The following is a 114,085-nucleotide window of genomic DNA, read 5'->3' on the forward strand; positions in this document are numbered from 1 at the left end:
GAGGAGGCCGCGCACACCGCGAAGACGAAGATCGACGAGGCGTCGGACGCGGGTATCCACAACCGCAAGTGGTGGGAGGAGGTCGGGGACTGGTTTTCCGACAACTGGGACACCATCGTCGCGGTCTGCAAGGTCGTCGTCGCGGTCGTCGGCATCATCGCGATGATCATCGGAGGGCCGATCCTCGGCGCCATCGTGCTGATCGCCGCGCTGGTCGTCCTCGCCGACACCCTCAACAAATACGCCAAGGGCCAGGCCTCCCTATGGGATGTGGCCTTCGCGGCACTGGACTGCATCCCCGGCGGCAAGGGCCTCACCAGCCTGGGCAAACTCGCCAAGGGCATGAAGGCCCTCGGCAAGGGCGGACTCAAGGGCATGGCGATGGGGCTCAAGGGACTGGGCCCGCGCATGAAGAACCTCGGGCGGCCGATGAAGAACCTCTTCACCTGCGGTGATCCCATCGACATGGCGACGGGCCAGATGGTGATGTCGATACCGGATGTCTCCCTGCCCGGCGTTCTGCCCCTGGTCGTGCAACGTACTCACCGGACGGGCGTACGAGCAGGACGTTGGTTCGGGGCGGACTGGACGTCCACCCTTGATCAGCGGCTTCTGGTCGATGGCGACGGCATCCGGTTCATCGCTGACGACGGCGCCGTTCTGTACTACGCCGTGCCCGAAAGCGGCGAGCCGATGAGGCCGATCCTCGGTCCCAACTGGCCGCTCAGCTGGGATGGCACCCCGGACGGCGAGATCAGGGTGTGGCAGCCGGAGAGCGGCACGACGCTGCGATTCACGTCCGTGCCAGGTGGACGGGCCGCGGAGCTGCCACTGGTCGGCATCGAGGACCGGAACGGCAACACCGTCCAGATCGGCTATGCGGCCGATGGCTCCCCGGCGGAGCTGGTCCACCACGGCGGATACCGGCTCGGTATCACCACCACGTCGGGCCGCGTCACCAGGCTCTCTCTCCTCAGCGCTCCCGAGCAGCCCTGCCTGGCGACGTACGAGTACGACGAATACGGACGCCTTGTCGGTGTCACCGACTCGTCCTTGGTGCCCCAGCGCTACAGCTACGACGACCGTCAGCGGCTCACCGGTTGGCAGAGCAGGGAAGGCGACTGGTACCGCTACGCCTACGACGACGCGGGCCGCTGTGTCCGTACGGGCGGCGTGGACGGTGTCCTCGCGTACTCCTACGCCTACGACGACGAGTCACGCACCACGGTCGCGATCGACTCGCTCGGCCACTCCATGGCGTACCGCTTCGACGATTCGTTGCGGCCCCTCGCCGAGACCGACCCTCTGGGGCACACCACCACACGGGAGTGGGACGACCTCGGCCGTCTGACGTCCCTCACCGATCCGCTCGGCCGTACGACGTGCTTCAGCCATGACGCGGTGGGCAACGTCACGAAGGTCGTTCGTCCTGACGGTGGCGCCGTCGTCACCGAGTACGACGAACTGAACCTGGTCACCAAGGTGACGCAGCCGGACGGCAGTTCTTGGGAGTCGATCTACGACGATCGCGGCAACCGTGTGGCCGTCGTCGACCCTCACGGCGCCACGACGTCGTTCACGTTCGACGACCGTGGCGGCCTGACCGGCATCACGGACGCCCTGGGCATCCGGCAGCAGACCGTCGTCAACGACGCGGCAGGGCTGGTCGTCGGCACAGCGGACGCGCTCGGCGCCGGCACCTCGTTCGTGCGGGACGCCTTCGGCCGGATCACCGAGCTCACCGATCCCGCCGGTGCTGTCACACGGGTCGGCTGGACGGTGGAGGGCCAGATCTCGTGGCGAGAGCTGCCGAACGGGACCGTGGAACGTTGGTCGTACGACGTCGAGGGCAATCCCCTCGAATACCAGTCGTCGACGGGCCGCCGCACCATCTACGAGAACACCCACTTCGATCTCTGCTCTGTGCGTGAGAACGAGGACGGGACACTGGAGCGCTTCGCCTACGACACCGAGCTGCGGCTTCGAAGTGTCACCAACGGGGCAGGGCAGAGCTGGAATTACGAGTACGACCCCGTGGGTCGCCTGGTCAGCGAGACGGACTTCAACGGCCGCACACTGACCTACCGTTACGACGCCGTCGGCCTGCTGATCGAAAGGACCAACGGAGCCGGCCAGGTCACGGCGTTCCGTCACGACGTGCTCGGCAACGTCGTCGCCATGGACGCCGACGGCGTGGGCGCAACGTACACGTATGACCCGCTGGGCAGGATCGTCCACGCGCGCAACGCGGACGTCGAGCTCGACATCGAGCACGACGCGATGGGACGCGTCCTGAGTGAGTGCTGGAATGGGCACGAGGTCCGCAGCGAGTACGACGTCAGCGGACGCCGCACTTCGCGGACGACACCGAGCGGTGCGATCACGCGCTGGACGTACGAGCCCGGCCGACGTTCGCTGGTACAGCGGATGGGGCGGCACGACGTCACTTTCCGGTACGACGTGGCAGGTCGCGAGATCGAGCGCGTACTCAGCGACACCGCGCGTCTGACCCACGAGTGGGACGCGGACCGGCTGCGGACCACGCAGTCGCTGCGGACGGCCGGCGCCGGCGACGTGATGCGTCGGACGTACCAGCACCGTGACGACGGCGGTCTCGTCCGGGTGGTCGACGCACGACACGGCGAGCGGTCGTTCGAGCTGGACCAGGCAGGGCGGGTTACCGCCGCGCTCGGCGGCGGAGGAGGAGGGGACGAGCGCTACCGGTACGACGCCCTCGGCAATCTCACCGGCTTCGCTACGTCCGCGCCCCTGCGCGATGAGGAGGCGGGGCCGGGCGACCGGGCGTACTCCGGAACTCTCATCGAGCGGGCGGGACGCACCTTCTATCGACATGACGGCCAGGGGCGGGTGGTCCGTCGTGTCACGAAGCTGCTGTCCGGCGGCAGGCGCGAATGGCGCTACACCTGGAACGCAGAGGACCAGCTCACGGACGTCCTCACCCCGGACGGCCGTCATTGGCACTACGTGTACGACCCGCTGGGCCGGCGCGTGGCCAAACAACTGCTCGGCGACGACGGTACGACGGTCACCGAGCAGGTCTCCTTCTTCTGGGACGGGGACCAGCTCGCGGAACAGACGGACGGCTCCGTCAGCACGTCGTGGGACTGGGGCAGCGAGACAACTCCGGTCGGGCAGCGCGTACGTGGCGCCGGGCCCGTCGGACCGGACTCGCCCCAGGAGGAGATCGATGAGCGTTTCTATGCGATCGTCACCGACCTCCTCGGGACACCGACGGAGTTGGTGGACGAGGACGGTGACGTTGTCTGGACCCAGTCGTCGACCCTTTGGGGCGTTCCTGTCGGGCGGGCAGGCAGTGATCATGTCAACTGCCCATTGCGTTTCCCCGGCCAGTATTTCGACGCTGAAACCGGGCTTCATTACAATCACCATCGCTACTACGAGCCGAGCACAGCTCGTTACCTGAGCCCCGATCCCCTGGGTCGCACACCCGCGCCGAACAACTATGCCTACGTAAAGAATCCCCTGCAGTGGATGGACCCGCTGGGTCTGAAGGCGCCATGCATGGTGGATCTGTATCACGGGACCATCAGGAAATATGCGGACAGTATCGCCAACGACGGAATCGACCTGATGGGAAGTGGCCGGGCCATGGACTTCGGCAGGGGCGGTTTCTACGTCACCAAGGACCCTCAGCAGGCATTGGTCTGGGCGAAGCAGCTGGCTGACAAGCGAGGGGGCCTCCCCGCGGTCGTGCACTTCAAGGTCCCGAAGAGCGAGCTCGACAACCTGGGCGGCAAGATCTTCGATGGTCCGAGCGACGAGCTCGCGTCCTTCATCAAGCACCACCGTACTGGTGGTGCCATGCACAGCTACGAGATGGTCGAGGGCCCGATGCTCAGGAATGTCAGAAGGTTCGTGAGCGGCAAGGCCGCTCCGGAATTCTTCGGACATCAAATAGCGATCTACTCGGATCGTGCTGCAGACCTTTTCAATAATTCACTTCATCGCGTGGTGGGGCCGACATCGTGAGAACCGAAGAATTCCTGATCAGCCTCGACGAGGAAATGCTTGAGTATTTTCGCGAAATGGTGGACGTTCTGACGGAACGCTGTGGAGTCTCCCGGGCGGAAGCCGTCGCCAGGATCAACGAGAGGTACGCGCGGAACGAGATGAGCACTCTCGAACAGAACCTCATGACGCACGAGTTCCCGGAGTTCTGGGCCTACGGCGCGTACTACCTTCCTGACGACCAGGACCGGCTCCCGACCGGGGACGCCGAGGCGGACGCGGGAATCGACTTCGCGCAGTTGCCGATCCGTCCGGCACCGCCCAAGGACTCGGCCTGTTGGACTCTCGGGTGAGACCGGGGCCCTGACGCACGTGGCGGCGGCGATGGCTGTCGGCCACCGATCCCGGAGTCTGCCTCCTCGTCAACTGAAGTTTCCCCGCCCGTGGTTGATCCCATGGGCGGGGTATTTCGTTTGCTCGGTAGCAGGTTCGAATCGTTATGCGTTGTGACGCAAGTCACTACGGGCGTGAAGGTCGCGGAGAGTAGCCCCCAAACAGGGCACATGTTGAAATTTTGAGCGAAATCCGATGGCAGCTACAACGAGTTCGCTACTTTTGGGCGTCACGCCTACCCGTTGCGCCGGATCTTATGCGTTGCCTGTGCAGAGTCGGAGTAGCTACAGTCCCGACGTCTTCATTCGAACGGGGTTTTGAACGGGGAGGCCAGTCCTCGTCCCGCAGTGGAGACACCCATGAACTCGACCACTTCATAGGGGGACTTGTGTCTTCAATCGGTAAGAACCTGACTCGCTTCGCCGTAGCCGCCTCCGCCGTCGCCGCGTTGGGTGTCGTCGTGCCGAGCACTCCGGCGGCCGCTGCTTCCGCGACGGTCTGCGGCACCGGGTACGTGTTCAACGACGCCAAGGCGCTGCCCAGCGCCACCAACCGCCAAGCGACGCTCTTCTTCTACATGAAGGGCAACAGCGCCTGCGCGATCCTCGACAACAACACGACCGGCGCCAAGTACATGGACCTTCAGATGTATCCGGGGGACACCAAGTCGGCCGGCGAACGCGACCACGGCAACTTCTCGGAGTACGCGGGTCCGGTGCACAGCAGCACCCTCGCCAGGGGAGGCCGCTGCGTCACCATCACCGCGCTCATGAAGAACACGGCGAGCAGCACCTCCAACCTCGTCAACTTCAAGGGCGGCTACGTCTTCTCCGTCGACAACGACGATTCCGAGTGTGCCTGACCAGCACACCGACAGCGCCGGGTCACCTGACCCGGCGCTCGGCATTGCGGATCCGAAACCTCAAACAAATCGGGGAACCCCTGCCTTGAGATCCAGGCGACAACTTCACAGACCTCTGGTCGTCATAGCGGCGTGCACCGCGTTGAGCGGTGGCCTGCTCAGCGCCGTTCCGGCGTTCGGCGCGCCGGACGCCGGGCCCGACTCGACAACCGGGTCCGGCCGGACCACGCAATCAGACTCGGCCGCCGCGGCCCAGGGCCCCTCCGGCTCCGGCCGGATCAAGGACCCGGGCAAGAAGCTCGGCACCGGGTGGAAGTCCTCACCCGACCGTGCCGTCACGGCCGCCGCCGACGCGGACGGCCTGCACCTTCTCGTGGCCGACTCCAAGGACGCGTACGGGTGGAAGACCGCCGCGATCCTTGCCGAGCCCGGTATGCCGGCCGATTCCTGGATCGGCAACCAGTGCCTGATGGACCGTGACCACGCGGCCGTCGTCTACGCGCCGCGTACCTTCACCAACAAGCCCGACCTGTTCCAGGGCGGCGCGTTCACGGCGATCGTCAACACCAGCACGGGTTCGGTCACCAAGCTCGGGTTCACCGCCTCGCTGGCGTACTTCGACCCGACCTGCAACACCTCCGCCCACACGGCCGCCTTCACCTCGTACCGGGACATGAACGACCCGGCCGCGGTGAAGACCCGTGTGGTCACCGTGAACACGGCGGGCAAGCAGCTGACCCAGGCGTCGGTGCACGGCGAGGTCACCTCGGCCGCGCCCGTCACCGGCGGCGCCATCGGCGCGGTCGGCCGCGATCTGGTGCGCCTCGGCGACACCGGCAAGAGCAAGGCCGGGAAGACCAGCAAGGTGACGTCCGTCGACGCGGTCGCCTTCGACATCCGGCCGCTCGACGCCCAGGGCAAGCAGCTCGCCTTCGTCGAGCGCGGCAACAAGAAGCACACGGCGAAGATCTGGCGCGGTCACGGCAGCCCGGCCACGGTCGCCACCGGCGCTCCCGGCGCGCTCGACCTCGCCGCCGGCGCTCCCGGCAAGGCGTTTCTGACCGGCAAGCCGACCGGTGCCGTGCACACGAAGGGCACGGGCATCACCCGGCTCGACGCGCCCGCCGACTCCGATGTCTCCACGCAGGGCCGACTCGCCGTCGACCCCGTCCTCATGCCCGGCATGAGGGCGGGCCTGGCGCACATCGCGAACGCCGGCCGCGGCTTCACCAAGGCCCAGGAGGCCAAGCCCGACAAGGCGGCGGCCGAGTCCTCCGTCCCGCCGAAGACGTTGGCGAAGACGGAGTCGGCCACCATCACCTCCACCGCCACCACCACGGGCACCGAGGTGACCCAGCAGGTGACGCCGCAGGTGGCGGCCGGTACCCAGGAGCCCTCGCCCGCCCTGAAGAGCGGCACCAAGCCGGTCACGGAGACCGCGCCCGCCGGCATGGGCACCCAGATGGAACGCACCGTCGCCACCACCGCGACGGACACGGACGCGGCGCACGAGCCGACCGACCCGGACCGCTGGTGCTCGGTCTCCCGCAACGACGTCAGCGTGCAGGCGCTCCAGCCGACCTCGAACCAGGTCGAGTGGGCCGCCGACATGGCCGTACGCGGCAACCTCACCTCCGGGTACATCCGGCAGGGCGGCTACCGCGACCAGGCCGGTCTCGGCACCATCGACCCGCAGGGCCTCTTCCCCCGGCCGACGCTGGACGGCAAGGCCGGCGCCCAGATCCCGGTCAACGTGCTGCTCGGCATCCTGTCCCAGGAATCGAACCTGTGGCAGGCCGAGTCCGGCGCGGTTCCGGGCCAGATGGGCAGCCCGCTCGCCGCGGTCGACGGCTACTACGGCCACAAGACCGGCGGCACGGTCGCCGACTTCTGGAACATCCACTGGGACAAGTCCGACTGTGGCTACGGCGTGGGCCAGGTCACCGACGGCATGCGCATGGCGGGCCACGAGAAGAAGGACGAGACGGCTCTCTCCCCCGGGAAGCAGAAGATCGTCGCTGTCGACTACGCGAGCAACATCGCCGCGTCGATGAAGATCCTCGCCGACAAGTGGAACGAGGTGCACAAGGCCGGCCAGACGGTCACCGTCAACAACGACGACCCGTCGAAGGTGGAGAACTGGTTCACCGCCGTCTGGAACTACAACCTCGGCTTCAACCCTCCCGGTGCTTCCGGCACCGCGTGGGGCCTGGGCTGGTACAACAACCCGGCCAACCCCGTGTACAAGAACGACAACCCGTTCATGGACACCACCGTCGACTCCAACGCCAACCACGACGCGGCACACCCGCAGGACTGGCCGTACGAGGAGAAGGTGATGGGCTGGTCCGCATGGTCCACCGACACCGGTTTCTCCTACGCCACCTCCGGACGCCAGGACTGGCAGGGCGAGTCCGGGTTCTCCTCGGTGGGCTTCCGTCCCGCCTGGTGGATCGACAACCTCCAGCGTTCCTTGGTCTCACCGCCCAAGAGCACCTTCTGCAACAGCAAGAACAACTGTGACCCGGGCAGCCCGCCGGACTGCCCGGACGCCGAGTGCTACAAGAAGTACTGGTGGAACCAGTCGAACGCGACGTGGAAGGTCGGCTGTGCCAGCACCTGCGGCAACGAGAACATCAAGTACCAGTCGCTCATCGCCGAGCCGGGACGCGGCTACCGGCTGAAGAACGGCACCCCGGTGTGCAGCGGGGCCCCCTCGGGCGCCAAGGTCGTCGCCTCCGTACCGAACGGCACTCCGACCTGGAGCGACTGCGGCAACGTCAAATCCGACGGCACCTTCCGCTTCACGTTCTACGCGGACACCGCGGGACAGTACGAGGCCAAGGCCGACCTGCACCAGATCGGCGGCGGCTACGGCGGTCACTTCTGGTACACGCACACCCGCGACGCCGACCACCTGGGCGGCACCACCTCCGGCCCGCTGACGGTCCGCGGCACGTGGATCCCGAACGGCAGCTTCGATCTCGCCCAGGTGTGGGTGCACGTGCCCGACACCGGAGCGCAGGAGAAGCGCGCGCACTACGAGATCAGCGGTGCCGTCGGCGGTCCCTACGACCGCTACATCAACCAGGACGGCAACAACAACAAGTGGGTCTCGCTGGGCGCCTTCAAGTTCGACGGCACCCCGAGCGTGTCCCTGTCCAACTACACGCCCACCGGGTCCGCGGACAGTGACGTCGCCTACGGTGCCGTCGCCTTCCAGCCGGTGCAGGGCACGTTCGTCCACCGCACCCTGACGGCGGCCTCGGTCTTCGACCCCAACCAGGAGCTCAACTCCAACTGGCCGGTCACCGAGCTCAACACGCCCATCCGGTCGATGAAGGCGCTCTACGACTGGGGGACCGAGGTCTCCGCCGGGACGAACGGCGGCCCGCTGTGGGACGGCACTCCCAGCAACGAGGTGTCGGACAACGGTCTGACGTCGTGGACGCGATGCACGACCGAAGTGAACATGGACGAGTGCACGGGTCCCAAGACCTATGACGCGGGCGACGCCTGGGCCAAGAACGTCAAGGCCGGCGGTTACACACCGAACGCCGACGGATCGGTGCCGTCGATGTCCATCCCGATGTGGATGGGCATGTCGAACACCCGCCCGAGCCTGTCGGCGTCTCCCAGCCAGGCGTTCCAGGACCCGAACAGCTACAAGATCAAGAGCGATGTCGACGTGACGTTCGTGAAGGACGGCACGGGACACGTCATCCCGGGCAGCGAGAGCGCGAGCTACGACGTCCGGGTCGGCAACGCCCACCTGCCCACCTTCGTCACCCAGCTGATCAAGGCGATCTCGGCGGACTACCACATCGCCGTCCCCGACCTGACGTACACGACCCCCGACGCCCTGGAATACGGGCGCACCTACACCGCCGATCCGCTGGTGGACGGGGACACGCCGGGACAGGCCTACCTCCCGCACCTCAGGGGCGCGCGGGTGAACTCGGACAACACCTGCGTGGACATCCGCGCCGTGGGCGGAGGCGTCCACGGGTATCGCGCGATGATCGGCCACCACTCCATCAACGACAACGTCAAGGCCTGGCTCGACAAGGTCAACTCCAGCCCCGACACCAACTACTCGGTGCGCAGGGCGGCGGGGGACATCTACTCGATGTTCTTCAAGAACTCCGGTGACTGGAACAACAACATGTGGGGCAGCATGATCGGCAACGCCCCGCCGATCTGGCACGACATCGCCGCCGCGTTCTGCGCGGACGGCTCCGTGAAGCCCACGCACCTGGAGACGAACAAGGACGCGGACCCGAGCAACGGCATCGTGTGGCAGAGCTACATGCCCGACCTCTACGTCTACGTCGACGGAAAGATGACGGACGACCTCGGCCGTCCGTCCAGCGGCAAGGTGCACACGGGGGACTGGAGGAACTTCTCCAACCTGCCCCCCACCTCTCCCAACGGCAACGGGTTCGACGACTGCGACGCCTCCGGAAGGGGAAGCGGCGGTAACCCGTGGAACGTGGACGCACCGGTTCCGTTGATCGGCGACGGCCCTGGAAACCGGCCGACGAGCGTCATCCACTGTGACGATCCGGACAACCGCTTCACGGTCAACGTGACGCCGTGATCACGGATCACTGAATGACAGGGGGTCGGGCCACAGGCCCGGCCCCCTGCTTCATTTTGTGTCCGTGACAGCACTCGGAGTGACGGCCGAGGCGTCCTGGCCCCTGGCCCGGCGCCGGAGGCGCGGGCCGTAGGCGCATCGGGTTTGACCTGCGTCACTCAAGGGGTACGATCCTCGGCTCGATTGGCCAGGCCCCTGCCCCGTATGGCAGACTGTCGGAGTTGCTCGGTCGAGCGCCGATGCTGCACGCCTCCCGTCGGGGGGACCGGAAGCGAGTCCCACAGTACTCGTCGCCCCAACTGCCGTAAGGCAGCGCTGGAGCGGACGTACGGGAATCTTCCGGGAAGTGTCAGCGGGGCGCGGGCCAGGCGCCCGGTGGGTGTCTCACCCCCGGTCCTGCGGTTGCTTTCGGGCGAGCCGCGTCCCTCGCAGGGAAATCCGTTTACGGATATCTGTGCGGCAGGAGCGCGACACACCCGACCGCGTGGGTCGGAGGAGGGGACGCGAACCCCCGGGTACCAGAGCGTTTCACTAGACAAAGGACTACTAGTAGCCATGGCGGGACAGAAGATCCGCATCCGGCTCAAGGCCTACGACCACGAGGTCATCGACTCCTCGGCGAAGAAGATCGTCGAGACGGTGACCCGCACTGGTGCGTCGGTCGCGGGCCCGGTGCCGCTGCCCACTGAGAAGAACGTGTACTGCGTCATCAAGTCGCCGCACAAGTACAAGGACTCGCGCGAGCACTTCGAGATGCGCACGCACAAGCGCCTGATCGACATCCTCGACCCGACGCCGAAGACCGTTGACTCCCTGATGCGACTCGACCTCCCGGCCGGTGTCGACATCGAGATCAAGCTCTAAGGGTCGGTGATCTGAGAATGGCTAAGCAGATCAAGGGCATCCTGGGCGAGAAGCTCGGCATGACGCAGGTGTGGGACGAGAACAACCGTGTTGTTCCGGTCACCGTCGTCAAGGCCGGCCCCAACGTCGTGACCCAGGTCCGTACGAACGATGTCGACGGCTACGAGTCGGTCCAGATCGCCTTCGGCGAGATCGACCCTCGCAAGGTGAACAAGCCCCTCAAGGGTCACTTCGCCAAGGCCGACGTCACTCCCCGCCGCCACCTCGTCGAGATCCGTACCGCTGACGCCAGCGAGTACACCCTCGGCCAGGAGATCACCGCCGAGACCTTCGAGGCCGGCGTCAAGGTGGACGTGACCGGCAAGAGCAAGGGCAAGGGCTTTGCCGGTGTCATGAAGCGTCACAACTTCAAGGGCCTCGGCGCCGGCCACGGTGTCCAGCGCAAGCACCGCTCTCCCGGCTCCATCGGTGGCTGTGCCACCCCGGGCCGTGTGTTCAAGGGCGTCCGCATGGCGGGCCGCATGGGCAACGAGCGGGTCACCACCCAGAACCTGACCGTTCACGCCGTTGACGCGGAGAAGGGGCTGCTCCTCATCAAGGGAGCCATCCCGGGTCCGAACGGCGGCCTCGTCCTGGTCCGTACCGCGGCCAAGGGGGCCTGAGGACATGAGCACCATTGACATTCTGTCGCCCTCCGGCGACACCGCCGGGACCGTTGAGCTCCCGGCCGAGATCTTCGACGTAGAGAAGATCAGCGTTCCGCTGCTTCACCAGGTCGTCGTCGCACAGCTGGCCGCTGCCCGTCAGGGCACGCACAAGGTCAAGCGTCGTGGCGAGGTCCGCGGTGGTGGCCGCAAGCCTTACCGCCAGAAGGGCACCGGCCGCGCCCGTCAGGGCTCGACCCGTGCGCCGCAGTTCGCCGGCGGTGGCGTCGTTCACGGACCCACGCCGCGTGACTACTCGCAGCGGACCCCGAAGAAGATGAAGGCCGCGGCCCTGCGCCACGCCCTCACCGACCGGGCCCGCAACGCTCGCATCCACGTCATCACCGGCGTGATCGAGGGCGAGACCCCCTCCACCAAGGCCGCGAAGAGCTTCCTCGGCAAGGTCAGCGAGCGCAAGAACGTGCTCCTGGTCATCGAGCGCTCCGACGAGGCCGCGCTGCTTTCCGCGCGCAACCTGCCCCAGGTCCACATCCTGGAGCCGGGCCAGCTGAACACGTACGACGTTCTCGTCTCGGACGACGTGGTCTTCACCCAGGCCGCTTTCGAGTCCTTCGTGTCTGGCCCCCAGGCCGCTGACACCGAAGGGAGCGAAGCCTGATGGCTACGCGTCACCCGAGCATCGCCTCGAAGGCTGCCAAGGCAGCCAAGGCCGCGCGCGTCGCCAAGGCGAAGCGCCACGCCACCGAGGGCAAGAACACCGTCGAGACCCCGATGAGCAAGTCCTTCACGGACCCCCGTGACGTGCTGCTCAAGCCGGTTGTCTCGGAGAAGAGCTACGCGCTTCTCGACGAGGGCAAGTACACCTTCGTCGTTGCGCCCGGCTCCAACAAGACGCAGATCAAGGAGGCCGTCCAGGCGGTCTTCTCGGTCAAGGTCACCGGGGTCAACACGATCAACCGCCAGGGCAAGCGCAAGCGGACCAAGAGCGGCTTCGGAAAGCGTGCGGACACCAAGCGCGCGATCGTGACCCTCGCTGAGGGCGACCGTATCGACATCTTCGGCCAGGCCTCCTAACGGAGCGCCCTGGTCCGAATATCGGACGAGGACTGAGAAATGGGAATCCGCAAGTACAAGCCGACTACGCCGGGCCGTCGTGGCTCCAGCGTCGCCGACTTCGTCGAGGTCACGCGGTCCACGCCGGAGAAGTCGCTGGTCCGCCCGCTGCACAGCAAGGGCGGCCGTAACAACGCCGGTCGTGTGACCGTTCGCCACCAGGGTGGCGGACACAAGCGCGCCTACCGAGTGATCGACTTCCGTCGTCACGACAAGGACGGCGTGCCGGCGAAGGTCGCGCACATCGAGTACGACCCCAACCGCACCGCGCGCATCGCGCTGCTGCACTACGCGGACGGCGAGAAGCGCTACATCCTCGCCCCGCGCAACCTGCAGCAGGGTGACCGCGTCGAGAACGGTCCCGGGGCCGACATCAAGCCGGGCAACAACCTGGCGCTCCGCAACATCCCGGTCGGTACCACGATCCACGCGATCGAGATCCGTCCCGGTGGCGGCGCCAAGTTCGCCCGCTCCGCCGGCGCCTCGGTGCAGCTGCTCGCGAAGGAGGGCACCATGGCCCACCTCCGCATGCCCTCCGGTGAGATCCGCCTGGTCGACCAGCGCTGCCGCGCCACGGTCGGCGAGGTCGGCAACGCCGAGCAGAGCAACATCAACTGGGGCAAGGCCGGCCGCATGCGCTGGAAGGGCGTTCGCCCGTCCGTCCGCGGTGTGGCGATGAACCCGGTTGACCACCCGCACGGTGGTGGTGAGGGCAAGACCTCCGGTGGTCGCCACCCGGTCTCCCCGTGGGGTCAGAAGGAGGGTCGTACTCGCTCGCCGAAGAAGGCATCGAGCAAGTACATCGTCCGCCGCCGCAAGACGAACAAGAAGCGCTAGGAGCGGGTTTAGATGCCGCGCAGTCTCAAGAAGGGACCCTTCGTCGACGGACACCTCATCAAGAAGGTGGACGTACAGAACGAAGCCGGTACCAAGAACGTCATCAAGACCTGGTCCCGTCGCTCGATGATCATCCCGGCCATGCTCGGCCACACGATCGCGGTGCACAACGGCAAGACCCACATTCCGGTGTTTGTCACCGAGTCGATGGTCGGCCACAAGCTCGGCGAGTTCTCGCCGACGCGCACCTTCCGGGGTCACGTCAAGGACGACCGGAAGTCGAAGCGCCGCTAACGCGGGGTGGAATCGACCATGACAGACACTGGAAGGACAACCATGGAAGCCAGGGCCCAGGCGCGGTACATCCGCGTTACGCCCATGAAGGCCCGCCGCGTGGTGGACCTTATCCGTGGCATGGATGCCACGGAGGCTCAGGCGGTCCTGCGTTTCGCCCCGCAGGCCGCGAGCGTGCCGGTCGGCAAGGTGCTTGACAGCGCCATTGCCAACGCCGCGCACAACTACGACCACACCGACGCCTCTTCGCTGGTCATCAGCGAGGCGTACGTGGACGAGGGCCCGACCCTGAAGCGGTTCCGTCCGCGTGCTCAGGGCCGTGCCTACCGGATCCGTAAGCGGACCAGCCACATCACCGTGGTCGTCAGCAGCAAGGAAGGAACCCGGTAATGGGCCAGAAGGTTAACCCGCATGGGTTCCGGCTCGGCATCACCACGGACTTCAAGTCCCGGTGGTACGCCGACAAGCTGTACAAGGACTACGTCAAGGAAGACGTCGCCATCCGTCGGATGATGACGTCCGGCATGGAGCGCGCCGGCATCTCGAAGGTTGAGATCGAGCGCACCCGTGACCGCGTGCGGGTGGACATCCACACCGCGCGTCCGGGCATCGTCATCGGCCGCCGTGGCGCCGAGGCCGACCGCATCCGCGGTGACCTCGAGAAGCTCACGGGCAAGCAGGTCCAGCTGAACATCCTCGAGGTCAAGAGCCCCGAGACCGACGCTCAGCTGGTTGCCCAGGCCGTTGCCGAGCAGCTCTCCTCCCGCGTCTCCTTCCGTCGCGCCATGCGTAAGAGCATGCAGGGCACGATGAAGGCCGGCGCCAAGGGCATCAAGATCCAGTGCGGTGGCCGCCTCGGCGGCGCCGAGATGTCCCGCTCGGAGTTCTACCGCGAGGGCCGTGTGCCCCTGCACACGCTCCGCGCGAACGTGGACTACGGCTTCTTCGAGGCCAAGACGACCTTCGGCCGTATCGGTGTGAAGGTCTGGATCTACAAGGGCGACGTCAAGAACATCGCCGAGGTCCGCGCCGAGAACGCTGCGGCCCGTGCGGGTAACCGCCCGGCTCGTGGCGGTGGCCCGGGCGGCGACCGTCCGGCCCGCGGCGGTGGCCGTGGTGGCGAGCGTGGCGGCCGCGGCCGCAAGCCGCAGCAGCAGTCCGCGCCGGCTGCCGAGGCCCCCAAGGCCGACGCTCCCGCCGCCGCTGCCGCTCCGGCTGAGAGCACCGGAACGGAGGCCTGACCGAAATGCTGATCCCCCGTAGGGTCAAGCACCGCAAGCAGCACCACCCCAAGCGCCGTGGTCAGGCCAAGGGCGGTACGCAGGTTTCGTTCGGCGAGTACGGCATTCAGGCCCTCACGCCGGCGTACGTGACGAACCGCCAGATCGAGGCCGCACGTATCGCGATGACCCGCCACATCAAGCGTGGCGGCAAGGTCTGGATCAACATCTACCCGGACCGCCCGCTCACGAAGAAGCCTGCCGAGACCCGCATGGGTTCCGGTAAGGGTTCGCCCGAGTGGTGGATCGCGAACGTGCACCCGGGCCGGGTCATGTTCGAGCTGTCATACCCCAACGAGAAGATTGCGCGTGAGGCCCTCACTCGTGCGGCGCACAAGCTGCCGATGAAGTGCCGGATCGTCAAGCGCGAGGCAGGTGAAGCGTGATGTCGGCCGGTACCAAGGCGTCCGAGCTGCGCGAACTGGGTGACGAGGAGCTTCTTGCGAAGCTCCGCGAAGCCAAGGAAGAGCTGTTCAACCTCCGCTTCCAGGCGGCGACGGGTCAGCTCGAGAACCACGGTCGGCTCAAGGCCGTCCGCAAGGACATCGCGCGGATCTACACCCTGATGCGTGAGCGCGAGCTGGGCATCGAGACGGTGGAGAGCGCCTGATGAGCGAGAGCAACGTGACTGAAGAGACGAAGGCCGCTCGCGGCTTCCGCAAGACCCGCGAGGGTCTGGTCGTCAGCGACAAGATGGACAAGACCGTCGTCGTCGCCGTCGAGGACCGCGTCAAGCACGCGCTGTACGGCAAGGTCATCCGCCGTACGAACAAGCTCAAGGCGCACGACGAGCAGAACGCTGCCGGCGTCGGCGACCGCGTCCTCATCATGGAGACGCGTCCGCTGTCGGCGAGCAAGCGCTGGCGCATCGTCGAGATCCTCGAAAAGGCCAAGTAAATCTCCTGCGGGGCATTCCTCGCAGGACAGTTCCGCCAGGCTCCGAAGGGGCTCACCTCGTAACGAGGCAGCCCCTTCGGGGAACCGGCAGACGATCAGGAGATAGACGTGATCCAGCAGGAGTCGCGACTGCGCGTCGCCGACAACACTGGTGCGAAGGAAATCCTTTGCATCCGTGTGCTCGGTGGCTCCGGTCGCCGCTACGCGGGCATCGGTGACGTCATCGTCGCCACCGTCAAGGACGCGATCCCCGGCGGCAACGTGAAGAAGGGTGACGTCGTCAAGGCGGTCATCGTTCGCACCGTCAAGGAGCGCCGCCGTCCGGACGGCTCGTACATCCGCTTCGACGAGAACGCCGCCGTCATTCTGAAGAACGACGGCGACCCTCGCGGCACCCGCATCTTCGGCCCGGTCGGCCGAGAGCTGCGCGAGAAGAAGTTCATGAAGATCATCTCGCTCGCGCCGGAGGTGCTGTAAGCATGAAGATCAAGAAGGGCGACCTGGTTCAGGTCATCACCGGTAAGGACAAGGGCAAGCAGGGCAAGGTCATCGCGGCCTACCCCCGCGAGGACCGCGTTCTGGTCGAGGGTGTCAACCGGGTCAAGAAGCACACCAAGGCCGGTCCCACCGCTGGTGGTTCGCAGGCCGGTGGCATCGTCACGACCGAGGCCCCTGTTCACGTGAGCAACGTTCAGCTCGTCGTGGAGAAGGACGGCAACAAGGTCGTCACGCGTGTCGGTTACCGCTTCGACGACGAGGGCAACAAGGTTCGCGTTGCCAAGCGGACGGGTGAGGACATCTGATGGCTACCACCACCACTCCGCGTCTCAAGACGAAGTACCGCGAGGAGATCGCGGCGAAGCTGCAGGAAGAGTTCTCCTACGAGAACGTCATGCAGACGCCGGGCCTCGTGAAGATCGTGGTCAACATGGGTGTCGGCGACGCCGCCCGTGACTCGAAGCTCATGGACGGTGCCGTCCGTGACCTGACCACGATCACCGGTCAGAAGCCGGCCATCACCAAGGCCCGCAAGTCCATCGCGCAGTTCAAGCTGCGTGAGGGCCAGCCGATCGGTGCCCACGTCACGCTCCGTGGCGACCGCATGTGGGAGTTCCTGGACCGCACCCTGTCGCTCGCGCTGCCGCGCATCCGCGACTTCCGTGGTCTGTCCCCCAAGCAGTTCGACGGCCGTGGCAACTACACCTTCGGTCTCACGGAGCAGGTCATGTTCCACGAGATCGACCAGGACAAGATCGACCGCGTCCGGGGTATGGACATCACCGTGGTGACCACGGCGACCAACGACGCTGAGGGCCGCGCCCTTCTCCGTCACCTCGGCTTCCCCTTCAAGGAGGCGTAAGCGAGATGGCGAAGAAGGCTCTGATTGCCAAGGCTGCTCGTAAGCCCAAGTTCGGTGTGCGTGCGTACACCCGCTGCCAGCGCTGCGGCCGCCCGCACTCCGTGTACCGCAAGTTCGGCCTCTGCCGCGTGTGCCTTCGTGAGATGGCTCACCGTGGCGAGCTGCCGGGCGTGACCAAGAGCTCCTGGTAAATCCGGTAATTCCGGATTCCAGGGCTCTCGGTAAGCAATGGGCTCTGTCAGGTGCCCACCTCTCCATGGCTTAGGCTAGGAGGGTTGGGCGCCTGACGCCCGTACGACTTACTACGCCGTAGGTCCCCGCGCCGCACCCGTCCCGCCCCTGTGTGGGGAGAGGGATGGCGCATACAGGAAACCCCGGCGAGAGAGGCCGAAGGCCAATTCATGACCATGACTGATCCGATCGCGGACATGCTTACGCGTCTGCGTAACGCGAACTCGGCGTACCACGACACCGTGGGTATGCCGCACAGCAAGATCAAGTCGCACATCGCGGAGATCCTCCAGCAGGAGGGCTTCATCACGGGCTGGAAGGTCGAGGACGCCGAGGTCGGCAAGAACCTCGTCCTCGAGCTGAAGTTCGGCCCGAACCGTGAGCGCTCCATCGCGGGCATCAAGCGGATCTCCAAGCCCGGTCTCCGGGTTTACGCGAAGTCCACCTCCCTGCCCAAGGTGCTTGGCGGCCTCGGCGTGGCGATCATCTCCACGTCGCACGGTCTCCTCACCGACAAGCAGGCCGGCAAGAAGGGCGTAGGCGGAGAAGTTCTCGCCTACGTCTGGTAGCGGAAGGGAACGGAGGAAACAGCTATGTCGCGTATTGGCAAGCTCCCCATCACGGTTCCCGCCGGCGTGGACGTCACCATCGACGGCCGTACGGTTTTGGTCAAGGGCCCCAAGGGCTCGCTGACCCACACCGTCGCGGCGCCGATCGAGATCGCTAAGGGCGAGGACGGCATTCTCAATGTCACCCGCCCGAACGACGAGCGTCAGAACAAGGCCCTGCACGGCCTGTCCCGCACGCTGGTGGCGAACATGATCACCGGCGTGACCCAGGGTTACGTGAAGAAGCTCGAGATCAGCGGTGTTGGTTACCGCGTCCTGGCGAAGGGCTCCAACCTGGAGTTCTCGCTCGGCTACAGCCACTCGATCACTGTCGAGGCCCCCGAGGGCATCACCTTCAAGGTGGAGAACCCGACCCGTTTCTCGGTCGAGGGCATCGACAAGCAGAAGGTCGGTGAGGTTGCGGCCAACATCCGCAAGCTGCGCAAGCCCGACCCGTACAAGGCCAAGGGCGTCAAGTACGAAGGCGAAGTCATCCGCCGCAAGGTCGGAAAGGCGGGTAAGTAAGCCATGGCATACGGTGTCAAGATTGCTAAGGGCGACGCTTACAAGCGTGCTGCCATCAAGCGTCGTCACATCCGGATCCGTAAGCACGTCTCGGGTACGGCTGAGCGTCCGCGCCTGGTCGTGACGCGCTCCAACCGCCACATCGTGGCCCAGGTCATCGACGACATCAAGGGTCACACCCTGGCGTCGGCGTCGACCCTGGACACCACGATCCGCGGTGGCGAGGGCGACAAGTCCGCGCAGGCCAAGTCGGTCGGCGCCCTGGTCGCCGAGCGCGCCAAGGCCGCCGGTGTCGAGGCTGTCGTATTCGACCGTGGTGGCAACCAGTACGCCGGGCGCATTGCTGCCCTGGCGGACGCCGCCCGCGAAGCCGGACTCAAGTTCTGAGCCGCTTCCGTAGCTAGCGGAAACAGAGAGAGGTAATCCAATGGCTGGACCCCAGCGCCGTGGAAGCGGTGCCGGTGGCGGCGAGCGGCGGGACCGGAAGGGCCGTGACGGCGGCGCTGCTGCCGCCGAGAAGACCGCGTACGTTGAGCGCGTTGTCGCGATCAACCGCGTCGCCAAGGTTGTGAAGGGTGGTCGTCGCTTCAGCTTCACTGCGCTCGTCGTAGTGGGCGATGGCGATGGCACCGTCGGTGTCGGTTACGGCAAGGCCAAGGAGGTGCCGGCCGCCATCGCCAAGGGTGTTGAGGAGGCCAAGAAGCACTTCTTCAAGGTCCCCCGTATCCAGGGCACCATCCCGCACCCGATCACGGGCGAGAAGGCCGCGGGCGTCGTCCTGCTCAAGCCTGCTTCCCCCGGTACCGGCGTTATCGCCGGTGGCCCGGTGCGTGCAGTGCTCGAGTGCGCCGGCGTTCACGACATCCTGTCGAAGTCGCTCGGCTCGTCCAACGCGATCAACATCGTGCACGCGACCGTGGCGGCCCTCAAGGGCCTGCAGCGTCCCGAGGAGATCGCGGCTCGCCGTGGTCTGCCCCTCGAGGACGTCGCCCCCGCGGCTCTCCTTCGTGCACGTGCCGGGGCGGGTGCGTAATGGCTCGCCTCAAGGTCACGCAGACGAAGTCGTACATCGGCAGCAAGCAGAACCACCGTGACACCCTGCGCTCCCTTGGTCTCAAGGGCATCAACACGCAGGTCGTCAAGGAGGACCGCCCCGAGTTCCGCGGAATGGTGCACACCGTCCGCCACCTCGTGACGGTCGAGGAGGTCGACTGATCATGGGTGAGAACAACCCGCTCAAGATCCACAACCTCCGTCCCGCCCCGGGCGCCAAGACCGCCAAGACCCGTGTGGGTCGTGGTGAGGCGTCGAAGGGTAAGACGGCCGGTCGTGGTACCAAGGGTACGAAGGCCCGTTACCAGGTTCCGGAGCGCTTCGAGGGTGGCCAGATGCCCCTCCACATGCGTCTCCCGAAGCTCAAGGGCTTCAAGAACCCCTTCAAGGTCGAGTTCCAGGTCGTGAACCTGGACAAGCTCGCCTCGCTCTACCCCGAGGGTGGCGAAGTCACCGTCGAGGGTCTGGTGGCCAAGGGTGCCGTTCGCAAGAACAGCCTCGTCAAGGTCCTCGGCCAGGGCGAGATCACCGTGGCGCTGCAGGTGACGGTTGACGCCGTCTCCGGCTCCGCCAAGGAGAAGATCACCGCCGCCGGCGGTACGGTCACCGAGCTCGTCTGATCACTTCAGGCGTCTCGATGACATGAGCGATTCCCAGCCGGGGATGCCCCACAAAAGGGGCATCCCCGGTTGGTCGTTCCAAGGGGGGCAGTCCCGCCGGTAAGGTGGCCTGCACTGCCAACTTTCATCAGGCCGTTCGCCGGGCGGAAGTTGACCGCCATTCATTCGTCGAACCTCAAGACCGTCACCTCTGACGCACTTGCGCGGGGGTCGCAGGAGGCACCGTGCTCACCGCGTTCGCCCGGGCGTTCAGGACGCCCGACCTGCGCAAGAAGCTGCTCTTCACACTCGGCGTGATCGTGGTGTACCGCGTAGGTACCCACATCCCGATCCCTGGCGTCGACTACAAGAACGTCCAGACGTGCATTGACGCGGCCAAGGGCAACCAGGGCCTGTTCGGTCTCGTCAACATGTTCAGCGGCGGCGCACTGCTGCAGATCACGATCTTCGCGCTCGGCATCATGCCGTACATCACCGCGAGCATCATCCTGCAGCTGCTGACGGTGGTGATCCCGCGTCTGGAGGCCCTCAAGAAGGAGGGCCAGGCCGGCACGGCGAAAATCACGCAGTACACCCGTTATCTGACGGTGGCGCTGGCGATCCTGCAGGGCACCGGCCTGGTGGCCACCGCCCGCAGCGGCGCGCTCTTCGGCTCCTGCCCCGTCGCCAACCAGATCGTGCCGGACCAGTCGATCTTCACGACCATCACCATGGTCGTCACCATGACCGCCGGTACGGCCGTCGTGATGTGGCTCGGTGAGCTCATCACCGACCGCGGCATCGGCAACGGCATGTCGATCCTGATGTTCATCTCGATCGCCGCGACGTTCCCGTCCGCGCTCTGGGCCATCAAGAAGTCGGGCACCCTCGCCGGCGGCTGGATCGAGTTCGGCACGGTCATCGCCGTCGGTCTCGTCATGGTCGGCCTGGTGGTCTTCGTCGAGCAGGCTCAGCGCCGGGTCCCCGTCCAGTACGCGAAGCGCATGATCGGCCGCCGGTCCTACGGCGGTACGTCCACCTACATCCCATTGAAGGTGAATCAGGCGGGTGTGATTCCCGTCATCTTCGCGTCGTCGCTGCTCTACATTCCGGCGCTGGTCGCTCAGTTCTCCAAGGACACTTCCGGCTGGAAAACCTGGGTTGAGCAGAATCTGACCAAGGGCGATCACCCGATTTACATCAGCATGTACTTTTTGCTGATCGTGTTCTTCGCGTTCTTCTATGTGGCGATCTCCTTCAACCCTGAGGAAGTCGCCGACAACATGAAGAAGTATGGTGGCTTCATCCCGGGCATCCGGGCTGGCCGGCCGACCGCCGAGTACCTGAGTTACGTACTCAACCGGATCACCTGGCCGGGGTCGCTGTATCTGGGTCTGATCGCTCTCGTACCGACGATGGCGTTGGTTGGCTTCGGGGCAAGCCAGAACTTCCCGTTCGGTGGTACCAGCATCCTGATCATCGTGGGTGTGGGTCTCGAAACGGTGAAGCAGATCGAGAGCCAGCTTCAGCAGCGCAATTACGAAGGGTTCCTCCGCTGATGCGAATCGTCCTCGTCGGGCCGCCCGGTGCCGGCAAGGGAACGCAGGCCGCGTTCCTCGCCCAGAACCTGTCGATCCCGCACATCTCCACGGGCGACCTCTTCCGCGCCAACATCAGCCAGGGCACGGAGCTGGGCAAGCAGGCGAAGGCGTTCATGGACGCCGGCAACCTGGTGCCGGACGAGGTCACCATCGGGATGGCCAAGGACCGCATGGAGCAGCCGGACGCCGAGAACGGCTTCCTGCTCGACGGCTTCCCTCGCAACGTCTCGCAGGCCGAGGCGCTGGACGAGATGCTGAAGACCGAGAGCATGAAGCTGGACGCGGTCCTGGACCTCGAGGTCCCCGAGGACGAAGTCGTCAAGCGCATCGCGGGTCGCCGCATCTGCCGCAAGGACTCCAGCCACGTCTTCCACGTGCAGTACAAGCAGCCGAAGGCGGCGGGCGTCTGCGACGTCTGCGGCGGCGAGCTGTACCAGCGTGACGACGACTCCGAGGACACGGTGCGCAAGCGCCTGGAGGTCTACCACACGCAGACCGAGCCGATCATCGACTACTACAAGGCCCAGGGCCTGGTGGTCACGATCTCGGCCCTCGGCAAGGTGGACGAGGTCACGGGGCGTGCGATGGATGCGCTCAAGCGCGAGGACGACGGCAAGTAGTCGTCACACCAGCTTCGGCCGCGGTGCCCTTCAGGGGCGCCGCGGCCGTAGTGTTGTACAGGCGCGTGTCTGTCCGGGCACGAGCACGTGTAGGGACCGGTCGACAGGAACGTCGGCGCCGGTTGACGGAGAAGACGGAGAGCGCAGGCGCCCATGGTGCAGATCAAGAGCCCCGAGCAGATCGCCAAGATGCGTGAGGCGGGGCTGGTCGTCGCCGCCGTGCATGCGGCCACCCGTGAGGCGGCGGTTCCCGGCGCCACCACCAGGGATCTGGACGAGGTCGCCCGCAAGGTCCTCGCCGAGCACGGCGCCAAGCCGAACTTCCTCGGCTACGGCGGGTTCCCCGCCACCATCTGCACCTCGGTCAACGAGGTCGTCGTGCACGGCATCCCCGACGACAAGACCGTCCTGAAGGACGGTGACGTCATCTCCATCGACGCCGGCGCGATCATCGACGGCTGGCACGGCGACGCCGCGTTCACCGCGTTCGTCGGCACGGGTCACGCTCCGGAGCTGGTCGAGCTCTCCCGGGTGACCGAGGAGTCGATGTGGGCCGGCATCGCGGCCATGAAGCTGGGCAACCGCCTGGTCGACGTCTCCCGCGCCATCGAGACGTACATCCGCCGTCAGCCGAAGCCAGGCGGCGGCAAGTACGGAATCATCGAGGACTACGGCGGCCACGGCATCGGCACCGAGATGCACATGGACCCGCATCTGCTGAACTACGTCGAGCGCAAGCGCGGCAAGGGCCCCAAGCTGGTCCCCGGCTTCTGCCTGGCCATCGAGCCGATGGTGTCCCTGGGCACACCGAAGACCGAGGTCCTCGAAGACGACTGGACGGTCATCACGACCGACGGGACCTGGTCCTCGCACTGGGAGCACTCCGTCGCCCTCACGGAAGAGGGCCCGCTCGTCCTGACCGCCGTGGACGGCGGCAAGGCGAAGCTGGCGGAACACGGGATCACCGCGGCGCCGGATCCGCTGGCGTAGTCGTACGCTGCTCGGATCCGTCGCGCCCGGCCGGCGGCCCGTGCCAGGACCGCCGGTCGGAGGTCGGCGCAGCCGCTCGAAGCTTGTGAGGCGCCCTGGCGCCGAGCCCGCGAGGGCGGCATCCAGAATTGGGCCGGGACCTGGTCCTCGCACTGGGAGCACTCCGTCGCCCTCACGGAAGAGGGCCCTCTCGTCCTGACCGCCGTGGACGGCGGCAAGGCGAAGCTGGCGGAACACGGGATCACCGCGGCGCCGGATCCGCTGGCGTAGTGCTCAGGCTCGTTGATGTCCGGGTTGCTCTCTTCTCCCCAGTGCTCCCGGTTGCCTCGGTATGCCCGCATGATGATCTTGAATGCGGGGCATTCTTCCTCGATTCGTCTTTCCGGGGGCCCTGACGTAGACTGACTCGTCGGCTCTCGTGCACCCGCATGCCTGCATGCGCTCGTACGGAGTCGATCAAGGTAGTCGATTCGAAGGGCGAAGCGTGGCCAAGAAGCAAGGTGCCATCGAGATCGAGGGCACTGTCGTCGAGTCTCTTCCGAACGCCATGTTCAAGGTTGAGCTCCAGAACGGCCACCAGGTGCTGGCACACATCAGCGGCAAGATGCGTATGCACTACATCCGCATCCTCCCTGACGACCGGGTCGTGGTGGAGCTGTCTCCGTACGACCTGACGCGTGGCCGGATCGTCTACCGATACAAGTAGATCTTGCCTGTGCCCCGCTTCCGCGGGGTGGTGGCACTGACCCGGAGAACCTCACCCAATGAAGGTCAAGCCGAGCGTCAAGAAGATCTGCGACAAGTGCAGGGTGATCCGCCGTCACGGCCGGGTCATGGTCATCTGCGAAAACCCGCGCCACAAGCAGCGCCAGGGCTGACGCACGACCGCACCTTCTGCACCCGCAGAACTTCGCGCGACGCAGCAGTACATGTTCATACGCAGGACCCGGACGTGTTTCTCACGTCCGACACCCCCGGTCGGAGGCCGGGGACCCGGTTCGTACCTCATACGGCAACTGGGAACCGGTCCTGTGGAAGACCTCCGAACGACAACTGGAGCCATTGAATGGCACGCGTTTCCGGTGTTGACATCCCGCGTGAAAAGCGTGTGGAGGTCGCCCTGACCTACGTGTTCGGCATCGGCCGGACCCTCTCGCAGAAGACGCTGGCCGAGACCGGCGTCAACCCCGACACCCGCGTGCGCGACCTCTCCGAGGAGGAGCTGGTCCGCATCCGCGAGTACGTGGACGCCAACTTCAAGACCGAGGGTGACCTCCGTCGCGAGGTGCAGGCCGACATCCGCCGCAAGGTCGAGATCGGCTGCTACCAGGGTCTTCGCCACCGTCGTGGCCTGCCCGTTCACGGTCAGCGCACCAGCACGAACGCTCGTACCCGCAAGGGCCCGCGTCGCGCCATCGCCGGTAAGAAGAAGCCGGGCAAGAAGTAGTCCTCAGCGGACGCTTTACCAAGCGGTCTTCGCTGTAGGACCGACCACCTCCCTGTAGGAGAAACAGATGCCCCCCAAGGGTCGTCAGGGCGCTGCCAAGAAGGTGCGCCGCAAGGAAAAGAAGAACGTCGCTCACGGCCACGCGCACATCAAGAGCACGTTCAACAACACCATCGTCTCGATCACGGACCCCTCGGGCAACGTGATCTCCTGGGCCTCCGCCGGCCACGTCGGCTTCAAGGGCTCGCGCAAGTCCACCCCCTTCGCCGCGCAGATGGCCGCCGAGTCGGCCGCCCGCCGCGCGCAGGAGCACGGCATGCGCAAGGTTGACGTCTTCGTGAAGGGCCCGGGCTCCGGTCGCGAGACCGCGATCCGCTCCCTCCAGGCCACTGGCCTCGAGGTCGGCTCGATCCAGGACGTCACCCCCACCCCGCACAACGGCTGCCGTCCGCCCAAGCGCCGCCGCGTCTGACGCACGGTTGTCTTAGGTTTCGGGCGGTACGTCTCCTCGGGGGCGTGCCGCCCGTACCCTTGCAGTAGTAGCAACATCGGGCTCCGCCCGGTGAGCAGGACGTCAAATAGCGGGCGTCCCTGACTGAAGGATCGCAACATGCTGATTGCTCAGCGTCCCTCGTTGACCGAAGAGGTCGTCGACGAATTCCGCTCACGGTTCGTGATCGAGCCGCTGGAGCCGGGCTTCGGCTACACCCTCGGCAACTCCCTGCGTCGTACGCTCCTCTCCTCGATCCCGGGTGCGGCGGTCACGTCCATCCGCGTCGACGGCGTTCTGCACGAGTTCACCACCGTGCCGGGCGTCAAGGAGGACGTCACCGACCTGATCCTCAACATCAAGCAGCTGGTCGTCTCCTCGGAGCACGACGAGCCCGTCGTGATGTACCTGCGCAAGCAGGGCCCGGGTCTGGTCACCGCCGCCGACATCGCGCCCCCGGCCGGTGTCGAGGTGCACAACCCCGACCTCGTCCTCGCCACGCTCAACGGCAAGGGCAAGCTGGAGATGGAGCTGACCGTCGAGCGCGGTCGCGGCTACGTCTCCGCCGTTCAGAACAAGCAGGTCGGTCAGGAGATCGGGCGCATCCCGGTCGACTCGATCTACTCGCCGGTGCTGAAGGTCACGTACAAGGTCGAGGCGACCCGTGTCGAGCAGCGCACCGACTTCGACAAGCTGATCGTCGACGTCGAGACCAAGCAGGCCATGCGTCCCCGTGACGCCATGGCGTCGGCCGGTAAGACCCTGGTCGAGCTGTTCGGTCTGGCGCGCGAGCTCAACATCGACGCCGAGGGCATCGACATGGGCCCGTCCCCCACGGACGCCGCCCTTGCCGCTGATCTCGCCCTGCCGATCGAGGAGCTCGAGCTCACCGTTCGGTCGTACAACTGCCTCAAGCGTGAGGGCATCCACTCCGTGGGTGAGCTCGTCGCCCGCTCCGAGGCCGACCTCCTCGACATTCGCAACTTCGGTGCGAAGTCCATCGACGAGGTCAAGGCGAAGCTGGCCGGCATGGGCCTGGCCCTCAAGGACAGCCCGCCCGGATTCGACCCCACGGCCGCCGCGGACGCCTTCGGCGCCGACGACGACGTGGACGCCGGGTTCGTGGAGACCGAGCAGTACTGATCCGCACCACCTCCGGGGGTCTCGCGAAGACCCCCGGATCTTCGACGGGCATCCGCCCGCTCGGACACTGACCCCGGTACCTGATACGGCCGGGGCAGACACCTAGGAGAAACACCATGCCGAAGCCCGCCAAGGGTGCCCGTCTGGGCGGCAGCGCCGCGCACGAGAAGCTGCTCCTCGCGAACCTCGCGAAGTCGCTCTTCGAGCACGGCCGCATCACCACCACCGAGGCCAAGGCCCGCCGCCTGCGTCCCTACGCCGAGCGTCTGGTCACCAAGGCGAAGAAGGGTGACCTTCACAACCGCCGTCAGGTGCTTTCGGTGATCACGGACAAGAGCATCGTGCACACGCTCTTCACCGAGATCGGCCCGCGCTACGAGAACCGCCCGGGTGGCTACACCCGTATCACCAAGATCGGTAACCGCCGTGGCGACAACGCGCCCATGGCTGTCATCGAGCTGGTCGAGGCGCTGACCGTCGCGCAGCAGGCCACGGGTGAGGCCGAGGCCGCCACCAAGCGTGCCGCGAAGGACACCGAGGCTCCCAAGGCCGAGGTCGTCGAGGACGCTGCTCCGGCTGCTGCCGAGGGCGACGAGTCCAAGGACGCCTGAGCTTCGGCTCGCGTTTGAGCGGGTCCGCCCTTCGGGGCGGGCCCGCTTTCGCGTTTTGAGAGGATCAATGGGTGAGTGACGAGGTAGAGCCCGGGTTCGTACGGGTGCGGCTGGACCTGTCGTACGACGGGAGCGAGTTCTCCGGGTGGGCCAAGCAGGCCGGGGGGCGGCGGACCGTGCAGGGCGAGATCGAGGACGCCCTGCGGACGGTGACGCGGTCCGGGGAGACGACGCACGAGCTGACCGTGGCCGGCCGCACCGACGCGGGCGTGCACGCCCGCGGGCAGGTGGCGCATGTCGATCTGCCCGAGGAGCTCTGGGCAGAGCACCGAGAGAAGCTGCTGAAGCGGCTCGCCGGGCGGCTGTCCAAGGACGTACGGGTGTGGTCGGTGGAGGAAGCGCCGAGCGGATTCAACGCGCGCTTCTCCGCCGTCTGGCGGCGCTACGCATACCGCGTGACCGACATCCCGGGCGGCGTCGACCCGCTGCTGCGCGGCCACGTTCTGTGGCACGACTGGCCGCTCGACGTCGACGCCATGAACGAGGCGGCCGGGCGGCTCGTCGGGGAGCACGACTTCGCCGCGTACTGCAAGAAGCGCGAGGGCGCGACCACCATCCGTACCCTCCAGGAGCTGAGCCTCCTGCGGGGTGCGGACGGGATCATCACCGCGACCGTGCGGGCGGATGCCTTCTGCCACAACATGGTGCGCTCGCTCATCGGGGCGCTGCTGTTCGTGGGGGACGGGCACCGCCCCGCCGATTGGCCCGGGAAGGTGCTGGCCGCCGGTGTACGGGATTCGGCCGTGCATGTCGTACGGCCGCACGGGCTGACGCTGGAGGAAGTCGGTTACCCCGCCGATGAGTTGCTGGCCGCGCGCAACAAGGAGGCGCGGAACAAGCGGACGCTGCCCGGGGCCGGTTGTTGCTGAGGTCTCGCGAGAACCCGATGATCCAGAGGGGATGGAAATGACCCACGACTTGGGGGCGGACGCGGCGGTCACCGTGGTGATGCCGACGTACAACGAGGCGGCGAACCTGCCGAGGATGGTCGAGGCGGTGCTGCAACTGCCGCTCGACGGGCTGCACTTGAAGATCGTGGACGATTCCAGCCCGGACGGCACCGGGCGGATCGCCGACGAACTCGCCGAGAAGTACAACGCCGACGGGCGGCACCGCATGAGCGTGCTGCACCGCACCGAGAAGGACGGCCTGGGGCGGGCCTACACCGCCGGGATGAGCGCCGCGCTCGACGAGGGCGCGGCGTACGTGGTGCAGATGGACGCCGACGGCAGCCATCCCGTGCACGCGGTGCCGCAGATGCTGGGCACGGCCCTGGCCACCGGCGTCGGGCTGGTCGTCGGCAGCCGGTATGTCGAGGGCGGCGCGCTCGACGAGGACTGGGGCGTGCACCGGGTGCTGCTCTCGCGGTTCGCGAACCGGTACGCGCGCACGGTGCTCGGCACGAAGATCCGGGACATCACCGCCGGCTTCAACCTGTGGACGGCCACGGCCCTGCGGGATGTCGACCTGGCCACGCTGGACAGCGCGGGCTACAGCTTCCAGGTCGAGCTGAAGTACAAGGCCGTACGCGCCGGGCACAGCGCCGTCGAGATCCCGATCCGCTTCGAGGAGCGGACCGAGGGCGTCTCGAAGATGACGTTGCGCACCCAGCTGGAGTCGGCGGTCGTGCCGATCCGGTTGCGGATGAAGGGCAAGTAGCGAGAGGCGGGGGAGCGGCGGCCGGGCCGGGTACTACTGGGTGGCCGCCGCCGACGCCTGGGCCTCACCGCGGCGGCGGATCTGCCGGAACGTGAACTCGGCCAGGTCGTCGCCGGTCGTGAACACCTTGGTGTCCTTGTCCGTCACGTCCTTGCCGTTGGTGAACCCGGAGATCGTGAAGTAGGCGTAGCGGCCGTAGGAGTTCGTGGTCGTGCGGCAGATCGCCGTACGGCAGAAGGCGCGGACGCCCTGTCCGGGCAGGGAGGTCACGATGCTCTTCTTGTCCGCTTCCTTCTTGGCCTTCGTCGCCTGTTCCGCGGTGTCGAAGAGCGCGACGCCGACCGTCACCGCGATGCCGTCCTTGGCGTACGTGACACGCATCACGCGGGTGCAGTCGTTCCTGGTGACGACCGGCGGGAGCGTGCCCTGCACGGCGGTGGCGCACTTCGTCGTCGAGGCCGTCGCGCCCTTGCGGTAGACGCGGTCGCCCATCGTCAGCTGCGAACCCGGGAAGAGGATGTCCGGGCTGAGCGGTGCCGTGTCCTTCTTCGCGCTGGATATGAAGTCCATCGGGTCCAGCGGCGGAGGCGCCGTGGTCGGCTCGAAGGAGGGGTCCGCTCCCGTGCTGTCACTCGGGATGGCGGCGCTGGGGGGCAGGTCGGAGGTGGGTTTGCCCGAGGTCTGGCTGTCGCCGTTCGCGGACACGACGGCCACCGCGACGGCAGCACCGATCGCCAGCGTGGCGAAGGCGCCGCCGAAGATCAGCAGCAGTCTGCGCCGCTTGTTGCGCGACTCCGACGCCTCGGCGAGTGCCGCCCAGTCGGGCGTCCCGCCGCTCTGGTTGCCCCACTGCGGTTGCTGGGAACCCGGTTTCCAGGGATCCCACGGGGGCTCCCCCTGCCCATAGCTCATGGGCCGCATCTTAGACGGGGTGCGGGGGGTGCCGTTCCGCTCCGGAGGCCACTCCTGTCTCTCTCGTGCCCTCGTCGTACCCTTGGGGGGAACGGCAAAAGTGACATCTCCGGATGCTCCGGATGGAGCGGCCTCCGTGGATGCCCGAGAGGGTTCCGCCGGGGGGTCGTCCTCGCGCGTTTTGACCCGTCCGGGGCGGCGCGGGTAGTGTTGCACTTTGTTATGCGTATCGGCTTGGTCGTTCTCACGCGATAGGGCCGTACGTAGGTTCCCTGGAGCAGTTACCAGTGGGCGGCATACGGGCATCGTTCCCGGCACTGTCGTCCCCAGCTGCACGATCGCTTCAGTGATGCCATGTGTCAGGACCCATCCACTGAAGAAGCGAAGGCTACGAAGTGCGTACGTTTAGCCCTAAGCCCGGCGACATCACTCGCCAGTGGTATGTCATCGACGCCCAGGATGTCGTCCTGGGCCGTCTGGCGACCACTGCCGCGAACATCCTGCGGGGCAAGCACAAGCCGATTTACGCCCCCCACGTCGACGCCGGTGACTTCGTCATCATCATCAACGCCGACAAGGTGCACCTCTCCGGCAACAAGAAGACCCAGAAGCTGGCGTACCGCCACTCCGGCTTCCCGGGTGGTCTGCGCTCCGTCCGTTACGACGAGCTGCTGGCCAAGAACCCCGAGAAGGCCGTCGAGAAGGCCATCAAGGGCATGATCCCCAAGAACACCCTGGGCCGTCAGTGCCTCTCGAAGCTGAAGGTCTACTCGGGCGACCAGCACCCCCACGCTGCGCAGCAGCCGGTGCCGTTCGAGATCACCCAGGTCGCGCAGTAGTTCCGGCCACACCCCCAAAGACAGAAAAGAATCTGAGGAGCATCGTGGCCGAGACCACCGTTGAGCAGCCGGTCGAAGAGACCGAGACCGAGCTCGTCGACATCGAGAGCTACACCACCGAGTCCGAGGTGCCCGTCGAGGGCGAGTACACCTCGGAGTCGCTCGCCGGCCGCTTCGGCGACCCGCAGCCGGCCGCCGGCCTGGGCCGTCGCAAGAACGCCATCGCCCGCGTCCGGATCGTTCCGGGCACCGGCAAGTGGAAGATCAACGGTCGCACCCTTGAGGACTACTTCCCCAACAAGGTGCACCAGCAGGAAGTCAACGAGCCCTTCAAGGTGCTCGAGCTCGACGACCGTTACGACGTCATCGCCCGTATCTCGGGTGGCGGCGTCTCCGGTCAGGCCGGTGCGCTCCGTCTCGGTGTCGCCCGTGCGCTGAACGAGGCCGACGTCGACAACAACCGCGGCGCCCTCAAGAAGGCCGGCTTCCTCAAGCGCGACGACCGTGCGGTCGAGCGCAAGAAGGCCGGTCTCAAGAAGGCCCGTAAGGCCCCGCAGTACAGCAAGCGTTAATCACCGCCTGCTGCTTCTTGTACGACCGTTCGCCCCGGCGGCACGCTGTGTGCCGCCGGGGCGTTCGTTTATCACAGGCTTGGGCGTATAACGGCACAAGGCCCTCAAAGGTTTGTGTGATCGGATGAATTCCGAATTCTGAAGTACCTCGGGAGGACAAGTGGGACGACTCTTCGGCACGGACGGTGTGCGCGGTGTCGCCAACGCGGATCTGACGGCCGAGCTCGCGCTCGGACTCTCCGTGGCAGCGGCACACGTACTCGCCGAGGCGGGCTCGTTCGAGGGCCACCGGCCGGTGGCAGTGGTCGGGCGGGATCCGCGTGCGTCCGGGGAGTTCCTGGAGGCCGCCGTGGTCGCGGGCCTCGCCAGCGCGGGCGTGGACGTCCTGCGCGTCGGCGTGCTGCCCACCCCCGCGGTCGCGTACCTCACCGGCGCGCTCGGCGCCGACCTGGGTGTCATGCTCTCGGCCAGCCACAACGCCATGCCGGACAACGGCATCAAGTTCCTCGCGCGCGGCGGGCACAAGCTCGACGACGAGCTGGAGGAGCGGGTCGAGGCCGTCTACGACGAGCACCGCACCGGCGCCCCCTGGAGCCGTCCGACCGGAGCCGGAGTCGGCCGCGTCAAGTCGTATGCCGAGGGCTTCGACCAGTACGTCGCCCACCTCATCGCCGTCCTCCCCAACCGTCTCGACGGGCTGAAGATCGTCCTCGACGAGGCGCACGGCGCCGCCGCACGCGTGTCGCCCGAGGCGTTCTCGCGCGCCGGTGCCGAGATCATCACGATCGGCGCCGACCCGGACGGCCTCAACATCAACGACGGCTGCGGCTCCACCCACCTGGGCCTCCTCAAGGCCGCTGTGGTCGAGCACGGCGCCGACCTCGGTATCGCGCACGACGGCGACGCCGACCGCTGCCTCGCCGTGGACCACACGGGCGCCGAGATCGACGGCGACCAGATCATGGCCGTACTCGCGCTGGCGATGCGGGAGCGTTCCGTACTTCGCTCCAACACCGTTGTCGCGACGGTCATGTCGAACCTGGGCTTCAAGCTGGCCATGGAGCGCGAGGGCATCTCGCTGGTGCAGACGGCGGTCGGTGACCGCTATGTGCTGGAGGAGATGAAGGAGCACGGGTACGCGCTCGGCGGCGAGCAGTCCGGGCACGTGATCGTCCTCGACCACGCCACCACCGGCGACGGCACCCTCACCGGCCTGCTGCTGGCCGCCCGGGTCGCCCAGACCGGCCGTACGCTCAAGGACCTCGCCTCCGTCATGGAGCGGCTCCCGCAGGTGCTCATCAACGTCCCCGACGTGGACCGTTCCCGGGTGCGGACCTCCGCCGAGCTGGCCGCCGCGGTCGTCGACGCCGAGCGTGAACTCGGCTCCACCGGACGGGTGTTGCTGCGCCCCTCGGGCACCGAACCGCTCGTCCGCGTCATGGTCGAGGCCGCCGACATCGACCAGGCACGGTCGGTCGCCGGACGCCTCGCCGATGTCGTGAAGTCGGCGCTGGGCTAGGACCTGTCCGGCCCGTCAGCCGATCCCGCCGACGGGGATCCTGCGCTGCCTCGCCCAGAACCACTTCTGGGCGAGCAGCGTGAGAGTGCCCGCGACGACGATGCCGCCGAGGTTGGCCAGCAGCTGCCAGGTGGAGCCCCACGTCTGGGAGTAGTCCGTGTAGCTGAAGGCCACCGCGGCGTTCGCGGCCGCCGGGACCGTCGTCACCGAGATCGCGACGCCGATCAGGGCGCCCGACTTGGCGGAGGTCAGCGAGAGCGTCCCGGCGACGCCCGCGAGGAACGCCACCACGAACGACATCCAGTCGGGCTTCCAGATGAACGCCGTGTTGGGCCGGGCCGCCTCCACCATCGACCTCTCGAACAGGCCGAAGGCGTCCAGCAGCCAACTGAAGCCCACTGTCAGCAACATCGCCGCCGCGAACCCGGCGAGCAGCGCCCACAGCGAGCGCAACACCAGATGCGGGGAGCGCTGGACCAGGGCCGTGGAGATCCCGGCCAGCGGGCCGAACTCCGGGCCCACCGCCATCGCGCCCACGATCAGGATCGCGTTGTCGAGCATCACACCGCAGGCCGCGAGCATCGTGGCGACGGTGAGGAACGCGAGATAGGTGACGTTGAGCGTCGACTCCTCGTGCGTCGCGTCCCGCAACTGCTCCCACAAGACCGCGTCCGCGCCCTCGCCGGGCGCCTCCTCCTCGGCTTTGTCGGCGCGCCTGGACAGCGACAGGTCGATGTTCTCGACGGCGATCGAGCCTGTCTTGTCGATCTCCAACTTCCGCAGGCCGACCAGGAGTTCGTCGCCCGACTCGCGCGCGACATCGCACATCACCACGTCCCCGACGGGGTTGCGGGCGGCGCCCGGCAGCACGACGAGGTGCGTGGTGCCGACCGTCTTCTCGATCAGGCGGACCACGTCGTCGGTCCGGTCTGCGGGCGTGATGAGGCGCAGATGCAGCATGACGCCTTTTTAACAGGTCGTCCTTCAGGGCGTCCCTCAGGCCGTCCTACAGCTTGCGCAGGCTCAGTCGTTGCACCTTGTGGTCCGGTCCCTTGCGGATGACGAGGCCCGCACGGCCACGGGTCGGGGCCACGTTCTCCAGGAGGTTGACCTTGTTGATGGTCCGCCAGGTGGTGCGCGCGTAGTCGAGCGCCTCCTCCTCGGAGACCTGGGTGTACCTGCGGAAGTACGACGACGGATTCTGGAACGCCGTCTGGCGCAGCTTGCGGAAACGGTTCAGGTACCAGCGCTCGATGTCCTCGGCGCGGGCGTCGACGTACACGCTGAAGTCGAAGTAGTCGGCGAGGCCCACGCGGGTGCGGCCGTCCTGGCCGGGCAGGGCGGGCTGCAGGACGTTCAGGCCCTCGACGATGAGGATGTCGGGGCGGCGGACCGTGAGCTTTCGGCTGGGGTCGATGTCGTAGATCAGGTGCGAGTAGACCGGGGCGGTGACCTCGTTCTTGCCCGCCTTGATGTCCGCGACGAAACGCGTGAGGGCCCGGCGGTCGTAGGACTCCGGGAAGCCCTTCCTCGACATCAGGCCGCGCGCCTCCAACTCCCGGGTGGGCAGGAGGAAGCCGTCGGTGGTGACCCGCTCGACGCGGGGGTGCTCGGGCCAGCGGGAGAGAAGCGCCTGGAGGAGACGGGCGACGGTGGACTTGCCGACCGCGACCGAGCCCGCGACCCCTATGACGAAGGGGGTGCCCGACTGGGAGCCCTTCTCGCCGAGGAAGGTGTTGAGGGCGCCGCGCAGGCCGTCCGTGGCGCCGACGTAGAGATTCAGCAGGCGGGAGAGCGGGAGGTAGATGTCCCGCACTTCGTCGAGGTCGATGACATCGCCCAGGCCGCGCAGCTTCTCCACCTCCTCGGCGGTCAGCGGGAGCGGCGTCTTGTCGCGCAGCGCGCTCCACTCGGCACGGGTGAGGTCGACGTAAGGAGTCGCCTCCGGCTTGGGCCGGTGGGCGCTCCGCTGCGACGGGGAGACCGGAGAGATCACAGTCCATTGTTACGGGAGTATGGACAGGATGGGGGGTGGGGTCCGTCACGCGGGGGACGGCGCGGCTTCGAAGGGGACGGCGCGCGCGCTTCGTACGGGCTTCGTACGGGCGCGGGAATTTCCGATATCGGGCAGGAAGAGCCGTGTTGGGGCGGGCGTCGGCCCGTAGGCTGCGGCCCATGTGCGGAATCGTGGGATACGTGGGGTCGCAGTCGGCGCTTGACGTGGTGATGGCCGGACTGAAGCGACTGGAGTACCGGGGGTACGACTCGGCGGGCGTCGCCGTGCTCGCGGACGGCGGGCTCGCCTCGGCGAAGAAGGCCGGGAAGCTGGTCAACCTGGAGAAGGAGCTGGTGGACCGGCCGCTGCCGGCCGGGTCGACGGGCATCGGGCACACCAGGTGGGCGACCCACGGCGGGCCCACGGACGCCAACGCGCACCCGCATCTGGACAACGCGGGCCGAGTCTCCGTGGTGCACAACGGGATCATCGAGAACTTCGCCGTGCTGCGGGCCGAGCTGGCGGAGCGCGGGCACGCGCTCGCCTCCGAGACGGACACCGAGGTGGTGGCGCACCTGCTCGCGGAGGAGTTCTCGGCCTGCGCGGACCTCGCGGAGGCGATGCGGCTGGTGTGCCGGCGGCTGGAGGGCGCCTTCACGCTGGTCGCGGTGCACGCGGACGAGCCGGGCGTGGTGGTCGGGGCGCGGCGGAACTCGCCTCTGGTGGTGGGCGTCGGAGAGGGCGAGGCCTTCCTCGCCTCGGACGTCGCCGCATTCATCGCCCACACACGGTCGGCGATCGAGCTGGGGCAGGACCAGGTGGTGGAGCTGCGCCGGGACGGGGTGACGGTCACCGGGTTCGACGGCGCCCCCGGGGACGTGCGCTCGTACCACGTCGACTGGGACGCGTCGGCGGCGGAAAAGGGGGGCTATGACTACTTCATGCTCAAGGAGATCGCCGAGCAGCCCAAGGCTGTCGCCGATACGCTCCTGGGCCGGATCGACGCCGCGGGCTCGCTGACACTCGACGAGGTGCGGATCTCCACCTCGGAGCTCCGCGAGATCGACAAGGTCGTGATCGTCGCGTGCGGTACGGCGTTCCACGCCGGGTTGATCGCCAAGTACGCCATCGAGCACTGGACGCGGATCCCGTGCGAGGTGGAGCTGGCCAGTGAGTTCCGCTACCGGGATCCGATTCTCGACTCGCGCTCGCTGGTGATCGCCATCTCCCAGTCCGGCGAGACCATGGACACGCTGATGGCGCTGCGGCACGCCCGTGAGCAGGGCTCCAAGGTGCTGGCGATCTGCAACACGAACGGCTCGACGATCCCGCGCGAGTCCGACGCGGTGCTGTACACGCACGCGGGCCCGGAGGTCGCGGTCGCGTCGACCAAGGCGTTTCTGACGCAGCTGGTGGCCTGCTATCTGGTGGCGCTGTACCTGGGGCAGGTGCGCGGCACCAAGTGGGGTGACGAGATCCAGGCCGTGATCCGGGACCTGGCGAAGATCTCCGGTGAGGTCGACCAGGTCCTCGCCACCATGGAGCCGGTACGGGAGCTGGCGCGTTCGCTCGCCGACAAGAACACGGTGCTCTTCCTGGGGCGCCATGTGGGGTATCCGGTGGCGCTGGAGGGTGCGCTCAAGCTGAAGGAACTCGCGTACATGCACGCGGAGGGCTTCGCGGCGGGCGAGCTGAAGCACGGGCCGATCGCGCTGATCGAGGAGGACATGCCGGTGGTGGTGGTCGTGCCGTCGCCCCGCGGGCGGTCCGTGCTCCACGACAAGATCGTGTCCAACATCCAGGAGATCCGGGCGAGGGGTGCGCGAACCATCGTGATCGCGGAGGACGGGGACGAGGCGGTCGTGCCGTACGCCGACCACCTGATCCGTATCCCGGTCACCCCGACCCTGCTCCAGCCGATGGTCGCGACGGTTCCCCTCCAGGTGTTCGCATGCGAGCTGGCCACGGCTCGCGGGAACGAGGTGGATCAGCCTCGGAACCTGGCGAAGTCGGTGACGGTGGAGTAGTCCCGCACACCGTCGATCACGTCGTCGATCACGAGGTCACGCGTGGTACGGATCTGCCAATCCTTCTGCCTTCATGATCCGACTCACAGGCCCGGCACGGGTCCGCGGTACTCGTGCGTCTGTACGATGCGAGATCTCAACAGGCCTGGCCGGGGGGATGGTTCGGCGGGGCCTTTCGACTTCACTGTGGGGGATTTCATGCGTGTACGCGCCGCTGTCGTCGCTCTTTCCAGCGCTGCTGTTCTTTCCGCGCTCGCTCTTCCGGCCACCGCCCAGGCGGCGGAGCATGCGGACGGGACGGCGAAGCTCGGATCCTTCGCCTCCAAGGCCGTTCAGCCGAGGGACTCGCTGGGCGCCACCAAGTTCACGAACGCGGTCATCAACGCCGGCAAGGACGTCGTCCTCGGTGTGAGCGCCAAGAAGTCCGTCACCGTGACGTACACCGCCTCCAACGACAGCGGCATCGCCCTCACCGAGGCATTCCTGTGGCAGGGCACCGACAGCTCGAACGTGGACGACATCACCGGCTCCCTGGGGACGGACGACGACCCCGTCTGCACGGAGTCGACGACCCAACTCGGCGTCTACAGCTGCAAGGCCGTCTTCAACATCGACCCCGCCAGTGACTTCAAGGACGGCAACGGCGTTGCCGGGACCTGGAAACTGTTCCTCGGCGCCTACGACCTCTACGCCAACGCCAGCTACAACGACGACGTCGCCACCACCAAGCTCAAGCGCGCCGCCACGCTGAGCGTCAACGCCTCCCCGGAGCCGGTGAAGAAGGGCAAAACCGTCACGGTCACCGGGAAGCTGAGCCGCGCCAACTGGGCCACGAGCAAGTACGCGGGCTACGCGACCCAGCCGGCGCAGCTGCAGTTCCGCAAGAAGGGCAGCGACACCTACACCACCCTCAAGACGGTCACCTCCAGCAGCACCGGCACCCTGAACACCACCACCACGGCCAACGTCGACGGCTACTACCGCTTCAGCTTCGCCGGCACGACCACCACGGGCTCTGTGAAGGCGACCGGTGACTTTGTCGACGTCCAGTAGGTAGGGGTTCGACGAGCGTCGGGACCGCTGCCCCGTGCCCGTAAGGTGCCAGGCATGAGCATCATCGGGGTCGGTATCGACGTGGCCGAGATCGACCGGTTCCGCGCGTCGCTGGAGCGTACGCCGGGGCTGGCCGAACGGCTCTTCCTGGAACGGGAGTTGCTGCTGCCGAGCGGCGAGCGCAGGGGCATCGCCTCGCTCGCCGCCCGGTTCGCCGCGAAGGAGGCCCTGGCGAAGGCCCTCGGCGCCCCGGCCGGCCTGCACTGGACGGACGCCGAGGTGTACGTCGAGGACAGCGGGCAGCCCCGCCTGCGGGTGGGAGGCACAGTGGCGGCGCGGGCGGCCGAGCTGGGAGTGCGGTCGTGGCACGTGTCGTTGAGCCATGACGCCGGGGTGGCCTCGGCGGTGGTGGTGGCCGAGGGCTGACCGGCCCGGGTGCGGCCACGGACGTTTACGGGGCAGACTCGACGCCATGCGGACTGCGTACAGCGTGGAGACGGTAAGGGCGGCCGAGCGGGAGCTGATGGCCCGGCTTCCGGAGGGCGCGTTGATGCAGCGGGCGGCCGCCGGGCTGGCCGCGGCCTGCGCCGACCTGCTCGGCCGGGTCTACGGCAGCCGGGTCGTGCTGCTGGTGGGCAGCGGGGACAACGGGGGCGACGCCCTGTACGCGGGGGCCCGGCTCGCCCGTCGTGGCGCGGGCGTGAGCGCCGTACTGCTCGCCCCCGAGCGCACCCATGGCGAGGGCCTGACCGCGCTGCGGCGAGCCGGCGGCAGAGTGGTAAAGCCCGGTGCCGCCGAGGCGTTGATGCAGCGAGCGGACCTCGTGGTCGACGGCATCGTCGGCATCGGCGGCAAGGGTGGCCTGCGCCCCGAGGCCGCCCCCCTGGCCGAGCTCGCCGCCGACGCCCGCGCGGCCGTCGTCGCCGTCGACCTGCCGAGCGGCGTCGAGGCCGACACCGGCGAGGTGCGCGGCGCCGCCCTCCCGGCCGACCTGACGGTGACCTTCGGTACGCACAAGCCGGGACTGCTGATCGACCCGGCACGGGAGTACGCGGGGGCGGTGCGGCTCGTCGACATCGGCCTGCGCAGCGCCCTGTCGGCGGAGCCGGACCTGGAGGCCCTGCAACACGCCGACGTGGCGGAACTGCTGCCGGAACCCGGCGCGGCCAGCGACAAGTACCGCCGCGGCGTCGTCGGCGTCGTCGCCGGTTCGGCGCGCTACCCGGGCGCGGCCGTACTCGCCGTCGCGGGCGCGCTGCACGGCGGCGCCGGTGCGGTCCGCTACGTCGGCTCGGCGGCGGAGGCGGTCATCGCCCGCTTCCCCGAGACCCTGGTCTCCGACGGCTCCCCGGCGAAGGCGGGCCGCGTGCAGGCCTGGGTGGTCGGGCCCGGGCTCGGGGACGGCACCGGCGCCGACGAGGTGCTGGCGTCGGACGTGCCGGTGCTCGTCGACGCGGACGGGCTGCGGGGCCTGGACGCCGACGCCGTACGGGCCCGGCGCGCTCCCACCCTGCTCACCCCGCACGCCGGTGAGGCGGCCGCACTTCTCGGCGTCCCGCGCGAACGGGTCGAGGCGGCCCGGCTCGACTCGGTGCGCGAACTGGCCGCCAGGTACGGGGCGACCGTGCTGCTCAAGGGCTCGACGACGCTGGTCGCCGACGCGGACAGGGGACCGGTGCGGGTCAACCCCACCGGCACCCCGTGGCTGGCCACCGCAGGCAGTGGCGATGTGCTCTCGGGCCTGGCCGGAGCGCTGCTCGCGGCCGGACTCGACGCCCGCGACGCGGGATCCGTCGCCGCGTACCTGCACGGACTTGCCGGGCGTTACGCCGCCGACGGTGCCCCGCTGACGGCGTCCGGGATCGCCGGGGCGCTCCCGGACGCCTGGCGTGACGTACAGCGGTAGGAGGCCTACCAGTTGTCCGGCCGCACCTCGTAGGTGAGCTGGTAGTGCGAGCCGTCGCCGCGGAACTCGGCCGGCCGCTCGCCCTTGTTCGCCTCCGAGGGACTGATGTGCCAGTCCCCGAGGTGGTCGTCCGGGTCGAAGTCGTCCTTGTCCCACAGGGACACGATGCCGGCCTCGGAACCGACCAGCGAGAACACTCCACCGTTGATGTCGGTCTTGACGTCGCCGTTGTTGATGTCACCGCGGAGCTCGGGGTGCGCGACGGGCGCAGGCCGCCGCCTGCCGGAGCGGTCTGGTGCGGCCCGGCTCGTCCCCGCCGCCGCCCGTCGGGTGACCCGGGCGGCGGCTGCCGCGTGCCGCGACCCTCTCGGAGGCTCACAGCGATTCCCTGAACCCGTGACCAAAGAACGCATGATCGTACGAGAGGGCACGCGACGCCGAGGAGCCGTCACGGGCCTGGTCCTCGCCGCCGCCCTGACCCTGGGCGCCGCTCCGCCCGCGGACGTGGCGCACAGCGGCGCCGGCGCCGCGGCCTGCACCGGCCGGACCGGTCCCTACCAGCGGCAGGTCGAGCGGTGGCTGAAACTGCGGGTGGACGGAAGGCAGTCCGGCGGTGACTGCGTCGCCGTGCGCGCGTTCCAGCGGCGGCACGGGATCAAGCCCGACAGCGGCTTCGCGGGAGCCGTCACCTGGGGCACCATGCGGCTGATCTCCGCCAGGAAGAACCCGAACGCCGCACGGAGGTGCCCTGTGCGGTCGTACCGCATCGCCTGCGTGGATCTGAAGCGGCAACTGACCTGGGTGCAGAAGGGGAAGCGGGTGCTGTGGGGGCCCGCGCCGATGCGCAGCGGGCGGGCCGGGTACCGGACCAGGACCGGGTGGCACCGCGTCTACTGGAAGCACAGGAACCACTGGTCGTCGATCTATCACAGCCCCATGCCGTACAGCCAGTTCTTCGACCGGGGACAGGCCTTCCACGCCATCAGCGGCAGCATCTACGACCCGAACGGCTCGTGGGGCTGTGTGAACCTGCGGCTCGCCGACGCCCGCACACTGTGGCGCGTCCTCAAGAAGGGCGACCGGGTGTACGTGTGGGGGCGCAGGTCCGGCACATGAGGCGTACGGACGGGTAGGGGCGCTGTCGGACGCCTCTGAGACACTGGGGGCGCGATGACTGAGACAGCACCACTGCGCGCACGCGCAGAGATCGATCTGGCCGCCCTGCGGGCCAACGTGCGGAGCCTGCGCGCCCAGGCGCCGGGCGCGGCCCTGATGGCCGTGGTCAAGTCCGACGCCTACGGCCACGGGGCGATTCCGTGTGCCCGCGCGGCCGTCGAGGCGGGCGCCGGCTGGCTCGGCACGGCCACACCCCAGGAGGCCCTCGCGCTGCGCGAGGCGGGCCTGCCCGGCCGGATCATGTGCTGGCTGTGGACACCCGGAGGCCCCTGGCGAGAGGCCGTCGAGGCCGACATCGACGTGTCGCTCAGCGGCCTGTGGGCCCTGCGCGAGGTCACCGCGGCCGCCCGGGAGGCCGGCCGGACCGCCCGCGTCCAGCTCAAGGCCGACACGGGCCTCGGGCGCGGCGGCTCGCAGCCCGGCGACTGGCCCGACCTCGTCACCGAGGCCCTGCGCGCCGAGCGCGAAGGCCTGGTGACCATCACCGGCCTCTGGTCGCACTTCGCCTGCGCCGACGAGCCGGGCCACCCCTCCATCCAGGCCCAACTCACCCGCTTCCGCGCGATGGTGGCGTACGCCGAGGAGCAGGGCGTCCGCCCCGAGGTGCGGCACATCGCCAACTCGCCCGCCACACTCACGCTCCCCGAGTCCCACTTCGACCTCGTCCGCACCGGGATCGCGGTCTACGGCATCTCACCGGGTCCCGAGGTCGGCACACCGGCCGACTTCGGACTGCGCCCCGTGATGACGCTGAGCGCGTCCCTCGCCCTGGTCAAGCAGGTCCCGGGCGGTCACGGCGTCAGCTACGGACATCACTACGTCACCCCCGGCGAAACGACCCTCGGCCTGGTCCCCGTCGGCTACGCGGACGGCATCCCGAGGCACGCTTCCGGCACCGGCCCCGTGCTGGTCGGCGGCAAGTGGCGCACGGTCGCGGGCCGGGTCGCGATGGACCAGTTCGTCGTCGACCTCGGGGGAGACCAGCCGGAGCCGGGCGCGCAGGCCGTCCTGTTCGGGCCCGGCGACCGCGGCGAACCCACCGCCGAGGACTGGGCTCAGGCCGCGGGCACGATCGCTTACGAAATCGTCACACGCATCGGAACCCGCGTCCCCCGCGTCTACGTGAATGTGAACGAGGAACAGAACAGGTAGCCCTCGTAGAGGTGTACGACCCGGCGCGTGCCGGGAAGCGGACTCCAGTGGCCACGGCTGCTTCGGTGACTCAGGCGGTCCAGGTGACTGCGATGGCTCCGGTGAGCGCAGTGACTCCAGCGGGTCCGGTGACTCCAGTGATTTCAGTGACTCCAGCGAAAAGGAGCGGTACGTGAGCGAGAGCAGTGCGGAGGCGGTCACGAGCGCCGTCACGGCGGCCGCCTCCGCCGCCCAGAACGCGGGAGCCGTCGGGACCTGGCGCAGGGCCGGTCTCGCCGGTGCCGCGATAGGCGTGGTCGCCGCGGGCGCCGCCGCCGGTGTCGCGCTGGAGCGGCTCACCGTCGGCCGCGGCATGCGCGCCAAGGCCCGGCTCGCCCTCGACTCGACCGGCCCCTTCGGCTCGCTGCGCGGCACCCCCGGCAAGGCGTACGCCGACGACGGCACCGAGCTGTACTACGAGATCGACGACATCGAGCAGGACGCGACGTTCACCCCGCGCCGCCGCAGGCTCTTCGGGCGCAAGGCCCCGGCTCCCGTCACCGTCGTCTTCAGCCACGGCTACTGCCTCAACCAGGACTCCTGGCACTTCCAGCGGGCGGCGCTGCGCGGTGTCGTACGCACCGTGCACTGGGACCAGCGCAGCCACGGCCGCTCCGGGCGGGGCGTCGGCCAGGTGCAGGACGGCACACCGGTCTCCATCGACCAGCTCGGCCGCGACCTGAAGGCGGTCATCGACGCCGCCGTACCCGAGGGCCCGATCGTGCTGGTCGGACACTCCATGGGCGGCATGACCGTGATGGCGCTCGCCGGCCACTACCCCGAACTGGTTCGCGACCGCGTCGTCGGCGTCGCTCTCGTCGGTACGTCCTCGGGCCGGCTCGGCGAGGTCAACTTCGGGCTGCCGGTCGCGGGCGTCAACGCGGTGCGCCGCGTACTGCCCGGCGTACTGAAGGCGCTGGGGCAGCAGGCCGCGCTGGTGGAGCGGGGACGGCGGGCCACCGCCGACCTGTTCGCGGGGATCATCAAGCGGTACTCGTTCGCGTCCCGGGACGTGGACCCGGCGGTCGCCAGGTTCGCCGAGCGGATGATCGAGGGCACGCCCATCGACGTCGTCGCCGAGTTCTACCCGGCGTTCACCGAGCACGACAAGACGGAAGCCCTGGCGCGCTTCACCGAGCTGCCGGTGCTCGTGCTGGCCGGGGTCGGCGACATGGTGACCCCGAGCGAGCACAGCGAGGCGATCGCGGACGCTCTGCCGGCCGCGGAGTTGGTACTGGTGCCGGACGCCGGACACCTGGTGATGCTGGAGCACCCGATAGTCGTCATAGACCGCCTCGCCGATCTGCTCGCCCGCACGGGGGCGATGCCAACCACAGCTACCGTGGGTGGCTGTGACTCCGCCTCCTCCTGACGGAGGTGGCTTCCAGTCTTCGACTGCGGTCCAGCCCGAACCGGCCCCTTGCGGGGCGTGACCAGTGTACTACTGCAAGTGAGTGACGATGGAAGAAATCGCAACATCACATGCCCCGATGCCCAGCGGCGTCACCGTTCGCCTCACCGTCAACTCCCCCGAACAGATGCAGGAGTTGGGCCGTCGGCTCGCCAAGCTGCTGCGCCCGGGCGACCTGGTGATGCTCAACGGCGAGCTCGGCGCGGGCAAGACGACACTGACCCGCGGGCTCGGCGAGGGGCTCGGCGTCCGGGGCGCCGTCACCTCCCCGACCTTCGTCATCGCCCGCGTGCACCCCTCCCTCGTCCAGGGCCCGCCCCTCGTCCACGTGGACGCGTACCGCCTCGGCGGCGGGCTCGACGAGATGGAGGACCTCGACCTCGACGTCTCGCTCTCCGACTCGGTGATCGTCGTCGAGTGGGGCGAGGGCAAGGTCGAGGAGCTGACCGACGACCGGCTGCACGTCGTCATCCACCGCGCGGTCGGGGACACCACGGACGAGGTACGGCACGTCACGCTCACCGGGCTGGGGGAGCGCTGGACGACGGCCGACCTGAGCGTGCTCTCGGCCTGACCGTCGCCGGAGAAGTCGGAACATGAATGTTCCGACAAGACGTCGGCAAGATGTTGCGTACGGCGTCCCGGCCGTGGTCACATGGATACCAGCTCGTAGTTAGGTCTACCTAACCACGCTTGCCCCCGGCCCCAGGAGGCGTCCATGTCGGCATCGGAACGAGACGAGACGCCGGCGCGCGTGACGGGCGCGGTGTCGATGCGGGATCTGCTGGCGTCGTGCGCGGCGGCCGACGCGGTGTCCACACCGCCGCGGGCACCCGTCGCCGAGACGCGCAGGAGTGAGCAGCCCCGCAAGGCCGCGTAACGCTGTCGGAGGTATCGGCGTCACGCCGTGTTGCCGCACTGACGTGCGGTGATGGCGCCGTGGTCGCGCCGTCGCGCCGTGTCGTGGCGTGTGTTGCGGTCCTACTGGACGACGACGACCTTCTGGCCGATCGTCGCGAACTCCCACATCGCGTCGCCGTCCGCGCGGGACTCGCGGATGCCGCCCGTCTTGGCGGCCGGGTCGGGCGCGCCGGTCGAGCCGCTGACGGCGGCGCTGAAGCCGATCGCCACGCCCTGGCTGGTCGCGAAGCGCACGACGTGCTCGATCGGGGTGCCGTCGGAGCCGGTCACGGCGTTCGAGCGGGACGTCACCCGGTACGTGGCGGGCGTCGGGTCGACCGCGCTGGGGGTGACCTTGAAGGTGCGCCGGGGCTTGCCGTTCGCGCCGACCAGCCAGACACGGTTGTCGCCGGTGGAGTAGACGACGCGCTCGCCGGTGCCGGACTGCTCGGGCAGCGCCGCCGGGCCCTTCTTGTCCCGCGGGGCCTTCGAGGTGGCGGCCTTGGGCGACGCGCTCTCGTGCGCCTTGCCCAGGTTGTCCGGGACGTTCGCCGACGCCTGGTAGGCGAGGAAGCTGACTGCGGCGACGGCCGCCACGGTGAGCCCGGCCACGAATCCCGAGCTGCTCCTAGCCACCTGGTGTGCCCACCTCTCGTACCACGTTCGAACCCTGTACCTCGTTTGTGGTGACGGTAGCAGCCGGAAAGGGGCAGACCCGGGCGGCCGTGCTCCCGCCCCGGGCGCCGTAGGCTGTTTGCGTGCTCTTGCTAGCTCTGGATACCGCCACCCCCGCCGTGACCGTCGCCCTGCACGACGGCACGTCCGTCGTCGCCTCTTCGAGCCAGGTGGACGCACGGCGGCACGGGGAATTGCTGCTGCCGGCCGTCGACCGCGTGCTCGCCGAGGCCGGGCTGAAGCTCGACGCCGTCACCGGCGTCGTCGTCGGCGTCGGACCCGGCCCCTACACGGGGCTGCGCGTCGGCCTCATGACCGCCGACACCTTCGGCCTCGCGCTCGGGGTGCCTGTGTACGGCCTGTGCACCCTGGACGGGCTCGCCTACGCGGCCGAGATCGAGGGGCCCTTCGTCGTCGCTACGGACGCGCGGCGCAAGGAGGTGTACTGGGCGCGGTACGAGGACGCGCGCACGCGCGTCACGGAGCCCGCCGTCGACCGGCCCGCCGAGATCGCCGAGACCGTCGCGGGGCTGCCCGCCGTCGGCGCCGGCGCGCTGCTCTACCCCGACACCTTCCCCGACGTCCGCGCGCCCGAGTACGTCTCGGCGGCCGCGCTCGCCGCCCTTGCCGCGGAACGCCTCGCGGCGGGCGAGGACCTGGCCGCGCCCCGGCCCCTGTACCTGCGCCGCCCCGACGCGCAGGTCCCCAAGAACTACAAGGTGGTCACCCCCAAGTGACGTCCGAGCTGCGCGAGATGCGCTGGTGGGACCTCGATCCCGTGCTGGAACTGGAGAAGGAACTCTTCCCCGAGGACGCCTGGTCCCGGGGCATGTTCTGGTCCGAACTGGCCCACGCGCGGGGCCCGGACGCGACGCGACGGTACGTGGTGGCGGAGACGCCCGAGAAGCGGGTGCTCGGGTACGCGGGCCTTGCCGCCAACGGCGACCTGGCCGACGTACAGACCATCGCCGTCGCCCGCGACCAGTGGGGTACCGGACTCGGCTCGCGGCTGCTGACCGAACTGCTGCGGGCCGCGACCGCGTTCGAGTGCGCCGAGGTGCTGCTGGAGTGCCGGGTGGACAACATCCGCGCGCAGAAGCTCTACGAGCGCTTCGGCTTCGAGCCCATCGGGTTCAGACGCGGCTACTACCAGCCGGGGAACATCGACGCCCTGGTCATGCGCCTCACCACCCCATCCGACAGCGGCTCCGCCGCGGGTTCCGCATCCGTACAGGAAACAGAGATCAATGGCTGACGAACCGCTCGTCCTCGGCATCGAGACCTCCTGCGACGAGACCGGCGTCGGCGTCGTCCGCGGCACCACCCTGCTCGCGGACGCCATCGCGTCCAGCGTCGACCAGCACGCCCGCTTCGGCGGCGTCGTCCCGGAGGTCGCCTCCCGGGCGCACCTGGAGGCGATGATCCCCACCATCCAGCGGGCGCTGAAGGACGCGGGCGTCAGCGCGCGCGACCTGGACGGCATCGCGGTCACGGCGGGCCCCGGGCTCGCCGGCGCGCTGCTCGTCGGGGTCTCGGCGGCGAAGGCGTACGCCTACGCGCTCGGCAAGCCGCTCTACGGCGTCAACCACCTCGCCTCCCACATCTGCGTGGACCAGCTGGAGCACGGCCCGCTCCCCGAGCCGACGATGGCCCTGCTGGTCTCGGGCGGCCACTCGTCCCTGCTCCTGTCCACGGACATCACCTCCGACGTACGGCCGATGGGTGCGACCATCGACGACGCGGCGGGTGAGGCCTTCGACAAGATCGCCCGTGTGCTGAACCTCGGCTTCCCCGGCGGCCCGGTCATCGACCGGTACGCCAAGGAGGGCGACCCGGCCGCGATCGCGTTCCCGCGCGGCCTGACCGGCCCGCGTGACCCGGCGTTCGACTTCTCCTTCTCCGGTCTGAAGACGTCCGTGGCCCGCTGGATCGAGGCCAAGCGGGCGGCGGGGGAGGAGGTGCCGGTGCGTGATGTCGCCGCTTCCTTCCAGGAGGCGGTGGTGGACGTGCTGACCCGCAAGGCGGTACGCGCCTGCAAGGAACAGGGCGTCGACCACCTCATGATCGGCGGTGGCGTCGCCGCCAACTCCCGGCTGCGGGTGCTGGCCCAGGAGCGCTGCGAGGCCGCGGGCATCCGGCTGCGGGTACCGCGCCCCAAGCTGTGCACGGACAACGGGGCGATGGTCGCCGCGCTGGGCGCCGAGATGGTGGCCCGGGGGCGCGCCGCCTCGGACTGGGATCTGTCCGCGGACTCGTCGCTTCCGGTGACGGACCCGCATGTGCCGGGACGCGGTCACTCGCACGACCATGTGCACGAGGTCAGCAAGGAGAACCTGTACTCGTGACCGTCGCGCTGATGTGGGAGGCCCGGGCCCTGGACGGCCGTGGCGCCGACCTGCTGGCCTGGGCCCGGAAGCAGGAGCTGGACGGGCAGCCCCTGCGCCGGGAGACCTTCCGCGCCCCGCAGGACCGCGTCCTCGTCATCACCTGGTGGGACGCGGCCTACGACGCCGAGCTCCCCGAACTCCCGGAACCGGACGGTGAGTTGGTGTCCCGGGCGGTGCACCGTTGGCGGTTCGAGTCGGTGGACGGGGACTGACGGACTCCTCCGTCACCGGGGCTCTTCCCTTCGCTACGTCTCGCTCGTCTCCTCCGAGGCCTCCTCGGTGGCCTCAGCGCCCGCGGCCTCCCCGAGGGCCTTGGCGATGCCCGTCTCCAGGGCCTGGGTGGAGATGTGCTCACCGGAGACGTCGACCGCGAGCGCCTCGCCGCCGTCTCGTTGGATGGTGATCTTCATCGAGCGCGAGCGGTCACGCCGCAACCAGAGTTCGACGAGTTTGACCACGGCCCAGGCGGCGGACGGCGCCCCGGGCGCGAGGAGGAGTTCAGAAGGGCCGCCCTTCGCGCCCGAGGCGGGCACACCTCCCTCTTCCACGGAGAGGCCCGGCACCTCCCGGGCGTCACTCGCGAAATCATCGAGAGCCTCTTGCGCGACCGGGTGATCCGCTGTCAGTCCGGCGACCTCCGTGCGGATTCTGATCTGCACTGATTCCGTCATCCCAACCTCCTGTACGGAGATCGCCGAGTACGATACGGGCGATCTACTTGTTGCCTGACGGGCAACATAGCGGAACGGGGGTGGCGGTGTACCGCGCATTGGTGATCTGCAACTCCGTCTTCCCTGCGGACCCTTCCCGATTTCGCGGGCTGGAGGGGCCACGGAAAGACGGGCTGATTCTCTGGTCTTCGCTCACGAATCCTCGAACGGGAAAATTCCGCTCGGAGGACGTGGAAGTCTTCTACGAGCGATCCTCGAAAGAGATCATGGAGCTGGCCGAGGATTTCTTCGCCAAGGGGGAGACGGGGGACACCCTGCTCTTCTACTACAGCGGACACGGGGTTCGGGAGCAGCAGGAGCTTTTTCTCTGCGGCAGGGACTCGGTGCAGAACAGGATGGTCTCCACCGCGGTTTCGGCGGACTCGCTGAACAAGATCATGAAGAAGACGCGGGCGGGCACGGTGGTCGTTGTTCTCGACTGCTGCCACAGCGGCGCCTTCAAGGGAAGAGCCCAGGTCATGCCGGATTCCCTCGCGGGGAAGGGGCGATACGTCATCACCGCGTCCAGCGCGATCGACGTGGCTGCCGACGCGGAATCCCCGGGGGCGGCCAGCCCCTTCACCCAGGCCTTGGCGGACGCCCTCGACGCGGAGCCGGAGGACCTCGACGATTCCGCTGACGTCAGCCTGGACGAGGTGTTCAGGCGCATGAGCAGCCGCCTCTCGGGCAAGTACTCCCTGCCGCGGCGCAAGTTCGACGGATCCGGCGACCTGGCCCTCGCGAAACGCGCCCGCCTCGAACAGGTGGGCGCGCAGGGCGCGTACTCAGCGGATCAGGCGGTGGGCACGGTGCCTGTGTCCGGCCCCGGGAAGGCGGACACGGAACGGCTCACCCTGGGCGTTCACCTGGCCAATCTCACCGCGCGACGCCGGAAGGACTTCTCGTACGGGGACATCATCTCGGGGATGATGTATGTCGTCGTGTCCGTGGCGATCGCTTTGTTGGGGTTGGGAATGGCCACCAATGAGGATTCCCTGCTCTATGGGCACTACAACGATTACAGTCTGCTCGATGATGGTCCCCTGATGGAACCGGATTTGTTTATGCTGTACTCGGCGGTACTCATGGTGTTTTCCGTGCTGCTGATCGTGACATCGCTCGTGGATCTTCATGTCGCGCAGAAGTGTGCCCGGGCGGCCCAGTCGCGCAGGGAATTTCTCGAAATGCTTGGGCGACCCTCTGCCCGGCGTGCACGCGGCGCGCGCGATACGGTCGCCTTCCTGTTCGCCGTGCCGGTCTTCGTCAGTTTTATCAGCGGAGATATGCCGATTCTTCTGTACTCGATTGCCATTACTCTCAGCGGAGCGATTTTCGGGACCGTGTGCATCAGCAGGATCGGTTACGGTGACGCGTCCTATCTCGCGGCCTCGGTGATCGTCCTGGCCGGTGTCTTCACTCCGCGGGCCGAGCTCGGATACGGCAGCTCGAACGATTTCAGTGGTGTGGTGATCGCCCTGCAGGTGATGGGCTTCGCGGGGATGTTCTTCGTGTGGTGCTTCAGGCTTTCTCGCAGGAGTCTCACCCTGGTCGCCCTCTCCAATTGCGTGCCGATCCTCGTCTTCTCCGTGCAGACGGGGATCCTGCCCGGCGTCAGCACACTCGGGGTGGGGCTGGCCCTCTTCGGTTGTGCGCTCGGAGACGGTGTCGCTCTCCCCCTGGGTACGCCCGTAGGGAGATTGGGCGGCGCGGCAGTCGGTCCGATTCGCCTCTTCAGGCAGGTCGTTTCGCCGCGCTGAAGCGCTGTCCGGCCGGACCCGGCCGTGCGCCCTCCCTGTAGCCTTCACGCCGAGCCCGGAATTCCGGAAGGCCCCTGCAAGGTTTCGGCAACGGAGGTGGGCGCGTGGCCCGGGAGAGCATCAAGAACAAGGTGACGATCACCGAGATCGCCCGGCAGGCCGGGGTCTCGGTGCCCACCGTGTCCCGAGTCGTCAACGGCCGCTCCGACGTGTCGCCCGAGACCCGGGCCCGGATCGAGGACCTGCTGCGCCACCACGGCTACCAGCGGAAGGCGAACGCCCCGGGCGACCGGGCCGCCCTCATCGACCTGGTCTTCAACGACCTCGACAGCCCCTGGGCCGTGGAGATCATCCGAGGCGTCGAGGAGGTCGCGCACGCCTCCGGAGTGGGCACGGTCGTGTCCGCCATCCACGGGGCGTCGGGGTCGGCCCGGCAGTGGATGACCAATCTGCGGGCGCGCGCCTCGGACGGCGTGATCCTGGTGACCTCGGTGCTCGAACCCCGGCTGCACGACGAGTTGCGGCGGCTCGGGGTGCCGCTGGTCGTCGTCGATCCGGCGGGCTCACCCTCCCTCGACCTGCCGACCGTCGGCGCCACCAACTGGGCCGGTGGCATGGCCGCGACGGAGCATCTGCTCGGCCTCGGGCACCGGCGGATCGGGTTCATCGCGGGGCCGCCCCGGCTGCTCTGCTCGCGGGCACGGCTCGACGGCTACCGGGCGGCGCTGGAAGGCAAGGGCATCGCCGTCGACGACGCCCTGATCGTGCCCGGCGACTTCTACCACTCCGCCGGCTTCGACGGCTGCAACGCCCTGCTCGACCTGGCCGAGCCGCCGACCGCGCTGTTCGCCTCCAGTGACCAGATGGCGCTGGGCGCGATCGAGGCACTGCGGCGCCGTGGCCTGCGCGTTCCGGAGGACCTGAGCGTCGTCGGCTTCGACGATCTGCCCGAGGTCCGGTGGTCGGCGCCGCCGCTGACGACCGTACGCCAGCCCCTGGCGGACATGGGCAAACTGGCCACGCGTACGGTGCTGCGCCTCGCGCTCGGCGAGGAGCCCGCCTCTCCCCGGATCGAGCTCGCCACCGAGCTGGTGGTGCGGGCGAGTACGGCCCCGCTCGTCTGACGCCCGAGCCCCTCCAGCGCCCCCTGCCTGCGCTTTCGTCACCCGGTCGCCGTCTTGCGGATCTCGTCGCCCCCCGTATTTGTCAGGAGCGTTGACATACCTGTCGTCGGCCCGTAACTTCCGTGCGCACTTGACCGATAATTTTCGGCTCCTTTCCGGAAGGTGTGCGATGCGACCGTTCGGTACGACCTCCAACTTCTCTCGCCGTGGGTTCCTGGCGGCCTCCGCGGCAACCGGCCTGGGCGCGGCCGGGCTGAGCGCGTGCGGCTCCTCGGACGGCGACAGCGGTTCGGGCAAGAAGACGATCGAGTGGTGGAACATCACCACGACCCAGCCCGCGAAGAAGCTGTGGGCCCAGCGCGCAAAGGAGTTCGAAGCCGCGCACCCGGACGTGAAGATCAAGGTCGTCACGATGGAGAACGAGGCCTACAAGTCGAAGATGACCGCGCAGATCGCCTCGGGCAAGCTGCCGGACATCTTCCACACCTGGGGCGGCGGCGTCCTCAAGCAGCAGCTCGACGCCGGACTGGTCGAGGACCTGACGGGCAAGATCCCCTGGACCGCCGACTACGTGCCCGCCTCGATGGAGGCCTACAAGTACGACGACAAGATGTACGCCGTCCCCTTCGACATAGGCGCCGTCGGCTTCTGGTACAACAAGGCGCTCTTCAAGAAGGCCGGCATCACCACGCCGCCCACCACCTGGTCGGCCTACCTCGACGCCATCCGCGCCCTGAAGGCCAAGGGCATCACGCCCATCGCCCTGGCCGGCAAGGAGAAGTGGCCCGGCATGTACTACTGGGCGTACCTCTCGATGCGCGTCGCCGGTCTCGACGCGATGCAGAAGGCCTCCGACGACGCCGACTTCACCGGCGACGACTTCGTGAAGGCCGGCCAGCACCTCAAGGACCTCGTCGCGCTGCAGCCCTTCCAGAAGGGATTCCTCGGCGGGGCCTACTCCGACCCCAACGGCGAAGCGGCCCTGATGGGCAACGGCAAGGCGGCCATGGAGCTGATGGGCCAGTGGGCGCCGATCGTCGAGGCCGACTCCGGCAAGGGCATCGGCAAGGACCTCGGCTTCTTCTCCTTCCCCGCCGTCGAGGGCGGAAAGGGCGCGCTCACCGAGGTGTTCGGCGGGGGCGGCGGCCACGCACTGCGCAAGGACGCCCCGCAGGAGGCGCTGGACTTCCTGAAGTTCTTCGCCGAGAAGGAGTTCGCGGAGAAGCTCGTCAAGCAGACCGGCCTGATTCCGGTGTCCAAGCAGACGCTCGGCGCGCTCACCGACCCCAACCTCACCGCCGTCTCCGAGATGCTGAACAAGGCCACCGGCTTCCAGCTCTACCTCGACCAGGCATACGCCCCCGCCGTCGGCCAGGAGATCAACGACAGCGTCGCCGCCCTCATCGCGGGCTCCAAGTCGCCCGAGCAGGTGACGCGTTCGGTCACGCAGGTCGCCAAGAGCGAGAAGAGCTAGCGCCGCCGATGACCCACTCGACTTCGACCCCCGCCACCTCTTCGGCCTCCTCCGGGGGGTCGGCGGCGTACGCGTCCGAGGTCGGCAAGTTCGCCGACCGGGACCACGCCGCTCCCGGCCCGCCGCGCCGCAGGTCGCCGCTGCGCCGGGTGCGCGACTGGCTGTCGGCCGTCGTGTTCACGGTCCCCGCCCTCGTCCTGTTCGGCATGCTCGTGCTGGTGCCGATGGGCTACGCGATCTACGTCAGTTTCTTCAACTGGGGCGGCTTCGGCTCGCCTTCGGACAGCATCGGCCTCGACAACTACACGCGGCTCTTCAAAGACCCCGTGTTCATGGGGGACCTGGGGCGCGGCGCGCTGCTGATCGGCTTCTCCATCATCCTGCAGCTGCCGTTCGCGCTCGCCATGGCCGTGCTGCTCAACCAGAAGCTGCGCGGCCGCGCCGTGTACCGGATGCTGTTCTTCGCCCCGTACATCCTGTCCGAGGTCATCACCGGCGTGCTGTTCAGCATGATCTTCGCGCCGGGCGCGGGGCTCGCCGACAAGGTCCTCGACAAGGTCGGTCTCGCCGGGCTGGGCGGCGACTGGTTCGCCGGTCAGCACAGCGTGATGCCCACCCTCTTCATCGTCATGACGTGGAAGTACTTCGGCTTCCACATGATGCTCTACCTGGCGGGCCTGCAGGGCATTCCGGCCGAGCTGCAGGAGGCGGCGCGCATCGACGGAGCCGGCACCTGGCAGCGCTTCTGGCACATCACGCTGCCGCTGCTCGCGCCGACCCTGCGGATCAGCGCGTTCCTCTCCGTCGTCTACTCCATCCAGCTCTTCGACCTGGTCTGGGTCATCACCACCGGCGGCCCCGACCACGCCTCCGAGACCATGGCGATCAGCATGGTCCAGTACGGCTTCAAGCGCTATCAGATGGGCTACGCCAGCGCCATCAGCGTCGTGATGTTCCTGATCAGCCTGGTCTTCGCCCTCGCCTACCAGCGTTTCGTGCTGCGCCGGGACACCGAAGGAGCCATCACCACCATGCGAGGAAAACGATGAGCGCCACGACGGAGATACGGAAGAGCGCGCGGCGGCGCCGGCGGCTGCGCAGCCTGCCCGTCTACGTGACCCTGTGGGTGGTCGGCGTCTTCATGGTCACCCCTCTCCTCTACGCCCTGATCTCCGGCTTCAAGTCCACCGACCAGCTCTCCTCCAACCCGTTCGGGCTGCCCTCGCCATGGGTGACGTCGAACTACACCTCGCTGCTCGGCTCGGGCACGTTCTGGCGGTCCATCGGCAGCAGCACGGTGATCGCGGTGGGCGCCACCCTGCTGACGGTGACGACGGCGGCCCTGGCGGCGTACGCGCTCGCCCGGTTCTCCTTCCGCGGACGGGAGTTGATGTTCACCCTGTTCACGATGGGGCTGATGTTCCCGTTCGCGGTGGCGATCCTGCCGCTGTTCATCCTGCTGCGCACCTTCGGACTGCTGGACAACCCGTGGGGCGTGATCCTGCCCGAGGCGGCCTTCGGACTGCCGGTGACGATCATCATCCTGCGCGGTTTCTTCCGGGAGATCCCGGGGGAGCTGGAGGAGGCGGCGACCCTCGACGGCTGCACCCGCTTCGAGTTCTTCTGGCGGATCCTGCTGCCGCTGGCCCGGCCCGCGCTCGGCACCGTCTCCGTCCTCGCCATCGTGAGCAGCTGGAACCAGTTCCTGCTGCCGCTGCTCGTCTTCAGCGAGCCCACCTGGTGGACGATCCCGGTCGGCATCCAGCAGTTCCAGGGCCAGTACGCCTCCGACGTGGCCCGCATCTTCGCCTACCTGGTGCTCGCCATGGTGCCCGCCCTCGCCTTCTACGCGGTCGCCGAGCGGCAGTTGATCGGCGGCATCACACTCGGCGCGACCAAGGGCTGACGGCCGATCCCCCCGTATCTGTGAGGAGTTACATGATCCACCCCTGGCAGGACCCCGCTCTGCCCGCCGCCGCCCGCGCCGCCGACCTGCTCGCCCGTATGACCACCCAGGAGAAGATCGCCCAGCTCTACAGCGTGTGGCCCGGCTCGAACGAGACGCCGGGCGGGGACATGGCGCCGCTGCAGCACGCCCTGTCCGAGGAGATCGACCTGGCGGAGCTTCTGCCGCACGGGCTGGGCCAGTTGACCCGCCCCTTCGGCACCTCGCCCGTCGACCCGGCGGAGGGCACGGCCCGGCTCGCCTCCCTCCAGGAACGCATCCGCTCCGCGAACCGCTTCGGGCTGCCCGCCCTCGCGCACGAGGAGTGCCTCACCGGGTTCACCGCCTGGCAGGCGACGATCTTCCCGACCCCGCTCGCCTGGGGTGCGAGCTTCGACCCCGCCCTGGTGAAGGAGATGGCGTCGTCGATCGGCGCCGTCATGCGGTCCGTAGGCATCCACCAGGGTCTGGCCCCCGTCCTCGACGTCGTACGGGACCCGCGCTGGGGCCGCACCGAGGAGTCGATCGGCGAGGACCCGCACCTCGTGGCGACCGTCGGCACCGCCTACGTCCAGGGCCTGGAGTCGGCGGGCATCGTCGCCACGCTCAAGCACTTCGCCGGGTACTCGGCCTCGCGCGGCGCCCGCAACCACGCGCCCGCGTCGATCGGCCCGCGCGAGCTGGCGGACGTCATCCTGCCGCCGTTCGAGATGGCCCTGCGGGAGGGCGGCGCGCGGTCGGTGATGGCCGCGTACAACGACGTCGACGGGCTGCCCGCCCATGCGCACCACCGATTGCTCACCCAACTGCTGCGCGAGGAATGGCAGTTCACCGGCACGGTCGTCGCCGACTACTTCGGGGTGACCCTCCTGGAGTCGGCGCACGGGCTCACCGACTCCCCTGCGGGGGCGGCGGCACTCGCGCTCGCGGCGGGCGTGGACGTGGAGCTGCCTGCCGTGCGGTGCTATGGATCGGGACCGCTCGACGAGGAGCTGGTGGACCGGGCCGCGCTGCGCGTACTGACGCAGAAGTGCGAACTGGGGCTGCTGGACCCCGACTGGGCGCCCCCGGCCGCCGGGGGGACGGTCGACTTCGATCCGCCCCACATGCGGGACCTGGCACGGCAGTTGGCACAGGAGTCGGTCGTGCTGCTGGCCAACGGCGACGGCACACTGCCGCTCGCGCCCGGGGTGCGGCGGATCGCCGTCCTCGGTCCGCTCGCCGACGACCCGGCGGCCATGCTCGGCTGCTACACCTTCCCCCGCCATGTCCTCCTCGACCACCCCGACGTCCCGATGGGCGTCGCCGTACCGACCCTGCTCGACGCGCTGCGCGCGGAGCTGCCGGACGCCGAGATCGGGGACGACCCGGCGGCCGCCGACGTGTGCGTGGTCGCGGTCGGCGACCGGTCCGGACTGTTCGGGCGCGGCACCTCGGGCGAGGGATGCGACGCCGCGGACCTCGAACTGCCTGAAGGACAGGCCGAGTTGGTGGACCGGGCGGTGGCCTCCGGGACGCCCGTCGTGCTGGTGGTGTTCTCCGGGCGGCCGTACGCGCTCGGGCGCTGGGCGGACCGGGCCGCGGCGGTGGTGCAGGCGTTCTTCCCCGGCCAGGACGGCGGCCCCGCGGTCGCGGGCATCCTGTCCGGGCGGGTCAACCCGTCGGGGCGGCTCCCGGTGAGCGTGCCGCGCGAGCCCGCCGGACAGCCGTACACCTATCTCGCCCCGCCGCTCGGACAGGTCAGCGGGGCGAGCAACCTCGACCCGACGCCGCTGTTCCCCTTCGGGCACGGGCTGTCCTACTCGACGTACGACTGGACGGCGGCGTCCGTCGACGCCGAGTCCTTCCCGACGGACGGCGAGACGGCCCTGCGGGTCACGGTCCGCAACACCGGCGAGCGGGCCGGCACGGAGGTCGTCCAGCTGTATCTGCACGACCCGGTCGGCAAGGTGGCGCGACCGGTGGTCCGCCTGGTCGGGTACGCACGGGTGCCCCTCGAAGCGGGTGCTTCGGCGGAGGTCCACTTCACGTTTCCCGCGGACCTGGCCGCCTACACCGGCCCGGACGGCGACCGGATCGTCGAACCCGGCGCGCTGGAACTGCGGCTCGCGTCCTCCAGCGCCGGGACCGACGTTCGCCACGTGGTGCCGGTGACGCTGACGGGGGCGGAGCGAGTGGTGGGAGCGGAGCGGCGGATGCGGTGCGAGGTGCGGGTGAAGTGAGGTGATGTGAGGGCTGCCGGGGGCGCCTTCTGCTGGCTTCGCGGTGGGTGCCCCTGGTCGCCGTACGAATGTTTCCGGACGATCTCCGAATGTTCCGGGAAATCCCGGCGTCGGAGAGGATCCGTCATGACCTTGCCCAGGGATACGATCCCGTTCATGAAACCTGCGAAGCCCGTGGAGTCCCGGTCGGCGGCGAGGTCCACGCAGACGGCGACGCTCGCCGAGATCGCCCGTGAGGCCGGGGTGTCCGCACCGACGGTTTCGAAGGTGCTCAACGGCCGCGCCGACGTCGCGCCGGGGACCCGCACGCGCGTGGAGGAGCTGCTGCGCGCGTACGGCTACCGGCGGCGCCGGGCCGAGGCCGCCCGCTCGCCGCTCATCGACGTCGTCTTCCACGAGTTGGAGAGCGCGTGGGCGATGGAGGTCATCCGGGGCGTCGAGAACGTCGCGCGCGACGAGGGGCTCAGTGTCGTCCTCTCGGAGAGCGCCGGCCGCCTCACCCCGGGCCGTACCTGGGCCGACCAGGTCGCCGCCCGCCGCCCGCACGGCGTGGTGCTGGTGCTCAGCGGCCTCGACGAGTCCCAGCGGGCGCTGCTGACCAGCCGCTCCATCCCGTTCGTGGTGGTGGACCCGGCCGGCGACCCGGGCGCCGACGTGCCTTCGGTCGGCGCCACCAACTGGCACGGCGGGCTGTCCGCCACGCGCCACCTCGTCGAGCTGGGCCACACCCGGATCGGCGCGATCAGCGGGCCCTCGCGGATCATGTGCAGCCGCGCCCGCGTCGACGGCTACCGCGCCGCGCTGGAGACGGCGGGACTGTCGGTCGACCCCGAACTGATCCGGCAGGGCAGCTTCCACCACGACATGGGCTACCGCGAGGGGCTGGAGCTGCTGCGGCTGCCCGACCGTCCCACCGCGGTCTTCGCGGGCAACGACCTCCAGGCGCTCGGGGTGTACGAGGCCGCGCGCGAACTCGGGCTGCGCATCCCGGAGGACCTGAGCGTCGTCGGCTTCGACGACCTGCCGCTGGCCCGCTGGGTGGGGCCGCCGCTGACGACCGTGCGGCAGCCGCTCACGGAGATGGCGGAGGCGGCGGCGAAACTGGTGCTCGAACTGGGGCGGGAGGAACGGCCGTCGGCGGGCACGCGGGTGGAGCTGGCCACCAGCCTGGTCGTGCGGAGCAGCACGGCGCCGCCTTCGGCGTAGAGCCGGCGGAGCGGTACGGGCGCCGCCGGCGCAGGTCTGGCTGATGTCCGGGACGCCGCCGGTACAGGTCTGGCTGATATCTGCGATTGCCCGCGGTGTGCGCGATGCGGCAGTGACAGATGTCTTGACGTGGGGTGGGAGCGGTCCCACACTGCTCCGAAGTCAATCGGTTGCACGACCGAAACTTTCGGAGGCACCCGCACATGAGATCCTCCTTGCGCATGCGTCTCACCGCCGTGTTCACCGGCGCCACAGCCGCGGCCGCCCTGCTCGCGGCAGGCGCGACCGCTCACGCCGCGGACATCCCACTGCGCGACCTCGCCGCCGCCAAGGGCAAGGTCATCGGCACGGCGGTCACCGGCTCCAAACTCACCGGCACCTACGGCGACATCGCCGGGGCCCAGTTCAACTCCCTGACCCCCGGCAACGCGATGAAGTGGGAGACGGTCGAGCCCAGCCGGGGCACCTTCAACTGGGCCGAGGCCGACCAGATCGTCGCCTTCGCGCAGGCCCACAACCAGCAGGTGCGCGGCCACACCCTCGTCTGGCACAGCCAGAACCCGGGCTGGCTGGCCAACGGCAGCTGGACACCCACCGAGCTGAGCGGCCTGCTCCAGAACCACATCACCACCGAAGTCACCCGCTACAAAGGCAAGCTGGCCGCCTGGGACGTGGTGAACGAGGCCTTCAACGAGGACGGCACCTACCGCTCAACGCTCTGGTACAACGGCCTCGGCTCCGACTACATCGCGCAGGCCCTGACCTGGGCCCACGCGGCCGACCCGAGCGCCAAGCTGTACATCAACGACTACAACGTCGAGGGCGTCAACGCGAAGAGCACCGCCCTCTACAACCTGGTCAAGTCCCTGAAGGCGCGCGGCGTTCCGATCGACGGCGTCGGTCTCCAGGCCCACCTGATCCTCGGCCAGGTGCCGTCCACGTTCCAGCAGAACATCCAGCGCTTCGCCGACCTCGGCGTCGACGTCGCCATCACCGAGCTGGACATCCGTATGCAACTCCCGTCCACTGACGCGAAGTTGACGCAGCAGGCGGCCGACTACAAGACGGTCATGGACGCGTGCGTGGCGGTGACCCGCTGCGTCGGTGTCACCGTGTGGGGCTTCACGGACTCCGACTCCTGGATCCCGGACGTCTTCGACGGCTACGGCGCGGCGACACCGTACGACGAGAACTACGCGCCGAAACCGGCCTACCGCGCGATCGCGACCTCGCTGGGCGGGACCTCGACTCCGCCGACGGGTGCGTGCACGGCGACGTACAGCGTGGTGAGCCAGTGGAACTCCGGGTTCACGGGCCAGGTGAGGATTGCCTGCTCCGGGGCCTCGCTGTCCTCGTGGAAGGTGGGCTGGACGTACGGCGCGGGCCAGCAGATCTCGCAGGCCTGGAACGCGACCTGCACCCAGTCGGGTGCGACGGTGAGCTGCTCGAACGCCTCGTACAACGGGACGGTCGCGGACGGCGGCTCGGTGACGTTCGGGTTCAACGCGTCGTGGAGCGGCAGCAATCCGGTACCGACGGTGACATTGGGCTGAGGCAGGCCTGTGCGTTCCTGTGACCGGCCTGAGCCGGACTGAGTCCGGCATGAGAAGTATGAGAATTTCCGAAGGAATGTCGGTCGGAGGTTCCCGGCCGTAATAATTCGGACTTACGTTCCTCGGCGTGACTGGAGAAGACGGGCGCGAGGACGACAACGTGCCGAGACGTGTGGGCCGGCGGCGGACCCTGCTGAAGGCCGCCGGCCTCACGCTGGCAGGCGTGTTCGTGCTGACCGCCGCCGGGACGGGCTGGGCCTACTGGCACCTGAACCACAACATCAAGAGCGTCGACATCAACAGTGCGCTCGGCGACGACCGCCCGGCGAAGGCGGTGACCACCCCGTCGGCGTCCGCCTCCGCCCTGCCCAGCGAGGCCCTGAACATCCTGGTCCTCGGCTCCGACTCGCGCAGCGGCAAGGAGAACGCGGCGCTCGGCGGCGGCGACAGCTCGGGCGCCCGCTCCGACACCGCGATGGTCGTCCACATCGACCGGGGCCGTACGACGGCGACCGTGGTCAGCATCCCGCGCGACACCCTGGTGACACGCCCGGCGTGCCCGACGCCCTCGGGCGGGACGACGGCGGTGGCGTACGGCGCGATGTTCAACAGCGCGTACTCGGTCGGCGGCCCGGTCTGTGCGGTGAAGACGGTGGAGTCCCTGACGGACGTCCGCATGGACCACTACATCGAGATCGACTTCTCGGGCTTCGCGAAGCTCGTGAACGCGGTGGGCGGTGTCGACGTCACCACCGACGAGGACATCGACGACGACAAGAGCCATCTCCACCTCAAGGCGGGCGACCACCACCTGAACGGCAAGCAGGCCCTCGCGCTCGCCCGCACCCGGCACGGCATAGGCGACGGCAGCGACCTCGGCCGCATCGGTCTCCAACAGAAGCTTGTCAAAGCCCTGTTGGAGCAGATCTCGACCACCGATCTGCTGGCCGGCCCCACCAAGCTGTACAAGGTCGCGGACGCCGTCACCGGCAGCCTCACGACCGACACCGGTCTCGACTCGCTCGGCGAGCTGATGAAACTGGGCCAGAGCCTGGAGGGCCTGTCCGCCGAGGACGTGAAGACGGTGACGATGCCGGTGGTCACGGCGCCCTCGGACCACAACCGGGTGGTGGCGGAGGAACCGGCGGCGAGCAAGCTGTGGAAGTCGCTGCGGTGAGGCGAGCGCGGGGGCGCGTACAACCAATGTGAGCCCCGACGGGTCTCGTGCGGTGAGTGTTTCGCCGTCACGAGAGGGTGCCCCGATGTTCTCCCTGCGTTCGTACACCCGTTGGGCGGCCCCGCTGGCGGTGGGCCTGATCGCCCTCGGCGTCGCCCCGGCGACCGCGTCCGCCACGACGGCCGCCGCCACCGCCCCCGTACGCGACGACTTCAACGGCGACGGCTACCAGGACCTCGCCGTCGGCGCGCCCGGAGCCACCGTCGGCGGCCAGAGCAAGGCAGGCTACGCGACGGTGGCGTACGGCGGCCCGCACGGCCTGTCCACCACCCGACGGACCGTCATCAGCCGTGCCACCAGCGGCATTCCGGGCGCCGCGGCGGCGGGGCAGCGCTTCGGGACGCAGTTGTCCAAGGGCGACCTGAACGGTGACGGGTACGCGGACCTGGTCGTCGGAGGGCGCGGGGGCGCGGTCATCGTCTGGGGCGGCTCGGGCGGCCTGTCGGGCGGCACGGCGATCTCCGCCTCCAGCACGCAGACCGGCGACTTCGACGGCGACGGAATGCTGGACCTGGCCCTCTTCCGCACGGCCTTCGCCACCGGCGACGACCCCGCGGGCACCACCGCCACCGTCTGGAGCGGCCCGATCAGCCGCGGTGGCGCCCCTTCCGCCACCGCCGCGCTCGACCCCGACCACCTGCAGTACGTCGACGTCTGGGACGGCACGACCGGTGACGTTGACGGCGACGGCCGCGACGACCTCGCCCTGCACGTCTACTGCGGCGACGGCAACTTCTGCACGGAGCTCTACGTCGCCACCGACTCCGGCCTGGCCTACCAGCGCTCGGCCGTCCCCGACGGCGACGGCGGCGTCGCGCTGGGCGACCTCAACGGCGACGGGTACGACGACATCGCCGTCGGGTTCACCTACGACGAGACGGTCCAGGTGGCCTACGGCTCGGCCGCCGGCGTCACCCCGCCCAGCACCTGGAAGGCCTTTACGCAGGACACCCCAGGCGTGCCGGGCACCCTGGAGACGAACGACCGCTTCGGCGCCGCCCTGGCCATCGCCGACGTCACCGGTGACCACCTCGGCGACCTGGCCGTCGGCGTCCCCGGCGAGGCACTCGGCGACCTCCACTCGGCGGGAATGGTGGAGCTCCTGCACGGCAGCCGCGCGGGCCTGACGGGCACCGGCGCCCAGGCGATCACCCAGAACACCTCCGGCGTCCCCGGCACCGCCGAGAGGGGCGACGCCTTCGGTGGCGCCGTCCAGCTCCTCGACATCAACGGCAACGGCTACGCCGACCTGGCCGCCGCGGCCCCCGGCGAGAACTCCGGCGACGGTGCGGTCTGGGAACTCCGCGGCCGCCCCACCGGGATCGTCACGGACGCCGCCCTCGTCCTCGGCGGCAAGGGCCTGGGGGCGCCGTACTCGAAGGCGGCCCTCGGGTACGAGCTGAGGTAGCACGGAGGGACGGGGAAACGCACTCCCGAAAAACTTCTCGAAGAAATACCGCCGACCGTGTCGATCCGCGAGGCTCTCGTTCGACGCAGGGATGAGAGGCGGGAAGAGCCCCCGCCCGGCAACCTGGTCGGTGGGGACGCACCCCGCCGCCGTACCGAAGGAGTCACCATGCCGCGTTACCTCTCCCTGGTCCGGATCGACGAGAACACCATGCCCGCAGAGGGCCCGAGCCCCGAGCTGATGCAGCGCATGGGGGAGCTGATCGAGGAGATCACCAAGGCGGGGGTCATGCTCGCCACCGACGGGCTCACGCCGTCCGCGCAGGGCAAGCGGGTCCACTTTCAGGGCGGAGAGATCTCCGTGACCGACGGGCCGTTCACCGAGTCCAAGGAGGTCGTCGGCGGCTACGCCCTCATGCAGTGCAAGGACATGGCCGAGGCCATCGAGTGGACCAAGCGGTTCCTGAAGGTGCACGAGGAGCACTGGACGGTCACCTGTGAGGTGCGGGAGATCGCCGAAGGCTGAGAGCCTGCGTCGCATCCCCGGCCGGGCGACCGGGGATGCGACACAGGCTCTGATTCCTCCTTGGCCCCGGGCCGCCGTGGGTGTCGAATGGTGGGTTGTGACAGAGCAGCCCACCACCGGCCCCGACAGCCGCGCCGACGAGGCCATCGAAACCGTCTTCCGTATCGAGTCCCCGCGCATCATCGCCGGCGTCGCCCGCATCGTCCGGGACATCGGCATCGCCGAGGAGCTCGCGCAGGACGCGCTGGTCGCGGCGCTGGAGCAGTGGCCCGAGGCGGGGGTCCCGGACAACCCGGGCGCCTGGCTCATGGCCACGGCCAAGCACCGCGCGATCGACCTCGTACGGCGCCGGGAGCGGTACGCGCGCAAGCTGGCGGAGGTCGGGCGGCACCTTGAGACGGTGGCTCCGCACCACCTGGACGAGCCCTCCGACCCCGACGACATCGACGACGACCTGCTCCGGCTCGTCTTCACCGCCTGCCACCCCGTGCTGTCGGCCGAGTCCCGCATCGCGCTCACCCTGCGACTGCTCGGCGGCCTCACCACACCAGAGATCGCCCGCGCCTACCTCGCCCCGGAGGCGACGGTCGCCCAGCGCATCGTGCGCGCCAAGCGGACGCTGGCGACGAAGGGGGTCGACTTCGAAGTGCCGTACGGGCCCGAGCGCGAGGCCCGGCTCGGCTCGGTCCTGGAGGTCATCTACCTCATCTTCAACGAGGGTTACGCCGCAACCGCCGGCGACGACCTGCTGCGGCCCGCCCTGTGCGAGGACGCCCTTCGACTGGCCCGCGTCCTCGCCGAGCTGATGCCGAAGGAACCCGAAGTGCACGGCCTGGTCGCACTGTTGGAGCTCCAGGAGTCGCGCGCCGCCGCTCGCACCGGGCCGAACGGCGAGCCGGTGCTGCTCCGGGACCAGAACCGCCGCCGCTGGAACCGGATGCTGATCCGCCGCGGCTTCGCCGCACTGGGCCGCGCCGACGCCGTCGCCACCGGCGGACCGGGCCCGTACGCCCTGCAGGCAGCCATCGCCGCGTGCCATGCGCAGGCGTACGCGTACGAGAACACCGACTGGCGACAGATCGCCGCCCTCTACGACCTTCTCGCCGCCCGCGCCCCGTCTCCGGTCGTGGAGCTGAACCGGGCCGTCGCCGTCTCCATGGCCGAGGGCCCGGAGCCCGCCCTCGCCCTCGTCGACGCCCTCGCCGCGGAGCCCGCCCTGCGCGACTACCACCTGCTGCCCAGCGTGCGCGGCGACCTGCTGGCCCGCCTCGGACGGACGGCGGAGGCGCGCGCCGAGTTCGAGCGGGCCGCGTCCCTCGCCCGCAACGAGCGGGAACGGGAACTGCTGCTGGCCCGGGCCCGGGAGTGCGATTCGTAACCCTGTTCCCCCACGTCTCGCGAGCCATTACAGTCACTCCAGCCGCTGTGGCATGGCTGTGGATCAACCGAGGGCTCGGGGAGAGCCGTCGATCCGGCCCGCCGGCGGCTACATCGATCTGGTTCATTGATCCGTGGGGGGTCACTCAACTTGAGCATGTTCACGCGCCGCCGTGCCGGCGCGCTCGCGACCGCGGCGGTGCTCGCCGCCGTGGGCACCCTGGCGACCGCGCCGGGCGCTGCCGCCGACGACGCCGGGCCCTGGGCGGGCACCGAGGGCAAGATCCTCACCGACGGCCCGTCGCTGATCAACCCGGCCACCGGTACGGCGACCGAAGTGCCCAACCTGGCATACGCGGACTCCGCGGCCTGGGCTCCGGACGGCAGCCGGTTCATCGCCGCGCAGAGCCAGATCGTCGGCATCAGGCCGAGCGGAGCCTCGAAGATCACCCTGCCCTGGGCCACCGGCGTCCGCGCCAGTGCCTCTTACACGGACCTGGCCTACTGGTGGGGCGGGCGCTACATCGTCTTCTCCACGGCCGGCCAGCTCGTCGTGGGCCCCTCCGACGGCTCCTGGGCGCCCCACCCGCTGCTGACGGACGCCCAGGAGCCGTCCACGGTCTGCGACAACGACCCGACCGTCAGCTCCTCGGGCAAGCTCGCCTTCGAGCGCCGCAAGAACTACGGCTGCTACGACAACGACGGCATCTGGGTCTACGACGCGACGGCGAACACCGTGAAGCGCGTCCTGACCAACGCCGAAGAGCCCGACTACTCCCCGGACGGCAACCGCCTCGCGTTCACCCGGATCGTCGACGGCTGGCGGCAGATCTTCACCGCGAACGCCGACGGCACCGGAGTGAAGCAGCTCACCACCGAAGCCCGCCACCACGGCGCCCCCTCCTGGTCGCCGACCGGCAAGCGGATCGTCTTCGACGCCGACACCTCGAACGACAGCGGCAGCGTGCACACGACGGAGTACGTCGACGTGGCCACCGGCGCGTTCACGAAGGTCGGGGGCCACCAGAGCGGCCACTTCGGCTACAACCCCTCCTGGCAGCCGCTGCGCAAGAACGGCACCGGCCGGGTCTGGGGCACCGACACCTACGACTCCAACATCGCCTCCTCGCACTGGAGTTGGAACACCGTCGGCCAGAGCCGGCCGGGCCTGCTGGACGCCAAGGCCGCGGTGCTGATCAACCGGGACGACTCGGCGTACTCGCTCACCGCGCCCGCACTGGCCGGCAAGAAGCGCGGGCCGGTGCTGATGACCCCGAAGAGCGGGCTGTCGTCGGCGGTGAAGGCCGAACTGAAGCGGACGCTGAAGCCGGGTGCGAACGTCTACCTCGTCGGCGGCACGTCCATCCTCAGCAGCACGGTCTCCTCGCAGGTGACGTCGCTCGGCTTCACCCCCAAGCGCCTTGCGGGCGTGTCCCGTTACTCGACGTCGGTCGCGGTGGCGAAGTCCATCACCAGCAGCCCGGAGTACGTGTTCCTGGCGACCGGCACCGACTACCACTCGGCCCTCGCGGCGGCCTCCGCGGCCGGCTCCGACGGCACGAGCAGCACGGCCACCGTCGTCCTCAACGACGGCAACAAGCTGACCGACTCGGTGAAGGGCTACCTCAACGGCCTGAACCCGGACAAGACCATGGTCATCCCGGTGGGCGCCTCGGCGAAGTACGCGCTGACGCACACGTACCTCTCCCACTGGCCCTCGACGTACACGTACTACCCGATCACCGCGAGCACTCACGAGGCGACCTCGGTCGCCGTCGCCAAGTTCTGGTGGACCGCGCCGAGCCAGGCCGCGCTCGCCTACACCAACACCTGGCGCGGCGGTGTCTCGGCCGGTGCGGCGATGAACGTCTACGGCCCGGTGCTGTGGACCTCGCGCGACACCTTGTCCGGCGACGCGAAGAACTACCTGCTGCGCGAGTCCGCGAGCGTGCAGTTCGTGGCCGGCTTCGGCGGTACGGGATCGATCGCGTCGGGCACGCTGGACACGGCGGGCGCCTCGATCAGTGCGAGCAGCAGCCAGTTCGTCTACCACCCCTACTACAAGGGCGTGGAGCCCGCGGACACGCGGCAGAGCACCTTCGCGCTGCGCACGAACGACGGCGCGGCGCACACGGTGGAGCGGTCCGGACCGATGGGCGCCGAGCCGAACCTGGACGCGCTCAGGACGGTCCGGCACCAGTAGCGGTTGCCGCGCCGGTAGCGGCGGACGGCTTCGCGGGTGCCCCGATCAGCATGGTCGGGGCGCCCGCGACCCGCGTCAGGAACACGGTCGCGGAGTGCGGCCCGTGCCCCTTCGGCAGTACCTTGCGCCGCAACTCCTCCGGCTCCACGGCCGACCCGCGCTTCTTCACCGTCAGCACCCCGACCCCGCGCTCCCGCAGCAGCGCCTTCAACTTCTTGACGCCGAAGGGGAGTTGATCGGTGATCTCGTACGCCGTCGCATACGCAGTCGACCGCAGTTCGTCCGCCGTGACGTAGGCGATGCTCTCGTCGACGAGCCCGCCGTCCAGTTCCTCGGCGACCTCGGCGACCAGATGAGCGCGGATGGCGGCCCCGTCGGGCTCGTACAAGTACCGCCCCACCGGCCGTACTCGAGGATCGGGCAGCCCGCGCCCGCGCAGGACGCGCGGCCCGGGAAGCAGGGTGGCCCGCACGAGCCCCGGCTCCGTGCCGAACCACAGCACGGCCTCCTTCACGTCCCCGCCGTCCGAGATCCACTCGGCCTCCGCCTCGGCGGGTACGGCCTCGTGCGGAATGCCGGGGGCGACCTTCAGCGCGGCTCTTGGTGCCTTCAGGGCCGCCTCGACCGCCCATGACAGCGGCGGCGAGTACGCCTCGGGGTCGAAGATCCGGCCTCGCCCACCGCGCCGCGCCGGGTCCACGAAGACGGCGTCGTACGACGACGTGTCCACCTCCGTCACATCCGTCTCGCGCACCTCGATCAGGTCCCCCAGCCCGAGCGCCTCGGCGTTCGCGCGCGCCACCGCCGCCGTCAGCGGGTCCCGGTCGACGGCGAGGACCCTGATCCCGGCGCGGGCCAGCGCGATCGCGTCGCCGCCGATCCCGCAGCACAGGTCCGCCACGGACCGCACGCCCAGCTCCTCGAACCGCCGGGCGCGGTACGCCGCCACGCTCGTCCGCGTCGACTGCTCGACCCCGTTCGGCGTGAAGAACATCCGCTCCGCGTCCGCGGCCCCGAACTTCGCCGCCGCCCGCTGCCGCAGCCGCGCCTGGCCGAGCGCCGCCGAGACCAGCTCGACCGGGTGCTCGCGGCGCAGCCGGGTCGCGACGGCCAGCTCCTGCGCCGGGTCGGTGCCGCGCACCTCGTCGAGGAGGGCGCGGCCCTCGGGGGTGAGCAGGGCGGCGAAGGAGAGGTCGTTCACCAGGTCATTGTGGGCCAGTCGGTGGACGGTGTGCTTCCGGCCGCGGTGTCGGGGCCCCGCGCGGGCCGTGGCCTGGGAAGATCCGGCCCCATGCGACTAGTAGGACAAAATGAAGAAAACCGCATGAAGCTCGCAGGCCGGGCGCGCCGTCCCGCGCACGCACGGCGCAGGAGACGGCCGCGCGCCCGCGCCCGCGGCGCGATCGCCGTACTCGCCGTAGCCGCCCTCGCCTCCGGCTGCGCCGAGAACGCCCCCAGCGCCCGTGTACGGCCCGCCCCCGGCCAACAGCCACTGAAGGCACCGCCCGCGCGCGCCCTGGACACGTACGCCTCCCACCTGCGCGCCGCGTACGCCGCGCGCGTGGCCGCGGCGAAGCGCTGGGGCCTGGCGAAGGTGCCGCTCGCGGCACCGGCACCCCCGGCGCACAAGCCGCTGATCAGGGCACGCAAGGGCTTCGAGGTGGACGGCCAGGAGGATCTGCCCCCGGTCTTCACCACCATCCCCACCAAGGACAGGGTCGTCTTCCTGACCATCGACGACGGCGCCGAGAAGGACCCGGCGTTCCTGCGGATGATGAGCGAGCTGCGGATCCCGTACACCGCCTTCCTCAGCGACTACCTGGTGAAGGACAACTACGGCTACTTCAAGAAGATGCGGGACCGCGGTGTCGTGCTGAACAACCACACCCTCCACCACCCGTACCTTCCCGGACTCTCCTACGAGCGTCAGAAGCACGAGATCTGCGGCATGCAGGACATCATGGCCAAGCAGTACGGAAAGCGCCCGAAGCTCTTCCGCCCGCCCTATGGCAACTACAACGAGGACACCCTGCGTGCGGCGAAGTCCTGCGGCATCAAGTACGCCCCGATCTGGGACGAGGAGGTCTACGTCGACCACTGGGAGTACCGCGAGTGGGACCAGGACCTGCACCCCGGCGACATCGTCCTCACCCACTTCCGCGGCCGGAAGGACTGGAAGGGGACCATGCCCGACATGGTCCGCCGCTTCCTGAAGAAGGTCACGGACGAGGGCTACGCGGTGGCGCGACTGGAGGACTACCTGTGAAGGACCGACCATGAGGCCGCGCGCCCTGGCCGCCGCGCTGCTCGCCCCCCTGCTGCTCGCCCCGCTGGCCGGCTGCGCCCAGTCCGTCGACCCCATCGAACGCCTGGGCAAGAAGGCCGCACAGCGGGTCCGCCCGCACGGCCCGACCGTCGCCGACTACCGCCGCCGAGGCCTGCCCGCCCCCCACGCCCCGACACGCCCCTCCTCACCCACACCGTCGCCCACGAAGGCGCCCACGAGACCGCCCACGCCGACGCTCCGGCCGCGTTAGCCCGCCAGGCGCCTGACCGGCGGGGGTTTCGGCTCGTCCGGCGTGCGAGACCGGTGGCATTTCAGCCCGTCCGGCGTTTGAGGCCGGTGGTATTTCAGCCCGTCCGGCGTTTGAGGACGAGCGCGTCAGCGCGACACGGGGGTCTGGGGGCGGAGCCCCCAGGGGCGGCCCACCCCGGCCCCGGGCGCCCAAAACCTGCCGCCGCGCCGCAGGCAATTGGCACTCCGCTTGACCGAGTGCTAATCGCGGTCATAGTCTCGGGTCTGGCACTCCCCCCTGGAGAGTGCCAATAGCGACGGGCAGATCCGGCACCCGCGACGACGGATCCACCTGGTCGCCACCTCAGACAGTTAACCCCGTGAGATCTCCGAAGGGGGAGGTCGGATCGTGACGACCACCAGCTCCAAGGTTGCCATCAAGCCGCTCGAGGACCGCATTGTGGTCCAGCCGCTCGACGCCGAGCAGACCACGGCCTCTGGCCTGGTCATTCCGGACACCGCCAAGGAGAAGCCCCAGGAGGGCGTCGTCCTGGCCGTGGGCCCGGGCCGCTTCGAGAACGGCGAGCGCCTGCCGCTCGACGTGAAGGTCGGCGACATCGTGCTGTACAGCAAGTACGGCGGCACCGAGGTGAAGTACAGCGGCGAGGAGTACCTCGTCCTCTCGGCTCGCGACGTGCTCGCGATCATCGAGAAGTAGTTCACCTTTAAGCAAATAGTGCTTTGAACTGCGCCCCTGGCCCCCGCAATCGCTGAGAAGCCGGGTGCCTGGGGCGCAGTTTCGTTCTCCCTAGATTTCCGAGAGGGCTGAATCGCTCCCATGGCGAAGATCCTGAAGTTCGACGAGGACGCCCGTCGCGCCCTCGAGCGCGGCGTCAACAAGCTTGCCGACACGGTCAAGGTGACGATCGGCCCCAAGGGCCGCAACGTCGTCATCGACAAGAAGTTCGGCGCCCCCACCATCACCAACGACGGTGTCACGATCGCCCGCGAGGTCGAGCTCGACGACCCGTACGAGAACCTCGGCGCCCAGCTGGTGAAGGAGGTGGCGACCAAGACCAACGACATCGCGGGTGACGGTACGACCACCGCCACCGTGCTGGCCCAGGCGCTCGTCCGCGAGGGTCTGCGCAACGTCGCGGCCGGCGCGTCGCCCGCCCTCCTGAAGAAGGGCATCGACGCCGCGGTCAAGGCCGTGTCCGAGGAGCTCCTCGAGACCGCCCGTCCGATCGACGACAAGTCGGACATCGCCGCCGTCGCAGCGCTCTCCGCGCAGGACTCGCAGGTCGGCGAGCTCATCGCCGAGGCGATGGACAAGGTCGGCAAGGACGGTGTCATCACCGTCGAGGAGTCCAACACCTTCGGCCTGGAGCTGGACTTCACCGAGGGCATGGCCTTCGACAAGGGCTACCTGTCCCCGTACATGGTGTCCGACCAGGAACGTATGGAGGCCGTCCTCGACGACCCGTACATCCTGATCCACCAGGGCAAGATCAGCTCCATCCAGGACCTGCTGCCGCTGCTTGAGAAGGTCATCCAGACCAACGCCTCCAAGCCGCTGCTGATCATCGCCGAGGACGTCGAGGGCGAGGCCCTGTCGACCCTGGTCGTGAACAAGATCCGCGGCACGTTCAACGCGGTCGCGGTCAAGGCCCCCGGCTTCGGTGACCGCCGCAAGGCCATGCTCGGCGACATCGCCACCCTCACCGGTGGTCAGGTCATCGCCGAGGAGGTCGGCCTCAAGCTCGACCAGGTCGGCCTGGACGTGCTGGGCACCGCCCGCCGCGTCACGGTCACCAAGGACGACACGACCATCGTCGACGGCGGCGGCGACAGCGCCGACGTCTCGGGCCGCGTCAACCAGATCAAGGCCGAGATCGAGAACACGGACTCCGACTGGGACCGCGAGAAGCTCCAGGAGCGCCTCGCGAAGCTGGCCGGCGGCGTGTGCGTGATCAAGGTCGGCGCCGCCACCGAGGTGGAGCTGAAGGAGAAGAAGCACCGTCTGGAGGACGCCATCTCCGCGACCCGCGCCGCGGTCGAGGAGGGCATCGTCTCCGGTGGTGGCTCCGCGCTCGTCCACGCCGTGAAGGTCCTGGAGGGCAACCTCGACAAGACCGGCGACGAGGCCACCGGTGTCGCGGTCGTGCGCCGCGCCGCTGTCGAGCCGCTGCGCTGGATCGCCGAGAACGCCGGCCTGGAGGGTTACGTCATCACCTCCAAGGTCGCCGAGCTCGACAAGGGCCAGGGCTTCAACGCCGCGACCGGCGAGTACGGCGACCTGGTCAAGCAGGGCGTCATCGACCCGGTCAAGGTCACCCGCTCCGCCCTGGAGAACGCCGCCTCCATCGCCTCCCTGCTCCTCACGACCGAGACCCTGGTCGTCGAGAAGCCGGCCGAGGAGGAGGCCGAGGCCGGTCACGGCCACGGGCACTCCCACTGACGTACGTCGGTAGGTAAGCGGCAGGAAGGCCCGGCACTCCAGGAGTGCCGGGCCTTTCCGCTGCCGTACTACTGCTCCAAGGCGTCCAGCGCCCCGAGTTGGGCCATCAGTCCGAGCCGGTCGTACTCCCACCAGCCCTCGACGATCTTGCCGTCCTCACGGCAGCGGAAGATCGTCGAGCCGGTCATGGAGACCTTCCTGCCGGTCGCCGCAAGGCCCATGAAGTCACCCTTGTGGGTGCCGCTCCAGGTCCAGCGGGTGCAGACCCGGTCGCCCTCGGAGATCTGGTCCTCCACGGTGAACGTGAACGAGAACCCGCCGCGCCACATCTCCATCTCGCGCCGTATCGCGTCCCGCCCCATGGTGTCCTGCTCGTTGGCGGGGTCGTGGTCGTGGTAGTCCTCGGCGATCAGGCCGTCGAGCGGCGGGAGTTCACCGCTGGTGCCCATCTCCTCGAAGAGTCTGCGGATGTTCACCGCGTACAGATCGTCGTCCCGCACCACGTCCAGATCGGTGAACGTCGGCATCTCGTCGCACAGCGAGACCATCTCCCGGAAGATCCGGTCGGTCTCCGGCAGATTCGAGTTCCGCATCGCTTCCTCGTACGACGGGAACTCCACGATCTCGATGAAGTGGGAGTCGTCGGACCGGTCCTTCCCGATGACGCTGTGCGTCGCGGTCCGCTTCCCCTTGGTCTGCTCGACCCATGTGTCCATCAGCCGGTCCATCTCGTCGAACCGACTGGTCCTGCAGTCTATGAGCTGCACAAATGTCATGGCGCCGCCTCCGGCCCCCCTGGGTCCGGTCGATGACCTCATTGTCCCACCGGTACGGCGACGCCACCCTGCGCCATGACAGCTCGTACGTCCCCCGGCTACTGAGGCCCGTACTTCCGCCCCGTCCTCGACGTGACCCCGCCCAGCAGCGCACGCGGCGTCACCTTCACCACGCCCATGAGCGCCTTGTAGCGCGGGTCCGGAATGGACAGCGACCTGCCGCGCGCCAGGTCCCCGAGCGCCGCCGCGACCAGCTTGTCCGCGTCCAGCCACATCCACTTGGGGATGTTGTCGGTGCCCATCCCGGCACGCTCGTGGAACTCGGTGCGCACGAAGCCGGGGCACAGCGCCATCAGCCGTACGCCACTGCCCGCCAGGTCCTTCGCCGCGCCCTGCGTGAACTGCACGACCCACGCCTTGGACGCCCCGTACGTACCGCGCGGCACGAAAGCGGCCACCGAGGCGACGTTGACGACACCGCCCCGGCCGCGCTCCCGCATGGCCTCGGTCGCGGCGGAGGTCAGCCGGAGCACCGCCTCGCAGTGCACCTTGAGCATCTTCAGCTCGTCGGCCATCGACACGTCGAGGTAGCGGCCCTTGTTGCCGAAGCCCGCGTTGTTCACCAGCAGGTCGACGGCGTTCTTGCGGTCGCCCAGCCGCGCGGCCACGGCTTCGATGCCGTCGTCCGTCGCCAGGTCGGCCGTCAGCACCTCCGCCTCGATGCCGTGCCGGTCGTGCAGTTCGGTGGCCTGCTCACGCAGCCGCTTGGTGTCGCGCGCCACAAGGACGAGGTTGTGGCCATCGGCCGCGAGGCGCCGTGCGAAGGCGGCGCCGATGCCCGCGGTCGAACCCGTAATCAGAGCCGTTGTCATGGGGAAAGATTAGTGACCTCGTCGAGGCCCTCCACGCCCACCGGGCCGCCTTCTCACGGACCCGACGCAAAGTCCTTGCAGGCCCTGCGAGTTGAGCGACACGGCGGCTCAGCGAGGGCTGACCCCGTGCTTCGCCACGTACTCCTGAGCGTTCTTCCGCGCCTCCGGATGCAGCGCGTCACCCGCCGCCGGCAGCCGCGGCAGCAGCCCCCGTTCGAGGGTGACGGCGCGGAACTGGAGGGCGACCGTCACGTCGTGGTCCGGCCGGTGCACGATCTCGATCGGGTCGCCGGAGCGGATCTCGCCCGGCTCGACCACCCGCAGATAGGCGCCGGGTGCACCCTTGTGGGTGAAGCGCCGCACCCAGCGCCGCTCGCCGAGATGCTCCTGGAACGTACGGCAGGGGATGCGGCCGCAGGTGACCTCCAGGATCACGTCGGAGCCGATGCGCCAGCGCTCGCCGATCAGCGCGCCGGACACGTCGAGCCCCTCGGTCGTGAGGTTCTCGCCGAAGGAGCCGCTGGGCAGCGCCCGGTCGAGCTCCCGCTCCCAGCCGTCGAGGTCCTCGCGCGCGACCGCGTACACGGCCTGGTCGTCGCCGCCGTGGTGGCGCGTGTCGCACACCGCGTCCCCGGCCAGCCCGCTCGCGCCGATCCCCTTGGGCCCGGGCGCCGCTATGCGCACCGGTCCGTCGACCGGCTGCTTGTCGATGCCGGTCAGGCCCTCCGGCTGGTCCGTATAGGTGACAGCCTGCGGACGGCCCAGGTTCAGCGACAGAAGCTTCATACGAGCACGCTAGGCGATTCCCGGCAAAGCCACGACGCATTATTCGGCGCCGTACCCAAGGTTCGCTTATGCTCGAAGGGTGATCGAGGCCCGTCATCTCCGTGTTCTGCGCGCCGTCGCCGCCACCGGCTCCTTCTCGGCGGCCGGGCGGGAACTGGGCTGCACCCAGCCCGCCGTCAGCCAGCAGATGAAGGCGCTCGAATCCTCCGTGGGCACCACGCTGCTGATCCGCACGGGCCGCGAGATGCGGCTGACCCAGGCCGGCGAGGCGCTGGTCCGGCACGCCGCGGGCATCATCGCCGGACTCACGGCCGCCGAGGAGGAGGTCGCCGCGATCGCGGGCCTGCGCGCCGGCCGCGTCCGCCTCGTCTCCTTCCCGAGCGGCAGCTCCACTCTCGTCCCCACCGCCCTCGCCGCCCTGCGCGCCGAACACCCCGGCACCCGCGTCTCCCTGGAGGAGGCAGAGCCGCCGCGCTCGGTCGAGATGCTGCGCGAGGGCGACTGCGACATCGCGCTCGCCTTCCGCTACGAGGGCGCCGCGACGGAGGGCGGCACGGGTGAGTGGGACGACCTGGTCGTACGGCCGCTGCTGAGGGACCGGCTCGTCGGGCTGGTCCCCGAGGGGCACCGGCTGGCCCGCGCCGGCTCGGTCGCGATCGGCGAACTCGCCGGTGACCCGTGGATCGCGGGCTGCCCGCGCTGCCGCGGACAGCTCGTCGAGGTCTGCCGGACCGCGGGTTTCGTGCCCCGCATCGACTTCGCCACCGACGACTACCCGGCCGTGGTCGGCCTGGTCGGCGCCGGTCTCGGCGTGGCGGTCCTCCCGGAGCTCGCCATCGAGTCCGTACGACCCAAGGGGGCCCGCACGGTGACGGTGGAGCCCGCGGTCCGGCGGGAGATCGTCGCGCTCACCCTGCCGGATCTGGCCCAGGTGCCCGCGGTGGCGGCGACCCTCGATCACCTCGCGGGGGCCGCGGAGCGCTGAACTCCCGGCGGGAGACAGGCTCGAAGACTTCAGAGGCGGGCTCGAAAGCTTCAGAGGCGAACTCCAAGGCTTCAGAGGCGAACTCCAAGGCTTCAAAAGAAGGGGCACGCGTAAGCGTGCCCAACGGGGAGAAACGTTCCTTCAGTTGTGCATCTGGTGCGTCGGGCCACCGACGCCCGACGCTGACGCCGACGCCGAGACGAGCCGGTTGCGCGCCCGCCCCATGAGTTCCTCACGTTCGTCCTCGGTCAGCCCGCCCCACACGCCGTACGGCTCGCGCACCGCCAGTGCGTGGGCCGCGCACTGCGCGCGGACCGGGCATCTCATGCAGACCTCTTTGGCCGAGTTCTCACGTGCGCTCCGTGCCGCACCGCGCTCGCCCTCGGGGTGAAAGAAGAGCGAGCTGTCGACCCCGCGGCACGCCGCGAGGAGCTGCCAGTCCCAGAGGTCCGCGTTCGGACCGGGAAGGCGGGAGAAATCTGCCATTGCGTGTCCCCTTGTTGCCGTTCTGGGCCGTTATGTGCCTACCGACCGTACAACTACGATCTAAGGAGATGAAAATATGACTCATTGCGAATCTAGCCTTAGACACCAGCGAAAGGGAAGAAAAACGGCCAAACGGGGCATAGCTTGTGATGAAAGCTTGTGGGTCCGTTGTGCATGTCTCCACCGTTACTGCGCCCTCACGTAGAGTGCCGAAGATGGATGACAGCCCCGTAACTCTTTCGAGTGACCGTCGTTGAGAGTGCGAGGCGGTTGAAAAGTACAAGCGCTCGGGCAGACGGTCCTATCCGTCGGCGAGTATCGACCGCACAGGTGACGATTTCGTACCAGCCTGGAGGCTCAAGGTGACGCGCATCAGCTGCGGAGGGCGGCCATGACATCCGTCCTCGTCTGCGACGACTCCCCGCTTGCCCGAGAGGCGCTCCGCCGCGCGGTCGCGACCGTGCCCGGCGTCGAGCGTGTGACGACGGCGGCCAACGGCGAGGAAGTCCTCCGCCGCTGGGGTGCCGACCGTTCGGACCTGATTCTGATGGACGTACGCATGCCCGGACTGGGCGGCGTCGAGACGGTCCGGCGGCTGCTGTCCGCCGACCCCGGTGCGCGCATCATCATGCTCACCGTCGCCGAGGACCTGGACGGCGTGGCGCTCGCCGTCGCCGCCGGAGCCCGCGGCTATCTGCACAAGGACGCCTCGCGCGCCGAACTGCGGGCCACCGTGACGCAGGCGCTCGCCGACCCGACCTGGCGGCTCGCGCCGCGCAGACTGCGGTCGGCCGAGATGGGTGCCGCGCCGACCCTGACCGCGCGGGAGATCCAGGTCCTTGAGGGTATGAGTCACGGCCGCTCCAACGCGGAGATCGGCCGCGAGCTGTTCCTCTCCGAGGACACGGTGAAGACGCACGCCAGGCGGCTGTTCAAGAAGCTCGGCGCCTCGGACCGCGCGCACGCAGTGGCGCTCGGTTTCCGGTGGGGCCTGGTCCGCTAGGTGAGCCTCAGCGGGGGTACGGAATTCCCCGCCTACCGCATGGTGGGCGGGGTTGGCAAAAGGACCCGCCGAGTGTCCGCTGCTCGTTTCGCCGCCGATGCCGCATGCTTGAGGTGTGGAGTTCCTCGGGGACGAGTCGGGCGAGCGGAAGGGGAGGGCGCAGGAGATGAGTTCCGGCGCACCTGCTCATAACGCTTCGGTGCACAACTACGGACGCGGTGCCACGGACAGGACGACGCCGAGGCACCATGGACCGATGCGCGATGACGAGACGACGGTGATCGGTGCGCTCGTCCATCGCGCTGTGGACGGTGACGAACAGGCCACACACGATCTGCTCGCCCATGTCCACCCACTGGCGTTGCGCTACTGCCGCACCCGTCTGTCCCGGCTCCCGGGCGACGCGCGGCACTTCGTGGAGGACCTGGCGCAGGAGGTCTGCGTCGCCGTACTCCTCGCGCTGCCGCGCTACAAGGACACCGGACGCCCCTTCGAGGCTTTCGTCTTCGCGATCGCCGCGCACAAGGTCGCCGACCTCCAGCGTGCCGCGATGCGCCACCCCGGTTCGACCGCCGTGCCCTCGGACGAGATGCCCGAGCGGCCCGACGACTCCCTCGGTCCCGAGGAGCGCGCCCTGCTCAGCAGCGACGCCGAGTGGGCCAAGAAACTCATGGCCAACCTCCCGGAGAACCAGCGCGAGCTGCTTCTCCTGCGCATCGCCGTCGGCCTCACCGCCGAGGAGACGGGCCAGATGTTGGGAATGTCACCGGGTGCGGTGCGGGTGGCGCAGCACAGGGCGCTGAGCCGGTTGCGGGCGCTCGCCGAGCAGTAGGCGGTCGCCCGACACATGCCTTCGGGCCGCGGATGAAACGGGCGGCCCCCGACTCCGTACGAACATACGAAGATCGGGGTCACCCTGAACCGTGGAATGAGAGACCCCCGCTTCCCGTTAGCATGGACATCCGCACCGATCAAGGCCATTTGGGGAAGGTGTCATGACTGCCAACGTCGACGGAGTGCCCGCCAAATTCGCGACACTCGGGCTGACCTACGACGACGTGCTGCTGCTGCCGGGCTCGTCGGACATGGCGCCCGACCAGATCGACACCGCCTCGTACGTCTCCAGGAACGTGCGGGTGAACATCCCGCTGCTGTCCGCCGCCATGGACAAGGTCACCGAGTCGCGCATGGCGATCGCGATGGCCCGTCAGGGCGGCGTCGGTGTTCTGCACCGCAATCTGTCCATCGAGGACCAGGCCAACCAGGTCGACCTGGTGAAGCGCTCCGAGTCCGGCATGGTCACCGACCCGATCACGGTGCACCCGGACGCGACGCTCACCGAGGCCGACGCGATCTGCGCCAAGTTCCGCATCTCCGGTGTGCCGGTCACCGACGGCTCCGGCAAGCTGCTGGGCATCGTCACCAACCGTGACATGGCCTTCGAGACGGACCGCTCCCAGCAGGTGCGCGACGTCATGACGCCGATGCCGCTGGTCACCGGCAAGGTCGGCATCTCCGGCGCCGACGCCATGGAGCTGCTGCGCCGCCACAAGATCGAGAAGCTTCCGCTGGTCGACGACTCGGGCGTCCTCAAGGGCCTCATCACGGTCAAGGACTTCGTGAAGGCGGAGAAGTACCCGAACGCCGCGAAGGACGGGGAGGGCCGCCTCCTCGTCGGCGCGGCCGTCGGCGTTGCCGGCGACGCCTTCGAGCGCGCCCAGGCCCTCATCGAGGCGGGCGTCGACTTCATCGTCGTCGACACCGCGCACGGCCACTCCCGCCTGGTCGGCGACATGGTCGCCAAGATCAAGTCGAACTCCGGCGGCGTCGACGTCATCGGCGGCAACATCGCCACCCGTGACGGCGCGCAGGCGCTCATCGACGCGGGCGTCGACGGCATCAAGGTCGGGGTGGGCCCCGGCTCCATCTGTACGACCCGCGTGGTCGCCGGCATCGGCGTACCGCAGGTGACGGCCATCTACGAAGCGTCGCTCGCCGCGAAGGCGGCCGGGATCCCGGTCATCGGCGACGGTGGCCTGCAGTACTCGGGCGACATCGCGAAGGCCCTGGTCGCCGGTGCCGACACGGTGATGCTGGGCTCGCTGCTCGCGGGCTGCGAGGAGTCGCCGGGCGAGCTGCTCTTCATCAACGGCAAGCAGTTCAAGTCGTACCGCGGCATGGGCTCCCTGGGCGCCATGCAGTCCCGCGGCGAGCAGCGCTCCTTCTCCAAGGACCGCTACTTCCAGGAGGGTGTCGCCTCCGACGAGAAGCTCGTCCCCGAGGGCATCGAGGGCCAGGTGCCCTACCGCGGCCCGCTCTCCGCGGTCGTCCACCAGCTGGTCGGCGGACTGCGCCAGTCGATGTTCTACGTCGGCGGCCGCACCGTTCCGGAGCTGCAGGACAACGGCCGGTTCGTCCGGATCACCTCGGCGGGCCTCAAGGAGAGCCACCCGCACGACATCCAGATGACGGTCGAGGCGCCGAACTACAGCCGCAACAAGTAGTCGCACGGCGCCGTAAACGGCGTCCACGCGCGCGTGAAGGGCGGCCTCGGGGGTTCCGGGGCCGCCCTTGTCGTATGCGTCGGGGATACTGGGAGGCGCAGAAGCGAAGAGGGAAAGGCCACACACGTGACTGAGATCGAGATCGGGCGCGGCAAGCGCGGCCGCCGGGCGTACGCCTTCGACGACATCGCCGTCGTCCCGAGCCGCCGTACGCGAGACCCGAAGGAGGTCTCGATCGCCTGGCAGATCGACGCCTACCGCTTCGAGCTGCCGTTCCTGGCCGCCCCGATGGACTCGGTCGTCTCCCCGGCCACCGCGATCCGCATCGGCGAGCTGGGCGGCCTGGGCGTCCTGAACCTCGAAGGCCTGTGGACGCGGTACGAGGACCCGCAGCCGCTGCTCGACGAGATCGCCGGGCTGGACGCGGAGACCGCGACCCGCCGCCTCCAGGAGATCTACGCGGCTCCCATCAAGGAGGAGCTGATCGGGCAGCGCATCAAGGAGGTGCGCGACTCGGGCGTCGTCACCGCCGCCGCGCTCTCCCCGCAGCGCACGGCGCAGTTCTCCAAGGCCGTCGTCGACGCGGGCGTGGACATCTTCGTCATCCGCGGTACGACGGTGTCGGCCGAGCACGTCTCCGGTGCCGCCGAGCCGCTGAACCTGAAGCAGTTCATCTACGAGCTGGACGTCCCGGTCATCGTCGGCGGTTGCGCCACGTACACCGCGGCCCTGCACCTGATGCGTACAGGTGCGGCCGGTGTCCTCGTCGGCTTCGGCGGCGGCGCCGCGCACACCACGCGCAACGTGCTGGGCATCCAGGTCCCGATGGCGACGGCGGTGGCGGATGTCGCCGCGGCACGCCGTGACTACATGGACGAGTCCGGCGGCCGGTACGTGCACGTCATCGCGGACGGCGGTGTCGGCTGGTCCGGCGACCTCCCCAAGGCGATCGCCTGCGGCGCCGACTCGGTGATGATGGGCTCCCCGCTGGCCCGCGGCACGGACGCGCCGGGCAAGGGCCACCACTGGGGCATGGAGGCCGTCAACGAGGAGCTGCCGCGCGGCAAGAAGGTCGACCTCGGCACCGTCGGCACCATCGAGGAGATCCTCACGGGCCCCTCGCACATCCCCGACGGCTCCATGAACATCTTCGGCGCCCTTCGCCGCGCCATGGCCACCACCGGCTACAGCGAGCTGAAGGAGTTCCAGCGCGTCGAGGTGACGGTGGCGGACTCGCAGCACAAGCGCTGACCCCGCACGACGCGAAAGGCCCGCCCACCTCTTGGTGGACGGGCCTTTTCGCGTACTGCCGGGGTCGTCAGGCCCCGGCCTTGCGCGCACTGGAGAAGGCCACGTACGCGGCGATCGCGAAGAAGAGGAAGGTCAGCGGGTCGGCCTCGGCCTTCCAGGCCTCCTGGACGAGGCTGAAGTTGTCGAAGAACAGCTCGCTGAAGCCGACGCCCAGGTCCTTGGCGCCGATCATCGCCTCGCCGACCAACTGGCCGAGGTAGACCGAGCCCAGCGACAGGACGGCGCTGACCACCGGCAGGATCGGGTTGCGGCCACCGACGCGGCCGGCGGCGATGCCGATCAGGAAGCCGACGCCGACGGCGGCATAGCCGATCTCGTGCTTGGTGGCGCCGATGATGACGCCGTACAGGCCCGCGGCGACCAGCGCCGCGCCGACGGCCGCGGCCAGACCGAGGACCAGGTTGTTGCGCACCGGGGCGGCCGGGGCCATCGGGGCCATCGGGAAGCCGGCCTGGGGCGGCGCGGCCTGGTACGGGGCCGCCGGGGCGGTGGGCTGGCCGGGCTGGCCCGCGTACGGGTTGTCGGCCGGTGGACCGGACGGCGGCGGCGTGGGCTGACTCATGTGGTTCCCCCCAGGGACGCAGGCGTGCGCGGGGACACGCCAGGGATGTGAGCGCACTTGTGTGCGAGAGCTGCCGCACATTAGCAGGCGCGTACGACATCCGGACACGCGGATTTCCGTGCCCTCGAAGGGGTCAGAGCCGGTGTGCCGCCCCGGTGGGAGTCGCTCCCCTTGTGTCCAGCAGGAGTTGGGCTTTGACCGACAGCCCTTGGAGATCGTACGTGCGGTGCTGCTGGAGCAGGATCGTCAGGTCGGCGTCGGCGGCCGCCTCGTAGAGGGAGTCGGCGCGCGGGACGGGACGGTCGAGCACGCTCCAGGCGGGGACGTGCGGGTCGTGGTAGCTGACGGACGCGCCGAGTTCCATCAGGCGGACGGCGATCTCGTGGGCGGCGGTGCCCTGTTGGTCGGCAAGGTCCGCCTTGTACGTGACGCCGAGAAGGAGCACGCGTGCGCCGCGGGCCGACTTGCCGTGCTCGTTCAGGAGCGTGGCGGCACGCTGGATGACGTACTGCGGCATATGGCTGTTGACCTGCTGGGCGAGTTCGACCATGCGCAGAGTACGGCCCGCGTGGCCGGTCAGGTCCTGGGGGACCGCGTGACCGCCGACCCCGGGGCCGGGCCGGAACGCCTGGAAGCCGAACGGCTTGGTCTCCGCGCAGCGGATGACGTCCCACAGATCGACGCCCAACTCATGGCACAGGACGGCCATTTCGTTGACCAGGGCGATGTTGACGTGCCGGAAGTTCGTCTCCAGGAGCTGCACGGTCTCCGCTTCGCGGGGTCCACGCGCGCGTACCACCTTGTCGGTGAGGCGCCCGTAGAAGGCGGCGGCCGACTCGGTGCAGGCGGGGGTCAGGCCGCCGATGACCTTCGGGGTGTTGGCGGGGCCGAAGTCGCGGTTGCCGGGGTCGACGCGGCTCGGCGAGTACGCGAGATGGAAGTCGCGGCCCGCGCGCAGCCCGGAGCCCTCTTCGAGGAGGGGGCGCAGGAACTCCTCGGTGGTGCCGGGCTGTACCGGCGACTCCAGGATGACCGTGGTGTGCGGACGCAGCCGGGCGGCCAGTGTGCGGGCGGCGGCGGCCACCTGGGTGAGGTCGAGGCCGCCGTCGGCGCCCTGCGGGGTCGGCGCGCAGATGACAGCGGTGCGGACCCGCCCGAGTTCGACGGGGTTGCTGGTCGGCCGGAATCCCCCTGCGAGCATCCGGCGCAGTTCGGCGGGGGTGAGCGAGCCGCCTTCCGGCCCGGTCTTGTAGCCGAGCGTGGGGATGCCGGCGGCGACGGCGGCCTGGGCCAGGGGCAGGCCGAGATGTCCGAGTCCGATGACGGCGAGATCTGCGGGCATGGAGTGGGCCGTCCTTCCCAGTAGCCGAAGCGGGACAGGTGCGCAAGCCCTGTGGACAGGATGGGCGAGCGCAATGTCAGACTAGGAGTAAATATGACCGATTTACGGGATTGGTTGAGCGAGTTTCCGTGAGTGTTGTCCACAGGCTGCGGGTGGGTAGTGGCCGAAGACGGGCAACGCGGTCAGAATTTGGGCATGGGGGACGTGGACCGAGCCCCGCCGGACAGGTGTGGCCAGCGCGACAGACAGCGGGAGGCAGCGGTGAGGACAGCAACACTTGGGCCTGCGGAGCGAGCCGAGTCACTTGCGGCCATGGCCGAGCGCGAGCTGGATGTGCTGGTCGTGGGCGCGGGAGTGGTCGGTGCGGGCACCGCGCTCGATGCCGTGACACGCGGCCTGTCCACCGGCCTGGTGGAGGCGCGTGACTGGGCGTCGGGCACGTCGAGCCGGTCCAGCAAGCTGATCCACGGCGGCCTGCGCTATCTCGAAATGCTCGACTTCGCGCTCGTACGCGAGGCGCTGAAGGAGCGCGGACTGCTGCTGGAGCGGCTGGCCCCGCACCTCGTGAAGCCCGTCCCGTTCCTCTACCCGCTCCAGCACAAGGGCTGGGAGCGGCTGTACGCGGGAGCGGGCGTCGCCCTCTACGACGGCATGTCGATGGCACGCGGACACGGCCGCGGCCTGCCCATGCACCGTCACCTCTCCCGTCGCCGCGCCCTGCGCGTCGCCCCCGCCCTGAAGAAGGACGCACTGGTCGGAGCGCTGCAGTACTACGACGCGCAGATGGACGACGCCCGTTACGTCGCGACGCTGGTGCGCACGGCCGCCTCGTACGGCGCGAAGGTCGCCAACCGCGCCCGCGTCACCGGCTTCCTGCGCGAGGGCGAACGGGTGGTCGGTGCCAAGGTGCAGGACGTCGAGGGAGGCGGGGAGTACGAGATCCGCGCCAAGCAGGTCGTGAACGCCACGGGCGTGTGGACGGACGACACCCAGGCGATGGTGGGGGAGCGGGGCCAGTTCCACGTACGGGCGTCCAAGGGCATCCATCTGGTCGTACCGAAGGACCGGATCAAATCGACGACCGGGCTGATCCTGCGCACCGAGAAGTCCGTGCTCTTCGTGATCCCCTGGGGGCGGCACTGGATCGTCGGCACGACCGACACCGACTGGGACCTCGACAAGGCGCATCCGGCGGCGTCCAGCGCGGACCTCGACTATCTGCTGGAGCACGTGAACTCGGTGCTCGCCGTGCCCCTCACGCGCGACGACGTCCAGGGGGTGTACGCGGGACTGCGCCCGCTGCTCGCCGGTGAGTCGGACGCCACCAGCAAGCTGTCGCGCGAGCACACCGTGGCGCATCCGGTGCCGGGGCTGGTGGTTGTGGCGGGCGGCAAGTACACGACGTACCGGGTGATGGCCAAGGACGCGGTGGACGAGGCGGTGCACGGCCTCGACCAGCGGGTCGCCGAGTGCGTCACCGAGGACGTGCCGCTGCTCGGGGCGGAGGGATACCGGGCGCTGTGGAACGCGCGAGCGCGGATCGCGGCGCGCACCGGACTTCATGTGGTGCGCGTGGAACACCTGTTGAACCGCTTCGGAGCCCTCGCCGAGGAGGTGCTCGACCTCATCGCAGCCAACCCCGCGCTGGGCGTCGCCCTGCCGGCCGCCGAGGACTATCTGAAGGCCGAGATCGTCTACGCCGCCTCGCACGAAGGGGCCCGGCACCTGGACGACGTGCTCACCCGGCGGACGCGGATCTCGATCGAGACCTTCGACCGGGGCACGCGCAGCGCCCGCGAGGCCGCCGAACTGATGGCGCCGGTGCTCGGCTGGGACAAGGACCAGATCGAGCGGGAGGTCGAGCACTACGAGAAGCGGGTGGAGGCCGAGCGCGAGTCGCAGCGCCAGCCGGACGACCTCACGGCGGACGCGGCGCGGCTGGGGGCGCCGGACATCGTGCCGTTGTAGGGCCGTGCCCGGGCGGGGCCCGTCACTTCGAACGGGCCCGTCATGCCGGGCGTCCGTCATGCCGGACGCCCGTCATGCCGGACGGGCCTGTGTCGGCCGGGCTTTCACTCGAACGGGTGTCGTGAGCTGGGATCTTTGCTCGAAACCCGTCCGTTCTACGGGGTGCGGGGGCAGAACTCGGCGGCGAGCAGCGCGGGTTCGAGGTCCGGTTCTGCGATCCCGTCCGTGTTCACCCGGAAGGTGAGGACACGACGACCGTCGACGGTGGCAGCGGTGCGCACGTAGCTGCCGGAGATCCGGCCGTTGTGCCCCCACACCGTGGTGCCGCACGGAAGTTTCACAGGGAAGAGGCCCATGCCGTACGAGCCGTGTGCGGTCCGGGTGTTGAGCATGTCGCGCAGTCCGCTCGGCGGTAGGAGCTCGCCGCCGAGCAGGGCGGCGTAGAAGCGGTCCAGGTCGTCGAGGGTGGTGACCAGCTCGCCCGCCGCGCCGGCCACGCGCGGGTCGAGATCGGTGACGTCCGAGCCGTCGGCGGCGTACGCGCGGCCGTGCGGCGTCGGCAGGGAGGAGCGGGCGCCCGGGAAGGAGGTGCCCTTCAGACGGAGGGGAGCGATGATGCGGCGCTCGGCCTCGGCGGCGTACGAGCGGCCGGTGACCTGCTGAACGACCATGCCGAGCAGGACGTAGTTGGTGTTCGAGTAGGCGAAGCGGCCGCGGTCGGCCGGGGGGTGGGTGAGGGCGATGCGTACGGCCTGAAGCGGGGACACGGGGACGGTGCCTGCGGTGTCCGCGGTGAAGTCGTGGAGGCCGCTGGTGTGGGTGAGCAGGGCGCGCAGGGTCAGACGGCGGCCGTCGTTGCCCGCGCCGCGGACCAGGCCGGGAAGGTGGGCGTCCACGGAGTCGGACAGGGACAGCCGGTGCTCGGCGGCCAGTTGCAGCACGACCGTCGCGAGGAACGTCTTGGTGATGCTGCCGGCGCGGAAGTGGTCGGCGCGAGCGATTCCGTTGCCCGCCCGGGCGAAGTGCGAGCCGGATTCCTCGCGGGCCAGCAGCGCCGCCGCCGGGGCCTTGCCACGGGTGACGAGGAGGGCGAGCGCGGTGTCCGAGGCGGGCGGCGCGGGCGCCTGGGAGCCCGTCGGAGCCAGGCCGAGCAGCGCCACGGCCACTGGTATGGCCAGGAGTGTCCGGAGTGTCCTGGGCGGCGGCATCGCGGTCCTCCCTCGTCGTGGCCCATCATGCTCGACGGCGTGGCGGGGGTGTGCGGGTGGTCCCGGCGGAAGCGGTGTCGTGCCGGTCGGGTAGCCGTGCGGTGACGGGGTGCATCGGAGGCGGTCGATCGGTGCGCCACAGGCACCCTGGGCGTTGAGCGCTTGTCGGGTGAGGGACAATGAAGGCTCTGTCAGGGCGGGTTGCATGAGGGGACGCATGTCGGAGGCGGAGCGGGCGGGGGCATCCCGTCAGGACAAGAGCGAACGTCTCCTCGCCGGGCGGTACCGGCTGGGGGACGTTCTCGGCCGCGGCGGCATGGGCACGGTGTGGCGCGCCCAGGACGAGACCCTCGGCCGCACGGTCGCCGTCAAGGAACTGCGGTTCCCGACGAGCATCGACGAGGACGAGAAGCGACGACTGATCACACGCACGCTGCGTGAGGCCAAGGCGATCGCGCGGATCCGCAACAACGGCGCGGTGACGGTCTTCGACGTGGTCGACGAGGACAACCGGCCCTGGATCGTGATGGAACTCGTCGAGGGCAAGTCGCTCGCCGAGGTCATCCGCGAGGACGGACTGCTCACGCCGAAGCGCGCCGCGGAGGTGGGCCTCGCGATACTCGACGTCCTGCGCTCCGCGCACCGCGAGGGCATCCTGCACCGGGACGTGAAGCCGTCGAATGTGTTGATGTCCGAGGACGGCCGGGTCGTGCTCACCGACTTCGGCATCGCGCAGGTAGAGGGCGACCCCTCCATCACCTCGACCGGCATGCTCGTCGGCGCGCCCTCCTACATCTCGCCGGAGCGGGCGCGTGGCCACAAGCCCGGGCCCGCGGCCGACCTGTGGTCGCTCGGCGGTCTGCTCTACGCGTCCGTGGAGGGCGTACCCCCGTACGACAAGGGGTCCGCGATCGCGACGCTCACCGCGGTGATGACCGAGCCGGTGGAGGAGCCGAAGAACGCGGGTCCGCTGAAGAACGTGATCTACGGGCTGCTCGCCAAGGACCCCCAGCAGCGGCTCGACAACGAGCGCGCGCGGGCGATGCTCAACGAAGTGATCTACGCGCCCGAGCCCAGGAAGGCCGAGCCGGAGCCGGCGGACGCGACGAAGGTCGTGGCGCTGCCGCCGACGCCGGACGAGGGCCCGCGCAAGGGAAGTTCGGGCGGCTCCGGAGGCAAGCGGGGCGAAGAGTCGGGAGACCGGTTGCGCGGGGCGCTGCGCTCCGTGCGCAAGGCTGCCTCGGCAGCCGGTGCGGCGACGGCGGCGGCCACCTCGGCGGCCGCGGCGCGTGCCAAGTCCGCGTCCGCGGGGGCGGAGGGGGGCGACGCTGCCGGGGCCAAGGAAGCGACTTCCACGGGCACTGCGGCTTCGACCGGCGCGGCTGCGGCTGCGGGTACTGACTCTGCGGCTTCTGCTTCGGCCGCTGCTTCTCCGGCCTCTGCATCGGCTGCCGCTGCTTCTCCTGCTTCCGGGTCTGCATCTGTTCCGGCGAAGGCCAAGGCAGAGACGGAGCCGAAGGCCCGGGAGCTCGGTAAGCCCGGGGCGGGAACGGCGGGTGCGGCGGGGTCTGCCGGTTCCACGGGCTCGTCCACGGGCTCGTCCGCGGGTTCGTCCGCGCCGGCGTCCGGGTGGCCGGTGGCTCCGGAGCGGCCTCCGCGGCCCGTTCCGCGGGCGCCGCTCACGGATGTGGTGCCCCGGCGGACGTTGATCATCATTGCCGTCGTCGTGGTGCTGGCCGTGATAGGGACCGTGCTCGCCCTGACGCTCGGCGGTGGCGACGACGACGCCTCGAAGAGCGGCAAGGGCGGTGACACCAAGGCCGCTGCGTCCAGCGGGGGTTCCGCCGGAAGCGGTGACAAGGACAAGAACAGCGGTACGCACACGGACAGCGGTGACAAGTCGGACGGCTCGACCTCGGGTTCGGGTGCGGGCGCGGACGAGAGCACCGACGGTGCTGCGAGCGCGAGTGCGAGTGCCTCGGCCGGTTCGGACAGCGACGGCAGCAGTGACGGTGCCGGCGACGGCAAGGAGTCGGACGACGTCGCCGTATCGACGTACAAGGGCGGTCAGGGGTTCTCGATCGGGCTGCCGAAGGGCTGGAAGTACCAGTCCACGGACACGGCGGGAGCCCGGTTCACCGGTCCCGACGAGCAGAAGCTGCTGGTCGGCTGGACGACCACGCCCAAGGACGACCCCGTCGCGGACTGGACGAGGCAGGAGCGGTCCATGGTGCGGGCGCAGTACCAGCGCGTCCGAATAGAGAAGGTGGACTATCGCGGCTGGAACACGGCCGACTGGGAGTTCACCTACACGGAGGGCGGCACCAAGTACCGGTCCATCGACCGGGGGTTCGTCGTCAACGACCACCTCGGGTACGGGCTGATGTACACGGCGAAGGCCTCCGCCTGGGACAGCGAACTGCGCAAGAACACATGGAAGACGCTGACCAAGACGTTCCAGCCGAAGTCGTGACGTACCGCTCGTCGATCTGACGTTCCCCTGCCCGTGCGGGAAGCGAGATGTCGCATCCCCTCTTTGCGGGTTGCCTCCGGCACGTATCGTGAGTGCTTGCGGACCGTACGCAGCCACATGGGTACGTAAGCGGAGCGACAAAAGGACGCAGGGCGAACGGAATTGACCACCGGGCGGCCGGGGGAGGCATCGTGGACGACTATGCGGGACGAGTACTCGCCGACCGCTACCGACTGCCGCTGCCACCGTCCGACGAGCCCGAACTCGCCGAGACCCGGGCCTTCGACACCTACAGCGGACAGGAAGTCCTCGTCCGGCAGGTGCCGTTGCCGGAGGTCGTCGAGGCCGAGGTGCTCGGCGCGGACGGACTGCCGGACGGTTTCGTGGCGCGCGACGGCGGGACACGTCGAGGTTCCGCGTCGACCACGCGCCGGCCCACCGAACCGGCGGTACGGCGGGCCATCGAGGCGGCCCAGGCCGCCGCGCAGATACCGGACCACCCTCGGCTCGACCAGGTCTTCGACGTGTTCGCCGAGGGCGGGTCGCTGTGGGTCGTCAGCGAGTTGGTGCCCGCGAGGTCGCTGGCCGCGCTGCTCGCCGAGAAGCCGCTGAGCCCCTACCGCGCCGCCGAGGTCGCCGCCGACGTCCTCGCCGCCCTGCGGGTGCTGCACGCCCACGGCTGGGTGCACCGGAACATCACCGAACGCACGGTGCTCATCTGCGACGACGGCCGCGTGATGCTGACCGGCCTGGCGGCCGGGGCCGCGGAAGAGGCGCTGTGCGGGTATGACCCGGTGCCGGTACGGGACTTCGAGAACGATGGCGCGGCAGCCCCGGCGGCAGCCGGTGGCGGGAGCGGTGGTTCGGCGGCCGGCGCGATCGGGGCAGGGGCAAGGCCCGGTGGCTCGCGGGGTGTGGATCCCGAGGCCGCGCGTCGCGCCGCGATCGAGGCTCGTGCGCAGCGCGGCGGCCCCCTCGCGGAGGTCAGTGGCGCAGGTGCGGCGGCTCCCGTGCGCCGTGCGCTGGAAGCCGGTGGCGAGGTGGACGTCCGCGCGGCCCGCGCCGGGGCCATCGCCGCGTACCGTGCCGGCGCGCGCGCCGCTGCCCGCGTCCACGAACAGCAGCGGGGCGGTCAGGCAGCGCTGCCCGGGCCCCGGCCCGCCGGAGCCGACGCCACGGCGCCTCCGGGACAGATAGCCGATCCGTACGGAGTGGCCCACACCAACTCCTGGAACGGGAGCCAGAGCCGGACGTGGAACGACGGTGCCGACACCGGGCAGGGGCGCCCCGCGCTCACCGGTGCCGGGCCGACGGGCTCGATGGGTTCGACCGGCGCGACTCAGGTCGGCGGTTGGGACGAACTCGTCGCCGGGGGCGCCCCAGGGGCGTCGCCCGCAGAAACGGCCGTAGCAGCCACCCCAGGATCCGCAGCAGGAACCGCCGCAGGGCACGGCGTGCGGACCAGCGCGGAAAACGGCGTGGGAACCGCCGTGGAACACACTGTGGGAACCGGAGTCGGCACGCCGCCCCGTCGCGGTCCCGCCACCGCGCTCGACGCCGAGCGTGCCCGGCAGGCGCGGATGAACGTGGTCGGGCCCGTGACCGAGCGCTGGGCGCCCGAGCAGGCCGGACCGGTGCACGAGAACTGGCAGTTGGCGGCGCCGATCGGGCCCGCGACCGACCTGTGGGCCCTCGGGGCGCTGCTCTTCCGCGCCGTGCAGGGCCACGCGCCCTACCCGGAGGAGAACACCGCCGAGTTGGTGCAGTTGGTGTGCGCGGAGCCGCCCGCGTTCGCCGAGGAGTGCGGTCCGCTGCGCCCGGTCGTGGAGTCGCTGCTGCGCCAGGACCCCACCGAGCGGCTGGACTTCGAGGAACTGAACGGCTGGCTGCGCTCCCTCGTACGGTCCGCGCCCGAGCCCGAGGCGGGCGCCCACGTCATAGCGGCACCCCCGGTCGACCCGCGCCGGCTGCCGATCGTACGGCGCCGGGGCGAGCTCGTCCGCAGGCGCCGCGCAGGTCTGCCCGCGACCAGCGCGCACGCCCGCCACAAGCGCTCCCGTCACGACCGGTCGAGCCGGTCCGAACGCTCGGAACGGCCGGACCGGCAGAGCCGATTGAGTGGGTCGAGCGGTTCGAGCCGACCGAGCCGGTCGTCGAACCGGCCGCGCAGCCTCGGCCGCAACCTGCTTCTCCTGCTCCTGCTCCTGCTGGTCGCGGCAGTCGCGTACGCGGTGCTGTTCATGCCGAAGGCCGAGTCCGGTACCGGCGCCGGCGACAGCGCGAACGGGGCGGGGACCGGCGCGGCCGGGGACGTGAGCCCGGCCCCAGGGCACTCCTCCGGCACCAACGCCGACGGCGGGACGGGCAGCGAGCCGCGACCCGACCAGACCTCGCCCGGCTCCGATGACGACAAGGACAAGAGCCCCTCCGGCTCGTCCGGTTCGACGAAGGCGCAGACGTCCGACCCCGATGTCGCCCAGGGCTTCGCGCTGCGCAAGGACGCCGCGGGCTTCCGTATCGCCGTGGCGGACGGCTGGAGCCGTACGCCGAAGAACGGCCATGGCCAGGTCGTCTACTCCCACGGAGATTTCGAGCTCATCGTCGTACCCGGCCGGGACAGCACGGACGGCTACGGCAGCGATCCGCTCACCTATCAGCGGGAGCGCGAGCAGGAGTTGCAGCCGTTCCGCGACTCGACATGGGCCACGTCGACCGGGATGCGGCGGATCGACGTGGGCGGACGAACCATGGCCGAGGGGCAGTTCACCTGGCAGGACTCCTCGGGGCACGAGTTGTACGTACGTAATCTCGCGCTCATCGTCGACGGGCACTACCACGTGGTGCAGGTACGCGGCCCGGAGGCCGAACGCGACGAGGTGACACGGCTGTACGAGCAGGCGTCGTCGACCTATCAGGTGACCGGCTGATACATACGGGGTGATCGGCCGCACGGCTGACCCTCAGGCCCCGTACGCCTGTTGGTTCCCTCCCGTACAGGGAAGGGAGAACCGTCACAGTGCGGTTTCCGTACGACCCTGCTTGTTCCCTGCGCGGGGGCCGCTCTTTAGTCTGACCTTGTCAAGACCATTGCGGGGAAACGTGAATCAGATGCAGGGCCTGCTCCTCGCGGGCCGCTACCGGCTTGTCGACTCGATCGGCAGCGGTGGCATGGGACGGGTGTGGCGCGCGCACGACGAGGTGCTCCACCGTGCCGTGGCCGTGAAGGAGTTGACCGCCGCCCTGTATGTCACGGAGAGTGACCGGGCGGTCCTGCTCGCGCGAACCCACGCCGAGGCGCGGGCCGCCGCCCGCATCAACCACTCGGCCGTCGTCACCGTGCACGACGTCCTGGAGCACGACAACCGGCCGTGGATCGTCATGGAGCTGGTCGAGGGCAACTCGCTGGCCGACGCCGTCAAGGAGCAGGGGCGCGTCGAGCCCTCCGAGGCGGCACGGATCGGCCTGTGGGTGCTGCGCGCGCTGCGGGCCGCGCACGCCGCCGGTGTGCTGCACCGTGATGTGAAGCCCGGGAACGTACTCCTCTCCTCCGACCGGCGCGTCCTGCTCACCGACTTCGGGATCGCGCAGGTCGAGGGCGACAGCACGATCACGCGCACCGGCGAGATCGTCGGCTCGGTGGACTACCTGGCGCCCGAGCGGGTGCGCGGCCACGATCCCGGGCCGTCCTCCGACCTGTGGGCCCTGGGCGCGACGCTGTACACGGCGGTGGAGGGGCGCTCGCCCTTCCGGCGGACCTCGCCGCTGAGCACCATGCAGGCCGTGGTCGAGGAGGAGCCCGCCGCGCCGCAGCACGCGGGTCCGCTGGGTCCGGTCATCACGGCCCTCCTGCGCAAGGATCCCGCCGTACGGCCCGGCATGGAGGAGGCCGAGCAGATGCTCGCCGAGGCCGCCGAGGGACGAAGGCCCAACGCGGCGCAGGCGTACGTGCCGACGCAGCACATGGACGGCAGCGGCCGGGACCCCAGGGGCCCCAGAGGCCAGGGGGGCCAGGGGAGCCACGGGGCGGCGGCAAGCCGCACGGGTGGTGCAGCCCCGCACGCGCCTGGTTATCCCGCGCCGGGTTATGGCGTGCCGGGTGCTCCCGGCATGTCCGGTGGCGCGGGCGCACCCGGCACTCCCTGGCCCGGTGGTGTCCCCGGCGCGTCCGGAGCGACGCTGCACGAGCCCGTTTCCGCGCACACGGCGTCTCCCGCTCCCGCCGCACGGGGACGCAGACGCGGGCGCACCATCGCCCTCGTGGTCGCCGTGGCCGCGGTCGTCGGGCTCGGCGGCGGCCTGGCCATGAAGTACGCGGACGGCTTGAGGGACAAGGACAGCAGCACCTCGGCGAGTTCGGCCGGCAGCACCCCCGGCTCGGGAAACAGTGGCAACGAGCCCGCCGGTGCCGTGCCCAAGAACTGGGAGCGCCAGAAGGACGTCGAGGGCTTCAGCGTTGCCCTGCCCAAGGGGTGGAAGCGGCAGGTCGACGGCAACCAGATCGACTACACCCCCGACGGCGGCAAGCACTTCGTCCGCATCGCCATCGACGACTCCCCTGACTTCGACAACTCCTACATGCACCAGATCGACCTCGAGGAGCAGTTGCAGAAGCTCAAGGACTACAAGCGAGTGAGTCTGCAGGCCAACACCTTCCGCGACTGCAGTGGTTCGCTGTGGGAGTTCACCTGGACCGCGCTGCCGAAGCAGACGGAGTTCCCGGGCGCCCGCCGGGCCATCGAGCAGACGTATCTCGCCCGTGACGGCGTCGAGTACGCCATCTATCTGTCCGCGCCCGCGGCGGACTGGGCCACCACCCGGCCGCAGTTCGACGCGATCCTGCGCGGCTGGCGCCCACCCAGCTGACAGCAGGGGACGGTTGCGCGCGTGACCGATGCGGGATCGCGTGCACGGCTGGTACCGGTTTGCGCGTACGGCCGATACAAGCCGGTCGGCGGCTGCCCCGGGGACGCCGTCCCGGAGGGTCTCCGTCCGGTGCGGCATGATGGGGCGCATGGGGACCGAGGGGGACAACGTCCGCGTCATCGCGGGCCGTTACCGGCTGGAGAAGCGGATCGGCCGGGGCGGCATGGGCGTCGTCTGGCGCGCGACAGACCAACTGCTGGGCCGCCAGGTCGCGGTCAAGGAGATCGCCCTCGACGACTCGTTGTCCGAGCAGGAGGCCCGGCTCCAGCGCGACCGCACCCTGCGTGAGGCCCGCGCGATCGCGCAGCTGCGGCACCCGCACATCATCGTCGTGCACGACGTGGTCGTGGAGGACGAACGCCCGTACATCGTGATGGAGTTGATCGACGGCGGCTCGCTCTCCGACCGGATCGCCTCGCGCGGTCCCGTCGACGCCCGCGAGGTCGCCCGCATCGGCATCGACCTGCTGAGCGCGCTGCGTCGCGCGCACGACGCGGGCGTACTGCACCGTGACATCAAGCCCGCGAACGTCCTGGTCGACGCCGGAGGAGACCGTGGCGACCGTGTCGTCCTCACCGACTTCGGGATCGCCCAGGTCGCGGGTGCGACGACGCTCACCGAGAACGGTTCCTTCGTGGGCTCGCCCGAGTACACCGCGCCCGAGCGGATGTCGGGCGTCCGGACCGGCCCCGAGTCCGACCTGTGGTCGCTGGGCGCGCTCCTGTGCACGGCCCTGAGCGGTGAATCGCCGTTCCGCCGCGACTCGTTGGGCGGCATCCTGCACGCGGTGGTCTTCGACGAGATACGTCCGCCCGCTCAGGCCGCGCCCATCCTTCCCGTCGTACTGGGGCTGCTGGAACGCGATCCGGAGCGCCGGCTCGACGCGGCGGAGGCGGAACGGATGCTGCGGGTGTTCCGCGACACGGGCCGTACGCCGCGCCCGGCGCCCGGGACTCCCGCCTACACGCCCACGCAGCGCGTCGTACTGAAGAAGGACATGCCGACGCGGAACATGTCGGCGAAACCGCAGACCGTGGGGGCGCAGCCGTCGCCGAAGCGCTCCAGGCGGGGCGCCCTCGTCGCTGCCGCGCTGGTCGCCGCGATGGCCGGGGCCGGCGTGTCTGCGGCCGTGCTGCTGATGAACGACGACGGGGGCGGCGGGGACGGGGGACCGCCGACGAGTACGGCGTCGCGCACTTCGCCCGGCACTTCGCCGAGCGCTTCCTCCCGTACGACGGGCAGTACCGCGTCTCCCTCGGCGAGTCCCGCGTCTCCTTCGGCGAGCACGCCCGGGCCGACGGTGACGGTGACGCGCTCGTCGAACGCCTCGCCCGCCGTCCACAGCACGGCCCCCTCGGGCTACAGCCTCGCGGTGGATCCCAAGGGGTTCACCCTCGCGGTGCCCGACGATTTCGCGCGTGTGCCGCAGGGCGAGCGGACCTTCTACATGTCGCCCGGGCAGGTCTTCCGCCTGGGCATCAAGGTCGCCGACCCCGAGGCGGGCGGACCGATCGGGGTGATGCGGCGCGCGGAGGCCAAGGGGCCGTCCACGAACCCGGGCTACCGCGACGGCCGGGTGACGGAGACCACGCACGGCCAGCAGCCCGCCGCCCTGTGGGAGTTCACCTGGAACGGCTTCACCGCGGCGGAGGGGGCACGGCACACGTACGACCTCTGCTGGGAGGAGAACGGGCAGATGTACGACGTATGGGTCTCGGCGCCGGTCGGGAAGGTGCGGGAGGCGAAGGAGTACTTCGACGTGGCGGTGGATACGTTCGCACCGTCATGAACGGGAGACGACGGCGTAAACCGGAGATAAGGGGTGGTTCGCGTCACGGGTCTGTGACCGGGCGGCGGCCGGGCTGGTAGCAAGGGCACGTGGCGCGATATGCATGAGGCCATGAGCAACAACGGGGGAGCCCCCTACGGGGGCGACGAACCAACGAGTTTCGGCCTGCAACCGCCGAGGCCGGGCGGCGTACCGGCACAGCAGCCGGGCGTGCCGTACCCGGGGAATCCGTACGCCGCGCCCACCCAGATCGTGCCCGGGCAGCAGGCGCACGCTCAAGGACCGGCGCACCCCGGGTCTGAACCCCAGTCGCAACCGCAGTCGCAACCCCAGCCCCAGCCCCAGGTCTCTGCGCAGGCGCCGCAGGCCGCGCAGCCGTCGCAGGAGGACCCCGGCGCCGGGCGGCTCATCGGCGGTCGCTACCGGCTGCTCTCGAAGCTCGGCCACGGCGGTATGGGCACGGTGTGGCGGGCCAAGGACGAGACGGTGGACCGCGAGGTCGCGGTCAAGGAGCCCCGTGTCCCGGACCATCTTCCCGAGCGCGAACGTGCCAACGCCTTCGAGCGAATGCGCCGCGAGGCGCGCGCCGCGGCCCGGCTCGACCACCCGGCGGTCGTGAACGTCCACGACGTCGCGGTCGTCGAGGGACAGCCCTGGATCGTCATGGAGCTGGTGCGGGGCCGCTCCCTGGGCGACGCGCTCCAGGAGGGCACCCTCGGGGTCAGGGAGGCGGCGCGTGTCGGCCTGGAGGTCCTCGGCGCGCTGGAGGCCGCGCACGCGGCGGGCATCCTGCATCGCGACGTCAAGCCCGACAACGTCCTGCTCGGCCGTCACGACCGCGTCGTCCTCACCGACTTCGGCATCGCCCAGATCGAGGGCGAGACGAACCTGACGGACACCGGCGGCATCGTCGGCTCGCCCGAATACATCGCGCCGGAACGGGTGTTGGGCCAGCGCCCCGGCCCGGCCTCCGACCTCTGGTCGCTCGGCGTGGTGCTCTACGCGGCGACGGAGGGCGTCTCGCCGTTCCGCCGCAGCAACACCCCGGCCACGCTGCAGTCGGTGCTCAACGCCACGCCCGCCGCCCCGGCTTCGGCGACGGGCCCGCTCGCCCAGGCCATCAACGGCCTGCTCGAGAAGGACCCGTCCCGCCGCCCGAACGCGGCCCAGGTCCGCCACCTGCTCCAGGAGGCGGTCACGCCGCCGGCTCCGGCACCGACGCAGGTCGTGCAGGTTGCAGGCCCCGCCCCCGTCCCGGCGGACAAGGGCATCCGGGTCGGCCGGGGTGCCCTTGTCGGCCTCGGCGCGGCGGTGGTGGCGGCCGCGGTGGTGGCGTATCTGCTGATCGCCGACCCCTTCGCGGGACCGCTGCCGGACCACTGGGCCAAGCGCCAGGAGAAGGCGCTGGGCGCGACCCTCGCCGTACCCGAGAACTACAAGGTGGGCAGACCGGAGAAGGACGAGTCGGGCAGGGACCGGCACTGGGTGACGTACACCGACCTGAGCGGCAGCATCTGGATCGGCCTGAACCTGGCGAAGAAGTCCGAGGACACGGGCCACGAGATCAAGGACTCGGCCGCCGCCGAAATGTACGCCGACAACGGCGACTTCAAGGAGAGCGGCGAGTACGAGCTCGACATGCCCGAGGGGCCCAGGACGGCTACGAAGCAGACCAAGTACCACGGCAAGGACTCCGCCGAGAACACGGTGATCTACACGACCACCGACAGCCAGAACCCCCGCCCCCGCGAGGTGCGGATCTTCTACTACAAGAACTCCGCGGGCAACATGTACAAGCTCACGATCAGTTACCCCGGCGCCGGCGACTTCACTGCCAGGGGCCGTGAAGTCGCGAGGACGGCGATCGCCAACCTGGACATCGACAAGCTGTGAGAGCCCTGGCTGTCCGCCCGGGTCAACTCAGCTTGGCGGCCTGGGCCTTGATGACCGCGGCCGGGATGTCGTACGCGGCGACGTCGCTGTCGCCGGAGAACGCGGCCAGGCTGATCGAGTAGTACGTGGCGACGGTACTGCCGTGTCGGACGACCTCGCCGTGCACCACGACCTTGTCGCCGTCCGCGTCCCCGGTCACGGCGAACGCCAGCGACTCGTCACCCGTCCCGGAGGCCTTCTCCTTCTCGACCTTCGTGAACTTCTGCGTGTCACCGTCGGCCGTGGCCGTGAACCCACCACCGCACCCGGCGATCGCCTCGGACACGGACGACAGCGTCTTCTTCGCGCCGTCATCCTCGTAGGAGGAGAGGGAGACGATCGTCAGGGTCTGCCCGAGCGCGTCGGTGATCCCCTTCATCGCCTCGTCGAGCTCCTCCTCGGTCATGTCCTCCATGCTCTTGGTGGAGGACGCGCTCGGCTTCGCGGCCACCTCCGTCGCCTGCCGGTTGATGTACGCCGCCGAGTCCCCGGGAGCGAACCCGGTGAGCACGTAGGCGATCGGCGTGCACTTCTCGTCGACGACCTTCACGTCGTCCTTCGACGAGGCGAACTGCTGCGATCTGTCGGCCGCCGCGACCTTGTACCCGTCGACGTCCGCCGTGGCGATGATCAGCTTCTCCAACTCGCCACCGCTGAGAGCCTTCGCGGCAGCCGTCTCCGACGCCTTCGCGCCGGCACTCTTGTCGTCGTCGGAGCCCGACCCGCCACAGCCCGTCAGCAACGCGAGCGAGAGGGCGGAGGTCACGACGGTGACGGCGGCGCGGGGCAGGGCGGATCTCTTCATCTTCTGGGAGGTTCCTTCGGTGGGCAGGCAGGGGGAACCGCAGGTCCCGGCGCGAGGCGAACCAGGGACCTTGAGGTGAAGCAGCGGTGAAGCAGGACTATGAACTCAAGGTCAAAGAAACGTCAAGTCCTCAACGATCTACGGGGCCAACTTGCGCCGACCTGCCCGGCCTTGTCCCCCGGGGCGGCCGTGCGACTGCCCCCTGGTCGGGGCTCGGCGGGCAAGGGCGAGGCAAAGACCGGCCAGAAGTGATCGACTCGTGATCGTGGGCCCGGCTGTGGGAGCGGTAACGCCCTGATCAGCGCATTCGTTGCCAGTGATCGCTGGCGGAGTGTGAGCAGACCGTGAAAGCGCGTTACCCGCGGGTACCCAAACCGGCCGCCCCGGAATACCCTCCCCCCATGACGGACTCGACGGACACGCAGGCTCCGGTGCAGACCGGCACCAACCCCCTCGCCCCCGCCCCCGCGGGTGCCCGCACCGCCGCCGACGTGGTGACGCCCGAGCTGGTGGCCCAGCTCACCCGGGGGGTGGTCGGTTCCGGTCGTACGGCCAACCACACGCCGTTCACCGGCGAGAAGCTGGCCGATCTGCCGGAGTCCACGCCCGAGGACGTCGCAACGGCCTTCGAGCGGGCGCGTGCGGCGCAGGTCGCCTGGGGTGCGACCCCGGTGCGACAGCGTGCCGCCGTGCTGCTCCGCTTCCACGACCTGGTGCTCGCCCGGCAGGCCGAGGTGCTCGACCTGATCCAGCTGGAGACCGGCAAGGCGCGGCTGCACGCGCACGAGGAAGTCCAGGCCGTCGCCGTCGCCGCCCGGCACTACGGCCGCAAGGCCCCCGCGTACCTGCGGCCCAAGCGGCACGCCGGTGCCATGCCCACGCTCACGCGCGTCACCGAGCTGCGCCACCCGCGCGGCGTCGTCGGCCAGATCGCGCCCTGGAACTACCCCCTCGAACTCTCCGTCGGCGACGCACTGCCCGCCTTCGTCGCGGGCAACGCCGTCGTCATGAAGCCGGACACCGAGACCTGCCTCACCGCCCTGTGGGCGCGCGACCTGCTCATCGAGGCCGGGCTGCCCGCCGAGGTCTTCCAGGTCGTCCTCGGTGACGGTCCGGTCGTCGGGCCCGAGGTCGTCAAGCACGCCGACTACGTCTCCTTCACCGGGTCGACGCGGACCGGGCGCGAGGTCGCGCAGGGTGCCGCCGCCCGGCTCGTCGGCGTCTCCCTCGAACTCGGCGGCAAGAACGCCATGGTGGTCCTGGAGGACGCCGACGTGGACAAGGCGGCCGCCGGTGCTGTCCGTGCCTGCTTCTCCTCCGCCGGCCAACTCTGCATCTCCATCGAGCGGTTGTACGTCCACGAGTCGATCGCCGACGTGTTCGCGGAACGGTTCGCCGCCCGCACCAAGGCGATGCGGCTCGGCACGTCCCTCGCGTACGGCGCCGACATGGGCTCGCTGGTGGGCGACCGGCAGCTGGAGACCGTGACCCGGCACGTGGAGGAGGCGGTGGCGAAGGGCGCCAAGGTGCTGGCCGGTGGCGTCCCCCGGCCGGACATCGGGCCGTACTTCTTCGAGCCCACCATCCTCGACGGGGTCGAGGCCCCCATGGCCGTCTGCACCGAGGAGACCTTCGGACCCGTCGTCTCCCTCTACCGGTTCAAGAACGAGGACGAGGCCGTCGAGCTCGTCAACTCCACGCCGTACGGCCTCAATTCGTCCGTCTGGACGAAGGACGGGCGGCGCGGGAGGGCGGTCGCGGCGCGGCTTCGCACGGGAACGGTGAACGTCAACGAGGGCTACGCGCCCGCGTACGGCAGCGTCCAGTCGCCCATGGGCGGCATGAAGGACTCCGGCCTCGGCCGCCGTCACGGCTCCGAGGGCATCCTCAAGTACACAGAGGCCCAGACCGTCGCCCAGCAGCGGCTGCTGCCGATGGCGCCGTCGCTCGGCATGGACGACGAGAAGTACGCGGAGTTCATGAGCCGGAGCCTCAGGCTGATGAAGGCCGTCCGCTTCCGCTAGACCCCACCCGTTCTCAACACCTCACCCGTTCTCAATGAGGAGAGCAGCACGTGTCACAGGAGAACTCTGTCCAAGAGCACGATGAGCGCGAGGGTGCGTACGACTACGACGTCATCGTCGTCGGCTCCGGCTTCGGCGGTTCCGTCACGGCCCTCCGGCTCACCGAAAAGGGCTACCGGGTAGGGGTGTTGGAGGCGGGCCGCCGCTTCACCCGCGAGTCGCTGCCCAAGAACTCCTGGGACATCAAGAACTACCTCTGGGCGCCCAAGCTCGGGATGTACGGCATCCAGCGCATCCATCTGCTGGGCAATGTGATGGTGCTGGCGGGGGCCGGGGTCGGCGGCGGCTCCCTCAACTACGCCAACACCCTCTACGTACCCCCGAAGCCGTTCTTCGAGGATGCGCAGTGGAAGGACATCACCGACTGGGAAGCGGAGTTGAAGCCGTACTACGACCAGGCCCGGCGCATGCTCGGGGTACGGCTCAACCCGACGATGACCCCGTCGGACATCCATCTCAAGGCGGCCGCCCAACGGATGGGCGTCGGCGACACCTTCCACATGGCGCCGGTCGGCGTCTTCTTCGGGGACGGCGAGGACGCCGACGGCACTTCGAAGACGGGGCCCGGCGGGGAAGTGGCAGACCCCTACTTCGGCGGCGCCGGCCCCTCCCGCAAGGCCTGCACCGAGTGCGGCGAGTGCATGACCGGCTGCCGCCACGGCGCGAAGAACACCCTCAACGAGAACTATCTCCACCTCGCAGAGAAGGCGGGAGCGGTCGTCCATCCGATGACGACCGTCGTGTCCGTCACCGACGACTCACGCGGCGGGTACGCCGTGCAGACCCTCCCCACCGACGAGAGGAAGAAGGGCCGGGGCCGCACCTTCACGGCCCGCCGGGTCGTCCTCGCCGCCGGCACGTACGGCACCCAGACCCTGCTGCACCGTATGAAGTCCGGTGGACAACTCCCTTATGTATCGGCCAGGTTGGGTGAGCTGACCCGGACCAACTCCGAGGCCCTGGTGGGCGCGCAGACCGACCGCCGCCGCTACCGGAAGGCGACCGGGGAGACCACCGTCGACTTCACCCGCGGAGTCGCCATCACGTCCTCGATCCACCCCGACGAGAACACCCACATCGAACCGGTCCGCTACGGCAGGGGATCGAACTCGATGGGCGGCCTCTCCATCCTCCAAGTCCCTTACGCGGAGGGCTCGTCAAGAGTCGCGGGATGGCTGGTCAACGCCGTCAGGCACCCCATGCTGGTGGCCCGCTCGCTCTCCAACCGCCGCTGGTCCGAGCGCACCATCATCGGCCTGGTGATGCAGTCCCTGGACAACTCCCTGACCACGTTCCTGAAGCCGAAGGGCGCCGGCAAGGGCCTGCTGACCGCCCGTCAGGGCCACGGCGCGCCCAACCCCAAGCAGATCAGGGCCGCTTCGGAGGCCGCGTCCGCCATCGCCGCCGAGATCAACGGCTTCGCCGGCAGCAACGTGGGCGAGCTGATGGGCACACCGCTCACGGCGCACTTCCTCGGCGGCTGCCCGATCGGCGCCAGTGCGCAGGACGGCGTCATCGACCCGTACCACCGGCTGTACGGCCACCCCGGCATCTCCGTCGTCGACGGCGCCGCGGTCTCCGCGAACCTCGGCGTCAACCCGTCGCTCACCATCACCGCCCAGGCCGAGCGCGCGATGTCGTACTGGCCCAACAAGGGGGAGACGGACCCGCGCCCGGCGCCCGGCGCCGTGTACGAGCGCCTCAAGCCGGTGGAGCCGCACAGCCCCGCCGTCCCCGCGGACGCCTTCGGCGCGCTGAAGCTGCCGTTCCTGGGGATGCCCACGGTGCCGCCGAAGAAGTAACTCCCTCTCCGGACACGCGAAAGGACCTGCGCCCCCCTCCGAGCGCAGGTCCTTTCACGTGGCTGCAAAGTCGCGTTACGCGGTGGCGTCGCCCGACCTGCGGCGACGCACCACGAACACCGCACCCGCACCGGCGACGACGGCGATACCACCGACGAGACCGATGGTGGGCAGGGCTGAGGAGGAACCGGTCTCGGCGAGCGAGCCGGTGGCCTCGACGGACTTGGTGTCCTCGATCGGCTTGCTGCCACCGGTCTGCGGCTTCGCGTCACCCGGGTTGCCCGCGTCGGAACCGGCGGCCAGGATGTCGAAGAAGTAGATCCAGCCGCTCGGGTCGTTGGCGACCCAGCAACCGTCGTCGTCCGAGTACTGGGCGAAGCCGCCCGTGACTCCGATGGAGTCCGGCACCTTGCCGCTGACCTTCAGTCGCAGCTGGTACGAGGTGGACTGGCCGCCGCCGAGCGAGAACGGGGTGAACGTGCCGCCCTCGCCCGCCGCGCCCGCGACCTCCTGCCACGTGCCGGAGGTCTTGTCGAGGACCTGGACGGTGATCTGGCCGGAGTAGTCCTTCTCGTCGTCCCAGCCGATCGCCGCGACGCCGATCAGGGGCGCGATGTCCTTGATCTTGTCGTCGCCGTGGTTGCTGACGTTGAACCGGAAGTTGGTCCAGCCGCTGCCCGCGACGATGGTCTCGGGCAGGCCCGACAGGTTGCTGCTGAGGTCGTCGCTGACCTCGGTGAGGTCGTTGCCGTCCTCGTCGACACAGATGTCGGCGCCGCCGTCTCCAGGAGTGCTCTCGCTCGGGCTCGGCGAGGCGGTCGCGGAAGACGACGCGCCGGCGCTGCTCTCGTCCGACGCGGGAGTGCTCTCGTCCGCGGCCGGGGTGCTCTCGTCGGCGGCGGGCGTGCTCTCGTCCGCCGCGGGGGTGCTCTCGTCGGCGGCCGGGGTGCTGTCCTCGGCCGCGGGGGTGCTCTCGTCGGCGGCGGGAGTGCTGTCCGCCGCGGCCGGGGTGCTCTCGGCCACGGTCGGCGTCTCGTCGGATGCGAACGCGGTCGGCGCCGACAGCAGGGCCAGCGGGCCTATGACGGCCGTTGCGGCCGCAGCGGCCAGGGCACGGCGAAGCTTCATGAAGACCTCGGAAAGTCCGGGGTGCCACGTCGTCGCAGCACGCGAATGGAAGAGGCCGTCGCGTGTGGGGCGCGGGTGTGGCCGTTGGTTCTGCAGGTGTGACCGGCCAGGTCCAAAAAAGGTTGTCCTCTTACTGACAGAACTTTTATGTGGGCTGGGTCACATGTTGTTCACGGGGTCCTTGGGACCACTGGGGTCCGTGGGGTCCGTGGGGTCCCTGGCGTTCGCGGGAGTCGCCCGGCGCAAGCGAAGGGCCCCGCGGGACGGATCCGCGGGGCCCTTCTCCGTCAGCACCAGCGTCAGGGCAGCGCCGGTGCCTGGCGAGCGGCGCCGGGGGGTTGCGCCGCTGGTTGGCGTACCACCGGTGCGCCGTCGGTCGCCGCCCCGGCGCAAACAGGGCGCGCGCATGGTGTCGACCATTGGCAGCCAGGCAGTGGAATGCGAGGTTCTGCTGCGGGACTTGGGGCTTTTGTCGCCGTCGGCCGAGTACCCGGCCGTGCGGTCTGTTCTTGCATCGTGCTGGATGGGCCACGGCCTACGCAACCGTTTCGACCACCTCTGGACAGATTCCGTCGGTCGGCCCCGAGCGTCCCCGGAGCCGACCGTTCTTGAGTGACCGGGCTGCTGTCCCCTGCCGTCCGGTCACACCCTGGAGCGAGGTCCCACGACGCACGGCACGATCCGTACGTCTCATCGCCCCAGCGAAGCCACGCGTGGTTTTTTCGGGCCCGCCCCTGGCTGACACGGACATCGGGACCAACGAAGCCCCCGGCGAACGGGTCACGCGCCGTACGGGTGAGAGCGCGGCCGAACTCAGATACGGCCCCGGCACAGTTCGAGCAGGATCATCGCCAGGGACGTGCCGGGCCTGCCGAGGGCGTCCCTGTAGTGGCCGAGGACCTCCATCTCGCGGGAGAGGTTCACCCGGCGCCCGCCGGATGCGATGCGGGCCTCCTGGATCACGGCGGAGACGGCCATGCGCTCCTGGAGGAGGCCGATGATGTGGTCGTCGAGGGCGTCGATCCGCTCCCGCGCACCGGTGATCACGTCCGCGGCGTCGTCGTTGCGCGCGCCGGTCCTGTCGAGTACGTCGCTCATGGTGGGGCTCCTCGTGAGGTGGGGTGGTGCGCCCCGGAGCGGCAAGGTCCGGAAAACGGCAGGCGCCCCGGGCCTTGTCGGCCCGGGGCGCCTGGGAAGTCGCTTGTCAGTTGCTCAAGCAGCACGACCATGGCAGCCGGTGGGCCGGTTGCCATAGGTAAAGACGAAGGTCTCGTGCGTGAACATGCGGCCAGTATGCCCGGGCGGACGGGCGCCTCCAAGTCGGTTCGGATGGTGAGACGCCTCGCAGGAGCTGCCTACGAGACCTCCCCTGGGCGTCCCCGGGACCTCCGTCAAGGCCCTCCGCCGTGGGATCCGACCAGGTCGCCCGTCGCGCCCCGTTAGAATCGACAAAACAGACCCCTGCCCACCGCCGGAAGGCAACCCGTGTCATCAGCGACTCCCGCTGCCGCCACCCCCGACACCGTCCTGGTCGTCGACTTCGGTGCGCAGTACGCCCAGCTCATCGCCCGTCGAGTCCGCGAGGCGCGGGTCTACAGCGAGATCGTGCCGAGCACCATGCCGGTCGCGGAGATGCTCGCCAAGAACCCGGCGGCGATCATCCTCTCCGGCGGCCCCTCGTCGGTGTACGCGGAGGCCGCCCCCCGCCTCGATCGCGAGATCTTCGAGGCCGGCGTCCCCGTCTTCGGCATGTGCTACGGCTTCCAGCTGATGGCCACGGCCCTCGGCGGCACGGTCGACGACAACGGCGCCCGCGAGTACGGCCGTACGCCGCTGACCGTCTCCAAGCCGGGCTCCACCCTTTTCGAGGGCACCCCGGACGAGCAGTCGGTGTGGATGTCGCACGGCGACGCCTGCTCCGCCGCCCCCGAGGGCTTCACGGTGACCGCGTCCACGGACGTCGTCCCGGTCGCGGCCTTCGAGAACGACGAGAAGAAGCTGTACGGCGTCCAGTACCACCCCGAGGTCATGCACTCCACGCACGGCCAGCAGGTGCTGGAGCACTTCCTATACCGGGGCGCGGGCCTCAAGCCGGACTGGACGACCGGCAACGTCATCGAGGAGCAGGTCGCCGCGATTCGCGCCCAGGTCGGCGACAAGCGCGCCATCTGCGGTCTGTCGGGTGGAGTGGACTCGGCCGTCGCCGCCGCTCTCGTCCAGAAGGCCATCGGCTCGCAGCTGACCTGCGTGTACGTCGACCATGGCCTGATGCGCAAGGGTGAGACCGAGCAGGTCGAGAAGGACTTCGTCACCGCGACCGGCGCGAACCTGAAGGTCGTCGACGCGAGCGAGCGGTTCCTGAACGCGCTGGCCGGTGTGTCCGACCCGGAGACCAAGCGCAAGATCATCGGCCGGGAGTTCATCCGCGTCTTCGAGCAGGCCCAGCTGGAGATCCTCCAGGAGGACGGTCCCGAGGTCGCCTTCCTCGTCCAGGGCACCCTCTACCCCGACGTCGTCGAGTCCGGTGGCGGCACGGGCACGGCCAACATCAAGTCCCACCACAACGTGGGCGGCCTTCCCGAGGACATCGAGTTCGAGCTCGTCGAGCCGCTGCGCCAGCTGTTCAAGGACGAGGTGCGGATGGTCGGCCAGGAGCTGGGGCTCCCGGAGGAGATCGTCCAGCGCCAGCCCTTCCCCGGCCCGGGCCTCGGCATCCGGATCGTCGGCGAGGTCACCAAGGAGCGGCTCGACCTGCTCCGCGAGGCCGACGCCATCGCCCGCGAGGAGCTGACGGCCGCCGGTCTCGACCGTGACATCTGGCAGTGCCCGGTCGTGCTGCTCGCGGACGTGCGCTCCGTCGGCGTCCAGGGCGACGGCCGGACGTACGGCCACCCGATCGTCCTGCGTCCGGTCTCCTCCGAGGACGCCATGACGGCCGACTGGTCCCGTCTCCCGTACGACGTCCTCGCGAAGATCTCGACCCGGATCACCAACGAGGTCGCCGACGTCAACCGCGTCGTGCTCGACGTGACGAGCAAGCCGCCGGGCACCATCGAGTGGGAGTAAAAGCCCCCTAGGTGCGCTTGATCGTGCGCAGAGGCTCACCGGGCTTCCAGATCTCGACGACCAGGTACTTGTCGTCCTCGACGTAGGTCCGTACGACCTCCGTCAGCTCGGTGCGGAAGAGGTGGAACGGCTGCGGCGGTTCCACCTCTTTCACGTATGTCTCCTTCGCCTCGCCGTCCTCCACGCCGATCGCCCGTCCGCTGATCCGCACGTCACCGCCGCCCATCCCGGTGCCCGGCCCCGGGTTCGTCTGGAGGGCGAAGCGCGGGTCGCGGTTCAGGTCGAGGGCCTTGAGCGAGCCCGGCATCATGCCGAGCCACAGCTCGCCGTCAAGGAAATTGACCTCCAGCCCGGTGGTGCGCGGGGAGCCGTCCTTGCGGAGGGTGGCCAGGACATGGTGGGTGAACGCGCCGAAGCGGTCTTCGGCAATCTTCGCCAGTTCGGGTTCCGCCTCGGTGAAAGCCGCCCAGTTCGCCGCCGTGTTCGCTGCCGTATTTGCGGCCGTATTTGCTGTCATACGGCGAGTGTGGCGCCCAATCCGGACAACCACTGTCGGGATTCTTCGGCGTTGCCGGATAACGGTTGCGCACTCTCTTCACAGGACGGCCCTGTTCTCCTGGGCTGACCGGGGGTAACTTCCGGTCCGTAACGGAAACGCCAGTGCTGGAGGCCATATGCACGGGCCCACACCGCCCCTTCCCCTGCCCACCGACCGGCTGCGGTTCGCCATGCCGCCGATGCACGAGTCGCTGGACGACGAGCGGCGGCACCGCAAAGAGCGGCTGGCGGGGGCGCTGCGGCTCTTCGGGCGGCTCGGCTTCGAGGACGGGGTCTCCGGCCACATCACCGCGCGCGACCCGGAGTACAGCGACTGTTTCTGGGTGAACCCGTTCGGCATGCCGTTCAAGCACGTCACCGTGAGTGACCTCGTGATGGCCAACCAGGACGGGCAGGTGATCGAGGGCCGCTATCACGTGAACCAGGCCGCGTTCACCGTGCACGCTCAGGTCCATGCCGCCCGGCCCGACGTCGTCGCCGTCGCCCACTGCCACTCCGTGCACGGGCGGGCCCTGTCCACGCTCGGCGACCTCCTCGACCCGATGACCCAGGAGTCCTGCGCCTTCTACGAGGACCTCGCGCTGTACGACGCGTACACCGGTGTGGCCGTCGACGCCGAGGAGGGCCGCCGGATCGCGGCCGCGCTCGACACCCACAAGGCGCTCGTCCTGCGCAACCACGGGCTGCTGACCGTCGGCGCCTCGGTGGACGCGGCGGCCTGGTGGTTCCTGTCGCTGGAGCGGTCCTGCCAGGTGCAGCTGACCGCGAAGGCCGCCGGCCGCCCGATTCTCATCGATCACCGGCAGGCCGTCGCGACGCGCGAGCAGCTCGGCGGCGACCTGGTCGCATGGATCAACTACCAGCCCCTCTGGCAGGACATCAGCCGCAGCGAACCTGATCTGCTCTCCTAGGTTGCTGGTTGCTGGTTGCTGACGGGTGACGCGTGACGGGTGACGGGTGAGGGGTGAGGGGCTAGAAGCCGCGTAGGACGGCTGCCTTCGTCGCCGCGAACTCCTCGTCCGTGAGTACGCCGTCGCGGTGCAGTTCGCCCAACTCCCGCAGGCGGCGCAGAAGTGCGTCGTGGTGGTCGGTCGCGGGCGGCAGGGCGGCCGGGTGCGGGGGCCCGTCCAGGTAGTCGCCCTGGCGGATGGACGGATGCGGCAGGCGCGCGGTGACCGCGGTGGCGATGAGGGCCGTGAGGAGGTCGCGTCGGGTGCTGCCCCACAGATCGAGGGCGTACGGGTCCTTCTCGGGCGGCAGCTTGGAGAAGGCGGTCTCGCGCGTCACGAAACGCAGGAAGCCGTCCTCGTAGCCGGAGTTGGGCAGCCACTCGACCTGCATCAGATCGCCGACGGCGATGATCCGCGGGCCCGTCGCGCGCTTGACCCGGTCCGAGGTGTCGCTCCAGTCGATCCGCACCTGGGCGCCGTCGAAGGAGACCATGCCGTCGCTGGACCGGACGGACACCGGGACGGGCGGCCCGGGGAGAAGGTACGTCTTGGTCGGCTCCTTGGGGATCTGGTCCAGGAGCAGGCCACGGCGGATCTCCTCGGCGACGTACTCCGCGACACCGGCCCGGTCGATGTCCACCGTCAGCCGGTAGGGATCGGCCGCCTCGGGCAGCCGTCCGCCGGTCGCCTGCAGGAGCGGGTCGGCGCCCTCGCGGAGCCTGAGACGCAGGCGGCCGCGCTTGCGTTCGGGTTCGTAGACGATGCCTGACATCGCCTCCAGGGGCACGGCGATCTCGCCGTACGTCTGCCGGAACAGCGGCACCGAGCGGTGCAGCCCCGGCGTGATCCGCAGCGTGCTGCCGTCGAAGGCCCAGCTCCCGTCGCGCTGGATGATCTCGGCCATACGGAAATTCTCGCAGCCTGGTCAACACGGGGTCCGGCGCTTCACCCGCGCTGACCAGACCTGCCGGGTTCGGGACCTGTTCAGTACGGCACAATTCGCTGTCATCGCGGGGGAGTTGTCAGGCAGTTGTACGGCAGTCAGGCGTACGGAAGATCCGTACGGGAAGCCTGGCTGCCTGACTGTGCAGAGCTTGTGGCGCGGGGAAGGCGGCAGCGGACGTGGCGGTGCAGGAGGCGAGACACGGCGAGGAGCGCGGTGCCGGGCAACGGGCCGGGCAGGGCGCCGGGCCCGGTGCGGCCGGATCCGGTGCGTATGGATCCGGTACGGCCGGATCCCATACGGCCGGATCCGGTGCGCACGGAGGCGGGTGCACCTGCGGGGACTGCCCGCACGGCGCCCGCGCGGGGCACCGGCGCGCCGTCGCCGAATTCCTCGCCAAGCGCGACGAGTTCGCCTCCGGGCAGGGGCTGCCCGCCGGTGTCGCGCACTCGGTGTCCGCGTCCCGGCAGTGGGTCTCCGAGGAACTGACCCAGTCCGCGGACCTCGTCGCCGAGCGCGGGCGGCTGGACGGCGAGGCCTGGCTCGGGCGGCTGTGGCGCCATACGGCGTGCGCCGTGTGGGGTGGTGTCGGTGCCCTGCTGCTGGTGCAGGCGCTCACCGCGATCGGCGCCGGCTGGACCGCCGCGCGGACGGCGGGGCTCCTCGCCGCGGTTGTCCTCGGCGGACTGCTCACGGGCGCGGGCTTCCTGCACCGGGCGAGGGGCGGTGTCCTCGCCCCTGTCATCGGCGAGGACAACAGGCTCTCCACCTCCCGCGCGGTGGCGGCGAGTTGGGTGCTGTTCGTGGTGTACGCCGTCCTCGTGCTGGTCGGGCAGCTCGTGGCGGCCTCCGGCCACGGGGAGCGGGACCGGCTGATCGCCGGGCTCGAACTCGCCCGCGGCGCGGGTGTGGTGACCGTCGTCGCCGTGGTGTGCGGGATCGCGGTGCTCGTGCGGCGGGTGGTGGGGCTGCGGGTGCTGGGTCAGCGGCTGCAGAAGGTACGAGCCGACCGGCCGCGCGCGGCGGACCTCCTGACGGACGACTCGGGGCGGGGCAACTTCGCCGACCTCCAGTACGTGGTCGTCGGCGCGGTCGCTCTGCTCTTCGCGGCGGTACGGCTGGCCCGGCGGCCCGAGCAGCTGCCCGATCTGCCCTGGGGACTCGCGGTGCTCGTGCTGGTGTCGGCAGGAACGTATCTCGCCGGGAAGTACGCCGAAGGCGGACGACCGGTGATCCTTTCCGTCGTGCGGGCCCGGGAGGCGGGGGATCTGGACGCGCCCATCCGCACCGGGGACGACATCGAGATCCGCGGCGCCGGATTCGTGCCGCCCGGCGCACAGAGCGCGGACCGGCTGTCCCGGATGGTCGTCCGCATCGGCACCGTCCATGTCCACGTGCCGTTGATCCCGGTGCCCGGCGGATTCAGCAACCCCACGGACGCGGTACTTACCGTGCCGGTGCCGGTTGACGTGGAGGCCGGACGGGTGGAGGTGCAGGTGGTCACCGCGGCGGGGGTCGAGACCAATCGATGCGTGATCGATGTGACGGAGTGAGAGGGCGTCGGCTTTCGGCTTTTCAGCCCGTCCGGCGTTTGAGGACGAGGCCGTCCAGGCCGAAAAGGGGGGTCTGGGGGCGCAGCCCCCAGGTACGGGACGGGTAGGGGCGGAGGGGGCGAAGGACGGTTTTGGGGATCTCCCGGCGCCGAGTGACCGGAGGTGTCGGAGGGGGACAAAGTCAGGAAAACGGGCCCCCGGAGATTGAGCGGGGTCCAACCGTCGTACGTATGGTCTGTTAAGGGGTCAACGGCACGCGGGCGAGAGGCGGCGGAGAGCGATGGCTCACGGTACTCGGATGGATACCCCCACCCCCTATCTCGGCGGCGGCCGGGACTGGCGGGACACCGCGACCCGCTACGCCCTGCTGCCCTTGAGGGTCTTCCTCGGCGTCACCTTCATCTACGCGGGGCTGGACAAGCTCACGGACAGCGCGTTCATGAAGGACAGCGGCGCCGGATCGATCGGCGAGATGATGCGCAACGTCCGTGGCTCCTCGGCGATCCCGGCCCTCGTCGACCTGGCGCTGAAGAACCCCGTCGGCTTCGGCTATGCCATCGCCCTCGGTGAGCTGGCCGTCGGCATCGGCACCCTGATCGGGCTGCTGGCCCGGCTCGCGGCCCTGGGTGGTGCGTTCATCTCGCTGAGCCTGTGGCTGACCGTGAGCTGGGCCTCCGATCCGTACTACTACGGGAACGACCTCGCCTATCTGATGGCCTGGCTGCCCCTGGTCCTCGCCGGCGCGTCGGTCTTCTCCCTGGACGCGTCCCTGCGCGCGAGGCGCAGGCAGCGCGCCGGGGGCTATCGCTGAACGGTTCGCCAGGGCGTCGGCCGGATGCTCAGGGCTCCGGCTGGGACCTCGGGCTCCGGCTGGGGCCTCGGGCTCCGGCTGGGGCCTCGGGCTCCGGCCGGTTCCTCATGGCTCAGGCCGCTTCTTCAGGTCCCGGCCGGTTCCTGACGGCTCAGGCTGCTTCCTCAGGTCCCGGCCGGTTCCTCACGGCTCAGGCCGGTTCCTCAGGTCCCGGCTGGTTCCACACGGCTCAGGCTGCTTCCTCAGGTCCCGGCCGGTTCCTCATGGCTCAGGCCGGTTCCTCAGGTCCCGGCCGGTTCCTCACGGCTCAGGCTGCTTCCTCAAGCCCCGGCCGTTTCCACACGGCTCAGGCCGGTTCCTCAGGTCCCGGCCGTTTCCACACGGCTCAGGCCGGTTCCTCAGGTCCCGGCTGGTTCCACACGGCTCAGGCCGGTTCCTTCAGCTCCTTGGGTGTCTGGTCCCTGCGGGCCGAGCGGCGCCTGCGGATCATGTGGGTCAGGAAGGCCGCCGCGCTCGCGAGGCAGAGGCCGGCCGTGACGAGGGGGATCACCACGAACCACGGCGTCTCCCAGGCGCCGCCCGCGTCACCGGCGTAGATGGTTCCCGCGATGGCGAGGGAGAGGCCCGCGATCAGCTTTCCGGGCTGGAACTCATGACGTAGCACGGGCCACCTCCGCTTGTCCTACGCCGACCTCGAGGTCGAGTTCGAGCGTGCCGCCGTTCTTGTCGCCGGTCGTGGGGGAGAGCGTCACCTGCTTGTGCTTGTCCGGCTCCACGTCCACGTCCTTCTTGCCGTCGCCCGGCAGCTGGATGTCGCCGACGCCCACGTCGATGTTCAGCTTCACGGTCGCGTCCTTGGGGACGATCACCTTGAGCCGGCCGGCGCCCACGTTCGCACTCGTCCTCACCGTCTGGCCCTTGGCGAGGTCGAGATGGGTCAGATCCAGCGTGCCGACGCCCGTGCCGAGGTGGAACGACTCCTGCGCGGCGGCCACGGTGGCCGGCGTCCAGTCGGTCCGTGTCCAGTGGGTGGTGATGTCCTTCGGCAGGGCCACGGAGGCTGCCAGCAGACCCGCGGTGAGCACTGCCAGGAAGATCGAGCCCGCTCCCGTACGCCCCAGGAACGCGCTGATCGCGATGCCCAGGCCGAACACGATGAGCGCACCGGACAGGCCGACCTGCAGGCTGGTGCCGAGCGCGTGGTCCTCCCACGTCAGGCCCGTGCCGAGGCCGCCCGTGAGCAGCGCGAGCAGGAACACCCAGCCGCCGATCCAGCGCGGCCCGCGCGGCTTGGGCTCCCGCGCCGTCCGTATGTCCTGGCGGACGGTGCCGCGGGCGATGTTGACCGCCGCCGCGACGTCCCGCTCCCGGGAGTCCTTCGGGCCCCACAGGTAGCCGGTGCCGCCCACGTGCGAGCCGTCCTTGACGATCGGGTCGCGCCACCAGGAGGGGTAGGAGGCGGGGACGGGCGGGGCCTTGGCCTCGGGCGGGGCGTCGGCCACGGCCTGGGCGGCGAGCGGGTCGGGATCGGGGGCGCCGCGCTGCTGCGACCAGTAGCCCGCGCCCGCGAGGAGGAGGGAGAGAACCACGGCGAAGGCCAGCACCCCGCCGTTCTTGAGCATGGAGAGGAAGACGCCGCAGCCGACCAGCGCGAAGAGCACACCCGCCAGGGCCTGGCCGTCGACACGGCCCGTGAGGAGCTTGCGCACCTCGTTCTCGTCCTCGTCGTCGGAGGGAACGAACAGCCAGACGAAGCCGTAGAAGATGAGGCCGAGGCCGCCGGTCGCGGAGAGCACCGCGAGGACGACCCGGAAGATCACCGGGTCCATGTCGCAGTGCCGCCCGAGCCCTGCGCACACCCCGCCCAGCATCTTCTGCCGGGGGTCGCGCCGGAACTTGCGCGGGACCTCGGGCGCGGCCGCGCCCTCGTGCACACGCGGTTCCTCACCCGTGGCACCCGCGGCGGGCGCGGTGTCCCGCGGGCCGGTGTCCGGTGGAGGGGAGCCCGGGCCGGAGTCCGGCTCCGCTGCCGCGTGCTGGTGATCTGTCATGCGTCCATGGTGCCGGGCGCGGGCCCGCTGCGGCAGTCGGGATGACCCTGGCCGGACCCTGATATCGGCCCTGACATGTGCGGGGACGGGGCGGGGATTCGAAGATCAGGGGAGTCTCGGGGGTCGACCCTGATGCTCCGGACCGCCATGCGTGTGAACATCGATGGCATGCCGGAAGCCGCAGCAGTGCCCCTCGTCGACCCGCGGCCCCCGCGCAAGCTCTACCGCAGCAGCGACGGACGCTGGCTCGGAGGCGTGGCGCGTGGGCTCGCCGGGCATCTCGGGCTGCCGGTGGCCTGGGTGCGGCTCGTCTTCGTGGGCCTGTTCATGGCGGACGGGCTCGGCGGCCTGCTCTATGCCTCCTTCTGGTTCTTCGTGCCGCTGGGAGTCGGCGGCGTCGACTCCGTACGGCCCTCGGCCTTCACCACCGAGACCGCACCCGACGGCCGCCGCAGACTCGTCGCCCGCAAGCCCGACAAGGGCCAGATCGTCGCCCTGCTCCTCATGGTCGTCGTCGCCATGGTCTTCGTCGGCAATGTGAACCTCGGCGGTGGTGCCAAGGCGTATCTGTGGCCCACCGTGCTCGTCGGCGCGGGCGTCGCCCTGGTCTGGCGCCAGGCGGACAACGCGCGGCGGGCCCGCTGGGCGGAGGTCGGCCGTCGCAGGCGCACCCTCACGCTGCTCCGCTCGGCGGCCGGCGTCCTGCTCGTCACCGCGGGCGTCACCGGCATCTTCGTGCTGCAGGGATCCGCCGCCCACCTCGGCTCGGTGCTCCAGGCCGCGCTCGCCGTGCTCGTCGGCATAGCGCTCCTGGCCGGTCCCTACCTCGTCCGGATGACGCAGGACCTCTCCGAGGAGCGGCTGATGCGCATCCGCGCCCAGGAGCGGGCGGAGGTCGCCGCCCACGTCCACGACTCGGTGCTGCACACCCTGACCCTGATCCAGCGCAACGCGGAGAACGCCAACGAGGTACGGCGGCTGGCCCGCGCCCAGGAGCGCGACCTGCGCGCCTGGCTGTACAAACCGGAGGGCACCGGCAAGGACGAGGCCGACGAGCCCGACACCCTCGCGGAGGCGGTCCGCCGCAATGCCGCCGAGGTCGAGGACAAGCACGGCGTGCCCCTGGAGGTCGTCATCGTCGGCGACTGCCCCCTCGACGACGGCCTGAGCGCACAGATGCAGGCCGCGCGGGAAGCAATGGTGAACGCCGCCAAGTACGGTGGCGACGGCGGCGCGGTACAGGTCTACGCCGAAGTCGAGGGCAGGACGGTCTTCGTGTCCGTCCGAGACCGCGGCCCCGGCTTCGACCTCGACTCGATACCCGCCGACCGTATGGGCGTCAGAGAATCGATCATCGGCCGCATGGAGCGCAACGGCGGAACGGCGCGGCTGCGCGCCGTCCCGGACGGCGGCACGGAGGTCGAACTGGAAATGGAGAGGGCGGAGAAGACGTCATGAGCGACGCGAACGAGCCGACCGGAGCGGTCGAGCCGAACGCCGGCGCGACAGGGGCGGGTGCGACCGGGGCGACCGCTCCGACGGGTGCCGCCGTGACCCCCGAACCCGTCGGTACAGCCGGCCCGTCCGGGGCCCCCGATGGGCGCCATGTGCGGGTCGTCCTCGTCGACGACCACCGGATGTTCCGTACGGGCGTCCAGGCGGAGATCGGGCAGACCGACCGGACCGGCGTCGAGGTGGTCGGGGAGGCCGCCGACGTCGACCAGGCGGTCACCGTGATCACGGCCACGCGCCCCGAGGTGGTGCTCCTCGACGTCCACCTCCCCGGTGGCGGCGGCGTCGAAGTCCTGCGCCGCTGCGCCCCGTTGATGTCCGACGCCGAGCAGCCGGTCCGTTTCCTCGCGCTGTCCGTGTCGGACGCCGCGGAGGACGTCATCGGGGTGATCCGCGGCGGTGCCCGAGGCTACGTCACCAAGACGATCACCGGTACGGACCTCGTGGACTCCGTCTTCCGCGTCCAGGACGGCGACGCGGTCTTCTCCCCGCGGCTGGCCGGCTTCGTCCTCGACGCGTTCGCCTCGACCGACGCGCCGCCCGTCGACGAGGACCTCGACCGCCTCACCCAGCGCGAGCGCGAGGTCCTGCGCCTCATCGCCCGTGGATATGCGTACAAGGAGATCGCCAAGCAGCTCTTCATCTCCGTCAAGACGGTCGAGTCCCATGTCTCCGCCGTGCTGAGGAAGCTTCAGCTGTCCAACCGGCACGAGCTGACGCGGTGGGCGACGGCGCGGCGGCTGGTCTGATTCCCCCACCGCCACCCGTGCGTCACTCCTCGGCGGCGCCGGGGTTCATGGCGACCGCCTTGAAGAACGTGTAGTGGAAG

General features: G+C 69.5%; 109 protein-coding genes and 2 pseudogenes (1 of these 111 cut by a window edge). 89 read left to right on the forward strand and 22 right to left on the reverse strand.

What is annotated here, in order from left to right:
* The 37 genes and pseudogenes from ABZS97_RS00005 to ABZS97_RS00185 form a co-directional block, all read left to right on the forward strand.
* Nucleotides 1-4,011: RHS repeat-associated core domain-containing protein (locus ABZS97_RS00005; RefSeq protein WP_356131373.1), on the forward strand; the 4,011-nt coding region annotated here is incomplete at its 5' end.
* Between the two features lie 56 nt (nt 4,012-4,067).
* On the forward strand, nt 4,068-4,343 hold the full coding sequence (locus ABZS97_RS00010) for a hypothetical protein (protein ID WP_356131376.1): 276 nt from the start codon (nt 4,068-4,070) through the stop codon (nt 4,341-4,343).
* Between the two features lie 428 nt (nt 4,344-4,771).
* The gene (locus ABZS97_RS00015; RefSeq protein ID WP_356131379.1) at nt 4,772-5,245 is read left to right on the forward strand and encodes a hypothetical protein; all 474 of its coding nucleotides are present in this window, start codon (nt 4,772-4,774) and stop codon (nt 5,243-5,245) included.
* An 85-nt stretch (nt 5,246-5,330) separates the two neighbouring features.
* A complete protein-coding gene (locus ABZS97_RS00020) occupies nt 5,331-9,845 on the forward strand; it encodes a hypothetical protein (RefSeq protein WP_356131382.1) in 4,515 nt (1,504 codons plus the stop codon).
* A 555-nt stretch (nt 9,846-10,400) separates the two neighbouring features.
* Nucleotides 10,401-10,709: a 30S ribosomal protein S10 gene (rpsJ, locus tag ABZS97_RS00025; RefSeq protein WP_003948644.1), complete on the forward strand. Its 309-nt coding sequence runs from the start codon at nt 10,401-10,403 to the stop codon at nt 10,707-10,709.
* Nucleotides 10,710-10,726: 17 nt separating this feature from the next.
* Nucleotides 10,727-11,371, forward strand: coding sequence for a 50S ribosomal protein L3 (gene rplC, locus ABZS97_RS00030; protein WP_356033220.1), 645 nt, complete (start codon nt 10,727-10,729; stop codon nt 11,369-11,371).
* Between the two features lie 4 nt (nt 11,372-11,375).
* Nucleotides 11,376-12,032: a 50S ribosomal protein L4 gene (gene rplD / locus ABZS97_RS00035; RefSeq protein WP_356131385.1), complete on the forward strand. Its 657-nt coding sequence runs from the start codon at nt 11,376-11,378 to the stop codon at nt 12,030-12,032.
* Nucleotides 12,032-12,448 carry a 50S ribosomal protein L23 gene (rplW, locus tag ABZS97_RS00040; RefSeq protein WP_356131388.1) on the forward strand — a complete coding sequence of 139 codons (417 nt, stop codon included), beginning with the start codon at nt 12,032-12,034 and terminating at the stop codon, nt 12,446-12,448. Before rplD ends, rplW begins: the two co-directional genes overlap by 1 nt.
* Nucleotides 12,449-12,487: 39 nt before the next feature.
* Complete coding sequence (gene rplB / locus ABZS97_RS00045; protein WP_356131391.1) at nt 12,488-13,324, forward strand: 50S ribosomal protein L2; 837 nt, start codon at nt 12,488-12,490, stop codon at nt 13,322-13,324.
* 12 nt (nt 13,325-13,336) lie between these two features.
* On the forward strand, nt 13,337-13,618 hold the full coding sequence (rpsS, locus tag ABZS97_RS00050; RefSeq protein ID WP_013001415.1) for a 30S ribosomal protein S19: 282 nt from the start codon (nt 13,337-13,339) through the stop codon (nt 13,616-13,618).
* Nucleotides 13,619-13,660: 42 nt separating this feature from the next.
* Nucleotides 13,661-14,008 carry a 50S ribosomal protein L22 gene (gene rplV / locus ABZS97_RS00055; RefSeq protein WP_004571827.1) on the forward strand — a complete coding sequence of 116 codons (348 nt, stop codon included), beginning with the start codon at nt 13,661-13,663 and terminating at the stop codon, nt 14,006-14,008.
* The gene (gene rpsC / locus ABZS97_RS00060) at nt 14,008-14,859 is read left to right on the forward strand and encodes a 30S ribosomal protein S3 (RefSeq protein ID WP_055614925.1); all 852 of its coding nucleotides are present in this window, start codon (nt 14,008-14,010) and stop codon (nt 14,857-14,859) included. The genes rplV and rpsC overlap by 1 nt, the downstream gene beginning before the upstream one ends.
* 5 nt (nt 14,860-14,864) lie before the next feature.
* On the forward strand, nt 14,865-15,284 hold the full coding sequence (gene rplP, locus ABZS97_RS00065; RefSeq protein ID WP_010986348.1) for a 50S ribosomal protein L16: 420 nt from the start codon (nt 14,865-14,867) through the stop codon (nt 15,282-15,284).
* Nucleotides 15,284-15,508, forward strand: a complete 225-nt coding sequence (gene rpmC, locus ABZS97_RS00070; RefSeq protein WP_003998824.1) for a 50S ribosomal protein L29 — start codon at nt 15,284-15,286, stop codon at nt 15,506-15,508. The genes rplP and rpmC overlap by 1 nt, the downstream gene beginning before the upstream one ends.
* The gene (gene rpsQ, locus ABZS97_RS00075; protein WP_356131397.1) at nt 15,508-15,795 is read left to right on the forward strand and encodes a 30S ribosomal protein S17; all 288 of its coding nucleotides are present in this window, start codon (nt 15,508-15,510) and stop codon (nt 15,793-15,795) included. Before rpmC ends, rpsQ begins: the two co-directional genes overlap by 1 nt.
* Before the next feature lie 108 nt (nt 15,796-15,903).
* On the forward strand, nt 15,904-16,272 hold the full coding sequence (gene rplN, locus ABZS97_RS00080; protein WP_003998823.1) for a 50S ribosomal protein L14: 369 nt from the start codon (nt 15,904-15,906) through the stop codon (nt 16,270-16,272).
* A gap of 2 nt (nt 16,273-16,274) precedes the next feature.
* Complete coding sequence (gene rplX, locus ABZS97_RS00085; RefSeq protein ID WP_356131400.1) at nt 16,275-16,598, forward strand: 50S ribosomal protein L24; 324 nt, start codon at nt 16,275-16,277, stop codon at nt 16,596-16,598.
* Nucleotides 16,598-17,155 carry a 50S ribosomal protein L5 gene (gene rplE / locus ABZS97_RS00090; protein ID WP_148010026.1) on the forward strand — a complete coding sequence of 186 codons (558 nt, stop codon included), beginning with the start codon at nt 16,598-16,600 and terminating at the stop codon, nt 17,153-17,155. Before rplX ends, rplE begins: the two co-directional genes overlap by 1 nt.
* Before the next feature lie 5 nt (nt 17,156-17,160).
* On the forward strand, nt 17,161-17,346 hold the full coding sequence (locus tag ABZS97_RS00095) for a type Z 30S ribosomal protein S14 (protein ID WP_003956452.1): 186 nt from the start codon (nt 17,161-17,163) through the stop codon (nt 17,344-17,346).
* A 210-nt stretch (nt 17,347-17,556) separates the two neighbouring features.
* Nucleotides 17,557-17,955: a 30S ribosomal protein S8 gene (gene rpsH, locus ABZS97_RS00100; protein ID WP_190037509.1), complete on the forward strand. Its 399-nt coding sequence runs from the start codon at nt 17,557-17,559 to the stop codon at nt 17,953-17,955.
* A gap of 24 nt (nt 17,956-17,979) precedes the next feature.
* Nucleotides 17,980-18,519: a 50S ribosomal protein L6 gene (gene rplF, locus ABZS97_RS00105; protein ID WP_356131405.1), complete on the forward strand. Its 540-nt coding sequence runs from the start codon at nt 17,980-17,982 to the stop codon at nt 18,517-18,519.
* Between the two features lie 3 nt (nt 18,520-18,522).
* Entirely contained in the window at nt 18,523-18,906 is a 384-nt protein-coding gene (gene rplR, locus ABZS97_RS00110) for a 50S ribosomal protein L18 (protein ID WP_356131408.1), read from the forward strand.
* Between the two features lie 40 nt (nt 18,907-18,946).
* Complete coding sequence (gene rpsE, locus ABZS97_RS00115) at nt 18,947-19,552, forward strand: 30S ribosomal protein S5 (RefSeq protein WP_006376045.1); 606 nt, start codon at nt 18,947-18,949, stop codon at nt 19,550-19,552.
* Entirely contained in the window at nt 19,552-19,734 is a 183-nt protein-coding gene (rpmD, locus tag ABZS97_RS00120; protein ID WP_055553514.1) for a 50S ribosomal protein L30, read from the forward strand. The genes rpsE and rpmD overlap by 1 nt, the downstream gene beginning before the upstream one ends.
* A gap of 2 nt (nt 19,735-19,736) precedes the next feature.
* Entirely contained in the window at nt 19,737-20,192 is a 456-nt protein-coding gene (rplO, locus tag ABZS97_RS00125; RefSeq protein ID WP_356131411.1) for a 50S ribosomal protein L15, read from the forward strand.
* A gap of 224 nt (nt 20,193-20,416) precedes the next feature.
* A complete protein-coding gene (secY, locus tag ABZS97_RS00130) occupies nt 20,417-21,730 on the forward strand; it encodes a preprotein translocase subunit SecY (protein ID WP_356131414.1) in 1,314 nt (437 codons plus the stop codon).
* Complete coding sequence (locus tag ABZS97_RS00135) at nt 21,730-22,392, forward strand: adenylate kinase (RefSeq protein ID WP_356131417.1); 663 nt, start codon at nt 21,730-21,732, stop codon at nt 22,390-22,392. Before secY ends, ABZS97_RS00135 begins: the two co-directional genes overlap by 1 nt.
* Before the next feature lie 153 nt (nt 22,393-22,545).
* Nucleotides 22,546-23,382 (forward strand): type I methionyl aminopeptidase, encoded by an 837-nt coding sequence (gene map / locus ABZS97_RS00140; protein WP_356131420.1) that lies wholly within the window; start codon nt 22,546-22,548, stop codon nt 23,380-23,382.
* A gap of 135 nt (nt 23,383-23,517) precedes the next feature.
* A pseudogene (locus tag ABZS97_RS00145) lies at nt 23,518-23,652 on the forward strand (type I methionyl aminopeptidase); the annotation flags it as partial.
* A gap of 214 nt (nt 23,653-23,866) precedes the next feature.
* The gene (gene infA, locus ABZS97_RS00150; RefSeq protein WP_003948620.1) at nt 23,867-24,088 is read left to right on the forward strand and encodes a translation initiation factor IF-1; all 222 of its coding nucleotides are present in this window, start codon (nt 23,867-23,869) and stop codon (nt 24,086-24,088) included.
* Nucleotides 24,089-24,146: 58 nt separating this feature from the next.
* Nucleotides 24,147-24,260, forward strand: coding sequence for a 50S ribosomal protein L36 (rpmJ, locus tag ABZS97_RS00155; protein WP_003998809.1), 114 nt, complete (start codon nt 24,147-24,149; stop codon nt 24,258-24,260).
* A gap of 188 nt (nt 24,261-24,448) precedes the next feature.
* Nucleotides 24,449-24,829 (forward strand): 30S ribosomal protein S13, encoded by a 381-nt coding sequence (rpsM, locus tag ABZS97_RS00160; protein ID WP_266455950.1) that lies wholly within the window; start codon nt 24,449-24,451, stop codon nt 24,827-24,829.
* A 67-nt stretch (nt 24,830-24,896) separates the two neighbouring features.
* Entirely contained in the window at nt 24,897-25,301 is a 405-nt protein-coding gene (gene rpsK, locus ABZS97_RS00165; RefSeq protein ID WP_003956432.1) for a 30S ribosomal protein S11, read from the forward strand.
* A gap of 138 nt (nt 25,302-25,439) precedes the next feature.
* Nucleotides 25,440-26,462: a DNA-directed RNA polymerase subunit alpha gene (locus ABZS97_RS00170; protein ID WP_046583607.1), complete on the forward strand. Its 1,023-nt coding sequence runs from the start codon at nt 25,440-25,442 to the stop codon at nt 26,460-26,462.
* Between the two features lie 116 nt (nt 26,463-26,578).
* Nucleotides 26,579-27,073 carry a 50S ribosomal protein L17 gene (rplQ, locus tag ABZS97_RS00175; RefSeq protein WP_356131426.1) on the forward strand — a complete coding sequence of 165 codons (495 nt, stop codon included), beginning with the start codon at nt 26,579-26,581 and terminating at the stop codon, nt 27,071-27,073.
* Nucleotides 27,074-27,144: 71 nt separating this feature from the next.
* Nucleotides 27,145-28,002: a tRNA pseudouridine(38-40) synthase TruA gene (gene truA / locus ABZS97_RS00180; protein WP_356131429.1), complete on the forward strand. Its 858-nt coding sequence runs from the start codon at nt 27,145-27,147 to the stop codon at nt 28,000-28,002.
* Between the two features lie 37 nt (nt 28,003-28,039).
* Complete coding sequence (locus tag ABZS97_RS00185) at nt 28,040-28,792, forward strand: polyprenol monophosphomannose synthase (protein ID WP_356131432.1); 753 nt, start codon at nt 28,040-28,042, stop codon at nt 28,790-28,792.
* Between the two features lie 33 nt (nt 28,793-28,825).
* Here the strand turns inward: ABZS97_RS00185 and ABZS97_RS00190 are convergent, their stop codons facing one another.
* Complete coding sequence (locus ABZS97_RS00190) at nt 28,826-29,704, reverse strand: hypothetical protein (RefSeq protein ID WP_356131435.1); 879 nt, start codon at nt 29,702-29,704, stop codon at nt 28,826-28,828.
* Between the two features lie 395 nt (nt 29,705-30,099).
* Here ABZS97_RS00190 and rplM point away from each other — a divergent pair, with 395 nt between their 5' ends.
* The 3 genes from rplM (at nt 30,100) to glmM (ending at nt 32,634) form a co-directional block, all read left to right on the forward strand.
* Entirely contained in the window at nt 30,100-30,543 is a 444-nt protein-coding gene (gene rplM, locus ABZS97_RS00195; RefSeq protein ID WP_356131438.1) for a 50S ribosomal protein L13, read from the forward strand.
* A 44-nt stretch (nt 30,544-30,587) separates the two neighbouring features.
* The gene (gene rpsI / locus ABZS97_RS00200) at nt 30,588-31,115 is read left to right on the forward strand and encodes a 30S ribosomal protein S9 (RefSeq protein WP_356131441.1); all 528 of its coding nucleotides are present in this window, start codon (nt 30,588-30,590) and stop codon (nt 31,113-31,115) included.
* 160 nt (nt 31,116-31,275) lie between these two features.
* Nucleotides 31,276-32,634, forward strand: coding sequence for a phosphoglucosamine mutase (gene glmM / locus ABZS97_RS00205; protein ID WP_356131444.1), 1,359 nt, complete (start codon nt 31,276-31,278; stop codon nt 32,632-32,634).
* A gap of 15 nt (nt 32,635-32,649) precedes the next feature.
* On the opposite strand, the gene ABZS97_RS00210 is transcribed toward glmM, so the two are convergent.
* Nucleotides 32,650-33,594: a DUF389 domain-containing protein gene (locus ABZS97_RS00210; protein WP_356131447.1), complete on the reverse strand. Its 945-nt coding sequence runs from the start codon at nt 33,592-33,594 to the stop codon at nt 32,650-32,652.
* Nucleotides 33,595-33,640: 46 nt separating this feature from the next.
* Nucleotides 33,641-34,630 carry a type I pantothenate kinase gene (coaA, locus tag ABZS97_RS00215; RefSeq protein WP_356131450.1) on the reverse strand — a complete coding sequence of 330 codons (990 nt, stop codon included), beginning with the start codon at nt 34,628-34,630 and terminating at the stop codon, nt 33,641-33,643.
* A 179-nt stretch (nt 34,631-34,809) separates the two neighbouring features.
* Here coaA and glmS point away from each other — a divergent pair, with 179 nt between their 5' ends.
* From glmS to ABZS97_RS00235, 4 genes are all read left to right on the forward strand, one after another.
* Complete coding sequence (gene glmS, locus ABZS97_RS00220) at nt 34,810-36,657, forward strand: glutamine--fructose-6-phosphate transaminase (isomerizing) (protein ID WP_356131453.1); 1,848 nt, start codon at nt 34,810-34,812, stop codon at nt 36,655-36,657.
* Nucleotides 36,658-36,855: 198 nt separating this feature from the next.
* Complete coding sequence (locus tag ABZS97_RS00225) at nt 36,856-37,710, forward strand: hypothetical protein (protein ID WP_356131457.1); 855 nt, start codon at nt 36,856-36,858, stop codon at nt 37,708-37,710.
* Nucleotides 37,711-37,764: 54 nt separating this feature from the next.
* Nucleotides 37,765-38,136, forward strand: a complete 372-nt coding sequence (locus tag ABZS97_RS00230; RefSeq protein ID WP_356131460.1) for a holo-ACP synthase — start codon at nt 37,765-37,767, stop codon at nt 38,134-38,136.
* 46 nt (nt 38,137-38,182) lie between these two features.
* Nucleotides 38,183-39,616, forward strand: a complete 1,434-nt coding sequence (locus ABZS97_RS00235) for an NAD(P)H-hydrate dehydratase (RefSeq protein ID WP_356131462.1) — start codon at nt 38,183-38,185, stop codon at nt 39,614-39,616.
* A gap of 5 nt (nt 39,617-39,621) precedes the next feature.
* On the opposite strand, the gene ABZS97_RS00240 is transcribed toward ABZS97_RS00235, so the two are convergent.
* Nucleotides 39,622-40,029 carry a hypothetical protein gene (locus tag ABZS97_RS00240; protein WP_356131465.1) on the reverse strand — a complete coding sequence of 136 codons (408 nt, stop codon included), beginning with the start codon at nt 40,027-40,029 and terminating at the stop codon, nt 39,622-39,624.
* Between ABZS97_RS00240 and ABZS97_RS00245 the strand changes: the two genes are divergently transcribed.
* The 5 genes from ABZS97_RS00245 (at nt 40,028) to ABZS97_RS00265 (ending at nt 44,274) form a co-directional block, all read left to right on the forward strand.
* Nucleotides 40,028-40,732, forward strand: coding sequence for a L,D-transpeptidase family protein (locus tag ABZS97_RS00245; protein ID WP_356131468.1), 705 nt, complete (start codon nt 40,028-40,030; stop codon nt 40,730-40,732). The two genes, ABZS97_RS00240 and ABZS97_RS00245, sit on opposite strands and share 2 nt — an antisense overlap.
* Before the next feature lie 54 nt (nt 40,733-40,786).
* Nucleotides 40,787-41,944, forward strand: coding sequence for an alanine racemase (gene alr / locus ABZS97_RS00250; RefSeq protein WP_356131473.1), 1,158 nt, complete (start codon nt 40,787-40,789; stop codon nt 41,942-41,944).
* A gap of 172 nt (nt 41,945-42,116) precedes the next feature.
* Entirely contained in the window at nt 42,117-43,355 is a 1,239-nt protein-coding gene (locus ABZS97_RS00255; protein ID WP_356131476.1) for an alpha/beta hydrolase, read from the forward strand.
* 118 nt (nt 43,356-43,473) lie between these two features.
* Nucleotides 43,474-43,968, forward strand: a complete 495-nt coding sequence (tsaE, locus tag ABZS97_RS00260) for a tRNA (adenosine(37)-N6)-threonylcarbamoyltransferase complex ATPase subunit type 1 TsaE (protein ID WP_356131479.1) — start codon at nt 43,474-43,476, stop codon at nt 43,966-43,968.
* A gap of 144 nt (nt 43,969-44,112) precedes the next feature.
* Nucleotides 44,113-44,274: a hypothetical protein gene (locus ABZS97_RS00265; protein ID WP_356131482.1), complete on the forward strand. Its 162-nt coding sequence runs from the start codon at nt 44,113-44,115 to the stop codon at nt 44,272-44,274.
* A 101-nt stretch (nt 44,275-44,375) separates the two neighbouring features.
* On the opposite strand, the gene ABZS97_RS00270 is transcribed toward ABZS97_RS00265, so the two are convergent.
* Nucleotides 44,376-44,930 carry a hypothetical protein gene (locus tag ABZS97_RS00270; RefSeq protein WP_356131485.1) on the reverse strand — a complete coding sequence of 185 codons (555 nt, stop codon included), beginning with the start codon at nt 44,928-44,930 and terminating at the stop codon, nt 44,376-44,378.
* Between the two features lie 122 nt (nt 44,931-45,052).
* Between ABZS97_RS00270 and tsaB the strand changes: the two genes are divergently transcribed.
* The 4 genes from tsaB to ABZS97_RS00290 are packed head-to-tail and all read left to right on the forward strand — an operon-like array spanning nt 45,053 to nt 47,568.
* Nucleotides 45,053-45,706, forward strand: coding sequence for a tRNA (adenosine(37)-N6)-threonylcarbamoyltransferase complex dimerization subunit type 1 TsaB (tsaB, locus tag ABZS97_RS00275; protein WP_356131488.1), 654 nt, complete (start codon nt 45,053-45,055; stop codon nt 45,704-45,706).
* Nucleotides 45,707-45,723: 17 nt separating this feature from the next.
* Nucleotides 45,724-46,224, forward strand: a complete 501-nt coding sequence (gene rimI / locus ABZS97_RS00280; protein WP_356131952.1) for a ribosomal protein S18-alanine N-acetyltransferase — start codon at nt 45,724-45,726, stop codon at nt 46,222-46,224.
* Complete coding sequence (gene tsaD, locus ABZS97_RS00285) at nt 46,217-47,314, forward strand: tRNA (adenosine(37)-N6)-threonylcarbamoyltransferase complex transferase subunit TsaD (RefSeq protein ID WP_356131491.1); 1,098 nt, start codon at nt 46,217-46,219, stop codon at nt 47,312-47,314. Before rimI ends, tsaD begins: the two co-directional genes overlap by 8 nt.
* Entirely contained in the window at nt 47,311-47,568 is a 258-nt protein-coding gene (locus ABZS97_RS00290) for a hypothetical protein (RefSeq protein WP_356131496.1), read from the forward strand. The genes tsaD and ABZS97_RS00290 overlap by 4 nt, the downstream gene beginning before the upstream one ends.
* A 33-nt stretch (nt 47,569-47,601) precedes the next feature.
* Here the strand turns inward: ABZS97_RS00290 and ABZS97_RS00295 are convergent, their stop codons facing one another.
* Nucleotides 47,602-48,027 carry a hypothetical protein gene (locus tag ABZS97_RS00295; RefSeq protein ID WP_356131499.1) on the reverse strand — a complete coding sequence of 142 codons (426 nt, stop codon included), beginning with the start codon at nt 48,025-48,027 and terminating at the stop codon, nt 47,602-47,604.
* Between the two features lie 80 nt (nt 48,028-48,107).
* Between ABZS97_RS00295 and ABZS97_RS00300 the strand changes: the two genes are divergently transcribed.
* The 13 genes from ABZS97_RS00300 (at nt 48,108) to ABZS97_RS00360 (ending at nt 66,097) form a co-directional block, all read left to right on the forward strand.
* Complete coding sequence (locus tag ABZS97_RS00300; protein WP_356131502.1) at nt 48,108-49,823, forward strand: caspase family protein; 1,716 nt, start codon at nt 48,108-48,110, stop codon at nt 49,821-49,823.
* Between the two features lie 104 nt (nt 49,824-49,927).
* Nucleotides 49,928-50,947, forward strand: coding sequence for a LacI family DNA-binding transcriptional regulator (locus ABZS97_RS00305; protein ID WP_356131504.1), 1,020 nt, complete (start codon nt 49,928-49,930; stop codon nt 50,945-50,947).
* Between the two features lie 169 nt (nt 50,948-51,116).
* Nucleotides 51,117-52,421: an extracellular solute-binding protein gene (locus ABZS97_RS00310; protein WP_356131507.1), complete on the forward strand. Its 1,305-nt coding sequence runs from the start codon at nt 51,117-51,119 to the stop codon at nt 52,419-52,421.
* An 8-nt stretch (nt 52,422-52,429) separates the two neighbouring features.
* Nucleotides 52,430-53,470: a sugar ABC transporter permease gene (locus ABZS97_RS00315; RefSeq protein ID WP_356131510.1), complete on the forward strand. Its 1,041-nt coding sequence runs from the start codon at nt 52,430-52,432 to the stop codon at nt 53,468-53,470.
* Entirely contained in the window at nt 53,467-54,327 is an 861-nt protein-coding gene (locus ABZS97_RS00320) for a carbohydrate ABC transporter permease (protein WP_356131513.1), read from the forward strand. Before ABZS97_RS00315 ends, ABZS97_RS00320 begins: the two co-directional genes overlap by 4 nt.
* 32 nt (nt 54,328-54,359) lie before the next feature.
* Nucleotides 54,360-56,588, forward strand: a complete 2,229-nt coding sequence (locus ABZS97_RS00325; RefSeq protein WP_356131516.1) for a glycoside hydrolase family 3 N-terminal domain-containing protein — start codon at nt 54,360-54,362, stop codon at nt 56,586-56,588.
* 156 nt (nt 56,589-56,744) lie between these two features.
* Nucleotides 56,745-57,794: a LacI family DNA-binding transcriptional regulator gene (locus tag ABZS97_RS00330; protein WP_356131519.1), complete on the forward strand. Its 1,050-nt coding sequence runs from the start codon at nt 56,745-56,747 to the stop codon at nt 57,792-57,794.
* A 221-nt stretch (nt 57,795-58,015) separates the two neighbouring features.
* Entirely contained in the window at nt 58,016-59,347 is a 1,332-nt protein-coding gene (locus ABZS97_RS00335) for an endo-1,4-beta-xylanase (protein ID WP_356131522.1), read from the forward strand.
* Nucleotides 59,348-59,537: 190 nt separating this feature from the next.
* A complete protein-coding gene (locus ABZS97_RS00340; protein WP_356131956.1) occupies nt 59,538-60,524 on the forward strand; it encodes an LCP family protein in 987 nt (328 codons plus the stop codon).
* An 85-nt stretch (nt 60,525-60,609) separates the two neighbouring features.
* Nucleotides 60,610-61,992, forward strand: coding sequence for an FG-GAP and VCBS repeat-containing protein (locus ABZS97_RS00345; RefSeq protein ID WP_356131525.1), 1,383 nt, complete (start codon nt 60,610-60,612; stop codon nt 61,990-61,992).
* A 168-nt stretch (nt 61,993-62,160) separates the two neighbouring features.
* Complete coding sequence (locus ABZS97_RS00350; protein WP_356131528.1) at nt 62,161-62,517, forward strand: YciI family protein; 357 nt, start codon at nt 62,161-62,163, stop codon at nt 62,515-62,517.
* A 97-nt stretch (nt 62,518-62,614) separates the two neighbouring features.
* Nucleotides 62,615-63,895 carry a sigma-70 family RNA polymerase sigma factor gene (locus ABZS97_RS00355; RefSeq protein ID WP_356131531.1) on the forward strand — a complete coding sequence of 427 codons (1,281 nt, stop codon included), beginning with the start codon at nt 62,615-62,617 and terminating at the stop codon, nt 63,893-63,895.
* Nucleotides 63,896-64,051: 156 nt separating this feature from the next.
* Nucleotides 64,052-66,097, forward strand: coding sequence for a cell wall-binding repeat-containing protein (locus ABZS97_RS00360; protein WP_356131959.1), 2,046 nt, complete (start codon nt 64,052-64,054; stop codon nt 66,095-66,097).
* Here the strand turns inward: ABZS97_RS00360 and ABZS97_RS00365 are convergent.
* Entirely contained in the window at nt 66,075-67,316 is a 1,242-nt protein-coding gene (locus ABZS97_RS00365; RefSeq protein ID WP_356131963.1) for a class I SAM-dependent methyltransferase, read from the reverse strand. The two genes, ABZS97_RS00360 and ABZS97_RS00365, sit on opposite strands and share 23 nt — an antisense overlap.
* Before the next feature lie 72 nt (nt 67,317-67,388).
* Between ABZS97_RS00365 and ABZS97_RS00370 the strand changes: the two genes are divergently transcribed.
* From ABZS97_RS00370 to groL, 4 genes and pseudogenes are all read left to right on the forward strand, one after another.
* Nucleotides 67,389-68,363: a polysaccharide deacetylase family protein gene (locus ABZS97_RS00370; protein ID WP_356131533.1), complete on the forward strand. Its 975-nt coding sequence runs from the start codon at nt 67,389-67,391 to the stop codon at nt 68,361-68,363.
* 10 nt (nt 68,364-68,373) lie between these two features.
* Nucleotides 68,374-68,547, forward strand: a pseudogene (locus tag ABZS97_RS00375) (polysaccharide deacetylase); the annotation flags it as partial.
* A gap of 474 nt (nt 68,548-69,021) precedes the next feature.
* Nucleotides 69,022-69,330, forward strand: coding sequence for a co-chaperone GroES (gene groES / locus ABZS97_RS00380; protein ID WP_356131536.1), 309 nt, complete (start codon nt 69,022-69,024; stop codon nt 69,328-69,330).
* 120 nt (nt 69,331-69,450) lie between these two features.
* Nucleotides 69,451-71,073, forward strand: coding sequence for a chaperonin GroEL (gene groL, locus ABZS97_RS00385; protein ID WP_356131539.1), 1,623 nt, complete (start codon nt 69,451-69,453; stop codon nt 71,071-71,073).
* Nucleotides 71,074-71,141: 68 nt separating this feature from the next.
* Here groL and ABZS97_RS00390 read toward each other — a convergent pair whose 3' ends face one another.
* The 3 genes from ABZS97_RS00390 to ABZS97_RS00400 all read right to left on the reverse strand — a co-directional run bounded on the left by ABZS97_RS00390 (nt 71,142) and on the right by ABZS97_RS00400 (nt 73,507).
* Nucleotides 71,142-71,849 carry an ester cyclase gene (locus tag ABZS97_RS00390; protein WP_356131542.1) on the reverse strand — a complete coding sequence of 236 codons (708 nt, stop codon included), beginning with the start codon at nt 71,847-71,849 and terminating at the stop codon, nt 71,142-71,144.
* A 98-nt stretch (nt 71,850-71,947) separates the two neighbouring features.
* Nucleotides 71,948-72,721, reverse strand: coding sequence for an SDR family oxidoreductase (locus tag ABZS97_RS00395; protein ID WP_356131545.1), 774 nt, complete (start codon nt 72,719-72,721; stop codon nt 71,948-71,950).
* Between the two features lie 108 nt (nt 72,722-72,829).
* Nucleotides 72,830-73,507: an MOSC domain-containing protein gene (locus ABZS97_RS00400; protein WP_356131547.1), complete on the reverse strand. Its 678-nt coding sequence runs from the start codon at nt 73,505-73,507 to the stop codon at nt 72,830-72,832.
* Nucleotides 73,508-73,586: 79 nt separating this feature from the next.
* Here ABZS97_RS00400 and ABZS97_RS00405 point away from each other — a divergent pair, with 79 nt between their 5' ends.
* Complete coding sequence (locus ABZS97_RS00405; protein WP_356131550.1) at nt 73,587-74,492, forward strand: LysR family transcriptional regulator; 906 nt, start codon at nt 73,587-73,589, stop codon at nt 74,490-74,492.
* Between the two features lie 141 nt (nt 74,493-74,633).
* On the opposite strand, the gene ABZS97_RS00410 is transcribed toward ABZS97_RS00405, so the two are convergent.
* Nucleotides 74,634-74,978, reverse strand: a complete 345-nt coding sequence (locus ABZS97_RS00410) for a WhiB family transcriptional regulator (RefSeq protein WP_356131553.1) — start codon at nt 74,976-74,978, stop codon at nt 74,634-74,636.
* Nucleotides 74,979-75,369: 391 nt separating this feature from the next.
* Between ABZS97_RS00410 and ABZS97_RS00415 the strand changes: the two genes are divergently transcribed.
* The 4 genes from ABZS97_RS00415 to ABZS97_RS00430 all read left to right on the forward strand — a co-directional run bounded on the left by ABZS97_RS00415 (nt 75,370) and on the right by ABZS97_RS00430 (nt 79,736).
* The gene (locus ABZS97_RS00415) at nt 75,370-75,981 is read left to right on the forward strand and encodes a response regulator transcription factor (protein ID WP_003948568.1); all 612 of its coding nucleotides are present in this window, start codon (nt 75,370-75,372) and stop codon (nt 75,979-75,981) included.
* Between the two features lie 256 nt (nt 75,982-76,237).
* On the forward strand, nt 76,238-76,813 hold the full coding sequence (locus ABZS97_RS00420) for a sigma-70 family RNA polymerase sigma factor (RefSeq protein WP_148010063.1): 576 nt from the start codon (nt 76,238-76,240) through the stop codon (nt 76,811-76,813).
* Nucleotides 76,814-76,976: 163 nt separating this feature from the next.
* The gene (gene guaB / locus ABZS97_RS00425; protein WP_356131557.1) at nt 76,977-78,485 is read left to right on the forward strand and encodes an IMP dehydrogenase; all 1,509 of its coding nucleotides are present in this window, start codon (nt 76,977-76,979) and stop codon (nt 78,483-78,485) included.
* 126 nt (nt 78,486-78,611) lie between these two features.
* Nucleotides 78,612-79,736, forward strand: coding sequence for a GuaB3 family IMP dehydrogenase-related protein (locus ABZS97_RS00430; RefSeq protein WP_356131560.1), 1,125 nt, complete (start codon nt 78,612-78,614; stop codon nt 79,734-79,736).
* A gap of 67 nt (nt 79,737-79,803) precedes the next feature.
* Here ABZS97_RS00430 and ABZS97_RS00435 read toward each other — a convergent pair whose 3' ends face one another.
* Nucleotides 79,804-80,358 (reverse strand): hypothetical protein, encoded by a 555-nt coding sequence (locus ABZS97_RS00435; RefSeq protein WP_356131563.1) that lies wholly within the window; start codon nt 80,356-80,358, stop codon nt 79,804-79,806.
* A 133-nt stretch (nt 80,359-80,491) separates the two neighbouring features.
* Nucleotides 80,492-81,700, reverse strand: coding sequence for a nucleotide sugar dehydrogenase (locus tag ABZS97_RS00440; RefSeq protein ID WP_356131566.1), 1,209 nt, complete (start codon nt 81,698-81,700; stop codon nt 80,492-80,494).
* Between the two features lie 261 nt (nt 81,701-81,961).
* On the opposite strand from ABZS97_RS00440, the gene ABZS97_RS00445 reads away from it, so the two are divergent.
* Nucleotides 81,962-83,668 (forward strand): glycerol-3-phosphate dehydrogenase/oxidase, encoded by a 1,707-nt coding sequence (locus ABZS97_RS00445; RefSeq protein ID WP_356131569.1) that lies wholly within the window; start codon nt 81,962-81,964, stop codon nt 83,666-83,668.
* A 155-nt stretch (nt 83,669-83,823) separates the two neighbouring features.
* On the opposite strand, the gene ABZS97_RS00450 is transcribed toward ABZS97_RS00445, so the two are convergent.
* Nucleotides 83,824-84,876, reverse strand: a complete 1,053-nt coding sequence (locus ABZS97_RS00450; protein ID WP_356131571.1) for a serine hydrolase domain-containing protein — start codon at nt 84,874-84,876, stop codon at nt 83,824-83,826.
* Nucleotides 84,877-85,093: 217 nt separating this feature from the next.
* Between ABZS97_RS00450 and ABZS97_RS00455 the strand changes: the two genes are divergently transcribed.
* From ABZS97_RS00455 to ABZS97_RS00475, 5 genes are all read left to right on the forward strand, one after another.
* A complete protein-coding gene (locus ABZS97_RS00455; protein ID WP_356131574.1) occupies nt 85,094-87,349 on the forward strand; it encodes a serine/threonine-protein kinase in 2,256 nt (751 codons plus the stop codon).
* A 191-nt stretch (nt 87,350-87,540) separates the two neighbouring features.
* The gene (locus ABZS97_RS00460) at nt 87,541-90,276 is read left to right on the forward strand and encodes a protein kinase (protein WP_356131578.1); all 2,736 of its coding nucleotides are present in this window, start codon (nt 87,541-87,543) and stop codon (nt 90,274-90,276) included.
* Between the two features lie 181 nt (nt 90,277-90,457).
* The gene (locus tag ABZS97_RS00465) at nt 90,458-92,212 is read left to right on the forward strand and encodes a protein kinase (protein WP_356131966.1); all 1,755 of its coding nucleotides are present in this window, start codon (nt 90,458-90,460) and stop codon (nt 92,210-92,212) included.
* Between the two features lie 148 nt (nt 92,213-92,360).
* Nucleotides 92,361-94,061, forward strand: coding sequence for a serine/threonine-protein kinase (locus tag ABZS97_RS00470; protein WP_356131581.1), 1,701 nt, complete (start codon nt 92,361-92,363; stop codon nt 94,059-94,061).
* Between the two features lie 111 nt (nt 94,062-94,172).
* Nucleotides 94,173-95,954 (forward strand): serine/threonine-protein kinase, encoded by a 1,782-nt coding sequence (locus tag ABZS97_RS00475; RefSeq protein ID WP_356131584.1) that lies wholly within the window; start codon nt 94,173-94,175, stop codon nt 95,952-95,954.
* Nucleotides 95,955-95,976: 22 nt separating this feature from the next.
* Here ABZS97_RS00475 and ABZS97_RS00480 read toward each other — a convergent pair whose 3' ends face one another.
* Nucleotides 95,977-96,798 carry a hypothetical protein gene (locus tag ABZS97_RS00480; protein WP_356131587.1) on the reverse strand — a complete coding sequence of 274 codons (822 nt, stop codon included), beginning with the start codon at nt 96,796-96,798 and terminating at the stop codon, nt 95,977-95,979.
* A gap of 401 nt (nt 96,799-97,199) precedes the next feature.
* Between ABZS97_RS00480 and ABZS97_RS00485 the strand changes: the two genes are divergently transcribed.
* Nucleotides 97,200-98,822, forward strand: a complete 1,623-nt coding sequence (locus ABZS97_RS00485) for a succinic semialdehyde dehydrogenase (protein WP_356131590.1) — start codon at nt 97,200-97,202, stop codon at nt 98,820-98,822.
* 50 nt (nt 98,823-98,872) lie between these two features.
* Complete coding sequence (locus ABZS97_RS00490; protein WP_356131593.1) at nt 98,873-100,684, forward strand: GMC family oxidoreductase; 1,812 nt, start codon at nt 98,873-98,875, stop codon at nt 100,682-100,684.
* Nucleotides 100,685-100,759: 75 nt separating this feature from the next.
* Here the strand turns inward: ABZS97_RS00490 and ABZS97_RS00495 are convergent, their stop codons facing one another.
* Nucleotides 100,760-101,812: an LPXTG cell wall anchor domain-containing protein gene (locus tag ABZS97_RS00495; protein ID WP_356131595.1), complete on the reverse strand. Its 1,053-nt coding sequence runs from the start codon at nt 101,810-101,812 to the stop codon at nt 100,760-100,762.
* 813 nt (nt 101,813-102,625) lie between these two features.
* On the reverse strand, nt 102,626-102,910 hold the full coding sequence (locus ABZS97_RS00500; RefSeq protein ID WP_356131598.1) for a chorismate mutase: 285 nt from the start codon (nt 102,908-102,910) through the stop codon (nt 102,626-102,628).
* A gap of 387 nt (nt 102,911-103,297) precedes the next feature.
* Between ABZS97_RS00500 and guaA the strand changes: the two genes are divergently transcribed.
* Nucleotides 103,298-104,878: a glutamine-hydrolyzing GMP synthase gene (gene guaA / locus ABZS97_RS00505; RefSeq protein ID WP_356131601.1), complete on the forward strand. Its 1,581-nt coding sequence runs from the start codon at nt 103,298-103,300 to the stop codon at nt 104,876-104,878.
* A gap of 7 nt (nt 104,879-104,885) precedes the next feature.
* Here guaA and ABZS97_RS00510 read toward each other — a convergent pair whose 3' ends face one another.
* Nucleotides 104,886-105,395: a pyridoxamine 5'-phosphate oxidase family protein gene (locus ABZS97_RS00510; protein WP_356131604.1), complete on the reverse strand. Its 510-nt coding sequence runs from the start codon at nt 105,393-105,395 to the stop codon at nt 104,886-104,888.
* Nucleotides 105,396-105,552: 157 nt separating this feature from the next.
* Between ABZS97_RS00510 and ABZS97_RS00515 the strand changes: the two genes are divergently transcribed.
* Complete coding sequence (locus ABZS97_RS00515) at nt 105,553-106,347, forward strand: class II aldolase/adducin family protein (protein ID WP_356131607.1); 795 nt, start codon at nt 105,553-105,555, stop codon at nt 106,345-106,347.
* 61 nt (nt 106,348-106,408) lie between these two features.
* On the opposite strand, the gene ABZS97_RS00520 is transcribed toward ABZS97_RS00515, so the two are convergent.
* Complete coding sequence (locus ABZS97_RS00520; protein ID WP_356131610.1) at nt 106,409-107,290, reverse strand: DUF4429 domain-containing protein; 882 nt, start codon at nt 107,288-107,290, stop codon at nt 106,409-106,411.
* A gap of 218 nt (nt 107,291-107,508) precedes the next feature.
* Here ABZS97_RS00520 and ABZS97_RS00525 point away from each other — a divergent pair, with 218 nt between their 5' ends.
* Both ABZS97_RS00525 and ABZS97_RS00530 read left to right on the forward strand, forming a co-directional pair.
* Nucleotides 107,509-108,882, forward strand: coding sequence for a hypothetical protein (locus ABZS97_RS00525; protein WP_356131613.1), 1,374 nt, complete (start codon nt 107,509-107,511; stop codon nt 108,880-108,882).
* Between the two features lie 298 nt (nt 108,883-109,180).
* Nucleotides 109,181-109,693: a DoxX family protein gene (locus ABZS97_RS00530; RefSeq protein ID WP_356131616.1), complete on the forward strand. Its 513-nt coding sequence runs from the start codon at nt 109,181-109,183 to the stop codon at nt 109,691-109,693.
* Between the two features lie 424 nt (nt 109,694-110,117).
* Here the strand turns inward: ABZS97_RS00530 and ABZS97_RS00535 are convergent, their stop codons facing one another.
* Nucleotides 110,118-110,357 (reverse strand): hypothetical protein, encoded by a 240-nt coding sequence (locus ABZS97_RS00535; RefSeq protein WP_356131619.1) that lies wholly within the window; start codon nt 110,355-110,357, stop codon nt 110,118-110,120.
* Entirely contained in the window at nt 110,344-111,744 is a 1,401-nt protein-coding gene (locus ABZS97_RS00540) for a PspC domain-containing protein (RefSeq protein ID WP_356131621.1), read from the reverse strand. The genes ABZS97_RS00535 and ABZS97_RS00540 overlap by 14 nt, the downstream gene beginning before the upstream one ends.
* Before the next feature lie 168 nt (nt 111,745-111,912).
* On the opposite strand from ABZS97_RS00540, the gene ABZS97_RS00545 reads away from it, so the two are divergent.
* On the forward strand, nt 111,913-113,202 hold the full coding sequence (locus ABZS97_RS00545) for a PspC domain-containing protein (RefSeq protein ID WP_356131624.1): 1,290 nt from the start codon (nt 111,913-111,915) through the stop codon (nt 113,200-113,202).
* Nucleotides 113,199-114,005 carry a response regulator transcription factor gene (locus ABZS97_RS00550; protein ID WP_356131626.1) on the forward strand — a complete coding sequence of 269 codons (807 nt, stop codon included), beginning with the start codon at nt 113,199-113,201 and terminating at the stop codon, nt 114,003-114,005. The genes ABZS97_RS00545 and ABZS97_RS00550 overlap by 4 nt, the downstream gene beginning before the upstream one ends.
* 22 nt (nt 114,006-114,027) lie before the next feature.
* Here the strand turns inward: ABZS97_RS00550 and ABZS97_RS00555 are convergent, their stop codons facing one another.
* Nucleotides 114,028-114,085: the final stretch of an L-histidine N(alpha)-methyltransferase gene (locus tag ABZS97_RS00555; protein WP_356131628.1), read on the reverse strand. 797 nt of this gene lie beyond the right edge of the window; 58 of the gene's 855 nt are visible here — the last part of the coding sequence; its start codon lies off the right edge, out of view; it ends in the stop codon at nt 114,028-114,030.

This window comes from Streptomyces sp. NPDC005485 (genome assembly GCF_040606085.1).
Taxonomy (GTDB): Bacteria; Actinomycetota; Actinomycetes; order Streptomycetales; family Streptomycetaceae; genus Streptomyces.

Bases quoted from the DNA above. Each gene is read 5' to 3' on its own strand.
- ABZS97_RS00530 (WP_356131616.1), top strand. From the start codon at position 109,181: ATGGATACCCCCACCCCCTATCTCGGCGGCGGCCGGGACTGGCGGGAC.
- ABZS97_RS00360 (WP_356131959.1), top strand. From the start codon at position 64,052: ATGTTCACGCGCCGCCGTGCCGGCGCGCTCGCGACCGCGGCGGTGCTC.
- glmS (WP_356131453.1), top strand. From the start codon at position 34,810: ATGTGCGGAATCGTGGGATACGTGGGGTCGCAGTCGGCGCTTGACGTG.
- rpmJ (WP_003998809.1), top strand. From the start codon at position 24,147: ATGAAGGTCAAGCCGAGCGTCAAGAAGATCTGCGACAAGTGCAGGGTG.
- ABZS97_RS00135 (WP_356131417.1), top strand. From the start codon at position 21,730: ATGCGAATCGTCCTCGTCGGGCCGCCCGGTGCCGGCAAGGGAACGCAG.
- ABZS97_RS00245 (WP_356131468.1), top strand. From the start codon at position 40,028: ATGATCGTACGAGAGGGCACGCGACGCCGAGGAGCCGTCACGGGCCTG.
- ABZS97_RS00400 (WP_356131547.1), bottom strand. From the start codon at position 73,507: ATGAAGCTTCTGTCGCTGAACCTGGGCCGTCCGCAGGCTGTCACCTAT.
- rpsJ (WP_003948644.1), top strand. From the start codon at position 10,401: ATGGCGGGACAGAAGATCCGCATCCGGCTCAAGGCCTACGACCACGAG.
- rplX (WP_356131400.1), top strand. From the start codon at position 16,275: ATGAAGATCAAGAAGGGCGACCTGGTTCAGGTCATCACCGGTAAGGAC.
- ABZS97_RS00235 (WP_356131462.1), top strand. From the start codon at position 38,183: ATGCGGACTGCGTACAGCGTGGAGACGGTAAGGGCGGCCGAGCGGGAG.
- rplC (WP_356033220.1), top strand. From the start codon at position 10,727: ATGGCTAAGCAGATCAAGGGCATCCTGGGCGAGAAGCTCGGCATGACG.
- rpmC (WP_003998824.1), top strand. From the start codon at position 15,284: ATGTCGGCCGGTACCAAGGCGTCCGAGCTGCGCGAACTGGGTGACGAG.
- ABZS97_RS00225 (WP_356131457.1), top strand. From the start codon at position 36,856: ATGCGTGTACGCGCCGCTGTCGTCGCTCTTTCCAGCGCTGCTGTTCTT.
- rpsC (WP_055614925.1), top strand. From the start codon at position 14,008: ATGGGCCAGAAGGTTAACCCGCATGGGTTCCGGCTCGGCATCACCACG.
- rpmD (WP_055553514.1), top strand. From the start codon at position 19,552: ATGGCTCGCCTCAAGGTCACGCAGACGAAGTCGTACATCGGCAGCAAG.
- ABZS97_RS00335 (WP_356131522.1), top strand. From the start codon at position 58,016: ATGCGTCTCACCGCCGTGTTCACCGGCGCCACAGCCGCGGCCGCCCTG.
- ABZS97_RS00410 (WP_356131553.1), bottom strand. From the start codon at position 74,978: ATGGCAGATTTCTCCCGCCTTCCCGGTCCGAACGCGGACCTCTGGGAC.
- rplP (WP_010986348.1), top strand. From the start codon at position 14,865: ATGCTGATCCCCCGTAGGGTCAAGCACCGCAAGCAGCACCACCCCAAG.
- ABZS97_RS00470 (WP_356131581.1), top strand. From the start codon at position 92,361: ATGGGGACCGAGGGGGACAACGTCCGCGTCATCGCGGGCCGTTACCGG.
- rpsK (WP_003956432.1), top strand. From the start codon at position 24,897: ATGCCCCCCAAGGGTCGTCAGGGCGCTGCCAAGAAGGTGCGCCGCAAG.
- ABZS97_RS00350 (WP_356131528.1), top strand. From the start codon at position 62,161: ATGCCGCGTTACCTCTCCCTGGTCCGGATCGACGAGAACACCATGCCC.
- rplD (WP_356131385.1), top strand. From the start codon at position 11,376: ATGAGCACCATTGACATTCTGTCGCCCTCCGGCGACACCGCCGGGACC.
- ABZS97_RS00485 (WP_356131590.1), top strand. From the start codon at position 97,200: ATGACGGACTCGACGGACACGCAGGCTCCGGTGCAGACCGGCACCAAC.
- ABZS97_RS00455 (WP_356131574.1), top strand. From the start codon at position 85,094: ATGTCGGAGGCGGAGCGGGCGGGGGCATCCCGTCAGGACAAGAGCGAA.
- ABZS97_RS00010 (WP_356131376.1), top strand. From the start codon at position 4,068: ATGGTGGACGTTCTGACGGAACGCTGTGGAGTCTCCCGGGCGGAAGCC.
- rplW (WP_356131388.1), top strand. From the start codon at position 12,032: ATGGCTACGCGTCACCCGAGCATCGCCTCGAAGGCTGCCAAGGCAGCC.
- ABZS97_RS00370 (WP_356131533.1), top strand. From the start codon at position 67,389: ATGCGACTAGTAGGACAAAATGAAGAAAACCGCATGAAGCTCGCAGGC.
- ABZS97_RS00480 (WP_356131587.1), bottom strand. From the start codon at position 96,798: ATGAAGAGATCCGCCCTGCCCCGCGCCGCCGTCACCGTCGTGACCTCC.
- rpsQ (WP_356131397.1), top strand. From the start codon at position 15,508: ATGAGCGAGAGCAACGTGACTGAAGAGACGAAGGCCGCTCGCGGCTTC.
- rpsM (WP_266455950.1), top strand. From the start codon at position 24,449: ATGGCACGCGTTTCCGGTGTTGACATCCCGCGTGAAAAGCGTGTGGAG.
- ABZS97_RS00515 (WP_356131607.1), top strand. From the start codon at position 105,553: ATGCACGGGCCCACACCGCCCCTTCCCCTGCCCACCGACCGGCTGCGG.
- ABZS97_RS00345 (WP_356131525.1), top strand. From the start codon at position 60,610: ATGTTCTCCCTGCGTTCGTACACCCGTTGGGCGGCCCCGCTGGCGGTG.
- guaB (WP_356131557.1), top strand. From the start codon at position 76,977: ATGACTGCCAACGTCGACGGAGTGCCCGCCAAATTCGCGACACTCGGG.
- ABZS97_RS00325 (WP_356131516.1), top strand. From the start codon at position 54,360: ATGATCCACCCCTGGCAGGACCCCGCTCTGCCCGCCGCCGCCCGCGCC.
- ABZS97_RS00520 (WP_356131610.1), bottom strand. From the start codon at position 107,290: ATGGCCGAGATCATCCAGCGCGACGGGAGCTGGGCCTTCGACGGCAGC.
- ABZS97_RS00415 (WP_003948568.1), top strand. From the start codon at position 75,370: ATGACATCCGTCCTCGTCTGCGACGACTCCCCGCTTGCCCGAGAGGCG.
- ABZS97_RS00210 (WP_356131447.1), bottom strand. From the start codon at position 33,594: ATGCTGCATCTGCGCCTCATCACGCCCGCAGACCGGACCGACGACGTG.
- rplV (WP_004571827.1), top strand. From the start codon at position 13,661: ATGGAAGCCAGGGCCCAGGCGCGGTACATCCGCGTTACGCCCATGAAG.
- ABZS97_RS00190 (WP_356131435.1), bottom strand. From the start codon at position 29,704: ATGAGCTATGGGCAGGGGGAGCCCCCGTGGGATCCCTGGAAACCGGGT.
- ABZS97_RS00170 (WP_046583607.1), top strand. From the start codon at position 25,440: ATGCTGATTGCTCAGCGTCCCTCGTTGACCGAAGAGGTCGTCGACGAA.
- rplR (WP_356131408.1), top strand. From the start codon at position 18,523: ATGGCATACGGTGTCAAGATTGCTAAGGGCGACGCTTACAAGCGTGCT.
- ABZS97_RS00500 (WP_356131598.1), bottom strand. From the start codon at position 102,910: ATGAGCGACGTACTCGACAGGACCGGCGCGCGCAACGACGACGCCGCG.
- ABZS97_RS00475 (WP_356131584.1), top strand. From the start codon at position 94,173: ATGAGCAACAACGGGGGAGCCCCCTACGGGGGCGACGAACCAACGAGT.
- ABZS97_RS00310 (WP_356131507.1), top strand. From the start codon at position 51,117: ATGCGACCGTTCGGTACGACCTCCAACTTCTCTCGCCGTGGGTTCCTG.
- rplO (WP_356131411.1), top strand. From the start codon at position 19,737: ATGGGTGAGAACAACCCGCTCAAGATCCACAACCTCCGTCCCGCCCCG.
- ABZS97_RS00185 (WP_356131432.1), top strand. From the start codon at position 28,040: ATGACCCACGACTTGGGGGCGGACGCGGCGGTCACCGTGGTGATGCCG.
- ABZS97_RS00435 (WP_356131563.1), bottom strand. From the start codon at position 80,358: ATGAGTCAGCCCACGCCGCCGCCGTCCGGTCCACCGGCCGACAACCCG.
- rplF (WP_356131405.1), top strand. From the start codon at position 17,980: ATGTCGCGTATTGGCAAGCTCCCCATCACGGTTCCCGCCGGCGTGGAC.
- ABZS97_RS00465 (WP_356131966.1), top strand. From the start codon at position 90,458: ATGCAGGGCCTGCTCCTCGCGGGCCGCTACCGGCTTGTCGACTCGATC.
- ABZS97_RS00540 (WP_356131621.1), bottom strand. From the start codon at position 111,744: ATGACAGATCACCAGCACGCGGCAGCGGAGCCGGACTCCGGCCCGGGC.
- ABZS97_RS00095 (WP_003956452.1), top strand. From the start codon at position 17,161: ATGGCGAAGAAGGCTCTGATTGCCAAGGCTGCTCGTAAGCCCAAGTTC.
- ABZS97_RS00390 (WP_356131542.1), bottom strand. From the start codon at position 71,849: ATGACATTTGTGCAGCTCATAGACTGCAGGACCAGTCGGTTCGACGAG.
- ABZS97_RS00315 (WP_356131510.1), top strand. From the start codon at position 52,430: ATGACCCACTCGACTTCGACCCCCGCCACCTCTTCGGCCTCCTCCGGG.
- map (WP_356131420.1), top strand. From the start codon at position 22,546: ATGGTGCAGATCAAGAGCCCCGAGCAGATCGCCAAGATGCGTGAGGCG.
- alr (WP_356131473.1), top strand. From the start codon at position 40,787: ATGACTGAGACAGCACCACTGCGCGCACGCGCAGAGATCGATCTGGCC.
- rplQ (WP_356131426.1), top strand. From the start codon at position 26,579: ATGCCGAAGCCCGCCAAGGGTGCCCGTCTGGGCGGCAGCGCCGCGCAC.
- ABZS97_RS00440 (WP_356131566.1), bottom strand. From the start codon at position 81,700: ATGCCCGCAGATCTCGCCGTCATCGGACTCGGACATCTCGGCCTGCCC.
- ABZS97_RS00320 (WP_356131513.1), top strand. From the start codon at position 53,467: ATGAGCGCCACGACGGAGATACGGAAGAGCGCGCGGCGGCGCCGGCGG.
- ABZS97_RS00450 (WP_356131571.1), bottom strand. From the start codon at position 84,876: ATGCCGCCGCCCAGGACACTCCGGACACTCCTGGCCATACCAGTGGCC.
- rpsH (WP_190037509.1), top strand. From the start codon at position 17,557: ATGACCATGACTGATCCGATCGCGGACATGCTTACGCGTCTGCGTAAC.
- ABZS97_RS00295 (WP_356131499.1), bottom strand. From the start codon at position 48,027: ATGACGGAATCAGTGCAGATCAGAATCCGCACGGAGGTCGCCGGACTG.
- tsaE (WP_356131479.1), top strand. From the start codon at position 43,474: ATGCCCAGCGGCGTCACCGTTCGCCTCACCGTCAACTCCCCCGAACAG.
- ABZS97_RS00510 (WP_356131604.1), bottom strand. From the start codon at position 105,395: ATGACAGCAAATACGGCCGCAAATACGGCAGCGAACACGGCGGCGAAC.
- ABZS97_RS00495 (WP_356131595.1), bottom strand. From the start codon at position 101,812: ATGAAGCTTCGCCGTGCCCTGGCCGCTGCGGCCGCAACGGCCGTCATA.
- ABZS97_RS00545 (WP_356131624.1), top strand. From the start codon at position 111,913: ATGCCGGAAGCCGCAGCAGTGCCCCTCGTCGACCCGCGGCCCCCGCGC.
- groL (WP_356131539.1), top strand. From the start codon at position 69,451: ATGGCGAAGATCCTGAAGTTCGACGAGGACGCCCGTCGCGCCCTCGAG.
- ABZS97_RS00230 (WP_356131460.1), top strand. From the start codon at position 37,765: ATGAGCATCATCGGGGTCGGTATCGACGTGGCCGAGATCGACCGGTTC.
- rimI (WP_356131952.1), top strand. From the start codon at position 45,724: ATGCGCTGGTGGGACCTCGATCCCGTGCTGGAACTGGAGAAGGAACTC.
- rplB (WP_356131391.1), top strand. From the start codon at position 12,488: ATGGGAATCCGCAAGTACAAGCCGACTACGCCGGGCCGTCGTGGCTCC.
- ABZS97_RS00395 (WP_356131545.1), bottom strand. From the start codon at position 72,721: ATGACAACGGCTCTGATTACGGGTTCGACCGCGGGCATCGGCGCCGCC.
- ABZS97_RS00550 (WP_356131626.1), top strand. From the start codon at position 113,199: ATGAGCGACGCGAACGAGCCGACCGGAGCGGTCGAGCCGAACGCCGGC.
- rpsS (WP_013001415.1), top strand. From the start codon at position 13,337: ATGCCGCGCAGTCTCAAGAAGGGACCCTTCGTCGACGGACACCTCATC.
- rplE (WP_148010026.1), top strand. From the start codon at position 16,598: ATGGCTACCACCACCACTCCGCGTCTCAAGACGAAGTACCGCGAGGAG.
- rpsE (WP_006376045.1), top strand. From the start codon at position 18,947: ATGGCTGGACCCCAGCGCCGTGGAAGCGGTGCCGGTGGCGGCGAGCGG.
- ABZS97_RS00330 (WP_356131519.1), top strand. From the start codon at position 56,745: ATGAAACCTGCGAAGCCCGTGGAGTCCCGGTCGGCGGCGAGGTCCACG.
- ABZS97_RS00420 (WP_148010063.1), top strand. From the start codon at position 76,238: ATGCGCGATGACGAGACGACGGTGATCGGTGCGCTCGTCCATCGCGCT.
- tsaD (WP_356131491.1), top strand. From the start codon at position 46,217: ATGGCTGACGAACCGCTCGTCCTCGGCATCGAGACCTCCTGCGACGAG.
- ABZS97_RS00240 (WP_356131465.1), bottom strand. From the start codon at position 40,029: ATGCGTTCTTTGGTCACGGGTTCAGGGAATCGCTGTGAGCCTCCGAGA.
- ABZS97_RS00265 (WP_356131482.1), top strand. From the start codon at position 44,113: ATGTCGGCATCGGAACGAGACGAGACGCCGGCGCGCGTGACGGGCGCG.